We start from the raw sequence: 107036 nt of genomic DNA, 5'->3' as shown, positions 1-107036 counted from the left end.
TGCTGCCCTGAACACGAAACGCCATCGAACAACACCCCTAAACAAATCAGGTGTTGCAGCGACCGCTTGATTCTGCGGCGCGGATTCTGTCCCTCAGCGCAGTCTCGGCGATAGCGCCTCACCGGGCCGGTCCGTGGGCACACTTCGCGAACGGGGCGCGACTTTGTCGCTATTAAGCGGGCAAGCGAAATCGCGGTGTCGATGAGACTGATGTGAGTGCTGCGACCAGTGTGATTCGCAGGCTGGTTCAGGAGTGGTTTATGTTGCCGTAGAGGCGATTTCAGCGACAAAGTCGCTAATAGGCGGGCGGCACGAGTGCCTGTTCGAGGCTGGGCCGTATGAGGCAGATGGTGCACCGAGCAAGAGCGTAGGCATGCGACGGGTTCCCGCTCAGACCAGGCTCAGCCCGCGAACTCCGCAGGCAGGCCGTCGATGCCGGCCCGGATCGCGGTGAGCGCATCGGCGCGGGCCTTGAGCTTGCTGGCCACATGCGCGGTGGTGTGCACGGTCGCCGCCGCCTCGGCAGCCACCTGTTGGGCGCGGCTCAGCACGGCATCAGGCTCGACGATCTCATCGAGCCAACCGCCCGCGATCGCGGCGTCCCCGGCGAATGTCGCCGCCAGTGCGATGCCCCGCTGAAACGCCGCACGCGTCAACCGCATACGCATGATCTCGATCGCCGCGATCGGCAGCGTCATCCCGATCGTGACCTCGTTGGCCTGGCACCGCGATTTCGGTGAGCCCACCCGATGGTCGCCCGACAGCAGCAGAAACGATCCCATCGCGATCGCGGGCCCGGTTGCGGCCATGATCACCGGCACAGGGAAGGACAGGCAGCGCACCGACAGTTCGAAGCCGCCGGCCAGCATGCCGAGCGCCGCCGCCGAATCGCCCGAGGAAAATACACTGAGGTCGAACCCGCCGCTGAAGACTCGCGAATTACCGGCCAACACAACGGCTTTCACTTCGCCGCCGGCCGCCGCTTGGGCAGCCTGGTCCAGCGCCGCGTTGATCTCGGTCTGCATTGCCGGAGACAGCGCGTTGACCTTGCCGTCGTCGAGCGTGATCGTTGCGACGGACTCGTTGAGCTCGTAGCTCACCAGGCTGCTCATCGGTCCGATGCTACGGCGGGCTGCACTCAGGCAGTGAACTCAGGCAGTGAACTCAGGCCTTGTGCCGACGTCCGCTGCGCGGAGCGATCAGATCCGTCTCGGGATCATCGTCGTCGTCGAAGTCCTCGTCGTCGATCTCGTCGGTGGCGTCGTAGCGGCTCTTCCACCGCTCCCGTACCTCGGCGCCGAGCGCTTTGATCCGGTTGATCTCGGACCGCAGCATCTGCTCGTCGGTCTCCTTAGCGGCGTACTGGAAATAGGCCAGCACGCCGCGCAACAACTCGAGCTTCTGCTTCTCCTGCCTGGCCCGGTCATGGGTGGTCAACAGCTCCATGCGATCCACCGGCGGCAGCGTCGCCCAATCCAGCACCGTGGTGTTGCGGAACTTCTTACCGCTGGCCTTGCCGCCGGTGCCAGGCTCGTCGTAGTAGGTGATCGCGCCGTCGAAGCGGGACGCGATCGCCTCGCCGAGTTGCTTGCGGTCCAGCGCCGAATCCCACACGATCCGCCACTCCTGCGACGGCGCCAGGTATGGGATCTCCGCGGGCAGATTCAACGGGACGATGTCGACGTAGTTCTCGTCGTAGGAGCTCTCGTACTTGCCCACGGTCGGGGGATTGGCGAACTCGAAACGCAACCCGTATGCCGGTCGCTGGCCGTAGTTGCGCACGACGAGCTCGACGAGGTGCCAGTCGGCGCTGCTGGGTTCCATGAACATCGACACGTTCGGCTGCGTCAGCTCGGCCCGGCGCTCCTTGGCCTTCAGGTACTGCCGCCATGCGTAGACGAGTGCGACGATGACGACGACGATCGCGACCCATGCCGCAAGCGCTGTCCACGCGCCCGGGTCAAAACTAGCCAACTCACGCCCCCGATCCGTGATCGAATCAAATATCCCCACCAACCGCTTATATCACGGACGGAGGGCCCGCACCGGGTTCGTTGACAGCAAACATTGTCAGGATTGCAGGGGTGTCGGGCGGCCCGGCGCCAGGATATCGGCAGCCGGTCGGGTTACGACGCTGCAGCGGTGAGTATTTCGCGCTCGACGCGAGCCGTCGTCGGTGCCGTCACCAGCCGCTCGCCGCGGGCCAGCCAATCGGCGTCGGCCCATTCGATCCGGGCAGGCAGCCGCCGCCAATACTGCGGATGAGCCTGCAGATGCACCTCGACGCTGGCATGCACGCGGGCATCCAGCGGTGGCCGGTGCAGCCCGATGGTCGGGGCGGAACCGGCCAGGGCGTCCAATTCGGTGGGCGACGAGAGGCGGTCGGCCACCAGCAGCCCCGCCTCGACAGCGCCGGTGAGCACCCAGTCCAACGCGATGTCGGCCAGCGGCCAGCACGCGCCGTAGCCGCCGGCGATATCGCAGTGCGCGCCGCGGAACCACACCTCGTCGACTGCGTCGCAGTGGTGGATGGTGTGTCGGCCACCGTCGATCGCCACCGCGTGCCTGCCGCCGTCGATATTGGTCAGCGGGCCGATGAACTGAGGAGACCCCGGAATCCGCATCCCGTCCCACGTCCCCAAAAACCGCACCGGGATGGCCGTTTCGTCGTCACCGAGCAGCTGGGCGGTCAATCGGCTGACCCGATGCCAATCCTGTGGGGTACGCGCGGTGGTCGGCAGCACATAGGTGGCCAGTGCGTAGTCCCCCAGGTCATCGGAACGGGCAGGCAACAGCCCGACCGTGCCCAGGAGGGTGGCGAGCTCACGGGCGCGGTGGCCGCCGTGCCCGCCGCCGAACAGGAAGATGTGGTCCCCGGGTTCCCAGTAGCTGTCGACGAACCGGTAGGCGTCGATGACCGCCGCGCGGGAATCGCGGACGACCGCGCTGCGCCGTCCCGGCATGAGGGCGGCGCCGTGTGCCGGCGTCGCGCCGTTGTGGTACCAGCCGACCTGCTGTTCGTCGGTGTCCAGCAACCGGAAAAGCGCCTGGGTGTTGGTCGCGTCATGCGGCCCCGAGCGCTCATCTGCCTGATCGAAGCACAACACGATGTTCTTCACGACGACCCCCGGGCCGGACTGACGGAAACTCTCTCATCAGTTTGCCGGGAAACGGCCGAGATGTCCTGAGTATTGCGCTACTCTATTCGCCGTTTTGGGCCGTTCCTTGCCTTCGCAACGGAACGTCCTACGAAATCAGTGGTTGAGAGCCGCTTGGGCTGATGGATTCGTCTGTTTCGGGGCTGTTCGGCAGGCAGAGGGCTTATTTTCACGCCATTGCGCGGTGCTAACCACCCATCAACATGCGCCACTGCTCCAGATTCGATGCGCGGTACACGTAGTTGCTGCGCGTGACCTCGGCCAGTGGGGCGCTCGGCTCGGCGGAGTACCAGTGCCCCGGGAAAACCATCGGGTCGCCGGACAGTTTCGCCAGCGCCTGCAGGCTGCGGAACATGGCGTCGACATCGCCGCCAGGAAAGTCGGTACGGCCGCAACCTTCGAGGAATAGCGTGTCCCCGGCCACCAGCCTGCCGTCGAGCAGGAAGCACTGGCTGCCCGGCGTGTGGCCCGGGGTGTGCAGCAGTTCGATCTCGATCGCACCGACGTCGACCTTGTCGCCGTGCTCGTGTCTGGTCAGATCATTCACCGAAATCCCGGTGATCCGCGAAACCCACTCCGCTTCATTGGTGTTGACGTGCACCGGGACCGGTGTCCGCTCCAGCAGCTCGGCCAGGCCTTTGAAGTTGTAGCCCATCATCGATCCGCCGACGTGATCGGGATGGTGATGGGTGACCAACGCCCCGGACAGGTGCATGTCGTCGGCCTCCAGGACGTCCACCAGGTCATCGGCGGCGTACGCCGGGTCGACGATCACGGCGTCACCGGTCTCGCGGTCACCGATCAGGTAGGCGAAGTTGCGCATCTGCTGGGCGATCATGTCGTCGGCCGCGAAGTCGCGGCCGGCCAGTAATTGCTTGAAGTACAGGCGGTCCTGTGGTGTCGGGTTGGCCATGACCCCAATCATTGCAGGTTAAAAAACCGCACTTCACACGGTGTTTAAACGCACACCGGCAAAAGTCGCATTCTTGATGCGGAATTTATAGCGTTCGAATCATGCAGCTGACCCGGTTCACCGACCTCGGGCTGCGCACGCTGATGCTGCTGGCCGCGGGGGAGTCCCACGAGCGGCGCGTCACGACCCGCACCATCGCCGTCAGCGCCGACGCCTCCGAGCATCACGTCGCCAAGGCGGTGTCACGGTTGGTCGAGCTGGGCATGGTCCACGCGCGGCGCGGGCGGGTGGGAGGAATCGTGCTCACCGACGCGGGCCGCACCGCCTCGATCGGCTGGCTGGTCCGCGAACTCGAAGGCGACCGGGAGGTCGTCGAATGTGGCGGGGTCAACCCGTGCCCGTTGATCGCGGCCTGCCGTCTGCGCCGGGCGTTGGCCGAGGCGAAAGCGGCCTTCTACCGAGAACTCGACCGCTACACCGTCACCGATCTCGCCGACGGCCCCGGTCTCCCGATTGTTCTGCAACTCACCGGAAAAAGAACACCCTGGAAAGGAACCCACTGATGACCGTCACCACTCCCGAGACGTCGGCCGTACGCGACGAACTTGAGTCGCACCACGCCGAGATCGTCCGGGCGACGCTGCCGCTGATCGGCGCACACATCGACGAGATCACCAAGGAGTTCTACCGCCTGCTCTTCGAGAACCATCCGGCGCTGCTGCGCAATCTGTTCAATCGCGGCAACCAGGCCCAGGGCTCCCAGCAGCGGGCGCTGGCCGCCTCGATCGCGACGTTCGCCACCCACCTGATCGACCCGGCGTTGCCGCATCCGAGCGAGTTGCTGTCCCGGATCGGGCACAAGCACGCATCGCTGGGCATCACCGCAGACCTGTACCCGGTCGTTCAGGAGAACCTGTTCGCGGCCATCGTGGACGTGCTCGGTGCCGATACGGTGACAGCCGACGTCGCTGCCGCATGGGACCGCGTCTACTGGATCATGGCCGACACTCTGATCGAGCTGGAACGCAAACTGTACGACGCGGCGGGCGTCGAACCCGGTGACGTTTACCGGCGGCTGCGGGTCCTCTCCCGCGTCGACGACCCGTCCGGTGCCGTGCTGATCACCGTCCGCGCCACCGGACCGGTGAATTTCCTTCCCGGCCAATATGTTTCAGTGGGCGTGACCATGCCCGACGGCGCCCGCCAGCTGCGTCAGTACAGCCTGGTCAACGTCAGCGGCTCAGCCGAGCTGACCTTCGCGGTCAAACCCGTCGACGCCGTATCCGGTCAGCCCGCCGGCGAGGTCTCGACCTGGATCCGGACCAACGTGTGCGTCGGCGACCTCCTGGACGTCACGCTGCCGTTCGGCGACCTGCACACCGACGGCCCCGACGGCCGGTCGTTGGTGCTGATCTCCGCGGGCATCGGCATCACCCCGATGATCGGCATCCTGGAATCCATCGCCGCCGACCGCCCCGACACCACGGTGCGGGTGCTGCACGCCGATCGCAGCGACGGCACCCACGCACTGCGCGAACGCCAGCACGAACTGATCGACGCACTGCCCAACGGCAGCGTGGACATCTGGTACGAGGACGGCCTGACCGCAGGCACCCCGGGTGTGCACGCCGGGCGGATGAGCCTGGACGGCATCGACCTGCCCGCCGACGCCGACGTCTACCTGTGTGGCGGCGCCGGGTTCGTCGAGGCCGTGCGGAACCAGCTGGGCGGCCTCGGCGTCGCTCTCGAACGGGTGCATTGCGAGCTGTTCGCACCCAACGACTGGCTCCTGTCCTGACCGGAGCGGCTCCACGGCAGGGATGACCTGCGGTTTGGTGCGGTTGCGGGGGAAGTTGTACCCTCTTTAAGGCCCCGCTGCCGTAACGCCGCGGGCCAGGCCCCCTTAGCTCAGTCGGTAGAGCGTTTCCATGGTAAGGAAAAGGTCAACGGTTCGATTCCGTTAGGGGGCTCGGTGGACGCGCGGCGGTGCGCCGACCGCGTCGATCGGGGCGGTGTAGCTCAGCTGGTTAGAGCGCACGACTCATAATCGTGAGGTCGGGGGATCGAGCCCCCCCACCGCTACAGGGAACTACAAGATTTGCGAAAGAGGCAGCTGACGTGGCGTCCAGTACCGACGTTCGGCCGAAGATCACTTTGGCCTGCGAGGTGTGCAAGCACCGTAATTACATCACCAAGAAGAACCGGCGCAACGACCCTGACCGGCTGGAGATCAAGAAGTTCTGCCCTAACTGCGGAACTCACCAGCCGCACAAAGAGTCGCGGTAGTCCTAATCGCTGTGGGTCTTTCGTCGAACATCGTCGGGATGCACTACAGGTATCCCGAGCATTACGAGGTCGGTCGCGAGAAAATCCGCGAGCACGCCGTCGCCGTCAAGAACGACGACGCGTTCTTTCACGATGAGAAGGCTGCTGCCGAACTCGGTCACGAGTCGCTGCCCGCGCCGCTGACGTTCATCTCCATCTTCGGCTACACGGCGCAGTCGGCGTTCTTCGACCACGCCAACATCGGCATTCACGACGCCCAGATCGTGCAGGTCGATCAGGAATTGAAGTTTCTCAAGCCGATCCGGGCAGGCGACCGCCTCTACTGTGATGTGTACGTGCACTCTGTAAGGCGGGCGCACGGCACTGACATCATCGTGACCAAGAACATCATCACCGACGACGCCGGTGACGTGGTGCAGGAGACTTACACGACCCTGGCCGGGCGTGCGGGTGACGGAGAAGAGGGTTTTTCTGATGGCTCTGCGTGAGTTCAATTCAGTCAAGGTCGGTGACACCCTTCCGGAGAGGGTCATCCCGCTGACCCGTGGCGATCTGGTCAACTACGCCGGTGTGTCCGGCGACCTCAACCCGATCCACTGGGACGACGAGATCGCCAAGCAGGTCGGTCTCGACACCGCGATCGCCCACGGCATGCTGACAATGGGTCTCGGTGGCGGCTACGTCACCTCCTGGGTAGGCGACCCTGCTGCGGTGACCGAATACAACGTGCGATTCACCGCCGTCGTGCCGGTGCCCAACGACGGGGTGGGCGCCGAGATCATCTTCAACGGCCGGGTCAAGTCCGTCGAGCCGGACGACAAGTTGGTCACGATCGCCATTTCCGCCACCGCGGGTGGCAAGAAGATCTTCGGTCGCGCAGTTGCGACCGCGAAGTTGGCTTAGCCGATGGCATTGAAAGCAGATATCCTCGGCGTCGTTTACCACTACCCCGAAGTTTTCGAGGTCGGTCGCGAGCAGATTCGCCAGTTTGCGCGGTCGGTAAAGGCCGATGATCCGGCGAGTTTCGACGAGGACGCCGCGGCGGCGCTGGGTCACGACGCACTCGTCGCAGGTCCGACGTTCTCGTCCATCTTCGCCCTGCTCGTGCAGGCGGATTTCTTCCGCAATGTCGATCTCGGCATGGAAACCATGCAGATCATCCAGGTGGACCAGAGATTCGTCTACCACCGGCCGATCACGGTCGGCGATCGCCTGCATGCACGGATGGAGATCACTTCGGTCGACCAGCGGTTCGGCGCCGACATCGTCGTCACCCACAACGTGTGCACCGACGACGACGGCGAGGTCGTGCTGGAGGCCTACACCACGCTCATGGGTCACGAGGGCGACAATTCGGTCCAGATGAAATGGGACCCGGAGTCCGGTCAGGTGATCCGCAAGGCCGCGGGGGAGTAGCCGGATTAGTAGTTGACTCCCGCCGGGGGTACACTCGGCACTCGGGGTTTTCCCATTTTCAGCGCGCTGTCCGTCGGCTTGATCGAGCGAACGGAGAGCGCGCGAATTATGTGGGCCCCGGACGCAACTGAAGGGGCGTAGCTCAACTGGCAGAGCAGCGGTCTCCAAAACCGCAGGTTGCAGGTTCAAGTCCTGTCGCCCCTGCTCAAGTGAATACTCGACAACGTGTGCACACTGGAAGGTGAACACACACACCAGTCCAAGGAAGAACGGAGCATGCGGTGAGCGACGAGCGCGAAGGTCTCGGCTCCGCAGACGCTGACGCTGGGGCTGGCACCGAAGCGGACGACTCCGGTCATGCCGCCGTGGTGACAAAGCCGCTGAGGCCGACCGGTAAGAGGTCGCGTCGCGGGGTGGGCGTCGAGGCCGGCAGCGAAGACGAGACCGACACAACGGAATCGTCCGAAGCGACCGACGCCGCCAAAGACGGCTCGGGCAAGTCCAAAAAGGTCAAAAAGGCCAAGAAGGACACCGGACCGTCGCGCAATCCGATCATGTTCGTCGTCAACTACCTCAAGCAGGTTGTTGCCGAACTCCGGAAGGTGATCTGGCCCAACCGCAAGCAGATGGTCAGCTACACCACGGTGGTGCTGGTCTTCCTGGCGTTCATGGTTGCGCTGATTTCCGGCACCGATTTCGGCCTGGCGCGACTGGTGTCGCTGGTGTTCGGCACCTGACGTGAATTTAGAGAGGACTGACAACGTGACCACGTTCGACGGCGACGAGCAGACACTCGCCGACGAGACCGTTGACGTCGAGGCTGTCGAGTCGCAGGCAGACGACGAAGCGGTCGACGAGACAGTTGACCAGACCGAACCGGCACCTGCCGCTGACGAGGCCCCGGCTGAGGACGCGTCGGCCGACGAGGCCCCCGCTGAGGATGCGTCCGCCGAGGATGCTCCGGCCGAGGACGCTCCGGCCGAGGACGAGGAGGTCGACCCGGCCGTCGCGCTCAAGAAGGAGCTGCGGCTGAAGCCAGGTGACTGGTACGTCATCCACTCCTACGCCGGCTACGAGAACAAGGTGAAAGCCAACCTCGAGACCCGCGTGCAGAACCTCGATGTCGGCGACTACATCTTCCAGGTGGAAGTGCCGACCGAAGAGGTCACCGAGATCAAGAACGGCCAGCGCAAGCAGGTCAACCGCAAGGTGTTGCCGGGCTACATCCTGGTGCGCATGGAACTCAACGACGAGTCGTGGGGCGCGGTGCGCAACACCCCGGGCGTCACGGGCTTCGTCGGCGCCACCTCACGTCCGTCGCCGCTGTCGCTGGACGACGTGGTGAAGTTCCTGCTGCCCCAGGGCGCCGCCAAGAAGGCAGGCAAGGCGGCTTCCACCGCGGCTGCCGCCTCCACCGAGGCCAGCCTGGAACGTCCGGAGATCCTGGTCGACTTCGAGGTCGGCGAATCCGTCACCGTCATGGACGGACCGTTCGCGACGTTGCCCGCCTCGATCAGCGAGGTCAACGCCGAACAACAGAAGCTCAAGGTGCTGGTGTCCATCTTCGGCCGCGAAACACCTGTCGAACTGACCTTCAATCAGGTCTCCAAGATCTAACCGGCAACCCGGGATGGCCGGGTTAAGCCACTAGAAAGGAAACACCACTCGCATGGCCCCGAAGAAGAAAGTCGTCGGGCTGATCAAGCTCCAGATCCAGGCCGGGCAGGCCAACCCCGCCCCGCCGGTGGGTCCCGCGCTCGGCCAGCACGGCGTGAACATCATGGAGTTCTGCAAGGCGTACAACGCCGCGACGGAAAGCCAGCGCGGCAACGTCATCCCCGTGGAGATCAGTGTCTACGAGGACCGCAGCTTCACCTTCGCGCTGAAGACCCCGCCTGCCGCCAAGCTGCTGCTCAAGGCCGCTGGCGTGCCGAAGGGCTCCGGTGAGCCGCACACCAACAAGGTCGCCAAGGTGACCTGGGATCAGGTGCGTGAGATCGCCGAGACCAAGAAAGCCGACCTCAACGCCAACGACATCGACGCCGCGTCGAAGATCATCGCCGGCACTGCCCGGTCGATGGGCATCACCGTCGAATAGCGAAGCGAACAACCCGGAACGCGTGGCAGGGCTGGCATCGGCCTGAAGGACCACGGCTCCAACAACACGATTGGAATATCAATGAGCAAGAACAGCAAGGCATACCGCGAAGCCGCAGAGAAGATCGACCAGGACCGGCTCTACACGCCGCTGGAGGCCACCAAGCTGGCCAAGGAGACGTCGTCGAAGAAGCAGGACGCCACTGTCGAGGTAGCCATCCGCCTCGGCGTGGATCCGCGTAAGGCCGATCAGATGGTCCGCGGCACCGTCAACCTGCCGCACGGCACCGGCAAGACCGTCCGCGTCGCGGTGTTCGCGGTGGGCGACAAGGCCGAGGCCGCCGTCGCCGCGGGCGCCGATGTGGTCGGCAGCGACGATCTGATCGAAAAGATCCAGGGCGGCTTCCTGGACTTCGACGCCGCGATCGCCACCCCGGACCAGATGGCCAAGGTCGGCCGCATCGCCCGCGTGCTGGGCCCGCGTGGTCTGATGCCGAACCCGAAGACCGGCACCGTCACCCCCGACGTCGCCAAGGCCGTCTCCGACATCAAGGGCGGCAAGATCAACTTCCGCGTCGACAAGCAGGCCAACCTGCACTTCATCATCGGCAAGGCGTCGTTCGACGACTCCAAGCTGGCCGAGAACTACGGCGCCGCACTCGATGAGGTGCTGCGCGCCAAGCCGTCGTCGTCGAAGGGCCGTTACCTGAAGAAGGTGACCGTCTCGACGACCACCGGCCCGGGCATCCCGGTTGATCCCTCGGTCACGCGTAACTTCACCGAGGCGTAATTTTCTCTGCGCGAGCAGACACTTATGTCCCCGCACGCTCGGCGTGTCGGGGACATAAGTGTCTGCTCGCCGGGTTCAACCGCGATGTTCAACCGCCGCATTCGGCGATACGGCGACGCAGGAACGCCGCGGCCGGCTCGGAAAGTCCGGGGCCGTTGTGCTCCAGGGCATTCCGGTACCAGGGCAGGGCCGCCGCAGACTGACCGGACCGCCGCAGCAGATCCGCCCGGATCGTAGCCACGACGTTCGAGCGGGACAGCCTGCTGTCGTCGGCCACCGCGTCGAGGGCGGCCAGTCCGGCGCCGAAGCCATCGCGGAACCCGACGGCAAGCGCCCGATTGACGCGTACCACCGGCGAATCCGTGAGTTCGGCGAGCCGGTCGTAGGCCCGGCAGATCGTGGCCCAATCGGTTTGCTCCCAACCGGGGGCGGTGGCGTGCACTGCCGCGATCACCGCCTGCGGCAGGTACTGCCCGGGTGCCCCTTCGGCGCGGCGCAGGCAGTCCAGGCCGCGGGCGATACGGCCGCGGTCCCAGCGGCGGCGGTCCTGTTCGTCCAGCGGCACCAGTGCGCCATCGGCGTCGACGCGGGTACGCCGCCGCGAGTCGTGCAGAAGCACCAGCGCCGCCAGCGCATGTGCATCCCGCTCGTCGGGCATCAGCGAACACAACTCCCCGGCGAGCCGCACGCCTTCGTCGCACAGTTCGTCGCGGATGGCCGACGGGCCGGCGGTAGCCCAGTAGCCCTCGGTGAACACCGAATAGATGCAGCTCAGTACGTGCGGTGTGCGCTCGGGGAGCAGCTCGGCCGGAGGCACGCGCAACGGGATGTTTGCTTTACGAATCTTGTTCTTGGCCCTGGTTATTCGTTGACCGAGGGCACTCTCTGACTGCAGCAGCGCCCGGGCGATCTCGGTGACGGTGAGCCCCGAGATCAGCCGCAGGGTCAGGGCGAGCTGCGATGCGGGGTCCAGCGCCGGGTGGGCGCAGGTGAACATCATGCGCAGCTCGTCGTCACGCACCGGATGCAGTTCGCCGCCGCCCGATGTGCCCACCTGCTCGTACACGGCAGCGAGTTCCTTTCCGGGACGCGCAGATTCACGCCGCAGCCGGTCCAGTGCCCGGTTGCGGGCCACCGTGGTCAGCCACGCACCCGGGTTGGCGGGAACGCCTTCTGACGGCCACAGGTTCAGCGCCTGCGCACAGGCCTCCTGGACAGCGTCCTCGGCGACGGACAGGTCACCCGACCAACGGGCGAGCGCCGCCACCGCCGGACCCCATTCGCGCCGAAAGACGCTGTCCAACTGGGCCATTGAGCGACTAGAGGCCCGCGACGCCCGACAACTGGCGGACCTCGATGGCGGACGCCGGAATCATCGCCGCCAGCTTGACCGCCTCGTCGCGATCGGAGGCCCGCAACACGTAGAAGCCGTTGGCCACCTCGGCGCCTTCGACATACGGGCCATCGGTCAGCGTCACCTTCCCGTCGCGCACCTGCACGGTGGTCGCGGTCGACGGTGGATGCAGCGGGGCGCCCGCCAAAGTTTTGTCGCCAATGGTTTTGGCGAGTTCGACGTGCAGGCCCGCCTGCTGATTCCAGTCGTCGGTTCCCGGTGTGTGGACGTCCTCCGGTCGCTCGAGCAGCAGTGCCAGCCAATCGTTGCCGAGCGGCTGCTCGGGCGCCTGCCAGTGCACGATGGGCCAGACCTCCACCGCGCCGTACTTCGCCGCGGGGATATCACGGGCCAGCGCGATGGTCTCGTCGAGATTGTCAGCCTCGAACACGTAGTAGCCAGCGGCCACTTCGGCGCCTTCGGCGAACGGACCGTCGGTGATCGTCGGATTGTCCGGACCGCCGGAGATGCGGACCGCACCCGCCGCCGGGCTCAGCGCATCACCCGCGCGAATCGCCGACGCCGCCTTGGCGTGGAACGCCAGGTAGGCCGCCAACTCCTCAGCGCCCTGTTCAGCGGTGAGTGCGTTCTCTCGGTTGATCAGTAGCGCGAAGTAGTACATCGTCGTCTCCTGAGTGTCAGCGAGTGAGGACCCTCTGTCCCACTCTCTACCCATCCGACGAATGACGGTGCCGCGATCCGACAGGTCGCGCGAAATTACTTCTGCAACGTGAACTGGTGCACGCTGATGTAACCCTCGCGGAAGTACCGCTGGCAGCCGTTGAGGTACTTGTCGTAGCGGTCGTAGACCACCTGCCCCTGGAGCGCGATGGCCTCTTCCTTGTGCGCCTCAAGTGCGTCGGCCCAGGTCTTCAGGGTCTTGACGTAGTGCGGTCCGATCTCCTGCACCCTGGCCACCTCGAAGCCGGCCTCGGCCGCCTTCTCCTCGACCATCGGTTCCGAGGGCAGCCGGCCGCCGGGGAAGATCTCGGTCATGATGAATCTGGCGAACCGGGCGTTCTCGAATGTCATTGGCAGGCCGAGTTCTTTGGCCCGACGCAAATCAAAACCGGTAATGGTGTGCAGCAGCATTTTGCCGTCGTCGGGCAATGCGTTGTAGGCCGTTTCGAAAAATGCGGGATAGCGCTCGAAACCGAAATGTTCGAAGGCGCCGATCGACACGATGCGATCCACTTTGTCGTCGAACTCTTCCCAACCCTGCAGCCGCACCTCGACGGTGCGCTCGGTGGGAATCTTGGCCAGCTTGTCGATGGCGTACTCACGCTGCTCGCCGGAAAGTGTCAGGCCGATGACGTTGACGTCGTACTTTTCGATCGCGCGCGCCATGCCGCCGCCCCAGCCGCAACCGATGTCGAGCAGCGTCATGCCCGGCTGCAGATCGAGCTTGCCGAGGGCCAGGTCGAATTTCGCGATTTGTGCCTCGTCGCCGGTCATGTCTTCGCGTTCGAAGTAACCGCATGTGTAGCCCATTGTCGGGCCGAGGAACAGTTCGTAGAATTCGTTCGAAATGTCGTAGATCGACTGCAGTTCTTCATATTTCGGCGTCAGGTTAGACATGTTCGAATTGCTCCAAGCCTGTTAGAGTTCTCCCCGCGCTTGGCAGCCTACAGCAGGTCGGAGCTCCTTTGCCCCGAACCCGCTGGCGGGTGCGTACGGCAAACTCATGCCGGTCTACCGAACGCCCCGGGGGCCGTCGGGCCTGCGATGACGCCGGGGCGGGCGCGGCGGTAGCGAAACGTGGATCGACGGTTACCTGGTGAGGGTGAACTGGTTGACGTCGATATAGCCGACCCTGAAGGCCTTCGCGCAGCCGGTGAGATAGTGCTGGTAACGGTTATAGACCTCTTCGGACTGGATCGCGATGGCCTCGTCGCGATGTGCGGCCAGGGCGGCTGCCCACAGGTCCAGTGTCCGGGCGTAGTGCGGCTGCAGCGATTGCCGCCGGCTCAGGGTGAACCCCGCCGCGGCCGAATGCTCCTCGACCTTCTCGATCGACGGCAGCCGGCCGCCCGGGAAGATCTCGGTGACCATGAACTTGATGAACCGCGCGAACTCGAACGACAACGGCATCCCGCGCTCGATCATCTGCTGCGGTAACAGCCCGGTGATGCTGTGCAGCAGCATCACGCCGTCGGCCGGTAAGGCGTCATGGGCGAACCGGAAGAAGTCGTCGTAGCGTTCATGGCCGAAGTGCTCGAACGCGCCGATCGAGACGATGCGGTCCACGGGCTCGTCGAACTGCTCCCAGCCGGCCAGCACCACCCGCTTCTTCCTGGGGCTGTCCGAGCGGGCGAACAGCTGCTCCACGTGCGCATGTTGATTACGGCTGAGGGTCAAGCCGACGACGTTGACGTCGTAACGGTCCAGTGCCCGCATCATCGTGGCGCCCCAGCCGCATCCGACGTCGAGAAGCGTCATACCCGGCCGCAATCCCAACTTGCCGAGCGACAGATCGATCTTGGCGATCTGCGCCTCTTCGAGCGTCATGTCATCGCGTTCGAAGTAGGCGCAGCTGTAGGTCCTGGTCGGATCCAGGAACAAGGCGAAGAAGTCGTCTGACAGGTCGTAATGAGCCTGAACGTCTTCGAAGTGCGGTTGAAGGTTTTGCGGCGGTTTGACCATGCGTCTTCCTCTCCAGCCGACGGGAGAGCCGCACAGGCTGCCAAACGGTTCCTGCATGGCCCCCAGCATGCTGTTGCACAGCGTAGACCGCGATTCTGTAGCTACCGAGGCTGCGGCGAGCGGCGAATTTCGTACGCGTGCGTCAATGTTGCACAGTCACATACTTATCCGTTGCTGGCGAAGTTGGTCTTCAGCTCGCCCACGACCTCATCCCACACAGGTTCCGGTAGCTCATGGCCCATGCCGTCGATGAGTACCAGTCGCGCGCCGGCGATGGCCCGTGCCACCGCGCGTCCCCCACACGGCCGCATCAACCGGTCGGCCCGACCGTGGATGACCACCGTCGGCGCGGTGATCCGCCGGTCATGGGGCAACAGGCTGCCGCTGCCCAGGATGGCCCCGAAATGCCGTGCGATGCCCGCCGGATAGTAGGCGCGGTCGTAGAGTTCGGCTGCCTCGGCGCGGATGCGTTCCTCGGGCGCCGGGTAAGCGGGGCTTCCGTTGATCTTGTTGACGCGAACGGCGTTGTCGAGGATGACATCTCGCGATGAACCTGCCGGCGGACCGTTGATCACCGACAAGAGTTGTCTGATCCCGGGCGGTGGCAGGAACGGCTGATTGTTGCTGGAGAAGATCACCGCGAGGGTCTTGGTGCGCTGTGGGTACTGCGATGCGAACACCTGGGCGATCATCCCGCCCATCGACCCGCCGACAATGTGCGCGGTCTCGATGGACAGGTGATCCAGCAGCGCCGCTGCGTCGTCGGCGACGTCTTCCAGGGTGTACACCGAGGGGCTGCGCAGCCCGAAGAACGAGCGCACCAGCCGGATCGGCAGCGGAGTATCGACGCGGGCGCCGTGCATCTTGGTGGACAGGCCGACGTCGCGGTTGTCGTACCGGATCACCCGCAGGCCCTGGTCGACCAGCTTCTCGCAGAAACCCTTGCGCCACATCAACAATTGGGCGCCGAGGCCCATGATCAGCAGCACCGCCGGATCGTTGGGGTCGCCCATGTCCTCGTAGTAGATGTCGATGGGGTTGTCGGCATCGCCGGCCCGGGCGGTACCCGTCCGAATCTCCATCTACGCGTCGGCCCCGTTGGCGTCGACCTTGCGCTCGCGGCTGACTTCGACCATGAAGTTGGCGAAGTAGCCGGTGAGCTGCGGGTCGTTCATCATCTGCCACTTCGGGGCCAGCAGCTTCATGTACCGCTCGACGTAGAGGAATTGTTTGCCGATCAGGACGAGTTCGCGAGGCAGCTTGACGTCGTAGGCGTCGGCGAGGGCCGAGAGCTGCTTTCCGATTTCCGCGTATGACATATCGCCCAGCGACTTCATCGTCAGCGGGGTGGCAAATGCCTCCAGATCCTTGGCGGCCTCACCCTCGGGTTTCACGGTCCCCACGGCCCCCATCATCACCACGATCTTGCCCGCGGCGGCATGGTCCTTCTTGACCAGCAGGGCATAGACGAGTTCGCGCAACAACCAGCGGGTTCTGGGGTCTATCCGGCCCATGATGCCGAAGTCGAAGAACACGATCTTGCCGTCGGCGTCGACGTACAGATTGCCGGCGTGGAGGTCGCCGTGGAACAACCCGTGACGCAAACCGCCCTCGAAGACGCTGAACAGCAGGGCCTTCACCAGTTCGGTGCCGTCGAAGCCGGCTTTGCGGATGGCGGCCACGTCATCGATGCGGACCCCCGATACCCGCTCCATGGTCAGCACGCGCTGGCTGGTCAGATCCCAGTACACCTGCGGCACCCGGATGTTCTCGCCGAGCGGCGAGGAGTGCATGTGTGACACCCAGGCGTCCATCGACTGCGCTTCGAGGCGGAAGTCGAGTTCCTCGGCCAGGTTGTCGGCGAAGTCGGCAACCACATCCTGTGCGGACAGCCGCCGGCCCAGCTTGGCGAGCTCGACGAGCTGCGCGCCGCGCTTGAGAATTTGCAGGTCGGCGGCGACCCGGCGGCGGATGCCGGGACGCTGGATCTTGACCACCACCTCTTCGCCGCTGTGCAGGGTCGCGTAGTGCACCTGGGCGATCGAGGCCGACGCGAACGGTTTATCGTCAAATGAGGCGAACAGCGTGTGGGGATCGTCGCCGAGCTCCTCGCGGAGCAGCTTCTGCACCTCGGCGCCGTCGGCGGGAGGGACCCGGTCGAGCAGGCTGCGGAACTCGCGGCTCAGGGGCTCGCCGAAGGCACCCGGGCTGGACGCGATGATCTGACCGAATTTGACGTAGGTGGGGCCCAGATCGGAGAACGTCTTGGGCACCTGCTTGACGATCTTCTGCTGCAGAGAGCCGCCACCCATCAGATTGGTGACGACGCGGACGCCGGTCCGGGTTATCTGCCACCCCGTCGCGCCGATACGCGCAGCCTCGACGGGCAGGGGAACCCGGTCCAACCTGGCCACCTCACGGTGCTTGGTCTTCGGCGGCGTAGTACTCATAACTGCACAGTGTCTCAAAACCCGCGGTACCGCAAAAAAATACGTGGCGGGCGTCACACACCGGCGAAGTTGCGTTCGATCTCGTCACGGCTGAGCACCTCGTCACTGCCCAGCACGTAGGTCGGCTCGGTGTGCGCCACGGTGGTGCCGCCCGCGACCCGTTTCTGCGCCGCCCGGAACTCCGGCGCGGCTCCTGCGGCGGAGTGCAGACCGTTGATGATCGACCAGACGATGGCGCGGCGCCCCGCCCGCTCGATGGGGTTGGGGTTGGTGTGCCCGATCAGTTGCTTGGCCCATTTCGGCATGGTGTCGCGGATGGCCCAGTCCACCGCGCTCTGCGGCATCCCCAGGTTGGAGCCGGTGGCCATGGCCGCGCCGTGGGTGAGGGCAAGTTTCGGCAGGTAGGAGCGCAGACACTCCAGAGTGTCGGCTTTGGTGGCCGGCAGATCGGTGCCGCCGAGTGCGTGTCCGACGCGCACGAACTCGCCGTAGTAGCGGTCAAGTTTCTTACCGCGCAACGGGTTCGGATGATAGATCTCGTGGGCGGTGGCCAGCCCCCACACCACGGTGGCGTAATTCCAGCGCAGCCAGTCCGGGTCGTCGGCGTCGTAGACCGCACCGTCGGGGCGGGTGCCCTTGATGGTGTGGTGCATCGCGCGAACCATCTTCGCCATCCGTTCGGCGGTCTCGGTGTTGCCGTAGGCGGTCCCGATGAAGAAGGCGATGGAATGCCCGAGTCGCACGGCCGCGCCCTTGGGATCGATGACCGGTATGCCGTTGCCATCTGGGTCCCGCTTGACCAGCCGGGAGTGGTGCATGCCCATCCAGTAGATCGACGGGTCGAGGCGTTCCAGGTAGGCCGCGCACTGCAGGCCGAAGATCAGGGCCTCGGTGTGGGAGTGGACGTGCCAGACCGCACTGCCCGGCCCGAACCAGCCGGGGTCGCCGGCAGGCCCGGCGAACTCCATGCCGCGGAAGTAGTGCTGCCGGATGTCCTGATCGAACTTTCGTTGCAGCGTCTGCTCGAGGATTTGGTGCGGCAGGTCCACGCCGGGTTCCCCTTTCTGGTTACAGGTGTAGCCAGAATACATTTTGGTTACAGCCGTGACCAGACTTAGGCTGAGGTCGTGTCCACCCCGCCGTCCACTCCGACCCGATGGGCAGGCGTGTCGCTCGACGACCGGCGCGCAGAACGCCGCGGAATCCTCGTCGACGCCGCGTTCGCCCTGTTCGGTTCCGGTGGCGAGGCCGCGCTGTCGGTGCGATCGATATGCCGCGAATGTGGCCTGAACACGCGGTACTTCTACGAGAGCTTCGCCGACACCGATGACCTGCTCGGTGCGGTTTACGACGAGGTCAGTGGTCTGCTGGCGACCGATGTCGAGGCTGCGATGACGGCCGCGGGGGAGTCGGTGACCGCGCGTACCCGGGCGGGCATCGCCGCGGTGCTGGGCTTCAGCTCGGCCGACCCCCGCCGCGGCCGGGTGCTGTTCACCGATGCGCGGGCCAACCCGGTGCTGGCCGCGCGGCGCGCAGCCACCCAGGACCTGCTGCGGGAGGCGGTCCTCAACGAGGGGGGCCGGCTCAACCCCGGCTCGGATCCCGTCGCCGCCCAGGTCGGCGCCGCGATGTATACCGGCGCCATGGCCGAGCTGGCCCAGCAATGGCTGGCAGGCAACCTGGGCGACGACCTGGACGTGGTGGTTGATTACGCGCTGCGACTGGTGCTGGGTCGTTAAGCCGTCGCCTGCGCCCGCCACGGCTTGATCCAGTCGGTCTCCGGCCACCCTTCGATGCCGGCCATCAACTCGTACATCGTTGCGCCGTCGATGGATTCGCGGATGATGTCGGCGTGCCCGGCGTGCCGGGCAAGTTCCTCGACCAGATGCATCGCGCCCCACCGCACCGACCAGTTGTCGATGTCCTTGGGGAACCACGGGACGTCGTGCGGCACCGGGACCGGCGCGGCCAGATCCGCTTCGGCAAACGCCCGCAGCGTGTCGGCGTTCTGCGCCTTCAGTGCGGCGAGCAGTTGGTCGAGGGTCTCGTCGTCGCGCATCAGGTACTGGTCGGCGTACTCGGCCATGACCTCTTCCATCGGGCGGGGATCCGGCGGTGGGAAATCGGGTGCCGAGGTGACCCGGTTCACCCAGCCGCGCTGCACCCCGGTGGCGTGCTTGATCAGGCCGCCGATCGACAGCGCGCTCACCGACGGCGTCGCACGGGCCTGCTCGTCGGAGAGCCCGTAGCTGACCGCGAAGAACGCGTTCTGCTGAAAGGCGAGGAAGTTGAGCAGGGTCTGGCGTTCGTCGGCGGCGGGCGGGGGCATTCCGGGCATCGTTCAGTTCTCCTCGGTGTTGTGGGTGTGTGCGTAAAGATCTCGGATGCAGGCTATTTCGGCGCCGTGATGAATGACCTCCCGGTTGATGTGCAGGACCAGTTCGGCCATCGGATGCTCGGCCCACGGACCCTCGGCCGGGCCGACCGGGCGGTCCAGATCATCCTCGCTCAGCGCCCTGGCGCCGTCGATCCAATTTCGGTATGCGTCGTCGAGTTGGCCCAACGCGGTCGCGGCATCGGTGGCGTAGGGCCAGGACTGGTAGTCCGCCGGCGGTCCGCCGAAATGTGAATGGTTGCGCATCGCGAACACCCCGACGATGACGTGGGCCAGCCGCCAGGCAATGGTCGTGAAGGGTTCGGGATCCGGCGGCGGGTAGCTGAAGTCGATGCCGCCGTCGGGATGCACGGTCCAGCAGCCCGGCACCGGCGCCCAGAAGTACTCATCGTCGGTGAGGCCGTCGAGTCGCGGGCGTAACTGGTGCGTCCAGTGGAAATCCAACTGGTCGGTCAGTAGTTCGATTCGCATGCCCCCACCCTGACAGCCATATAGGACAGTTTTGGTCCTAAGACTGCGGCAGACTGGGTTCGTGTCGGAAACCACGAGCCGGGTGCTGCAGTTGCTCGGCCTGCTGCAGTCGCGTCGGGCCTGGTCCGGGGCCGAACTGGCGCAGCGACTCGGCGTGACCGGCCGCAGCGTCCGCCGCGACGTCGAGCGGCTGCGCGAGCTCGGCTATCCGGTGCACGCCAGCAAGGGCCATGGCGGCGGGTACCAACTCGGCGCCGGAGCCGCGTTGCCCCCTCTGCTGCTGGACCCGGACGAGGCCGTCGCGATGGCCGTGTGCCTGCGCCTGGCGGCAGGCGGCAGCGTGGCCGGCGTCGGTGAATCGGCGTTGCGGGCCCTGTCCAAACTCGATCAGGTCATGCCGGCCCGGCTGCGCTCGCAGGTTTCCGCGGTGCACGACGCGACCGTGACGCTGGCGCCCAACGCGTCGGACACCCCGGTGGAACCCGACGTGCTGATGACCCTGGCCCGGGCCTGCCGGGACCACGAACACGTCAGCGCCGGTTACACCGACATCCGCGGCAACAACACGCAACGGCGCCTCGAGCCCTACCAGCTGGTGACCACGGGCAGGCGCTGGTATCTGATGGCCTACGACCGGGACCGCAGCGACTGGCGCACCCTGCGACTGGACCGGATGGCCGACGTGCGGGCCCTCGGCAGCACCTTCGTGGCCCGCGAGGCGCCCGATGCGGCCACTTATGTCCGGCGTGCGATCAGTGCGTCGCCATACCGCTATGTGGCCCGCGTGCGTTACTTTGCGCCGCAAGAGGTTGTGGCGCAAGTGTTTCCACCTACTTCGGCCACCGTGGAGGCCGACGGGCCGGATGCCTGCATTGTCACCGCCGGCGCCGACGATCCCGAACGCATGGTGCTGCACTTCGCCACCGTCGGCCACGCCTTCGAGGTGCTCGACCCGCCGGAGGTCCGCGCGGCCGTTCACACCGTCGCCGAGCGCCTGCGCCTGGCCTCCCCCGGCCGAGCAGACACCTAGGTACCGCAAATCGTGCCGCGACGGGTACCGCAGCGTCTGCTCGCGGGGAAAGTTCGCGGGGGAAAGTTCGCGGGGGAAAGTCAGGTGATGCCGAGCCGGTCGGTGAGCATCAGGAAGGCCGCCGCGAAATCGTTGTCGGCGGTGGCGGCGCGGACCACATTCCAGTCGACCTGCTCGCGCACCGCGCGGGCGGCAGGGAGCAGGGCGGCGAAATCGCAGTGGTGTTCGTTGAGCGAATTCAGTTTCTCCACCACGACCGCGGTGGGCGGCAGCACCGGCATCCGGATGGCCAGCACATCGAGCACGTCGGCCTGCCGCAACGCCGCACCGTCCACCGGCACACCGTTGAGTTGATAGAGCACATCCACCACGACGTCGTCACCGGCGTAGGCCTTGAACAGCCAGTCCTCGGGGGTCCGGATGATCCGGAACCCGGCCTTCTGCAGCGTCACCGCCGCCGCATCGGCATCGGGCTCGGTGACGACGAAATCCACATCGTGCACGGGTTCCGGGCCGCCATAAGCCCAGAGCGCGTAACTGCCCGCCAACGCGAAGTCCGGTCCATGCGCCTTGAGCGCGGAAGCAGCGCGTTTGAGCGCCTCCCGCAGTTCCTCATTTCGAGCGAGCATGTGCCATCCCGGTGTCAAAGGGCAGTCCCTATGGGTACCAAGTACCCATGCGGGTAGCCACCTTCAACATTCTGCACGGGCGAAGCGTTCGGGAAGGCGATGTCGACCTGGGCAGGATCGCTGCCGCGGTCGCCGAACTCGACGCGGACATCCTTGCGCTGCAGGAAGTCGACCTCGACCAGCCGCGGTCGGGCAAGGCCGACCTGACCGCCGTGGCCGCCGACGCCATGCACGCGGTCGAGCACCGCTTCGTCGCCGCGATCTCGGGCACACCGGGGGCGACGTGGATGGCAGCCACCGGCCGCGAGCAACCGGGCACCGCCGCCTACGGCATCGCGCTGCTGTCGCGCTTCCCCGTCGAGAACTGGCAGGTGCTGCGGCTGCCGCGGATACCGGTGAGATTCCCGATGTACCTGCCCGCCGTGCACGGGGTCCGGATGGTGCACGAGGAACCGCGCGCCGCCGTAGTCGCCCGGATGGACACCCCGCTGGGAACGCTGACCGTGGCCAACACCCACCTGTCCTTCGTGCCCGGCTGGAACCGGGTGCAGCTGCGCCACCTGGTCCGCGATCTGCGCGGCTTCCCGGGGCCGCGGCTGCTCATGGGCGACCTCAACATGGGTCCGGGGCGACCGACGCGGTGGCGTGCGCTCGGGTCGGCGCCGACCTTCCCCGCCGACGACCCGGACCGCCAGCTCGACCACATCCTGACCGACGACAACGCCCTGCGAATGACGACGTGCGCCGCTCCGCTGCTGCCCATTTCCGATCATCGCGCGCTTGTCGCGGACATTTCAGGGCCCTGACGCCGTAGGGTTTCTGGGGTGCACGTCACGTCAGCGGAGACGACGGAGCTGTTCGCCGGACCGGCCGATGCGCCCCGGCAACTGGTCCGGGTGACCTACACCGGTGGTGTGCCGGGCAGTTCGGTGCGGGTGCACGGCGACGGCCTGTCCGGTGCGGCGCCCGTGCCGCCGGGCGACGGTGTGCTGGAGGTGCCCGTCGTCGTCGAACGTCCGGTACCCGGTGAGGTGCGGCGAGCGCAGGTCGGCGACATCGCATTCGAGTTCACCGTCGCCGAACCCGGCTGGACCATGTACCTGATCAGCCACTTCCACTACGACCCGGTGTGGTGGAACACCCAGGCCGCCTACACCAGTGTGTGGACCGAGGACCCGCCCGGACAGTGCAGACAGACGCACAGCTTCGACCTGGTGCACGCCCACCTCGAAATGGCCCGCCGGGAGCCGGAATACAAGTTTGTGCTGGCCGAGGTGGACTATCTCAAACCACACTGGGACGCACACCCCGAGGACCGTGCCGACCTGCGCCGGTTCATCGCCGACGGCCGGGTCGAGATCATGGGCGGCACCTACAACGAGCCCAACACCAACCTCACCAGTCCGGAGACGGCGATCCGGAATTTCGTCCACGGCATGGGCTTCCAGCGCGAGGTGCTCGGGGCCGAGCCGGCGACCGCATGGCAGCTCGACGTGTTCGGGCACGACCCGCAATTTCCTGGCATGGCTGCCGATGCCGGCCTGACCTCCAGCTCATGGGCGCGCGGTCCACATCACCAGTGGGGGCCGATGCAGAATGACGGCGACCCCGAACGTATGCAGTTTGCCAGTGAATTCGAGTGGATTGCGCCGTCGGGCCGCGGGCTGCTCACCCACTACATGCCCGCGCATTACTCGGCAGGGTGGTGGATGGACTCGTCGGCGTCGCTGGCCGAGGCCGAAGAGTCCACCTACGCGCTGTTCACCAAACTCAAGCGCGTGGCATTGACCCGCAATGTGCTGCTACCGGTCGGTACCGACTACACCCCGCCGAACAAGTGGGTCACCCAGATTCACCGGGACTGGAATTCGCGCTATGTCTGGCCCAGGTTCGTGTGCGCCCTGCCCAGCGAGTTCTTCTCCGCGGTGCGCACCGAACTCGATGAGCGTGGCATCACACCGTCACCGCAGACCCGGGACATGAATCCGATCTACACCGGCAAGGATGTCTCCTACATCGACACCAAACAGGCCAACCGCGCCGCCGAGGACGCTGTGCTCGACGCCGAGCGGTTCGCGGTGTTCGCCGGCCTGCTCGGCGGGGCCAGTTACCCGCAGGCGGCGTTGGCCAAGGCGTGGGTGCAATTGGCATACGGCGCCCACCACGACGCCATCACCGGCTCGGAATCCGACCAGGTCTACCTCGACCTGCTGACCGGATGGCGCGACGCGTGGGAACTCGGAACCACCGCCCGCGACAACGCGCTGGCGGTGTTGTCCGAAGCTGTCGACGGTTCCATCGTGGTGTGGAACACCGTGGCGCACAACCGTACCGACATCGTGACCGTGCACCTTGAGGAGCCGTTCACCGGTGCGGTACTGGCTGCCGACGGGGCCGAGGTGCCTGCACTGGTCGCCGATGACGGCAGGACGGTGAGCTGGCTGGCGCGTGACGTGCCGTCACTGGGCTGGCGTGCGTACCAGCTTGCCGCGGGCGCCGCGTCGGGATGGGAACCGATGGGCGGCACCGGTATTGCCAACGAGCGCTACCGGGTGGAGGTGGATCCCGACCGCGGTGGCGCGGTCAGTTCGCTGATGCGCGACGGTCGTGAACTCATCGCCGGGGGTGCCCTCGGCAATGAACTGGCCGTCTATGACGAGTATCCGGCGCACCCGGAATCCGGTGAGGGCCCGTGGCACCTGCTGCCCAAGGGGCCGGTGGTGTGCTCCTCAGCAGTACCGGCCGACGATATCGCGTGCTACCGAAGCGCATTGGGTCAGCGGGTGGTGGTGCGCGGCCGGATCGAAGGGCTGCTGCGCTACACCCAGCACATCACCCTGTGGGCAGGCCTGGACCGGGTCGACTGCCGCACCGTCATCGACGAATTCGTCGGGGAGGACCGGTTGTTGCGGCTGCGCTGGCCCTGCCCGGTGCCGGGGGCACTGCCCGTGAGTGAGGTCGGCGATGCGGTCATCGGCCGTGGCTTCGGGTTGCTGCACACCGACGGCGCCCGCGATGCCGTGGATGCCGCGCAACATCCGTGGACACTGGACAATCCGGCTTACGGCTGGTTCGGATTGTCCTCGGCCACCCGGATCCGCATCGGAGACGACGCGGTGCGGGCGGTATCGGTGGCCGAGGTGATCACCGCCGACACCGCCGCCTCCCGCGACCTGATGGTGGCACTGGTGCGAGCCGGTGTGACCGCCACCTGCAGCAGCGACGACCGGCCCCGCTACGGCGATCTCACCGTGGATTCCAACCTGCCCGATACCCGTTTCGCGGTCGGCGGTCCTGACGAGAACTATTTCACCGCAGCAGTTCTCGCAGCAGCAGACATCGCCTACACCGACGAACTCAAGCGTCAGCTCGACCGGACCGGCTCGGCGCGGGTGTGGGTACCCGCCACCGCACCGCTGGCTCAGCAGTGGATTCCCGGCGCCGATCTTCGCGGTGTCCGGGACCTCCCGGTGCTCATCCTGGTTGGCGGGCTGGGCGCCGTGGTCGACGAGTTGGGTGCCGCCGAGATCGTCGTCGACCAACAGGTGCCCGCCGCCACGGAACCGTTCGAACCGCGCACGGTGGCGGTGCTCAACCGTGGGGTGCCCAGCTTCGCCGTCGACCCCGACGGCACCCTGCACACCTCCCTCATGCGGTCCTGCACCGGTTGGCCGTCGGGCACCTGGATCGACCCGCCGCGGCGTACCGCACCGGACGGCTCCAACTTCCAGCTGCAGCACTGGACGCACACCTTCGATTACGCGCTGGTGGCCGGCGACGGTGACTGGCGGGACGTGGGTGTCGCGGCCCGAAGTGCCGAGTTCAGTCGACCGCTGCTCGGCATTGCGGCCAACGCCTCCCAAGGCGGAGGGCTGCCGTCGTGGGGTTCCCTGCTGGAAATCGAGCCGGCGGGCACCGTGCAACTCGGCGCGTTGAAGGCTGCGGGCAATCCGTTGGCCTCCGGGAGCGCGCGCGGTGTCGACCCGAACGACGGCATCACGGTGCGACTGGTGGAAATGGCGGGCAGGACAACAGAGGTGACGATCCGGTCGGGACTTCGGGCGGTCTCAGCCGCGGCGCACCTCAACGTGCTCGAGGAGGCGGGCCCGCGGCCGGTGGAATCCGATCGGCTCACCCTGCACGGGTATGAGATCGCCACGCTGGCGACGCGACTCAACCTGCCGCCGGTGCTGCGTGCCGATCATCGGGAGCTGGCCCCCGAGGCCGAGGCCGCCCAACCGCTCTACGCCCGGTACTGGCTGCACAATCGCGGCCCCGCACCGTTGGGCGGCCTCCCCGCTGTCGCGTATGTGCACCCGGAAAGCTTTGCCGCAGAACCGGTCTCACAGGTCGTGGTGCGGCTCACCGCTGCCAGTGACTGCACCGATGCCGCCCTGCGCGGCCGGGTCAGGCTGATTGTGCCACCCGGCTGGACGGCCGAGCCTGCCGAACTGCCGTTCGTGCTGCCACCGGATGAACATCTGGAAACCGAGGTGACGCTGAGGATCCCGGCCGGCGCCGACCCCGGTGTCTATCCTGTCCGCGCCGAGCTCACCGTCACCGGCGGTGATTGTGCGACGCTGCCGCCATCGTGGCGCCAACCCGTCGAAGACGTCTGTGTGGTCACCGTCGGCGAGCCGGCGGTGGAACTGTTGACGTTGCTTGCCGAACCCGAACCCGTCGATGTCCGAGCCGGTGAAACGGCGCGGTTGTCGATCACCGTGGGCACCGGTGCCCGCAGCGACCTGGCCGCCGAGGCCCACCTCATCAGTCCCTGGGGCACATGGGACTGGATCGGGCCCGCGGCGGTGGGCGTGCACCTGCCTGCAGGCGGGAGCACCCGGATCGAGTTCGACGTTGCCCCACCGGCGTGGGTCGAGCCCGGGCAGTGGTGGGCGCTGATCCGCATCGGCTGTGCCGGCAGGCTGCTCTACTCACCCGCGGTGAAGGTGACGGTGCGATGAGGGTGGCCGCACGGGTTTGCGGGAATCCGGTGCTGGTCAACGAGATTGACCGGCGGGAGACCGAGCTGCGGCAGTCGCGCCTCGCGTCGGCGCTGCCGCGACCCGACACCAGTGAGGGGCGTCAACTGCGCCGCTGGCTGACACAGTTGATCGTCGCTGAACGGGTGGTCGCCGCCGAGGCGGTCGCGCGGGGTCTGCGGGATTCCGATGTCCCCGAGAATGTCCTGCTGCCGGACACTGCGGCACGGTTGGAGATCGGCAGCGTTGCCGCCTCGACACTGGCCGCGCCGTTGGCCCGCGCGGTGTTCGTCGAGGTCACCGCCGGCGTCGACGTGACCGACGACGAGGTCGCCGCCTACCATGCCCGCAACCCGCTGCGTTTCGCGGCGAAATCAGCGGTGGCGCAGCAGGGTTGGCTGGGTGCGCCGGTGGCGCCGACACTGGCCGAGGTCCGCGATCGCATCGCCGCCACATTGCTGGCCGCCGCCCGCCGCCGCGCATTCCGACTGTGGCTGGACGCCCGCTGCGCTGCGCTGGTCGAACTGGCGCCCGGCTACGAGCATCCTGGTGATCCGCGTCAGCCCGACAACACCCACAGGCACTGATGAGCGCTTGCGCGAAGAAGAGATGGCACTGATGAGCGCTTACGCGAAGAAGAGATGGTACTGATGGCACTCACCGTTGCCCTCGACATCGGCGGCACCAAGATCGCCGCGGGCCTCGTGGACCCCGACGGCGCCCTCGTGCACCAGGCCAAGCTCCCGACCCCTGACGGTGACGCCGAATCGGTGTGGGCGGTGGTGGAGCGGTTGCTCACCGAGACGTTGCGGGTGGCCAGTGGCGCTACCGATGGAGTCGGCATCGCCTCGGCCGGGCCGATAGATCTGCCGAGCGGAACGGTCAGCCCCATCAATATCGTCCAGTGGCACCGGTTTCCGATCGTGGAACGCGTTCGGGCTGTCACCGGGCTTCCGGTCCGGCTCGGCGGTGATGGACTGTGCATGGCGCTGGGGGAGCGCTGGCGCGGTGCCGGCCGTGATGCGCAGTTCCTGCTCGGCATGGTGGTGTCCACCGGCGTGGGCGGGGGACTGGTGCTCGACGGTGCACCCTATGACGGGCGCACCGGCAACGCCGGCCATGTCGGCCACGTCGTCGTCGCACCCTTCGACGGCGGGTTGTGCACGTGTGGCGGCCACGGCTGCGTGGAGACGATCGCGTCCGGTCCGCACCTGGCGCAATGGGCGCGCGAGCAGGGCTGGGACGCTCCCGCCGACGCCGACGCCAAGGAACTGGCCGACTCCGCGATCGGCGGTGATCCGGTGGCGCTCAAAGCATTCCAACGGGGCGCGACCGCGGTCGCGGCGATGATCGCCTCGGTGGGCGCGGTGTGTGACCTGGACCTGGTGGTGATCGGCGGTGGGGTGGCGAAGTCCGGTGCGCTGCTGTTTGACCCGCTGCGCTCGGCGCTGCAGTCCTACGCGGGACTGGACTTTCTGCGCACGCTGCGGGTGGTTCCGGCCGAACTCGGCGGGGAAGCCGGCCTGGTCGGTGCGGCGGCCCTCGTGCGGGGCTGACGCTTGGGGGGCCTGCGCTCCATGTGGGTGCGGCCCCATTCGCACAGGGCCTGCAATACCGGCGCCAGCGTCATGCCGTAGTCGGAGATCGAGTAGTGCACGCGCGGCGGCACGGTGCCCGCGTCGTGGCGGTCGATGATGCCGGCGTCCACCAGATCGTGGAGATGGCGGATGAGCATGCGCTCGGTGATGTCGGGGATGCTGCGCCGCAGCTCGGCCGTGCGCATCGGTCCGTCGGCCAACCGCCACAGGATGGTGCCCTTCCAGCGTCCGTCGATGACCGACAGCGTCGCGTCGATCGGGCAGTCGCCGACCTCTTTCTTGGAAACCGCCATGCTCACCCCTCCACCGTGCTGACTAATTTGTCAGTACCTTGTTTTTCGTCAGCATACTGACCAGCCTGGATGGCATGGAAGAAATCGTGCAGATTCTTGCGGTGATCGTCACCGGCCCGCTTCTCGGCGTCGAGTTCGGCGTTGCCGCCTTCACCAACCCGATCCTGCGGCGACTGCCCGACGCTGCCTACTGGCAGGCCCGCGGCACCGGCGCAGGGATTCTCGGAACGGCGATGCCGTTCTGGTACATCGGCGCGGTGGCGCTGCTGATCGCCGCCGCCACGTGGAGCCCGGGGCCGTTGCTCATCACGGCGGTGGTGCTGATGGGCCTGGTCATGTTGTTGTCCGTGACCACGCTGGTACCGATCAACAACCGGGTCGCCGCGGGAATCGGCGGCGACGAGGACCCCGATCAGTTGCATGAGTTGGCCCGACGCTGGGACCGGCTGCACTGGGTGCGGGTGGCGTTGTTGGCTGCGGCGTTTGTGTTGCTGGTGGTTGCCGGCACACTCTGACGCGGTGTCACAGGTGCAGAACGGCAAAGCTGGTCGCGGGCGTTTTGGCTGATCGGTGGGGGATCGGCTACTCTGGTCGGGTTCCACCGAAGACCGTCGGTCACCGAGCAATCGGTTGAAGGTCCCGGACATGTCCGGGCGGCCCACGCAGGAGGACGAGGCTATCTGTTATGTGCGCCCCGACCTGTCTGCGTCGGGGCGTTCGTCATTTCCAGGCCATGCAATCACGCCCGGTGGCGGTCGAGGCGGAACGCCCATACCCACCACAAGGAGGCATGCATGGCCACGGATGACAAGGCCGCAGCGGTTGCCGACATTGTCGAGAGGTTCCAGGCGTCGACGGCGGCTGTCGTCACCGAGTACCGCGGCCTGACGGTGACCAACATCGCCGAGCTGCGCCGTGCGCTCGGTGACTCCGCCACCTACCGCGTCGCCAAGAACACTCTGGTCAAGCGGGCAGCGGCAGAAGCCGGTGTCGAGGGTCTCGATGAGTTGTTCACCGGCCCGACCGCGATCGCATTCGTCAACGGCGAGGCCGTCGACGCCGCCAAGGCGATCAAGAAGTTCGCCAAGGACAACAAATCGCTCGTCATCAAGGGCGGCTACATGGACGGCCGTCCACTGTCGGTCGCCGAGGTCGAGAAGATCGCCGACCTGGAGTCGCGCGAGGTGCTGCTGGCCAAGCTGGCAGGCGCCATGAAGGGCAAGACCAGCCAGGCCGCGGCGCTGTTCGCAGCTCCCGCATCTCAGGTCGCCCGGCTCGCCGCCGCGCTGCAGGAGAAGAAGTCTGCAGAAGAAGCTGCTTAATCCCACCCCACGAAGTTCGTAAGAAGAAGGAAGGACCATCACCATGGCCAAGCTGTCCACCGAAGAACTGCTCGACGCGTTCAAGGAAATGACCCTGCTGGAGCTCTCTGAGTTCGTGAAGCAGTTCGAAGAGACCTTCGATGTCACCGCCGCCGCTCCGGTCGCCGTCGCGGCCGCCGGTGCCGCCCCGGCTGCCGCCGAGGCCGCCGAGGAGCAGTCGGAGTTCGACGTCATCCTCGAAGGTGCCGGCGAGAAGAAGATCGGCGTCATCAAGGTCGTCCGCGAGATCGTCTCCGGCCTGGGCCTGAAGGAAGCCAAGGATCTGGTCGACTCGGCTCCCAAGCCGCTGCTCGAGAAGGTCAGCAAGGAAGCCGCCGAGGACGCCAAGGGCAAGCTCGAAGCTGCCGGCGCTTCGGTCACCGTCAAGTAGTTCGCACTGCCACAAGATCCCCCGGCTCTCAACGGAGCCGGGGGATCTTTGCTGTTCTGACATTCGCGCGCGAATTACCCGGGTCCAACGGTGATGTCGCGATTCCCGGTGCGCTAAGGTGACTCAAGCCACAGGCCGTAGCAGGTGGCGCGGCGAGCAGTAGGCGGAAGGATCTCTCATGGGCGTCCAAATCGATGTGACCGGACTGAGCAAGTCGTTTGGATCGTCGAAGATTTGGGAAGACGTCACATTGACGGTCCCCGCCGGCGAGGTGAGCGTGCTGCTCGGCCCGTCGGGTACCGGTAAGTCGGTGTTCCTGAAGTCGCTGATCGGCCTGCTTCGCCCGGAACGCGGCTCGATCCTCATCGACGGCACCGACATCCTCGAATGTTCGGCCAAAGAGCTGTATGAGATCCGCACCCTGTTCGGCGTGCTGTTCCAGGACGGCGCGCTGTTCGGCTCGATGAACATCTACGACAACACCGCCTTCCCGCTGCGTGAGCACACCAAGAAGAGTGAAAGCCAGATCCGCGAGATCGTCATGGAGAAGCTGGCCCTGGTCGGTATGCCCAACGACGGCCACAAGTTCCCCGGCGAGATCTCCGGCGGTATGCGCAAGCGCGCGGGCCTGGCCCGCGCCTTGGTGCTCGACCCGCAGATCATCCTCTGCGACGAGCCGGACTCCGGCCTGGATCCCGTCCGTACCGCTTACCTGTCCCAGTTGCTGATCGACATCAACGCGCAGATCGACGCGACCGTGCTCATCGTGACGCACAACATCAACATCGCCCGCACCGTGCCCGACAACATGGGCATGCTGTTCCGCAAGAAGCTGGTCACGTTCGGCCCCCGCGAGGTGCTGCTGACCAGCGACGAGCCGGTGGTCAAGCAGTTCCTCAACGGCCGCCGCATCGGCCCGATCGGCATGTCCGAGGAAAAGGACGAAGCGACCGCCGCCGCCGAGCAGGCACTCGTCGACGCCGGCCAGCACGATGGTGGCGTGGAGGAAATCGAGGGTGTGCCGCCGCAGCTGCAGGCGACCCCGGGTATGCCGGAGCGCAAAGCGGTCGCCCGCCGCCAGGCGCGCGTCCGCGAGATCCTGCACACCCTGCCGCCGTCGGCGCAGGCTGCGATCATGGATGAGCTCGACGCCAACGGTCATCCGGCTGGTCTGAACCCGACGGCCCAAGCGAACTACGACGAGCCGACCGCGCGCCACCAGCGCACGGCCGAGGACGACGCCCCGACCGGCGCGATCGAAGTTCCGCGACAGGCCTGAACGACTCAGTAACCCTCGGCACGGTTGATCGTGCCGACGAGTTGCTGCCCGGTCGCGAATCGGATCAGGTTCTCCTCGATCCGCTTGGCGAGCAGCGGCACGATCATCTCGATGGTGTCCGCGGTGTGCGGGGTGACAATCGCGTTATCAAGTGACCAGAGCGGATGGCCGTTCGGTAGCGGCTCCGGATCGGTGACATCGACCGCGGCGCCCGCGATACGTCCCGACTCCAGTGCGTCGACGAGATGGTCGGTCACAACGAGTCCGCCGCGCGCCACGTTGACCAGTACCGCACGCGGATTCATCAGCGCGAACTCGACTTCACTGAACATGCCGTAGGTCTCCGGGGTGAGAGCCGCCGCCAGCACGACCACCTCAGCATCGGGCAGTTCCCGATGCAGGTGCTCCATCGTCAGCACACGTTGCACGTGGGGAATCGGCAGTGGACGTCGACGAATCACTGTCGTCGCCGTCGAGTACACCGTCAGCAACCGGGCCAGTTCCTTACCGATGCCGCCGCCCCCGACGATCAGTACGCGCTTGCGATGCAGCGACGTTCCGGCCTGCTGACCCCACGTCTTCGCACGCAGTCGCTCGGGAAGTTGCCGAAGTAGCGCGAGTACCAGGGCGTGGGCGTGTTCGGCGACGGGTTCGGCGTAGGCACCCTTCGCCGAAGTCCACACCACATCCTCACGGGACTTGACGGCGCCCGACCGGAAGAAGTCTTCGACGCCGGCCGCAGGGAGCTGCACCCACCGGATCGACTGAAGTTCGGTGACGGTCGAGGCCAGCACATCGGGGGCACCGTGGCGGGACCAGATCAGTACCTCGGGCTCGTCCCCGGTGCCGACGAGCACGCCGCCACCGCCGGTCACCGCTTGTTCATACGCCGAGACGGCGTCGGGCATGATGCTGACCCTCAGCGGGACGGCTGTCATGCGTCGGCCCCGACGGTGAACCGCTCAGGTCGGTAGGCGTCGAGCAGCGGTGAACGGTAACCAGGCTCGAGCAGTTCCTCGCTGAGCAGGTCGCCGAATACAGGTCCCAGCGTTGCGCCGCTGTGGCTGAAGGCGACCCAACAGCCGGGCAGGTCCTGCAGTTGCCCGACAGCTGACCAGCCGTCACCGGGTATCGGTCGGAGTCCGGTCGCCACGCGGTCGAGCCGCAGCGGCGCGCCGCCCGCGAAGAGCCGGGTCAAATCGGTGAGCGAAGCGTTGACAGAGTCGTCGTCCACCAGGAATCCACCGCTCGGATCGGGCCGCAAGGCCTGTTCGATCACCGAGGTGTGGACCACGGCCCCGCCGCCGGGTCGGGGGCGAAGGCTGCCGACCGGGGTGCGCACCAGCATCCGCAGCTGCAACGAACTGGGGGCAGTGAACAACAACGCAGCCTTCGTGCTGCGCTGCGGCACGGCGATCCCGGCCGCCGCAAGCAGGGCGGTGGTCTCGGAACCGGCGGCGACGACGAGTTCGTCGCCGCCGACCGTCGTGCCGTCGGACAGGACCGCCCGCGCACGGCCACCCGATTCGGTGACTCGCGCACCGGCGTCCATGACGAGGGCACCGCCATGACCCATCACCTCGGCGAGCAGGAGTCCGGTGTAGGCGGGCAGATCCACCCAGCCTTCGTCCCGCGCGAAGAGAATTCCGTCGCGCGGAAGCGCATCCGTCGCCAGCGCCGGCTCGAGTCCCAGTGCGCGCGAGCGGTCGATGGATTCGACGCTGTGGCCCTTGGCGCGGAGCCGATGAAACGTCTCGGAGATCCCTTCGATCTCGTCAGCACCTTGAATGAGTTGCACCGTGCCGCCGTCGGTTTCCCACGCGAGCGAACCGGAGAACCGCACCACGCTGTCATATGGCGGGCTCGCGGCGAACTCTCGGTAACGGGCCAAACTGAGCAGCCGCAGCCGGTGATAACTGTCCGGCACCTCCTGCGCGGCACCCAGCCAGCCGAACGACCGCCACGTCGCGCCGTTATCGGGGCCCGATCCGATCACGGTCACCCGCGCGCCACGTAGTGCGGCGGCGTGGGCGACCGAGGCCCCGAGGATCCCGTCGCCGAGTACGACGATGTGTTTGCTCCGGGTGCTGCTCCGCATGGTTGGCGACTCTCACTTCTGCTCTGAAATCACGGACTCGACCCCACCATGAGACCCCGCGTGTGCGACGTAGGTGTAGCCGGTTCCGTCTCACGGAACGCCCTTGAGGCCGGTGGTGGGTGCGGTAACACTCGACCGCAGACTGCCGCTGATCTCACAGTTCGACTGCGCGATCCGGGCCACTCGAAAGGAAAGATGCATGCGTCGATCACGAATGAGTTTTGCCGCGGCTGCGGTGGTGGCCCTCGCGCTGGCCGGATGCTCCTCGGGTGGCGGCAGTGAGTCGGAGCCCTCCGCGGAGAAGGTCGACGACCTTGCGGCGCTCCTACCCCAGGACATCGCCTCGAAGGGCACCCTCAACCTGGGGGTCAACGTCGACATCGCTCCGCTGAAATACATGGACGACGCCGGCGAGGTGACCGGCTTCTCGATCGAGCAGTTCCGGCTCGCCAGTGACGTGCTTGGCCTGGATGTCAATATCGAACAGGGCTCATTCGATTCGCTGGTCCCCGGCCTGGAATCGGGGCGCTACGACGCGCTCGCTTCTCTTGCCGACATCAAGGACCGGCAGGCCAGTGTGCGGTTCGTCGATTTCCTGCGGGCAGGCGTTTCCTGGGTCGCGGCCGCGGATGCCACTGTCGACGTCACATCACGCGACGACCTCTGCGGCCGCCGCATCGCGGTGCTCAAGGGTTCCGGAGCCGAAACCGAGATGCGGCAGCAGGTGCAGAGTTGCGCGGCGGCCAACGCGCCGCAGTTGAATCTCGCTGCCTATCCCGATTCGAACGCTGCCCTGCTGTCTGTGGACAGCGGCGAAGACGAGCTCGCCATGATCGACTCACCGGCTGCCACCTACAACGCCGCGCAATTCCCGGACAAGTACAAGGTGGCCTACACCGAATACACGAACCCCAACGGCATCGGCTTTCCCACCGAACCGCCGGCGCTGGCAGACGCGTACTCCGCGGCGCTGAAGCACCTGCTGGAAAACGGCCGGTACAAGGAACTCGCCGACAAGTACCAGATCCCCGAGGGCGACCTGATCACCGACTTCCCGATCAACAAGGGCCCGGAGCTCGCGGGTTGACCGTCAACCGCGACAGAGAGCGCCACAGAGAGGTCGCCATGACGACGACGAAGGCGACGGTCCCGCTGACGATTCACGAGAGACGCCGACCGTTCCATTTCCTCTGGTATCTGCTGGCCGTCCTGGTGGCGATCGCCGCGGTCAGGTTCGTCGTCTTCAATCCGCGTTGGCAATGGGGCACGGTCGTCGAGTACCTCTTCAACCCGCGCGTGCTGGCGGGCCTGGCCAACACGATTCAGCTCACGATCGTGTCGAGTCTCCTTGGTCTGGTGTTCGGCGTCATCGTGGCGGCATGTCGGATCAGCAACAACCGTGTCCTGCGGGCCTTCGGCGGTATCTACATCTGGATCGTGCGTGCCGTCCCGACGCTGGTCATGTTGTTGTTCGTGTTTTTCATCGGTGCGCTGCTGCCTGAGGTCAACATCGGTCTGCCGTTCCTGGAGCCGTGGTTCAGCATCCCGATGAACGACGTGATGTCGCGCTGGAGTGCCGCGGTGATCGGCCTGGCGTTCTTCCTGGGCGGCTTTTCCGCCGAGATCTTCCGCGGTGGCCTGCTGGCGGTTTCGAAGGGGCAGTGGGAGGCGGCGAGCGCACTCGGGATGGGACAGCTGAGCACGCTGCGCCGGGTGATCATGCCGCAGGCGATCCGGGTCATCATCCCGCCACTCGCCAACGAGCTGATCACGATGTTCAAGAACACCTCACTGGTATCGGTCATCGGTTACGTCGAGCTGCTCACCACCGTGCAGCAGATCTACTCGGTGAACTTCCGCACCATCCCGCTGCTGACCGTTGCCGTGCTCTGGTATCTGGCGCTCACGAGCCTCGCGCTGCTCGGACAGCGTCAGCTCGAGCGACGATTCGGGAAGGGGTTCGACGATGCCCGCTGAGTCAACCGACGGGACCGGCACGACGATCCTGTCGGCACGCTCCCTCGTCAAGAAGTTCGGCGAATTCACCGCGCTTGACGGCGTCGACATCGATCTGACCCTCGGCGAGGTGGCCGTGCTGGTCGGGTCATCGGGCTCGGGGAAGAGCACCCTGATCCGCTGCCTCAACCTGCTGGAGCCCGTCGACGCAGGCGAGATCGAGTTCAACGGCGAACTGCTGGGCGCCGAACGCACCGACCGCGGACTCGTGCGGCGGACCACCGCCGAGATCCTGCGGCAGCGCCGGTACTTCGGCATGGTGTTCCAGTCGTTCAACCTCTTCCCGCACATGACCGCGCTGCAGAACGTCGAATCGGGGCCCAGGTTCGTCCTCGGCCGGCAGGGAAAGCAGCTCTCCGAACACGCCGCGGCGTTGTTGGCGCGCGTCGGGCTGGCCGGGAAGGAAGGAAGCTACCCGGGGCAGTTGTCAGGCGGTCAGCAGCAGCGTGTCGCGATCGCCCGGGCACTGGCCATGAATCCCGAGATCATGCTGTTCGACGAGCCGACGAGTGCGCTCGACCCCGAACTCGTCGACGAGGTCTTCGACGTCATCCGCGACCTTGCCGCGGGCGGCACCACGATGATGATCGTCACGCATGAGATGCGTTTCGCCCGCCGGATCGCCGACACCCTCGTCTACATGGACAACGGCCGAATCCTCGAGCGCGGCACCCCCGAACAGGTGATGACCGAACCCGAGACGGAACGCGCACAGGCCTTTTTCTCCCGCACTCACTGACCGGCAACAGTGCCGAGAAAGGTCATTCATGACCGACGTCTACATCGTTTCCGACGAGCTCAACTCCTACTTCGCCGGCCTGGTCCTGGCCACCCGGGGCTTCCGGGTCGCCATCGCAGGCCGGGACCCGGCCGCTGTCGAGGTCGACATCGACGGGCGGCAGCGAACCGCGCACCTCACGGAGGTTGCCGAATTCAGCGGCGATCGCCGCGTCGGCATGGTCGCGGCCGAGGGCGAGGACCTGCAGGCCGGTGTCGGCCGGGTGCTCGAAGCCGGGCCGGTGGACCTGCTGGTGGTCGTCGGCGGCGGAACCGCGGGCGTCGTCGAGGCCGTGGAGATGGCCGAACGCAGGGGAGTCGACCCCGCCACGGTGCTGGTGACCAGCGCCTTCATCTGGGGTGGAAAGCTGCAGGATCCCGTCCTCCTCAACTCCGAGAAACTCGGGCTGCTCAGCGGCTTTCTCGCACAACCGCATGCCGACACTGTCGCGTTGGCAGCCGAGGTGATCCCCACGGCCAAGATCGTCGACATCGTGTCGGTGGGCCTGGCCAGCCTCAACGCCATCGTGCATCCCGTGCCGATGGTGCTCGCCGCGACCGAAATCGAACGCGGCGCCGACTCGAGGTTCTTCATCGACACCTTCGGCAATTCGGTCAGCGAGGTCGTGGTGGCTCTCGATGCCGAACGGGTCGCACTCGGACGGCAGCTCGGCCGGGAATTACCCACTTTCGTCGACATGCTGGACACCTACTACGCGAACGAGGGAATCTCCGGCTCCGACGTCCGGGAGCGGGTCAATACCTTCCGCGCTTATCAGACGCAGGTGATCCCGCACAGTTTTCAGCATCGCTACCTCACCCATGAGATCGCGGGCAACCTCGCTCCGATGGCAGCGCTCGGCGACCTCATCGGCGTGGACACGCCCATCATGGACGCGCTGGTGACGATCGGAAGCGTGCTGTCGGGCCGGGATCTGAACGTGCGCGCGACCGCGGTGGCCGCCGAGTTCACGCGACTTGCCCGGTCATCCCCGTGCCCGCGGGCGCAAGTCGCGGCAGACTTGGGCCCGGACGCGTAAGGGAGGTCGTATTGAGTGACGACATCGCGGTTCTCGGTAAAGGGCTGGTGGTCCTCGAACAACTGGGTGAGCCCAGACGGATCAGCGAGATCGTCGCGCAGACCGGTCTGCCGAAGAGCACGGTGCACCGTCTGCTCACGGCCTTGCGACATGACGGTTGGGTGGCGCAGAACCCGGACGCGTCATACCGGCGGGGCTGGCGGTGGAAGTCGCTGCTGGGCCAGATCGCTCCTGCCGACGAACTCGCCCATGACCTGTTCGACCGGCTCCTGACTTTCAGGCGCACGACCGACTGCACGATGGGATTTTCCTTCTTCCGTGGCGCCACGATGCTGTGCGACATGCGGATCCAAGGCGACCATGAACACACGGTGCTGCCCGAACTGGGCGGCATCGTGCCGTTCGCGGAGTCGGCGACCGGGCGGGTGATTCTCGGCGCGCTGCCGGATACACAGATGTTCCGGCTCATCGAGCAGGAGCGGCAGTCCTCGCCCGAGTTGGATCTCGTCTCGGTGATGGCCCACATCCGCCGGACCCGCAAGGTCGGTGTTTCCACGATCATGAAGGACCGTCCCGGGTTCGCTCCCCGCCAGGCACCGAGGGTGACGTGCTGGGCGGCGGTCATCCTCGACGAGTACCGGTACCCGATCGGAGCGGTGAGCGCGGCCCGCGTCGGCGAGTTCCTGCCCAGCCACCACAACGAGAACGGCATAGCCGCCCTGATCGGTCTGTCGCACGAGATCACGTCCATGTTCGGTTCCCCGGCCATCGTGACCCCGCCGATGCGGACCGGCTGGCGGTCGATGTCGAGTCCGGCCACGTACGGCTTCGCGAACTGACGGCGGGTTCACACCCCCCGGGCGAGCCATCTGGGCAAAGCAGAAATTCCCACGCCAAACACCGTGTAAGCCCTTGACGGACGGGCCCAAACCGACCAATCTGTTGGGCAGCATGTGTGAACGGGTTGAGGACGCCAGCCAGCGCCGGACGACTCTTCTCATGCAGCGGGTGTGTGGTGGTTGAGGATTGCTTGAATAAGTGGCGGTCGTGCGCTATCGTTGGACGTTGCGCTGGCTGCATCCTGCCCACCTCACCTGTACCTGACACCGTGGTCCTAGCCTGAGTCGTTTGCTCAGTCACTAGTCCTGTGCCGTGCGTCCAGGGGTTTTGGGCAGGCAGTACGCCAGCCGAACCGACGCAGAATCGCGACAAATGGTCCGGTGCAGGCCGGCACCTGATAGTCGCATGAGGTGCTGGAAGGATGCATCTTGGCAGTCTCTAGCCAGAGCAAGTCAGCGAACGCTATCACTAATAACTCCGTCCCCGGAGCACCGAACCGAGTTTCATTTGCCAAGCTCCGCGAGCCGCTTGAGGTTCCGGGGCTTCTCGACGTTCAGACGGATTCGTTCGAATGGTTGGTCGGCTCCGACCGGTGGCGCCAGAACGCCGTCGACCGTGGCGATGACAACCCCAAGGGCGGTCTGGAAGAGGTTCTCGACGAGCTCTCTCCCATCGAGGACTTCTCGGGTTCGATGTCGCTGTCGTTCTCTGATCCGCGCTTCGACGAGGTCAAGGCCCCGGTCGATGAGTGCAAAGACAAGGACATGACGTACGCGGCCCCGCTGTTCGTCACGGCCGAGTTCATCAACAACAACACCGGCGAGATCAAGAGCCAGACGGTCTTCATGGGTGACTTCCCGATGATGACCGAGAAGGGCACCTTCATCATCAACGGCACCGAGCGTGTCGTGGTGAGCCAGCTGGTCCGTTCCCCGGGTGTGTACTTCGACGAGAACATCGACAAGTCCACCGAGAAGACGCTGCACAGCGTCAAGGTGATCCCCGGCCGCGGTGCGTGGCTGGAGTTCGACGTCGACAAGCGCGACACCGTCGGTGTGCGTATCGACCGCAAGCGCCGTCAGCCCGTCACCGTGCTGCTCAAGGCGCTGGGCTGGACCAGCGAGCAGATCACCGAGCGCTTCGGCTTCTCGGAGATCATGATGGGCACCCTCGAGAAGGACAGCACCGCCGGTCCCGACGAGGCACTGCTCGACATCTACCGCAAGCTGCGCCCGGGCGAGCCGCCGACCAAGGAGTCGGCGCAGACCCTGCTGGAGAACCTGTTCTTCAAGGAGAAGCGTTACGACCTGGCCCGCGTCGGCCGCTACAAGGTCAACAAGAAGCTCGGGCTGAATGCCGGCAAGCCGATCACCAGCTCGACGCTGACCGAAGAGGACGTCGTCGCCACCATCGAGTACCTGGTGCGTCTGCACGAGGGCCAGACCTCGATGACGGTTCCCGGCGGCGTCGAGGTTCCCGTCGAGGTCGACGACATCGACCACTTCGGCAACCGTCGTCTGCGTACCGTCGGCGAGCTGATCCAGAACCAGATCCGCGTCGGCCTGTCCCGCATGGAGCGCGTCGTCCGCGAGCGGATGACCACGCAGGATGTCGAGGCGATCACGCCGCAGACTCTGATCAACATCCGTCCCGTCGTGGCGGCGATCAAGGAGTTCTTCGGCACCAGCCAGCTGTCGCAGTTCATGGACCAGAACAACCCGCTCTCGGGCCTGACCCACAAGCGTCGCCTGTCGGCGCTGGGCCCCGGTGGTCTGTCCCGTGAGCGTGCCGGCCTTGAGGTCCGCGACGTGCACCCCAGCCACTACGGCCGCATGTGCCCGATCGAGACCCCTGAGGGTCCGAACATCGGTCTGATCGGCTCGCTGTCGGTGTACGCCCGGGTCAACCCGTTCGGCTTCATCGAGACGCCGTACCGCAAGGTCGTGGACGGGGTCGTCACGGACGAGATCCACTACCTGACCGCCGACGAGGAGGACCGCCACGTCGTGGCGCAGGCCAACTCGCCGACCGACGACGACGGCAACTTCACCGAGGAACGCGTCATGGTCCGCCGTAAGGGTGGCGAGGTCGAGAACGTCGCTCCGTCCGCGGTGGACTACATGGACGTCTCGCCGCGCCAGATGGTGTCGGTCGCGACGGCCATGATCCCGTTCCTCGAGCACGACGACGCCAACCGTGCCCTGATGGGTGCGAACATGCAGCGCCAGGCGGTTCCGCTGGTTCGCAGCGAGGCGCCGTTGGTCGGTACCGGCATGGAGTTGCGTGCCGCGATCGACGCCGGCGACGTGGTGGTGACCGAGAAGGCCGGTGTGGTCGAGGAAGTCTCCGCCGACTACGTCACCGTGATGGCCGACGACGGCACCCGGCGCACCTACCGGATGCGCAAGTTCGCCCGTTCCAACCACGGCACCTGCGCCAACCAGCGTCCGATCGTGGACGCCGGGCAGCGTGTGGAATCGGGTCAGGTCCTCGCTGATGGCCCCTGCACCGAAAACGGTGAGATGGCCCTGGGCAAGAACCTGCTCGTGGCGATCATGCCGTGGGAAGGGCACAACTACGAGGACGCGATCATCCTCTCCAACCGCTTGGTTGAAGAGGACGTGCTCACCTCGATTCACATCGAAGAGCACGAGATCGATGCCCGCGACACCAAGCTGGGCGCCGAGGAGATCACCCGGGACATCCCGAACGTCTCCGATGAGGTGCTGGCAGATCTCGACGAGCGCGGCATCATCCGCATCGGCGCCGAGGTCCGCGACGGCGACGTCCTGGTCGGCAAGGTCACCCCGAAGGGCGAGACCGAGCTGACGCCCGAGGAGCGGCTGCTGCGTGCGATCTTCGGTGAGAAGGCTCGCGAGGTCCGCGACACCTCTCTGAAGGTGCCGCACGGTGAGTCCGGCAAGGTCATCGGCATTCGCGTGTTCTCGCGTGAGGACGACGACGAGCTGCCTGCCGGCGTCAACGAGCTGGTCCGCGTGTACGTGGCGCAGAAGCGCAAGATCTCCGACGGCGACAAGCTGGCCGGGCGTCACGGCAACAAGGGCGTCATCGGCAAGATCCTGCCCGTCGAGGACATGCCGTTCCTGCCGGACGGCACCCCGGTGGACATCATCCTGAACACCCACGGTGTGCCGCGTCGTATGAACATCGGCCAGATCCTGGAAACCCACCTCGGGTGGGTGGCCAAGGCCGGCTGGAACATCGACGTTGCTACGGGCACTCCGGACTGGGCGGGCAACATGCCCGAGGATCTGCTCTCGGCCCCGGCCGACAGCATCGTGTCCACGCCCGTGTTCGACGGTGCGCAGGAAGGCGAGCTGCAGGGCCTGCTCGGTTCGACACTGCCGAACCGTGACGGCGAGGTCATGGTCAATGCCGACGGCAAGGCGACGCTGTTCGACGGTCGCTCCGGTGAGCCGTTCCCGTACCCGGTGACGGTCGGCTACATGTACATCCTCAAGCTGCATCACCTGGTGGACGACAAGATCCACGCCCGCTCCACCGGTCCGTACTCGATGATCACCCAGCAGCCGCTGGGTGGTAAGGCGCAGTTCGGTGGCCAGCGGTTCGGTGAGATGGAGTGCTGGGCCATGCAGGCCTATGGCGCGGCGTACACGCTGCAGGAGCTGTTGACCATCAAGTCCGACGACACGGTCGGCCGGGTCAAGGTGTACGAGGCGATCGTCAAGGGCGAGAACATCCCCGAACCCGGTATTCCGGAGTCGTTCAAGGTGTTGCTCAAGGAGCTGCAGTCGCTGTGCCTCAACGTTGAGGTGCTCTCCAGCGACGGCGCAGCAATCGAGATGCGTGACGGTGACGACGAGGACCTGGAGCGCGCAGCCGCGAACCTGGGAATCAACCTGTCCCGCAACGAATCCGCTTCTGTCGAAGATCTGGCATAGCGGAACTCGTCCTCAGTTAGTTTTTCTAGTCCCGAAAGGGGAAAGGGAGTTACGTGCTAGACGTCAACTTCTTCGATGAACTCCGCATCGGCCTCGCTACCGCGGACGACATCCGCAACTGGTCCTTCGGCGAGGTAAAGAAGCCGGAGACCATCAACTACCGCACGCTCAAGCCTGAGAAGGACGGCCTGTTCTGCGAGAAGATCTTCGGACCGACTCGCGACTGGGAGTGCTACTGCGGCAAGTACAAGCGCGTGCGCTTCAAGGGCATCATCTGTGAGCGCTGCGGCGTCGAGGTGACCCGCGCCAAGGTGCGTCGTGAGCGGATGGGCCACATCGAACTGGCCGCACCCGTCACGCACATCTGGTACTTCAAGGGTGTGCCGTCCCGGTTGGGCTACCTGCTCGACCTGGCCCCGAAGGATCTCGAGAAGATCATCTACTTCGCGGCCTACGTGATCACCGCCGTGGACGACGAGATGCGCCACAACGAGCTGTCCACGCTGGAGGCCGAAATGGTCGTCGAGCGTAAAGCCGTTGAGGATCAGCGGGACGCCGACCTGGAGGCCCGCGCCCAGAAGCTCGAGGCCGACATGGCCGAGCTGGAGGCCGAGGGCGCCAAGTCCGACGTGCGCCGCAAGGTGCGCGACGGCGGCGAGCGTGAGATGCGTCAGCTCCGTGACCGGGCCCAGCGTGAGCTGGACCGGCTCGAGGAGATCTGGACGACGTTCACCAAGCTGGCCCCCAAGCAGCTCATCGTCGACGAGGTGCTCTACCGCGAGCTGCAGGACCGCTACGGCGAGTACTTCCAGGGCGCCATGGGTGCGGAGTCGATCAAGAAGCTCATCGAGACCTTCGACATCGACGCCGAGGCCGAGTCGCTGCGCGACACCATCAAGAACGGCAAGGGCCAGAAGAAGCTTCGCGCCCTCAAGCGGCTGAAGGTCGTCGCGGCGTTCCAGATGAACCGCAACTCGCCCATGGGCATGGTGCTCGACGCCGTCCCGGTGATCCCGCCGGAACTGCGTCCGATGGTTCAGCTCGACGGTGGCCGTTTCGCCACCTCCGACCTGAACGACCTGTACCGCCGCGTGATCAACCGCAACAACCGTCTCAAGAGGCTGATCGACCTCGGTGCCCCCGAGATCATCGTCAATAACGAGAAGCGGATGCTGCAGGAGTCGGTGGACGCGCTGTTCGACAACGGCCGTCGTGGCCGGCCCGTCACCGGGCCGGGCAACCGTCCGCTGAAGTCGCTGAGCGACCTGCTCAAGGGCAAGCAGGGCCGGTTCCGTCAGAACCTGCTCGGCAAGCGCGTCGACTACTCGGGCCGTTCGGTCATCGTGGTGGGCCCGCAGCTCAAGCTGCACCAGTGCGGTCTGCCCAAGCTGATGGCGCTCGAACTGTTCAAGCCGTTCGTGATGAAGCGTCTGGTCGACCTGAACCACGCGCAGAACATCAAGAGCGCCAAGCGCATGGTGGAACGTCAGCGTCCCCAGGTGTGGGATGTCCTCGAAGAGGTCATCGGTGAGCACCCGGTGCTGCTGAACCGCGCACCGACGCTGCACCGCCTCGGTATCCAGGCCTTCGAACCGCAGCTGGTCGAGGGCAAGGCCATCCAGCTGCACCCGCTGGTGTGTGAGGCGTTCAACGCCGACTTCGACGGTGACCAGATGGCCGTGCACCTTCCGCTGTCCGCGGAGGCGCAGGCCGAGGCACGCATCCTGATGCTGTCGTCGAACAACATCCTGTCCCCGGCGTCGGGCAAGCCGTTGGCCATGCCGCGTCTGGACATGGTGACCGGCCTGTACTTCCTGACCACCGAGATTCCTGGCGACAAGGGCGAATACGTCGCTGCCGCCAAGGATGAGCCGGAGTCGGGTGTGTACAGCTCACCGGCCGAGGCCATCATGGCGCTCGATCGTGGCTCGCTTTCGGTGCGGTCCAAGATCAAGGTCCGGCTGACGCAGCAGCGGCCGGCGCTGGATCTCGAGGCCGAGCTGTTCGAGAACGGATGGAAGCCGGGCGACGCGTGGACCGCCGAGACCACCTTGGGTCGCGTGCTGTTCAACGAGCTGCTGCCGAAGAGCTATCCGTTCATCAACGAGCAGATGCACAAGAAGGTCCAGGCCCGGATCATCAACGATCTGGCCGAGCGCTACCCGATGATCGTGGTCGCGCAGACCGTGGACAAGCTCAAGGACGCCGGCTTCCACTGGGCCACCCGTTCGGGTGTCACCATCGCCATGTCCGACGTGCTGGTTCCGCCGCAGAAGCAGGAGATCCTGGAGCGGCACGAGGCCGAGGCCGACGCGATCGAGCGCAAGTACCAGCGTGGTGCCTTGAACCACAAGGAGCGCAACGACTCGCTGGTCAAGATCTGGCAGGACGCCACCGAAGAGGTCGGTAAGGCGATGGAGGAGTACTACCCGGCCGACAACCCGATCATCACGATCGTGAAGTCCGGCGCCACGGGTAACCTCACCCAGACCCGCACCCTGGCCGGCATGAAGGGCCTGGTGACGAACCCGAAGGGTGAGTTCATCCCGCGTCCGATCAAGTCCTCGTTCCGTGAGGGCCTGACCGTGCTGGAGTACTTCATCAACACCCACGGTGCTCGTAAGGGCCTGGCGGACACTGCGCTGCGTACCGCTGACTCGGGTTACCTGACCCGTCGTCTGGTGGACGTCTCACAGGACGTCATCGTCCGCGAGACCGACTGCGAGACCGAGCGTGGCATCAACGTCACGCTGGCCGAGCGGGCAGCGGACGGTTCGCTGATCCGGGACGCGCACGTCGAGACCAGTGCGTTCGCGCGCACCCTGGCCACCGACGCGGTCGACGACAAGGGCAACGTCGTCATCGAGCGTGGACACGACCTCGGTGACCCGGCGATCGACGCACTGTTGGCGGCGGGCATCTCCCAGGTCAAGGTGCGTTCGGTGCTGACCTGCGCCAGCGCGAGCGGTGTGTGCGCCAAGTGCTACGGCCGTTCGATGGCCACCGGCAAGCTGGTCGACATCGGGGAAGCCGTCGGCATCGTCGCCGCCCAGTCCATCGGTGAGCCCGGCACGCAGCTGACCATGCGTACGTTCCACCAGGGTGGTGTCACCGGTGGTGCCGACATCGTCGGTGGTCTGCCCCGCGTCCAGGAGCTGTTCGAGGCTCGTATTCCGCGGAACAAGGCGCCTATCGCCGACGTCGCGGGCCGGGTCCGGCTGGAGGAGAGCGACAAGTTCTTCAAGATCACCATCGTTCCCGACGATGGTGGCGAGGAAGTTGTCTACGACAAGCTCACCAAGCGTCAGCGCCTGCGGGTCATGACCCACGAGGACGGCTCGGAGGGCGTGCTCTCCGACGGCGACCACGTCGAGGTCGGCGACCAGTTGATGGAAGGCTCTGCCGATCCGCACGAGGTCCTGCGTGTGCAGGGTCCGCGTGAGGTGCAGATCCACCTCGTCAAGGAGGTCCAGGAGGTCTACCGGGCCCAGGGTGTGTCGATCCACGACAAGCACATCGAGGTCATCGTCCGGCAGATGCTGCGTCGCGTCACGATCATCGATTCGGGTGCCACGGAGTTCCTGCCCGGCTCGCTCACCGAGCGCGCCGAGTTCGAGACCGAGAACCGTCGGGTGGTTGCCGAGGGTGCTGAGCCCGCGGCAGGCCGTCCGGTGCTGATGGGTATCACCAAGGCATCGCTGGCCACCGATTCGTGGCTGTCGGCGGCGTCGTTCCAGGAGACCACGCGTGTGCTGACCGATGCGGCGATCAACTGCCGCAGCGACAAGCTGCAGGGTCTGAAGGAAAACGTGATCATCGGCAAGCTGATCCCGGCCGGTACCGGTATCAACCGCTACCGCAACATCCAGGTGCAGCCGACCGAAGAAGCCCGCGCTGCGGCGTACACGATCCCGTCCTACGAGGATCAGTACTACAGCCCGGACTTCGGCCAGGCGACCGGTGCCGCAGTGCCGCTGGACGATTACGGATACAGCGACTACCGCTAGTTCACACGGAAAAGCCCCCGCTTCGGCGGGGGCTTTTTCGTGTTGCGGGCATGGTGGCGGCCGTGTCGGCACGGCTCACTAGACTGGCCGCGTGCTCATTGGTTCGCATGTAGACAACGACGATCCGCTGGCCGCAGCAGCCGCTGACGGGGCCGACGTGGTGCAGTTCTTCCTCGGCAATCCGCAGAGCTGGAAGAAGCCCAGGCCGCGTGAGGACGCCGAGGTGCTGAAGGCAGCAGGCGTACCGCTGTATGTGCATGCCCCGTACCTGATCAACGTCGCCTCGGCGAACAACCGGGTCCGGATCCCGTCGCGCAAGATCCTTCAGGACACGTGCGGCGCGGCCGCCGAGATCGGTGCCACGGCCGTGATCGTGCACGGCGGCCATGCCGATGACAACGACATGGAGGCCGGTTTCGAGCGCTGGGTCAAGGCGCTGGACTATCTGAAAACCGACGTGCCGGTGTATTTGGAGAACACCGCGGGTGGCGACCACGCGATGGCCCGCCACTTCGACATCATCGCCCGGTTGTGGGATCAGATTGGCGACAAGGGTATCGGTTTCTGCCTGGACACCTGCCACGCGTGGGCGGCGGGGGAGGCACTGATCGACGCGGTGGACCGAATCAAGGCCATCACCGGCCGCATCGACCTGGTCCATTGCAACGACTCGCGCGATGCTGCCGGGTCCGGCGCAGACCGGCACGCGAATTTCGGCGCGGGCCAGATCGACCCGCAGCTGCTGGCCGCCGTCGTCAAGGCAGCGGACGCGCCGGTGATCTGCGAAACGGCAGCAGAAGGCCGCAAGGACGACATCGCGTTCCTGCGGGAGCACGCGTCCTAATGGTTGCCAAACACTGGGTGACGCGGCGGTGAACTAGGCTCTTCTGCGTGTCCACGATTGACGACGAGCCGTCAATCGCGCTGTCGGAGCAAGATGCTGACAGTGTCGTCGACCGTCGGGCTCGCAAACTCCGCGCATTGCGCTACGGGGCGATCGCCATTTGGGCTGCCGTGGTGGTCTACCGCACCGCCACCGATGGCTTCGCCTTCAACCGAGAGCTGTTGCTGCTCTACATCTGCACCGGGCTGCTTGCCGCCAGCATCGGGCAGGGACGGCGCATGCTCTATGTCATCCGCGACTGGCTGCCCTTCGCTCTGGTGCTCGTGGCCTACGACCTCAGCAGGGGAGCGGCGACCCTGATCGGGCGACCCACCCTGTGGCACTGGCAGGTTGACGCCGACCGGTGGCTGTTCTTCGGGACGGTGCCGACGGTGTGGCTGCAGGAGCAGCTGAAACTTCCTCATCCGCCGTGGTGGGAAGTGGTGATCAGCTCCGTTTACATGTCGTTTTTCATCCTGCCCTACGTGGTGGCAGGGGTGCTGTGGCTGCGCGACCGCGACGAGTGGAAGCGCTTCGTCAGGCTGTTCGTCGGGCTGTCCTTCATCGCGCTGGTGATCTACGCACTGTTGCCTGCGGCTCCGCCGTGGGCGGCTGCGCGGTGCACGGCGGGCGATGTCGACGGTGGGCCGTCAGACCCGCGGTGCATGTTCAGTTCGGCACGCGGGGTGCCCGACGGCGGCTTGTTGGGCGCGATGCAGTCGAGCCAGGACGGCGCGCACGACTGGATCGAACGAATCGTGGGCCGCGGCTGGGGCAAGCTCAACCTGCACTCGGCCACCGCCCTGCTTGATCAGGGGCAGGCCAGCGTGAACCTCGTGGCGGCGATCCCGTCGCTGCATGCGGGTCTTACTGCCGCGGTTGCCGCATTCCTGTGGCATCGGGTGCACCGCAGATGGCGGCCGTTGCTCGTCGCCTATCCGCTGATCATGGCGTTCACCCTGGTGTATACGGCCGAGCATTACGTCGTCGACATCCTGCTCGGCTGGGTGCTCGCCGCCGTGGTGGTGTTTGCGTTCAGTCGTTATGAGTCGCGCCGGGCGCGGCGGGTGGCGGAGGCTCCGGTTGAGTCGGCCCCTGAACCGGCTGAACCGGTCGAACCGGTCGACCGCTGCCGGGTCGACCGGGCGTCAGGTGAGGTAGACCTTGCGCAGCGTTTCGGTGACGGTCCAGACGGTGCTGCTGCCCGCAATCAAGCGGACGACGTCGCCTGGGCCGAGACGCAGCATCGGACTGCCGTCGGCGAACTCGACCGAAGCTGAGCCGGACAGCACCACGAAGACCTCATCGGCTTCGACATCGGTCATCACTCCCGGCGTCATCTCCCACACGCCGATCTCGAGACCGCCGAAGTCGTCCAGCGCCACGGCGCCCGTGCTCGGCGCGCCGCCGACCGACTGATCGGCAGGCACCGGCTCGTGCTTCAGATCGAGCGCGGCGGCGTGAACGACGGTGTTGGGGGTCATCGGACAAGTATGCGGAAGTGCCCCCGAACGCACTCCGCGAGCCACGCGAGCGCATTACAACTATTGTGCGGTTGTCGAAATACTGTAATAGTGGGGTATGGCTGCTGATACGCACGTCGTCACCAATCAGGTTCCTCCGCTTGAGGACTACAACCCCGCGACCTCGCCGGTGCTCACCGAAGCCCTCATCCGTGAAGGCGGGGAATGGGGCCTAGATGAGGTGACCGAACTGGGCGCGCTCGCCGGCACCGCGAAGGCGCAGCGGTGGGGTGAGTTGGCCGACCGCAACCAGCCGATCCTGCACACCCATGACCGGTACGGCCACCGCGTCGACGAGGTCGAATACGACCCCGCCTACCACGAGTTGATGAATGTGGCCGTAACCCACGGTCTGCACGCGGCTCCCTGGGCCGACGACCGCGACGGCGCGCACGTGGTCCGCGCCGCGAAAACCTCGGTGTGGACACCCGAACCCGGGCACATCTGCCCGATCTCGATGACGTATGCCGTCGTGCCCGCGCTGCGGTTCAATCCCGAACTCGCCCAGACGTATGAGCCGCTGCTGACCAGTCGGGTCTACGACCCAGAACTCAAGGTGCCTGCGACCAAGGCAGGCATCACCGCGGGCATGTCGATGACAGAGAAGCAGGGTGGCTCCGACGTCCGGGCCGGCACCACGCAAGCCGTTCCCAACGGCGACGGTACGTACTCGCTCACCGGGCACAAGTGGTTCACCTCGGCGCCGATGTGTGACGTCTTCCTCGTGCTGGCCCAGGCGCGCGGGGGCGAGCGGAGCGACGGGGGGGCATCAGGCGGTCTGAGCTGTTTCTTCCTGCCGCGCATCCTGCCCGACGGCACCCGTAACCGGATGCTGCTGCAGCGGCTCAAGGACAAGCTCGGCAACCACGCCAACGCCTCGAGTGAAGTCGAGTACGACGGTGCGACGGCCTGGCTGGTCGGTGAGGAGGGGCGCGGTGTACCCACCATCATCGAGATGGTCAACCTGACCCGGCTCGACTGCACGCTGGGCAGCGCGACCAGTATGCGCAGTGGGCTGAGCCGGGCCGTGCACCATGCGCAGCATCGAAAGGCGTTCGGCGCATACCTGATCGACCAGCCGCTGATGCGCAATGTGATTGCCGACCTTGCGGTTGAGGCCGAAGCCGCGACGATGCTCGCCATGCGCATGGCCGGTGCCACCGACAAGGCCATCCGCGGTGACGAGCGGGAGACGCTGCTGCGTCGCATCGGTCTGGCCGCAGGCAAGTACTGGGTGTGCAAACGTGCCACGCCGCACGCCGCGGAGGCGATGGAATGCCTGGGCGGGAACGGTTATGTCGAGGAGTCCGGGATGCCGCGGCTGTACCGGGAGGCCCCGCTGATGGGAATCTGGGAAGGCTCGGGCAACGTCAGTGCGCTGGACACCTTGCGTGCCATGGCCACTCGGCCCGAATGCATCGAAGTGCTGTTCGACGAGCTGGCCAAGACCACCGGCCACGATCCACGCCTCGACGCCCAGGTCAGCGCCCTTCGGACGGACCTCGCCGAGATGGAGACCATCCAATACCGCGCCCGCAAGGTCGCCGAGGACATCTCGTTGGCACTGCAAGGTTCGCTGCTGGTGCGCTACGGACACCCCGCGGTGGCCGAGGCATTCCTTGCCAGCCGGCTCGGCGGGCAGTGGGGTGGCGCGTTCGGAACCTTGCCCACGGGACTGGATCTCGCGCCGATCATCGAGCGCGCGTTGGTCAAGGGATGACGTCTCCGGCCGGGCAGACGCCGCGGGGAAAGGGGACGGTATGACTCACTCGATCAGGCCGGTGGACTTCGACGATCTCAAAACGATGACGTATGAGGTGACAGGCCGGATAGCCCGCATCACCTTCAACCGTCCGGAGAAGGGCAACGCGATCGTCGCCGATACCCCACTGGAACTCTCGGCGCTCGTCGAACGCGCCGACCTCGACCCGAACGTGCACGTCATTCTGATATCCGGTCGCGGCGAAGGGTTCTGCGCGGGTTTCGATCTCGGCGCGTACGCGGAAGGGTCGTCGTCCGCCGGTGGCGGTAGCCCGTACCAGGACACCGTGCTGTCGGGTAAGACCCAGGCCGTCAACCACCTGCCGGATCAGCCGTGGGATCCGATGATCGACTACCAGATGATGAGCAGGTTCGTGCGGGGCTTTTCCAGCCTCATGCACGCCGACAAGCCGACTGTGGTCAAGATCCACGGGTACTGCGTGGCCGGGGGCACCGACATTGCGCTGCACGCCGACCAGGTGATCGCCGCCTCCGACGCCAAGATCGGCTATCCGCCGATGCGCGTGTGGGGCGTGCCAGCGGCCGGTCTGTGGGCGCACCGGCTGGGGGACCAGCGTGCGAAACGCCTACTGTTCACTGGTGACTGCCTCACCGGCGCCCAGGCCGCCGAGTGGGGACTGGCCGTCGAGGCTCCCGAACCCGAGGATCTCGACGAGCGTACCGAGCGCCTGGTCGAACGCATCGCCGCGATGCCGGTCAACCAGCTGATCATGGCCAAGCTGGCCTGCAACGCCACGCTGCTGCAGCAGGGGGTGGCGACCAGCCAGATGGTCAGCACGGTGTTCGACGGGATAGCGCGTCACACCCCGGAGGGCCATGCGTTCGTCGCGCAGGCCCGGGAGCACGGTTTCCGTGAGGCGGTACGGCAGCGCGACGAGCCGATGGGTGATCACGGGCGCAGGACCTCAGGGGTCTGATATGCCCGCGCTGAACCGGATGACCGCACGGTCGGTGGTGCTCAGTGTGCTGCTCGGCGCCCATCCGGCGTGGGCCTCGGCCGCCGATCTGATCCGGCTGACAGCTGATTTCGACATCAGAGAGCCGACGTTGCGGGTGGCGCTGACGCGCATGGTCAGCGCCGGTGACCTGGTCCGCTCGGCAGACGGTTACCGGCTCTCCGACCGTCTGCTGGCCCGGCAACGCCGTCAGGACAACGCGATCAATCCGCGGGTGCGGGACTACGCCGGCGACTGGCTCACCGCGGTGATCACCAGCGTCGGGACTGACGCGCGTACCCGGGCGTCGCTGCGAAGTGCCTTGCAGCAGCACCGTTTCGGTGAGCTGCGCGAAGGGGTGTGGATGCGGCCGGACAATCTCGAGCAGGAGCTGACGCAGGAGATCACCGAACGCGTGCGGGTGCTGCGCACCACCGACGACGACCCGGCCGGGCTGGCGGAGGCGTTGTGGGATCTGCCCGGGTGGGTGCAGACCGCGCATCAGCTGCTCGACGAGATGAACTCCGCCGTCGACATTCCGGGCCGCTTCGTCACCGCCGCGGGCATCGTGCGGCACCTGCTCACCGATCCGGTGTTGCCCGACGACCTGCTTCCCGCCGATTGGCCGGGACCCGCATTGCGGAAGGCCTACACCGACTTCGCCGCCGAACTCGTCGCGCGGCGGGACGACACCGAACTCGTGGAGGCAACGTGACCGAACCCGTCCGGACCGAACGCAACGGCGCGGTCACCACCGTGATCATCGATCGGCCGCACGCCCGCAATGCCGTCAACGGCCCCACCGCCGCGGCGTTGTTCGCCGCGTTCGAGGAGTTCGATGCCGACGACTCCGCGTCGGTGGCGGTGCTGGCCGGTGACGGTGGAACCTTCTGTGCCGGAGCCGATCTCAAGGCGTTCGGCACCGACGAGGCCAACCAGGTGCACCGCACCGGACCGGGGCCGATGGGCCCGAGTCGGATGGTGCTGTCCAAACCGGTGATCGCGGCGATCAGCGGACACGCGGTAGCCGGCGGGATGGAACTGGCGCTGTGGTGTGACCTCCGGGTGATGGAAGAAGATGCGGTGATGGGCGTGTTCTGCCGGCGCTGGGGCGTTCCGCTCATCGACGGCGGCACCGTGCGGTTGCCCCGGTTGATCGGGCAGAGCCGTGCCATGGACCTGATCCTTACCGGCAGGCCCGTTGATGCGGCCGAGGCTCACTCGATCGGACTGGCGAACCGTGTCGTGCCCAAAGGTCAAGCGCGCCAACATGCACAGGAGTTGGCCGCCGAGCTGGCGAAACTACCGCAGCAGTGCCTGCGTGCCGACCGGCTGTCGGCGTTGGCTCAGTGGGGTCTGCCCGAAGAGGCTGCCATGGACCAGGAGTTCGCCAGCATCTCGCGGGTGGCGGCCGAGGCCGTCGAGGGCGCAGGCCGCTTCGCCGCGGGCGCAGGCAGGCACGGGGCGAGCGCCTAATCCTTGTTGATCTTGTTGCCGCTTCCGGTGTCGTTGAGCTTGGGGTCGCCCGCCTTGTAGGTGACGGTGTTGTTGAGTCCCACCACTGTCAGGTTCTTGTCGATCTTGTCGATCGTGATCGTGTTGTCGGACCCACCGATGTTCACGTTGGAGCAGGTGCCCTTGACGGTCAGCGTGTTGTTGGCGCCGCCCACGTTGAGCGATTTCCCGTCGGCACAATCGATATCGGTGGTGGTGCCGACCGATCCGTAGTTGATAGTGTTGCCGATTTCGAGCTGCGCTCCCGACGGGCCCGCGGTGGCGCTGGGCGTGTTGGCGTCCTCGCTGTCCGAACCGCAGCCGGACAGCCCGAACGCCACGAGAGCTGCCGCGGCGCAGCCGACGATCCTGGTGGTGTGGGTCAACATGCTTCCTCGTTTTCTTCTCTCAGGCAGGGACGCGGTCGAGCCGGTTGGTCATCCCGAGCTCGCGGCCGCGGTCGACGAGTATCGGGTCGCCGTTCTTGAAGAACACCGTCTGGTCCCAGCCGTACACCGTGACGTCATTGATGACGTTGTCGGCGATGATGGTGTTCGACGAACCCTGGACAGTCACCGCCCAGCACGTCCCCATCGCGTTGACGTGATTCCCGCTGCCGTTGACGATCAACGTCGCGCCGTTGCAGTCCAGGGTCTGAACGATGCCCTGTCCGACGATCGTGGTGTCGCCGTTCTTGGCCGAGGCCGCGGGCACTCCCACGGTCAGCACCGCAGGCAACGTGATCACACCGGCCGCCAGCATGCGGCCCACAGCTGTCCAACGCACGGGATCCCCTTCCGATTCGATGGAACGAAGCGTACGTTGCGCCGCAGCCGTCGGGCACTGCTTGGTCACTTCGAGCTGCGGCGGGGAGATGAGTCGCGTGAGTTGACGGTGCTCGGTAGCGTATTGACCGATGCGTCGGCGTGTTACGGAGGTTGCTGCCGTGGCGGTCACAGCGTTGGTGACTGCCACGGGTTGTTCGCACACCGTGGCCGGGACGGCGCAACGGGCGCAGCCGGGCGTCCCGGACCCCGATCGCAACTACGGCTATGTCGACGACCGGTGCGGTCTGCTGCTCGACAGTTCGATCCAGGAGATCCTCGGTGCCGACAACGTGGTCCGGCCCTACAGCGGCGCGGTCTGTCAATACGTGTTGTCGCGCACAGCTGCCGGCGCGCCCGCTGGCCCCGACGGGGGCGCCGGCGCGCCTCTGAACATGCTCGACGTGGTCTTCTCCTGGTTCGAATCCGGCAGCCTCGAGCGGGAACGGGCGGTCGCGCAGGAACGTGACGCACAGATCACCGACACGGTCGTCGAGCGGCATCAGGCGTTCCTGGCGCGGCGCGACGTCACCGGCGCGGCGTGCTCGGCCACCGCATCGGCCGGTACGGGCGTGCTGAGCTGGTGGGTGCAGTTCCGCGGTCAGCCCGGCGGGGATCCATGCAAGGACGCCGAGTTGCTGCTGTCGAGAACTCTGCAATCGGAACTCTGACGTGTCTCACCGGTCCTCGCGCCTCAAGCGCCTCGCCGTCGGCGCTGCCGTCGGCGGCGCCCTGCTCGCCGGATGCAGCACTTCGGAGCAGCCCGCGAACCCGGCGTCGCCGCAGCCGCCGGGCGGGGGTTTCCACAGCGCCGACTGCAACGGGGTGACCGACGACGATGTGGCCGCGGCGGTGGACTCCTCGATGTTCACCAAGGCGGTGGTCAACGACACCGGCTGCTTCTGGCAGGAGAACTCCGTGCTCGGCGGCACCTTCGGCGCGGGCATGGGCATCTCGACCTGGTGGTACCGGGGGAGCGACCTGGACACCGAACGGTCGTTGGAGCAGCGCGCGGGGCGCACCCTGACCGAACTGTCCATCGACGGCAACAAAGGGTTCAAGGCCGCCGACGCCAACGTCTGCAGTATCTATGTGGCAAAAGGCGGCGACGTCATCACCTGGTCGATCCAGTCGATGAACCCGGTCGAGCTGCCCGATCTCTGCACGATCACCGGTCAACTCGCCCAACTCAGCCAGGACCGGGTGAACTGACCTGCGTCGCAGGAAGGACTAGAGTTTCACGGCGGCCCTGTTCTGGGGTCGTACACCGTCGACCAAAGAGGTAGTGCCCACATGTCAGCTCGACCGGAGCCGCAATCGGCTGGTAGCCGCACGCGCCCGGCGCGGACCACGAGGCTCAGCCGCGACGCGATCGTCAACGCCGCACTGACCTTCCTGGATCGTGAGGGTTGGGATGCGCTGACCATCAACGCGCTGGCCGGCCAACTCGGTACCAAGGGCCCCTCTCTGTACAACCACGTGCACAGCCTGGAAGACCTGCGGCGCACGGTCCGGATGCGGGTGATCGACGACATCATCGGAATGCTCAACACCGTCGGCCAGGGACGCACCCGCGATGACGCCGTGGTGACGATGGCCAGCGCGTACCGCAGCTACGCCCATCACCATCCGGGCCGGTATTCGGCGTTCACCCGGATGCCGTTCGGCGGTGACGATCCCGAGTACTCGGCGGCCACCAAAGCCGCGGCCGGGCCGGTCATCTCAGTGCTGGCGTCCTACGGGATGGAAGGTGAGGATGCGTTCTACGCAGCACTGGAGTTCTGGTCGGCGCTACACGGGTTTGTCCTGCTGGAAATGACCGGTGTGATGGACGACCTCGACACCGATGCGGTGTTCACCGATATGGTCCTGCGGTTGGCGGCTGGTATGGAAAAGCGGTAGGCATAGCCGTACAGTGGCTCTTGACCTGGGATTAGTCGGCTGCTGACGAGTTTGGTTCGTCGCGGTCGGCCCTGGTATTGTGGTGGATCGTGCCTGGCCGGAAAGGCGCATGCGGCTGAGTTCGTTCGCAAGCGTGCCCGCACGCCGGGCCAATTCGCATGTCTATCACGGATCGGAATTCCCCCGGTGCGGACAGGCGCGACACGCCCGGATGCGGGGTACGCATCCGGGGGATGACTGCAGTACAGAGACTTAGAACGACCGAAGTACGACACGCAACATAGGAAGCCGGTACATGCCAACCATCAACCAGCTGGTCCGCAAGGGTCGCCGCGACAAGATCGCCAAGGTGAAGACCGCGGCCCTCAAGGGCAGCCCGCAGCGCCGCGGCGTGTGCACCCGCGTGTACACCACCACCCCGAAGAAGCCGAACTCGGCGCTTCGGAAGGTCGCGCGCGTGAAGCTGACCAGCCAGGTCGAGGTCACCGCCTACATCCCCGGCGAGGGCCACAACCTGCAGGAGCACTCGATGGTGCTGGTGCGCGGCGGTCGTGTGAAGGACCTTCCCGGTGTGCGCTACAAGATCATCCGCGGCTCGCTCGACACCCAGGGTGTCAAGAACCGCAAGCAGGCCCGTAGCCGTTACGGCGCCAAGAAGGAGAAGAGCTGATGCCGCGCAAGGGTCCCGCGCCGAAGCGTCCGTTGGTCAACGATCCGGTCTACGGGTCGCAGCTGGTCACCCAGCTGGTCAACAAGGTGCTGCTGGATGGGAAGAAGTCGCTGGCCGAGCGCATTGTCTATGGTGCGCTCGAACAGGCTCGTGACAAGACCGGCACCGATCCGGTGGTCACCCTCAAGCGCGCTCTGGACAACGTCAAGCCGGCTCTCGAGGTCCGCAGCCGCCGTGTCGGTGGCGCCACCTACCAGGTGCCGGTCGAGGTGCGTCCGGAGCGTTCGGTCACGCTGGCGCTGCGCTGGCTGGTGAGTTTCTCCAAGGCCCGTCGCGAGAAGACCATGGTCGAGCGGCTGGCCAACGAGATCCTGGATGCCAGCAATGGCCTGGGTGCTGCCGTGAAACGGCGTGAAGACACCCACAAGATGGCCGAGGCGAACCGGGCCTTCGCGCACTACCGCTGGTGACACGCAGACCGGCGGCTTCCGATGATGTTTGCCGCCGGCGCATTCGAAACACCTGACTCAGCAAGCGAAAGAGATGACTTCCGTGGCACAGGACGTGCTGACTGACCTGAACAAGGTCCGCAACATCGGCATCATGGCTCACATCGACGCCGGTAAGACGACGACGACCGAGCGCATCCTCTACTACACCGGCGTCAACTACAAGATCGGTGAGACGCACGACGGTGCCTCCACGACCGACTGGATGGAGCAGGAGCAGGAGCGGGGTATCACCATCACCTCCGCAGCCGTGACCTGCTTCTGGAACAACAACCAGATCAACATCATCGACACCCCCGGGCACGTCGACTTCACCGTCGAGGTGGAGCGCAGCCTGCGGGTTCTCGATGGTGCGGTCGCCGTCTTCGACGGCAAGGAAGGCGTCGAGCCGCAGTCCGAGCAGGTGTGGCGGCAGGCCGACAAGTACGACGTTCCGCGCATCTGTTTCGTCAACAAGATGGACAAGCTGGGCGCCGACTTCTACTTCACCGTGCAGACCATCAAGGACCGCCTCGGCGCCAAGCCTCTGGTCATCCAGCTGCCGATCGGCGCTGAGAACGACTTCGAGGGCATCGTCGACCTGGTCGAGATGAAGGCCAAGGTGTGGCGCGGCGAGACCAAGCTCGGCGAGAGCTACGAGACCGTCGAGATCCCCGCGGACCTCCTCGAGAAGGCTGAGCAGTACCGCAGCGAGCTGATGGACACGGTCGCCGAGACCGATGAGGCACTGCTCGAGAAGTACTTCGGTGGTGAGGAACTCACGATCGAGGAGATCAAGGGCGCCATCCGCAAGCTGACGGTGCGCAGCGAGCTCTACCCGGTGCTGTGCGGCAGTGCGTTCAAGAACAAGGGCGTGCAGCCGATGCTGGACGCGGTCATCGACTACCTCCCGTCCCCGCTGGACGTCGAGTCGGTGCGCGGCCACGTTCCCGGCAAGGAAGACGAAGAGATCTTCCGCAAGCCGTCGGTCGACGAGCCGTTCTCGGCACTGGCGTTCAAGATCGCGGTGCACCCGTTCTTCGGCAAGCTCACCTACGTCCGGGTGTACTCCGGCAAGGTGGAGTCCGGCGCGCAGGTCATCAACGCGACCAAGGGCAAGAAGGAGCGGCTGGGCAAGCTGTTCCAGATGCACGCCAACAAAGAGAACCCCGTGGATACGGCTTCGGCCGGTCACATCTACGCGGTGATCGGGCTGAAGGACACCACCACCGGTGACACCCTGAGCGATCCGAACCAGCAGGTTGTGCTGGAGTCGATGACGTTCCCGGATCCGGTCATCGAGGTCGCCATCGAGCCCAAGACCAAGAGCGACCAGGAAAAGCTGTCGATCGCGATCCAGAAGCTGGCCGAAGAGGATCCCACCTTCAAGGTGCACCAGGACTCCGAGACCGGCCAGACCGTGATCGGCGGTATGGGCGAGCTGCACCTGGACATCCTGGTCGACCGCATGCGTCGCGAGTTCAAGGTCGAGGCCAATGTCGGCAAGCCGCAGGTGGCCTACCGCGAGACCATTCGACGCAAGGTCGAAAAGGTCGAGTTCACCCACAAGAAGCAGACGGGTGGCTCGGGTCAGTTCGCGAAGGTGCTCGTCAGCATCGAGCCCTTCGTGGGCGAGGACGGCGCCACCTACGAGTTCGAGAACAAGGTCACCGGCGGCCGCATCCCCCGCGAGTACATCCCGTCGGTCGACGCGGGTGCGCAGGACGCGATGCAGTACGGCGTGCTGGCCGGGTACCCCCTGGTCAATCTGAAGCTCATCCTGCTGGACGGCGCCTACCATGAGGTCGACTCTTCGGAGATGGCCTTCAAGATCGCCGGTTCGCAGGTGCTGAAGAAGGCTGCGCAGGCTGCGCAGCCGGCCATCCTCGAACCGATCATGGCCGTCGAGGTCACCACACCCGAGGACTATATGGGTGAGGTGATCGGCGACCTGAACTCCCGCCGTGGTCAGATCCAGGCCATGGAGGAGCGCAGCGGGGCGCGCGTCGTCAAGGCGAATGTGCCGCTGTCGGAGATGTTCGGCTACGTCGGCGACCTTCGGTCGAAGACCCAGGGCCGGGCGAACTACTCCATGGTGTTCGACTCGTATGCCGAGGTTCCGGCGAACGTGTCGAAGGAGATCATCGCGAAGGCGACGGGTCAGTAACCTGTCCTGCTGTCACCGCGGCGAGTAACAACTGAAGAAATCATCACTGCTTACATAGCACCAACACAGTCCAGGAGGACACCACAGTGGCGAAGGCGAAGTTCGAGCGGACGAAGCCGCACGTCAACATCGGGACCATCGGTCACGTTGACCACGGCAAGACCACGCTGACCGCAGCAATCACCAAGGTTCTGCACGATAAGTACCCGGCGTTGAACGAGTCGCGCGCATTCGACCAGATCGACAATGCGCCTGAAGAGCGGCAGCGCGGCATCACGATCAACATCTCCCACGTGGAGTACCAGACCGAGAAGCGTCACTACGCACACGTCGACGCCCCCGGTCACGCCGACTACATCAAGAACATGATCACCGGCGCTGCCCAGATGGACGGCGCGATCCTGGTGGTCGCCGCTACCGACGGCCCGATGCCGCAGACCCGCGAGCACGTGCTGTTGGCCCGCCAGGTGGGTGTGCCCTACATCCTGGTCGCGCTGAACAAGGCCGACATGGTCGAGGACGAAGAGCTCATCGAGCTCGTCGAGATGGAGGTCCGCGAGCTGCTGGCCTCACAGGAATTCGACGAGGAAGCACCGGTCATCAAGGTGTCGGCGCTGAAGGCTCTCGAAGGCGACGAGAAGTGGGTGAAGTCCGTCGAGGACCTCATGGAAGCAGTCGACGAGTCGATCCCGGACCCGGTCCGTGAGACCGAGAAGCCGTTCCTGATGCCCGTTGAGGACGTCTTCACCATCACCGGTCGTGGCACCGTTGTCACCGGTCGTGTCGAGCGTGGCGTGATCAACGTCAACGAAGAGGTCGAGATCGTCGGTATCAAGCCGACGACCACCAAGACCACCGTCACCGGCGTCGAGATGTTCCGCAAGCTGCTCGACCAGGGTCAGGCCGGCGACAACGTCGGTCTGCTGGTCCGCGGCATCAAGCGCGAGGACGTCGAGCGTGGCCAGGTTGTCGTCAAGCCCGGCACCACGACCCCGCACACCGAGTTCGAGGGCAGCGTCTACATCCTGTCCAAGGACGAGGGCGGCCGCCACACGCCGTTCTTCAACAACTACCGTCCGCAGTTCTACTTCCGCACCACGGACGTGACCGGTGTGGTGACCCTGCCCGAGGGCACCGAGATGGTGATGCCCGGTGACAACACCGACATCTCCGTCAAGCTGATCCAGCCCGTCGCCATGGACGAGGGCCTGCGGTTCGCCATCCGTGAGGGTGGACGTACCGTCGGCGCCGGCCGGGTTACCAAGATCAACAAGTAGGCTCGCCTACGTGATCAATAAGTAATTGGTCTGACGCTCCAAGAAAAGCGGCGCTCACCTCCGGGTGGGCGCCGCTTTCGTATCTCTTGTGTAACGGGTGTAACACCTGTGGCATTTGAGGCGATGATGGTTGCAGAGTTGAGTTTCACCGAAGGGTCTGGGGTCATGTTCCGACGTATCAGTGCGCTGTTGGGCGCGGTAGCGGTTGGCAGCGTACTGGTGGGGTTGGTGGCCGCTCCGGCGGCTGCGGCTCCCGACTGCCCGGACCTGCATTGGATCGGCGTCGCCGGCTCGGGTGAGCGCGATGGTGATCCGACGGTCAACGGCGGGATGGGTCGGGTGGTCTACCAGTCCCTGAGCGACATTTCCCGGCTGGTGCAACAGGACGGCCGAACCCTGACCGCCGAAGCGGTGGATTACCCCGCGGCACCGGTGCCCGCCGACGGCGATCTGCTGGGCTGGGGCGGCTTCATGCACAGTGTCGACACCGGCGTGGCGGCACTCGGCAACCAGTACGCCGCGTTCGTACAACAGTGCCCGAACACCAAGGTCGTGCTGGCCGGATACTCCCAAGGCGCGATGGTGGTGCACCGCAATCTGCATGCGTTGGCGGCCAGCCCGAACCTCGCGGCCGCACTCCTGGTCGCCGACGGTGACCGACTGCCCAACGACGCCACACTCAACCTGGGCACGGCGACCGCGCTGCCCGACGCGGGAAAGGGCGTGGCCCAGGATTGGCCGACGCTGTCCCACGCACCGGCCCCACTACCGGTTTTCATCGGTAGTCGCACGATCAGCGTGTGCGACCGCGGCGACGCGGTCTGCGACTATGACGAGGATGCCGATGAGGTGACGGCGACCGCGATCGCCATCCACACCAGTTATGCCACCGGCCGCACCAGCGGGCTCAGGTGGACCTGGCCGCTGTACCAGTTGCTCAGGCCTGCACCGTCGCAGGGCCAATTGGTGCCTGCCGGTAGCTGAGCGGTCCGCTTCCGGACACTTCAGAGCGTTAGGCTGTCTTCTCCCGACCGACGACAGGAGTAGGCGATGGCAACGTTCTGGCGGTATGTGCGGATTCAGGCGTTCGTCCTGCTGTGCGGCATCGTCGGTCCGATATTCCTGACGGTCTATTTCATGACCGGGGCAGAGCCGATGATGAAGTGGATGTTTTGGACCGGTCTGCTGATCACTGTCGCCGACGTCCTGATTGCTCTGGCGATCACCGGCTACGGCGCACAGTCGACCGCCAAGTATCAGGCGCTCGAACAGAACGGCGTGCTGGCGTTGGCTCAGGTTACCGGCATCCAGGAGACCAACACCCGGATCAACGACCAGCCGCTGGTCAAGTTGGATCTGCAGATATCGGGGCCCGGCATCGCTCCGTTCGCCTCGCAGGACCGGGTGATCGCCTCGATCACCCGGTTCCCGATGATCACCAGCCGCAAGCTGGTCGCGCTCGTCGACCCGTCCACCAACGAGTACCAGATCGACTGGGAAAGAAGCGGTTTGGTCAGTGGCCTGATGCCGGCGACATTCACCGTGGCCGAGGACAACGCCACCTACGATCTGACCGGTCAGGCCGAGCCGCTCATGGAGATTCTGCAGATCCTCAAGGCGCACAACATCGGTATGAACAATATGGTCGACCTCCGCGCGAACCCGGCGGCGCGTCAACAGGTACAGGCGGTGGTGCGGCGGGCGGCGGCCAGGCAGGCGCCCGCCGCACCCGCATCGCCCGTATCGCCGCAAACTTCGGCGGCTACGCCCCCGCTGCTTGCCGCGCCGGAACCGTCAACCGCACAACGCCTGCAGGAACTGGAGACGTTGCGTGCCACCGGTGCCGTCACCGAGGCCGAATACACGGCGAAGCGACAGCAGATCATCGCCGATCTGTAACCCACCGCGGGGCCGTTGAATTCGGGCGGCATCACCTGTGCGGTGCGCTGGTTGCGATTGCTGCGCAGCTGTTCCCATTCGTCAATTTTCCCGAGCCGACCGACGAGTGTGGTTTACGGTGACAGCGGGTTCAAGATCGCCAAGCTCGGAGACGGGATATGACCTCTACTGAGGAAACCGAGAAGGCCGAGGCGAAGGTCAGCCTGCCGACGCTGACCGCGATGGTCGTCGGCTCGATGATCGGGTCGGGTGTCTTTCTGCTGCCGCGGCGGTTCGGCGCCGAAACCGGTGTGGCAGGGGCGCTGGTCGCCTGGACGATCGCCGGCACCGGTATGTTGATGCTGGCCTTCGTGTTTCAGCGCCTGGCCACCCGAAAACCCCACCTCGATGCCGGGGTGTACGCCTATGCCAAGGCCGGGTTCGGCGACTACGTCGGCTTCAACTCGGCCTTCGGGTTCTGGGCCTCTGCGTGTGCCGGGAACACCTCGTACTGGGTGTTGATCATGGCGACGGCGAGTGCGTTGTTCCCGTCACTCGGGTCCGGAGACACCCTGATTGCGGTGGTCATCGGCTCGGTGGGGGTGTGGCTGTTCTGTTACCTGATCCTGCGCGGCGTCAAGGAGGCCGCGATCATCAACCGGATCGCCACCTTCGCCAAAGTCGTTCCCATCCTGGTGTTTATCGTGATTGCGATCATCGCCTTCAAAGCCGATGTGTTCGCCGCGAACTTCTGGGGCGGTGACGGAAACTACTCTTGGAACTCACTGTTCGAGCAGGCCAAAGGCACGATGCTGATCACGGTATTCGTGTTCATGGGTATCGAAGGCGCCAGCGTCTACTCCCGATACGCGAAGAAACGGGAGGACGTCGGCCGAGCCACGGTGATCGGGTTCCTCTCGGTACTGGCCGTATTCATGTTGGTCACGTTGTGCTCGTACGGTGTGATGTCGCAGAACGAGCTGGGTCAGGTGGACGACCCGCCGATGGCCGCGGTGCTGGAATCGGTGGTCGGCCAGTGGGGCTCGGTGTTCATCCGTATCGGAGTCCTGCTCTCGGTGCTGGGCGCGTACCTGGCGTGGACACTGATGGCGGCCGAGATCCTTTATCTCCCCGCCAAGAACGACGACATGCCGAAGTTTCTGGCCAAGACCAATTCCCAGGGAGCACCCGTCTACGCGTTGATCATGGCGGGCGGCCTGGTGCAGCTGCTGCTGATCCTGGTGCTGTTCACCGCCGACGCCCTGGACTTCATGTTGGATCTGACTGCGGCGCTGGCGTTGATCCCGTATCTGCTGGCCGCGGCGTACGCGCTCAAACTCACGATCACCCGCGAGACCTACGGGGATCGCCGTTCCCTGGTGCCCGACACGATTGTGGCCGCATTGGCGACGGTCTACACGCTGTTCCTGGTCTACGCCGCCGGCTGGGATCACCTGCTGCTGTCCTGCCTGCTCTACGCGCCGGGAGCGGTGCTGTACGTCATTGCCCGGCGGGAACGTCGCCGACGCATATTCAAGCCCGCCGAGGCGGTGCTGTTCGGCGTGATCGTGCTGGGGGCGATTGCCGCCGTGGTGAGCCTGAGCACGGGAGCCATTGCGCTCGATCTGCCGAATCCGGTGGAGACGACGGGGCTCGTCCAACTGCCTGATCCGGCTGAGACGACCGGAGTCAAGTGATTGAAAGGACTGCGATGACCAATCGAACTGCCGCGTACGGCGTGCATTCCGAGGTGGGCAAGCTCCGCAAGGTGCTGGTGTGTTCCCCCGGGCTCGCCCATGAGCGGCTGACCCCGACCAACTGTGACGATCTGCTGTTCGATGACGTCCTCTGGGTGCAGAACGCACGCCGCGACCACTTCGACTTCATGGACAAGATGCGCGACCGCGACGTCGAGGTGGCCGAGCTGCACAACGTGCTGACCGCGACGATGGACATTCCCGAGGCCAAGGAGTGGCTGCTCGACAGGAAGATCGTCGTCAACGAAGTCGGGCTCGGACTGGTCGACGAGACACGCGGCTTCCTCGACTCGCTGGCCCCACGCCGGCTGGCCGAACTGTTGATCGGAGGCATGTCCATCCGCGATCTGCCCGCCGAGATGAGGTCGGGCTACCGCGGTTTGGCGCGCGAGGAAACCGGCGTCACCGAGTACCTGATGCCGCCGCTGCCCAACACGCTGTATACCCGCGACACCACGTGCTGGATCTACGGCGGCCTCACGCTCAACCCACTGTTCTGGCAGGCCCGTCACGACGAGACGCTGTTGATGAAGGCGATCTACCAGTTCCATCCCGATTACGTCGGCTCGACGGTGTGGTGGGGCGACCCGGAACAGTCCTGGGGCATGGCTTCGTTCGAGGGTGGTGACGTACTGGTGCCCGGCAACGGTGTCGTGCTGATCGGGATGAGCGAGCGCACGTCGCGCCAGGCCATCACCCAGGTGGCGGCGAAACTGTTCGCCGAGAACGCGGCCGAGAAGGTGATCGTCGCGGGGATGCCGAAGCTGCGCTCGGCAATGCATCTGGATACCGTCTTCACCTTCGCCGACCGCGACGTGGTGACGATCTATCCCGAAATCGTCGACTCCATACAGGCATTCGTGCTGCATCCCAGCGACACCGCTCCCGGTGTGGAGGTCGAGGAGGCGACCAAGCCGTTCGTCGAGGTGGTCGCGGGCGCGCTGGGGCTGGGTGCCCTGCGTGTCGTCGAGACCGGCGGTACCCGATACGACTCCGAGCGCCAGCAGTGGGACAGCGGCAACAACCTCGTCGCCGTGGAGCCGGGCGTGGTCTTCGCGTACGACCGCAATACCCACACGAATGCGCTGCTGCGCAAGGCGGGTGTCGAGGTGATCACGATCGTCGGGGCCGAGTTGGGGCGCGGCCGCGGCGGCGGGCACTGCATGACCTGCCCGATCATCCGTGACCCGCTCGAGTGGTAGGACTCTAGAACACGTTCTACTTTTGCTGTTAGCCTGGGCCCGGGCTCACGAAAGGACCGGTGATGACGACAGCTGGAGGACCGCTCGAAGGGCGGGTGGCATTCATAACCGGCGCGGCACGAGGCCAGGGCCGGGCGCATGCCGTCCGGCTGGCGAGCGAGGGTGCCGACATCATCGCGATCGACGTGTGCGCTGCCGTCGACGACACCATCACCTATGCGCCCGCCACGTCCGAGGACCTGGCCGAGACGGTCCGCGCGGTGGAGTCCACCGGACGCAAGGTACTCGCGCGTGAGGTCGACATCCGCGACCTGGCCGCACAGCAGCAGGTGGTTGCCGACGGCATCGAGCAGTTCGGCCGGCTCGACATCGTCGTCGCCAATGCCGGCGTGCTCAGCTGGGGGCGGATATTCGAGATGTCGCCCGAGCAGTGGGACACCGTCGTCGACGTCAACCTCAACGGCACCTGGCGCACGATCCGGGCGGCTGTCCCCGCGATGATCGAGGCGGGCAACGGTGGGTCGATCATCGTCGTCAGTTCCTCGGCGGGGCTCAAGGCCACCCCGGGCAACGGGCACTACGCGGCCTCCAAACACGGCCTGGTGGCATTGACCAACGGATTGGCACTTGAGGTGGGGGAGTACGGAATTCGGGTCAACTCGATCCATCCCTATTCCATCGACACCCCGATGATCGAGCCCGAGGCCATGGCGGAGATATTCGCCAAGTACCCGAGCTATCTGCACAGCTTCGCGCCGATGCCGCTGCGGCCGGTGGGCAACGGCAACGAGGGCTTGGCGGCGTTCATGACGGTCGAAGAAGTCGCCGACGTGGTGGCCTGGCTGGCCGGCGACGGCTCGGCCACGCTGTCCGGTAGCCAGATCGCCGTTGACCGTGGCGTCATGAAGTACTGAACTTTTCCCCGCGAGCAGACAGTTCGGTCCCCTTTGCGGGCGGTTTACGGGTACCGGCGTGTCTGCTCGCGCTCAGTACGCGACGATCATGCGCGCGCCTCAGCAAGGACGGCGGCGAACTGATCAACAGCCCAGTCGATCTCGTCGGCGGTGACGACCAGCGGCGGGGCGAACCGCAATGTCGAGCCGTGTGTGTCCTTCACCAGCACACCGTGCTCGGCCAGCCTGGTGCTCAGCTGTTTCCCGGTGCCCAGCGCGGGGTCGATGTCGACACCGGCCCACAGTCCCAGGCCGCGCACGGTCTGCACTCCGTGCCCGATCAGGGTCCGCAGCCGCGTATGCAGATGCTCGCCGAGTTCGGTTGAGCGCTCTTGAAATTCGCCACGCTCGAGCATGGCGACCACGGTGCTGCCGATCGCCGCGGCGAAGGGATTGCCGCCGAACGTCGAGCCGTGTTCGCCCGGGTGCAGGACTCCGAGCATGTCACGGTCGGCGACCACCGCCGATAGCGGAACCACCCCGCCGCCCAGGGCCTTGCCCAGCAGGTAGATGTCGGGGACCACACCCCAGTGGTCGCAGGCGAAGGTGCGTCCGGTCCGGGCCAGACCCGACTGGATCTCGTCGGCGATCATCAGCACGTTGCGTTCGGTGCAGAGTTGACGGACCCGGGGCAGGAAATCTTGCGGTGGCACGATGATGCCCGCTTCGCCCTGAATCGGCTCGAGCAGCACCGCGACCGTGTCGTCGTCGATCGCGGCGGCCACCGCATCGGCGTCCCCGAACGGAACCGACCGGAACCCCGGGGTATACGGACCGAATCCGCGGCGCGCGGTCTCATCGTCGGAGAAGCTGATGATCGTCGTGGTGCGGCCATGGAAGTTGTTGCGGGCCACCACAATATTACCGTTGCCCGCCGCGACGCCTTTGACGTCGGTGCCCCACTTGCGCGCCACCTTGATGCCACTCTCGACGGCCTCGGCGCCGCTGTTCATCGGCAGGACCATGTCCTTGCCGCACATGCGGGCCAGTGCCTCGCAGAACGGCGCCAGCCGGTCGGCGTGAAACGCCCGGCTGACCAGGGTGAGGCGGTCGAGCTGGGCATGGGCGGTGGCGATGATCTCGGGGTTGCGGTGGCCGAAGTTCACCGCGGAATAGGCAGCCAGGCAATCGAGGTAGCGTTTGCCGGTCACATCGGTGATCCAGACGCCCTCCGCGCTGGCGGCGACGACCGGCAGCGGCGAGTAATTGTGCGCGACGACGCGGCCATCGAGGGCGATGGCGTCGGTGATGGACGTGTTGTCCACGCTGTCCAGGATGGTCATGAATGTAGCTCCAATGTGCAGCATTTGATGGATCCGCCGCCTTTGAGCAGTTCGGAGAGGTCGACGCCGATCGGCTCGAACCCGGCGTCGCGCAACTGTTCGGCGAAGCCGGCGGCGGCCTCGGGGAGCACCACATGGCGACCGTCAGAGACGGCGTTGAGACCGAGGACATACGCGTCGACGCTGCTGACCTCGATGGCGTCGTCGAACAGTTCGACCAGCCTGGTGCGCGCGGCATCGGTGAAGGCCGGGGGATAGTAGGCGACGGTGGTGTCGTCGAGCACGGTCAGCGCGGTGTCCAGATGATAGAAGCGTGGATCCACCAGTTCGAGGCTCTCCACCGGCAGGCCGGTGGCTGCGGCGATCTCGCCGTGTGCGCGAACGTCGGTGCGAAAACCCCAACCCGCCAACAGTGTTGATCCGGCGAGCAGCAGGTCACCCTGGCCTTCATTGACGTACTCGGTGGACACGGGGTGGAAGCCGCGGCTACGCATCCACTCGGCGTACGCGTCGGCTTCCGCGGCGCGTTGCGGATAGGCGAACCGTGCGACGATGGCGGTGTCGCCGATCACGATTCCGCCGTTGGCGGCGTACACCATGTCGGGCAGGCCGGGGCGCGGTGCCACCAGTTCGACGCTGTGACCGAGGTCGAGGTAGGTCTCGCGCAGCGTCGCCCATTGGGTCAGCGCGCGTTCGGTGTCCACGGCGGTGGAGGTGTCCATCCACGGATTGATCGCGTATTCGACCGCGAAGTACTGCGGGGCAGTCATGGCGTAGTGGCGGGCGGTTGCATGGCGCTCGCGTGAGGTGGCGGCGACTTCGGCAGTCGGCAGGACATCGTCGGAAATCGTCATAAATCGAGCCTATGGAGTGGTCAGGGCGCAATCAATCACTGAGCATTGCGTCTATACCATCGATACATTGTGTAGAAGGTGGCCAGTCAGCGGTTTATTGCGTGGGAGTCGATATGGAGCGTCTGGACGATACTGACGAGCTGATCTTGAGTGAGCTCGCCGAGCATGCGAGGGCGACCTACGCCGAGATCGGGCAACGGGTGAACCTGTCCGCACCCGCGGTCAAGCGGCGGGTGGACCGCATGCTGGACGAGGGGGTGATCCGTGGCTTCACCACCGTCGTCGACCGCAATGTGCTGGGCTGGCGGACCGAGGCCTACGTGCTGGTGTTCTGTCACGGCGCCATCGCCCCGGACCAGCTGCGTGCGGCCTGGGTGGACATCCCCGAGGTGGTCAGCGCGGCCACGGTCACCGGCACCGCCGACGCCATCCTGCATGTGCTCGCCCGCGATATGCGACATCTGGAGGAGGCGCTGGAACGCATCCGTTCCGCCGCGGATATCGAACGCAGTGAGAGCATCGTCGTGCTCTCCAACATCATCGAACGGACGCGTCCCTGAAGGGTCGAAAAGTGGCGCAAACCTAGGGTGGCGCACACGGCGCCGGGGCCATCGTGTACAAACCCCCACGTGACTTCATCTTCGCAATCGGGGGGCGTAGTGATTGTCGGCGGGGGCCTGGCCGCGGCCCGGACCGCCGAGCAGCTACGCCGTTCGGAGTACTCCGGGCCGATCACGATCGTCAGCGACGAGGACCATCTGCCATACGACCGGCCGCCGTTGTCGAAGGAAGTGCTGCGCGCCGAGACCGATGACGTGACGCTGAAGCCGGCCGAATTCTATGCGGACAACGACATCACCCTGCGGCTGGGGGCTGCCGCGCACGCGGTCGACACTGCAGCCAAGACAGTGAAACTGGCCGACGGCGACGAGGTGGGTTACGACGAACTCGTGATCGCGACCGGACTGGTGCCCAACCGGATTCGTTCCTTCCCTGATCTGCCCGGCATCCGGGTGCTGCGATCCTTCGACGAGAGCCTTGCTCTGCGTGCCGATGCAGGCAAGGCGCGGCGTGCGGTCGTTGTCGGCGCAGGCTTCATCGGATGTGAGGTCGCGGCGAGCCTGCGCAAACTCGGGGTGGAGGTGGTGCTGGTGGAGCCGCAGCCGACGCCTCTCGCGTCGGTTCTCGGCGAGCAGATCGGCGCCCTGGTGACCCGTCTGCACCAGGCCGAAGGTGTCGACGTGCGGTGCGGTGTCGGCGTGAGCGAGGTGCGCGGCACTGACAAGGTGGAGCAGGTGGTGCTGGGCGACGGCACCGAGTTGGATGCCGATCTGGTCGTGGTGGGCATCGGTTCACACCCGGCCGTCGAATGGCTCGACGGCAGCGGAATCGCGCTGGACAACGGTGTGGTGTGCGATGAGGTGGGCCGCGCCAGCGCCGCCAACGTATGGGCCATCGGCGACGTGGCCTCGTGGCGTTCGGCGGTGGGCGACCAAGCGCGCGTTGAACATTGGAGTAATGTGGCCGATCAGGCACGGGCTCTGGTGCCTGCCCTGCTCGGGCAGGAGTCCTCACCGGTGGTGTCGGTGCCCTACTTCTGGAGTGACCAGTACGATGTCAAGATCCAGTGCCTGGGTGAGCCCGAGGCCGACGACGTCGTGCACGTGGTCGAGGATGACGGCCGGAAGTTCCTGGCCTTTTACGAACGCAATGGCGCCGTGGTCGGCGTGGTCGGCGGCGGCATGCCCGGCAAGGTCATGAAGTCGCGCGGCAAGATCGCGGCCGGCGCCCCCATCGCCGACGTCCTGCCCTGATAGTGATTTCGGCGTGATCGGTTCCGCTGAGCGCAACCGATCACGCCGAAATCGCGGGGGTTCGCCCGTCAGACTCCGCACAGAGTGAACGCGATCGCCGGTGCGATGCATACCGCACCCGCGACGAGGGACAGTGCCATCCCGCGCGGATGCCACCGGGCCGGTACGGGCGGCTCGGCAAGCCGCATCACGCGCTCGACCACGCCAGTGCCCGCGGCCGCCAGCGCACCCGCAGGCACCCGAGGATCGGTGTGCAGTGAGATCAGGCTGGTGAGTAGAGATTTACGACCGTGTCGGCGTGCCGCGGCGTCGTCCGCACAGATCTCGAGCAGGACCGGCACCGCCTGTGTCGCGGCACGTATCAGCGGAACTCGCGGCATCGCCACCGACAATGCGTTGAGTAACGCGATGATGTGGTGATGGCGGCCGGCCAGATGCGCTTTCTCGTGGGCCAGTACCGCTTTCATGCCGGCGCTGTCCAACCGCTCCACTGCCGCCGTCGTGACCACGATGACCTGCCGGCGGCCACCGGTGACGCAGTAAGCGGTGGGCCGTTCCGAGTCGACCACGACGACATCGCGGTGCCGGGTCGGCCGCCCGATGAGTTGGGCCGCGGCGGCATGGTCGCGGTTGGATCGTGAGGTGCTCAACAATGTGACCACCACCCGCCGGGCGGTGTGGAGGGCTACCGCGGCCGTGACGATGAGCAACACGACCACAACCGCGGTCCCGACGGACGAAGGCAATTCCAATTGGCGAGCGATACCGAGTGTTTCGACGCAGAACGTCAACGCGGTGTCGGTCACCAGGCTGTGTATCGCCCCCACCACCAGAATCACCAGGGCAGCGATCCACGCCATGGATGCGGTCCCGATGGTCGCGAGCCAGGCGGCGACGGCCAACCGGGGCTGCACGCCTGCGGTCAGGCGACTGCCCAACACCGCGGGCGCCAGCCAGGCAAGCGTGACGGCATAGACGAGAAGGAAGGTCACCGCGTTCACAGCGAGCCACTCTTCTTCAATCGCTGAATCGCCTGCCGCAGTTTGGCCGAGTCCTCATTCCCGATCTGCTCGAGGAAGAAGGTGAGCACGAGTTCGCTGTCTCCACCGGACTCGAACACCGTCCGCATCAGGTTGGCCGAGTGTTCCTCGCGGCTCATCTTCGAGCGGTAGTGATAGGCCAAACCGACCTTCTCCCGCTCCAGCCATCCTTTGCGGAACAAGTTGTCCATCGTCGACATCACTGTGGTGTAGGCGATCTGGCGTTGACGACTGAGCTCTTCGTGCACGCTGCGCACGGTCGACGGCTCGTCCCGCGACCACAGCATGTCCATCACCACGGTCTCGAGCTCACCGAACTCCCTCAACGCCATCCCCACATGCCCATCTGTCGGCTACCGATGTCAACACCTACGTAGCGCGATAGTAGCGCGGATCTCGGTCAACGGCATTGTCGGTGGTGGCGCCAGCGCCGATAGGTCAGCCAGGCGATTGCCGCCAGGACCACCGCCAGCAGCACATGCGCAGTGTCGATCGTCGACGAAACCCTGCTCAACCACAGTTGGAGGTCGTACTGCGCGTCGACGGTCAGAACGCCTCCGAGATTCGCGGTGCCCTCGGTCATCACGAACAGCAGACCGATCCCGATGAAGACCGAACCGGAGATCAGAGAGGTGGTGTGGGTCTGCAGCGGTCCGATCTGAACGGGGCGTCCGCGGAGCCAGGTGCGCCCGGCCAATCCGAAGCGGTCCCACGTGAGTGCGAGGACGAACAGCGGAACTGCCATACCCAGGGCGTAGAGCGCCATCAAGACCCCGCCGTAGACCGGGTCGGCACCCATGGCCGAGATCGTCAGAATTCCGCCCAGCAGCGGTCCCGCGCAGAATCCCGCCAGGGCATAGACCGCGCCGAGTGCGATGACCGACAACGTCGAGGAGATCCTGATCCGCGCGGTCACGCGCTGGGCGGCAGCCAATCCAAACCCCTTGCCGGCCAGCGTGAGTAGACCGAAGCCGATCAACACCAGACCGCCGACGAGGGTAACTTCGCCGCGGTAGCGGGTCGCGGCGCTGCCGACGATGCCCAGTCCGGCGCCCATGGGTACGAGGACCAGGCACAAACCGATCCAGAACACCACTGTCCGGTGGATCAGGACCGTGGTCCGATCGAAGGCGTAGGCGAAGAACGACGGGAGTAGCAGTGCCGAGCACGGACTGAGCAACGAGGCGAGGCCCCCGAGGAATGCACCCAGCAGTCCGACTCCGTTCACTGGCCCCCCGCGGCATTGTCGATGGCCTGGACGAACTCCGAAGTCGGTTGCGCGCCCAGCAGAGGCACATCGTTGATGAGGAATGCCGGTGTGCTCGGGACGCCGATACTGTTGCCGAGGGCCAGATCGGCATTGATGGCGGCATCGAATGCGTTGCTGCGCATCGCAGTCGAGAACCGGTCGAGGTCGGCGACGCCGGCCTCGCGCGCGAACCCGGTCAGCGCGTCCTCGGTCAAGTCGGCGTGGCCTCGTTCGGGCGAGGCCGCGAACACCGCGCGGTTGAACTCCCAGAATCTGCCTTGTTCGGCGGCTGCGCGCGCGGCGCGGGCCGCCAGCGTCGACTGGTCACCGAAGATGGGAAAGTCGCGCCATTCGATGCGGAGGGTGCCCCGGTCGACGAAGCGGTCGATGAGTTCGGGTTCGGTGTCGCGGCTGAACTTGGCGCAGAACGGGCAGCGGTAATCGGCGAACATCACCAGAACCACCGGTGCAGCGGGGTCGCCGACGGCAAACGGATCACCGGCCAGTCGGCGTTCTACTGTCATCGCACTGGTTTCACCCTGGCCGGTCGGCGGTGGCCCGGCCGACGTCGAGATCGGCGCGGCTGTCGGATCCTCCTGACCGCCAGCGCCGTCCGGGCGCATCACGAGATAGAGGATCAGCGCCGCGGCGACGACGACGAGCCCTGCGATGAACGCGACGTCTTTGCTGACGCTGTGCCGTCGGGAACCACTCATCCCGTGCCTCCGTGCTAACGTGGATTCTACGTACCTACGGCGTAGCTACGTAGAACTATTCCTATCACAGTGGGGGTCCGAAGTGCCGAACCGGGCAGGCGATGCCGGTCGGGTCGCGCTGACGTTGCCGCGCAGTCTGGTCTGTGTTGCGCTCGTGGCCATGATCGCCGTCGCCGCGGTGTGGCTCTCGACACGCTCGGCCACCGGCGGTCCGCAGGCGCGGGCCGACGTGCAACGACCGGAGGCGGCTCCCGCAGCAGTGAGCTTTGCGCCCACGGCCGACTCCACCGCGGTGAATCCTGCAGGCCCCGTGCGTGTCACCGCGAGCCAGGGCAGCCTGGTCGACGTCACGATGGTCGACGATGCGAATGTCACCGTGCCGGGGGCGATGACGCCGGACAAGCTGACCTGGACGCCCCGCGGCGCACTCGAATACGGCCGCACTTACAGCGTGAACGCCTCCAGTCGTGGCCTGACCGGGATTCCGGCCACCCAGACCTCGACGTTCACCACCCTCGCTCCCCGCAACCAGACCCGGGTGTCGTTCACCACCACCTCGAAGGCTCCGTTGGTCGAAGGTGCCACCTATGGTGTCGGCACGGTCATCGTGGCGCACTTCGATGAACCGGTCACCGATCGCGCCGCCGCCCAGAAGCGACTGTCCGTGAAGACCACCCCCGAGGTCGAAGGTTCTTGGTTCTGGATGGACAACCAGAACGCGCACTGGCGTCCTGCGCACTATTACCGTCCCGGCACACAGATCGTCGCCGAGGCCGACATCTACGGCGCGGATCTCGGTGCCGGGCTCTACGGTGAAAAGGACACCCACACCGCGTTCCGCATCGGAGATTCCCACGTATCGGTCGCCGACGACGCCACCAAGCAGATCAGCGTGTACCGCAACGGTGAGCTGATCCGGACGATACCCACCTCGATGGGGATGGGTGGATCAGAAACCGTTGGCGGTCAGGCCATTTCGTTCTGGACACAACCGGGGGTCTATACGGTGATGGACAAGGCCAACCCGGTCATCATGGATTCCTCGACCTATGGGCTGCCTGTCGATTCACGCCTGGGTTACAAGCTGAAGGTCAACTACGCCGTCCGCCTCACCAACAGCGGGATCTACGTTCACCAACTGGACAGCACCGTCTGGGCGCAGGGCAACACCAACACCTCACACGGGTGCCTGAACGTCAACGCCGACAACGCCCGCTGGTTCTATGAGTTCTCCCAACCCGGGGATGTCTTCGAAGTCCGTAACACCGGCGGGCAGCCGTTGCCGATCTGGCAGAACGGCGACTGGAGCGTGCCGTGGGACCAATGGCTCGCCGGTAGCGCGCTACCTTCCGCGAAATAGCATTCCCGGTCGTTACCGAGAGCGGTTGACGACCGGGAATGCCGTTCCGGTGGAGTGGTGACCTAGAACTCGCCGAGGTAGAACCGGCTGCCCTGGTCATCGGTGCACTCGGCGCTCAATCCGTACGGTTGGCGCGCCGGTTCCTGCAGTACCGTGCCACCGGCCTCGCGCACCCGCGCCACGGCGGCCTCGATGTCGGCGACCGTCCACATCGGCACCGTCGTCGCGGCCGCGCTGCCGCCGGCCATGCCCGACATCGGCTGGCTGCCCTGGACGGCCCACCCGTCGTCGACGCGACCGGGTTCGAAGGTCCAGTACAGCACCCGGCTGTAGAACGCCTTGAATGCCGTGGCATCGGGAACCTCGTAGGTGATGTACGAAAGTTCCCCCGGCCCAGCGCCATTGAGATCGGGCCGGGGCGTCCCGGCGGTGGGCGCGAAGACCGCGAACGAGGAGCCTGCAGTATCGGTCGCTCCCAGCACGGTCCCGAAATCGAATTCCTGCGCGTCGTCCACCTGCCCGCCGCCCTCGATGATCGCCTGCCGGGCACCGTCCAGGTCGGCTACCGCGTAGCAGCAGAACATCGTGGGTGGCCCGGCGATGCTGAAGATGCCGACGTGCTGTCTGGTGCTGGTGACCTGATGAGTGGCCGGGTCATAGGTCCAGCCCAGGACGTGACCATAGAACGCCGCGGCGCGGTCGGCATCGGGCACCCACAGCGAGACATAGCCGACGTCGCCGTGCTGAATCGGGGTTGCGGCGCCGGTGACCGGCCCGGACAGCATCCATCGATGCCCTGACGGGTCGACGATGGCGGCATTACGGGCGCCGTAGTTCTCATAGGGCTCCCGCTGTATCTGAGCGCCGTGTGCGCGGGCGCGCTCGAGTGTGGCGTCGGTATCCGGCACGGCCAGCATGAGGCTCACCGAACTGAACTGTGGTGCAGGAGCTTTGAGCCCGAGCTCCGGATACTCGTCGGCCAGGTAGAACACCCCGCCACCGATTGCCAACTCGGCGTGGCCGATGCGCCCGTCGTCCATCGCGATCGGCTCACCGACCACGGTGGCACCGAATGCGTCGACGTACCAGGCGATCGCTGCGCGGGCGTCGGGGACCGCGAGATACGGAATGGCGGCCGAGCGCGGGGGAGCCGCGGCTGCGGGCTCATTGATTCCTGCAATGGCAGTGTCGGTGCCAGTCATGACAACTCCTTCGGTTCGGTTCGGGAGTGTGAGCGCGGATTCCAGTCGGGCGCGCAGGCCTGCGGCGAATGCCGGATCCGGGGCAACCGGGAGCTCGCCGCCATTGAGGACGGTCAGCGGATCGTGGCTGTTGAATCCTTTGCTCCCGGTCATGGCGTCCCTCCTTCCGGCCGTGGGTACTGCGCTCGAAAAGCCCGGCGTGCCCGCACCAGCAGAGCTTCGGTGGCATGCACGGTGCGGCCGATCAGCTCGGCACATTCGGGCACGGAGCGGTCGTCCATGTAGCGCAGTGCCAGTACGGTGCGGTGCTGCTCGGTGAGTGTGGCGAGCACACTCTCGGCGACGATGCGGTCCAGTTCGGCATCCCAGTCGTCGGCAGGATCCACCGGTTCGGGCAGTTCGGCGACCGGGACGGTGAGCCGGTCGTAACGGCGCCGGTAGTGGTCGGCGAGTTTGTGCCGGGCCACACCGATCAGCCAGGGCACCGAGAGCTGCGGCGGAGACGGCTTGCGCGCGGCGTCCATCGCCGCCAGAAACGTCTCCGACGTCAGATCTTCTGCGGTTCCGCGGTCACCGCAGCGCCGGATGAAGTACCCGTACACGACAGGTAGCGCCTCGTCATACAGCCTCAGCAATGCCCGCGGAGCGTCAGTTTCGGCGCTCACACCCTTATCGTCGCCGAAACGGCCCGAACTCCGACGGTCTGCGCAGAAGTTTTTTTGATCCGGCCTTATCGGGCGCGCCGAAAAACCGCTCGCTCATTGCCCGAGATTGCGCCAGGGTGGGTGGGGTGGTTGACGTCGATGCATTCGTCCGAGACGGATTTGTGAAGGTCGAACAGCCGGACTGTCGTGAGATCGCCGACGCGGCAAGGGCTCTGTTGTGGCAGCAGATCGGTCTCTCGCCGGATGACGTCGCGTCGTGGATCCAGCCGGTGGTATGGGTGTCCGATCTGACCGGTGAGGGTCCGTTCGGGCAGCTCGCCAACAACACCCGGTTGGCGAGCGCACTTGACCAGCTGTGCGGGGTGGATGGCTGGCTGCCCCGTCACGCGTTGGGCAACATTCCGGTGCGGTTCCCGGTCCGGCCTGCGGCTGCCGACCGTGGCTGGCACATCGACCTCAACACTCCGCTGTCCGGCGACCGTTGGGCCATCAGCGGCAGGCCGCACACCATGCTGGTGTTGACCCTCCTATCTGAGGTCGGTTCGCACGACGCCGCCACCCGTATCCGGGTGGGTTCGCATCGTGATGTCGCGGACGTGCTCGGTGCGGATGCGGTGGAATTTGCCGATGCCGGGCCGTTGGTGGACCATGCCAGCGCCGGACGGCCGGTGGCCGCGGCGACCGGCCTGCCCGGGGATCTGTACCTGGTGCATCCGTTCACGGTGCACGCAGCCGACGAGCACCGCGGCGCCACGCCTCGGTTCATGTCGCAGGCGCCTATCGTGCTGGCAGAGCCGTTGCGTCCGCACAGCGGTTCGGTGCTCTCCGAATCCTGTTGGAGCTCATAGGACGTCCAGTCCATCGCGGACGATGTCGAACGCCTCGGAGATGGCGTCGGTGAGCGATACCGACTCGTCGGCGAGCCAGTGCTCGTAGGCCGAGAGCGCAACACCGAGCATCAGCCAGGCCACGGTCTGCGGTACCAGGGCAGTCGCCGTGGTGCCGGACCTCTTCGCCACGGCGGAGGCGATGACCTCCCGCCAGCCGGCGTACATTGTCATCGAATGTGCCTGCAGTCCTGCTGTTTCCAGGATCACGCGCATTCGTTGCCGATGATGGGCGGTCTCGGATTCGTCGAACGTGTTGAACGCCACCAGTGCATCGTGCAACGCCGTGCTCAACGGGATCTGCGGGTCGACCCGGTCGAGCAGGTCCCGCATCTGTTGCAGGTGGGTGTCGAAGTCGCCCCACGGAATCGCGTTCTTCGAGCTGTAGTACCGGAACAGCGTGCGTCGTGAGATTCCGGCGGCAGCGGCGACGTCGTCGACGCTGACGTCATCGAAGCCGCGCGCGGTGAACAGGTCCAGGGCCACGTCGGCGATGTGGTCCTGTGTGGTGGAACGCCGTCGGCCCACCCGTGAGGTGGAGAGTTGTCGCATACCACCTGCCTTTTTGAGGTCCACACTTCCATTCTGGCACTCGATGCCATATTCTTGCGATCTCGATCACAATTGTCGAGAGCCTACGCGACGAAAGGGAGTGCTCATGGAACCGAATCAGCACGTCGAAACCGAGACCGAACTCGTCACCGAGACCCTGGTCGAAGAGGTGTCGATCGACGGGATGTGCGGGGTCTACTGACCGTGTCGGCGCCTACTGCCCAGGCTCCGGCATTTGATCCCGACGCCGGCTGGCGGCTGCACCACCAGGTGGCGGTGCGGCCGGAGCCGTTCGGGGCTCTGCTGTATCACTTTGGTACCCGCAAACTCTCGTTCCTGAAGAACCGGACCATCGTGGCCATTGTCAATTCGCTCGACGAACACCCGGACATCCGGTCCGCCTGCCGCGCCGCCGGCATCGAGGACGGGCAGCAGGCGCCGTACCTGCACGCGCTCGGCGTGCTCGTCCAGTCGAAGATGCTGGTCCCTAAGGAGAAGTAATGACTGTCGTCGATACCGCCCCCGCTCCGGTGCCGCGGCTGGTCGAGCAGTTCGAGCATGGCCTCGACGCCCCGATCTGCCTGACCTGGGAGCTCACCTACGCGTGCAACCTCGCCTGCGTGCACTGTCTGTCCGCCTCCGGCAAGCGCGACCCGCGGGAGCTGTCGACGCAACAGTGCAAAGACATCATCGATGAGCTGGAACGCATGCAGGTGTTCTACGTCAACATCGGTGGGGGCGAACCCACTGTGCGACCGGACTTCTGGGAGCTCGTCGACTACGCGACCGAGCATCACGTCGGGGTCAAGTTCTCCACCAACGGCGTACGCATCAACCCCGAGGTGGCCGCGAAACTGGCCGCCAGTGACTACGTCGACGTCCAGATCTCGCTCGACGGCGCCAATGCCGAGGTCAACGATGCGGTGCGAGGCAAGGGCTCGTTCGACATGGCCGTGCGGGCGCTGGAGAATCTGAAGAGCGCCGGCTTCAAGGACGCCAAGATCTCGGTGGTGGTGACCCGGCACAACGTCGACCAGCTCGACGAATTCGCGGCGCTGGCAGCACGTTACGACGCCACCCTGCGGATCACCCGCCTGCGCCCTTCGGGCCGCGGCGCCGATGTCTGGGACGAACTGCATCCCACCGCCGCCCAGCAGCGGCAGCTCTACGACTGGCTGGTGGCCAAGGGGGACGGGGTGCTTACCGGTGATTCGTTCTTCCACCTCTCGGGCCTCGGTGCGCCGGGCGCGCTGGCCGGTCTGAACCTGTGCGGTGCCGGTCGCGTGGTGTGCCTGATCGACCCCATCGGGGACGTGTACGCCTGCCCCTTCGCCATCCACGACCGCTTCCTGGCCGGGAACATTCTCCGGGACAGTGGTTTTGAGAGCGTGTGGAAGAACGCGCCGCTGTTCCGTGAACTGCGTGAGCCCCAGTCCGCCGGTGCCTGTGGAGGTTGCGACCACTACGACAGCTGCCGCGGCGGCTGCATGGCGGCCAAGTTCTTCACCGGTTTGCCGATGGATGGGCCGGACCCTGAGTGCGTCGAAGGCTGGGGCGCCCCCGCGCTGGCGCAGGAGCGGGTCAAGCCCAGGCCCAGCGGGGACCACTCTCGCGGCACCAAGCAGGGACCGGTGGCCCTCAAGCTGCTGACCACCCCGCCGGCCCGGCTCTGTAACGAAAGCCCGGTGTAATCCATGGCCCGCGATACCTGGTTCGAAACTGTCGCCATCGCCCAACAGCGCGCGAAGAAGCGCCTGCCCAAGTCCGCCTATTCGTCGTTGATCTCCGCGAGTGAGAAGGGCGTGTCGGTCTCCGACAACGTCGAGGCGTTCGCGGAGCTGGGCTTCGCCCCGCACGTCATCGGTGCCACGGAGAAGCGTGAACTGGCGACAACGGTGATGGGGCAAGACATTTCGATGCCCGTCATCATCTCGCCGACGGGCGTCCAGGCGGTTGATCCCGACGGCGAGGTGGCGGTGGCCCGCGCGGCGGCGGCACGGGGTACCGCCATGGGGCTGTCGTCGTTCGCCAGCAAGCCCATGGAGGAAGTCACCGCCGTCAACGACAAGGTCTTCTTCCAGATCTACTGGCTCGGCAGCCGCGATGAGATTGCCGAGCGGGTTGAGCGGGCCAGGGCAGCGGGCGCCGTGGGTCTCATCGCGACCACCGACTGGAGCTTCAGCCACGGCCGGGACTGGGGGAGCCCCAAGATCCCGGAACACATGGACCTCAAGACGATGCTGAAGATGTCCCCGGAGGTGCTCACCAAGCCACGATGGTTGTGGAGCTTCGGCAAACATCTGCGTCCGCCGGACCTGCGTGTTCCCAATCAGGGCCGGCGCGGGGAACCGGGCCCGACGTTCTTCGAGGCCTATGGCCAGTGGATGGGTACCCCGCCGCCGACGTGGGAGGACATCGCCTGGCTGCGCGAGCTGTGGGGCGGTCCTTTCCTACTCAAGGGCATGGTGCGCGTCGATGACGCCAAACGCGCTGTGGATGCTGGCGTTTCGGCGATCACGGTTTCCAATCACGGCGGGAACAATCTGGACGGCACACCGGCGGCGATTCGCTGTCTGCCGGCGATCGCCGAAGCGGTCGGCGATCAGGTCGAGGTTTTGCTGGACGGCGGCATCCGCCGGGGCAGCGATGTGGTCAAGGCGGTCGCCCTTGGTGCCCGGGCGGTGATGATCGGGCGGGCCTACCTGTGGGGGCTGGCGGCCAACGGGCAGGCCGGCGTCGAGAATGTGCTCGACATCCTGAACGGCGGGATCGACTCGGCACTGCGCGGGCTGGGGCTGGCATCGGTACATGATCTGCGTCCCGAGCACGTGCTCGTGCCGCCGGGGTTCCTGCGCGAGCTGGGTGTGCCGCCAACTCAGGGCGCTTGACACGGGACCGCTGCCTCCGATTTCCGCTGCGTGACAGGGGTGGCGGAAGGGGCGCACGTGATGGTCTCGGGCGGTCCCCGGGTGGCAAATGCAAAGATCCGGAAAATCTAGTGCGGCTCATGCTTCAACAATTGGCGCACACCAGGTGAATTCGGCCTACCATCGGCAGGTGGCTTTTCCCAGCGGGCTCGGGAACTCGACGTCGAGGCAGCTACGAAGCATGTCCCCAATGTTGGTCATCCCGGTTGGTTCTACCGAACAGCACGGTCCGCACTTGCCGCTGGACACCGACACCCGTATCGCCACGGCGGTGGCACACGCCGTCGCCGCGCGCCTCGATGGCCCTGCCGACCTGCACGCGTTGGTCGCGCCCGCCATCGGTTACGGAGCCAGCGGCGAGCACGAGGGATTTCCCGGCACGGTTTCGATCGGAACAGCTGCGCTGCGGCTTTTGCTGGTCGAGTACGGTAGGTCCGCCGCGAGCTGGGCCTCCCGCCTGGTATTCGTCAACGGTCATGGGGGGAACGTGGAAGCACTGGCAGCAGCGGCCGCGCTGCTCCGTTACGAGGATCGCGACGTCGGATGGGTCCCGTGTAGTGTTGCCGACGCCGATGCACACGCCGGACATACCGAAACATCTGTATTGCTACATATTTCGCCTGAGGACGTGTGGGTTGACGAGCTCAGCGCCGGCAGCACCGCACCACTGACGGAGCTGTTGCCGCTGATGCGCAGCGGTGGGGTCGTTGCGGTCAGCGAACTCGGGGTACTCGGTGACCCGACGACCGCTACCGCCGCCGAGGGCGAGCGTATCTTTGCCGAGATGGTTGACGGTTGCGCGGGCCGGGTGAGGCGGTGGCAGCCTGACCGGAACGGGATGCTCCGATGAGCGGACCGAGGCTGCCCGACGGTTTTGCCGTGCAGGTCGATCGCCGGGTCAAGGTGCTCGGAGAAGGTTCGGCGTTGCTGGGCGGGTCGCCCACCAGGTTGCTGCGGCTCGCCCCGACTGCCCAGACCATGCTCAACGGTGGACGCCTCGAAGTGCATGATGCGCTCAGCGCACAGTTGGCCCGGACCTTGCTCGACGCCACCGTCGCACACCCCCGGCCGGCCAGTGGACCGTCCCACCGTGACGTCACCGTCGTTATACCGGTGCGTGATAACGTATCTGGGCTGCACCGCCTGATCGGCACCCTACGGGGTTTGCGGGTCATCGTGGTCGACGACGGTTCGGTGGTCCCGATCGAACACGCCGAGTTCACCGGCATGCACTGCGACGTGCAGGTCCTCCGGCATTCCCGCAACAACGGCCCGGCCGCCGCACGTAACACGGGCCTGGCCGCTTGCCAGACCGACTTCGTGGCGTTCCTCGATTCCGATGTGGTGCCGCGCCGCGGCTGGCTGGAAGCACTGCTCGGACATTTCTGCGATCCGGCGGTGGCGCTGGTGGCACCCCGTATCGTCGGCCTGCACACCGCGGACAACCTCGTCGCCCGGTACGAGGCCGTGCGGTCCTCTTTGGACCTCGGCGTGCGGGAAGCTCCGGTGGTGCCGTACGGAACGGTCTCCTATGTGCCGAGTGCGGCGATCATCTGTCGCCGGTCCGCGCTGAACGGGGTCGGCGGGTTCGACGAGGCGCTGAAGTCCGGTGAGGACGTCGATCTGTGCTGGCGTTTCGTCGAGGCAGGCGCCCGGTTACGCTACGAGCCGATCGCACTGGTCGCCCACGATCACCGGACCGACCTGCGAGAGTGGTTCACCCGCAAGGCATTCTACGGATCATCGGCGGCACCGCTGACTGTCCGGCATCCGAACAAGACAGCACCGTTGGTGATCTCCGGTTGGACCCTCGTGGTCTGGTTGGCGCTGTCGATGGGGTCATGTGTGGGATATCTGGCCTCGTTGGTGGCGGCGGTGTTCACCGGCAGGCGGATCGCCCGCTCGTTGAGTGCCGTCGAGACCGAGCCCAAGGAAGTCGCGGTGGTGGCCGCGCACGGACTGTGGTCATCGGCATTGCAGTTGTGTTCGGCGATCTGTCGGCACTACTGGCCGATCGCACTGATCGCTGCGCTGCTGTCCCGGCGAGCGAGACACGCCGTGCTGTTGGCCGCGGTGGTCGACGGGGTGGTGGACTGGGCGACCAGACATGGAAACGTCGACGACGACACCAAACCTGTCGGCCTGTTCAGCCATCTGCTGCTCAAACGTCTGGACGACATCGCTTATGGGGCCGGTTTGTGGACCGGCGTCGTGCGTGAACGTCACCTCGGTGCGCTCAAGCCGCAGTTGCGGAGCTGACGCTGAAGCAGATTGACGTACTGATCGTCGGCGCCGGCAGCGCCGGATCAGTGTTGGCCGAACGGCTTTCCGCAGATCCGAGCTGTCAGGTGACTGTCGTCGAAGCCGGCCCGGCATTGTCGGACCCCCGGGTGGCGGCGCAGATCACCGACGGTCTGCGGCTACCCATCGGGGCGGCCAGTGGGGTGGTGCGGCACTATCCGGTGACGTTGACCGAGCAACCGCGCCGTCATGCGGAGATCATGCGTGGCGCCGTGGTGGGGGGATCGGGGGCTGTCAACGGTGGCTATTTCTGCCGTGGGTTGCCTGCCGACTTCGACCGCTGGGCGGTGCCAGGGTGGGCCTGGGAAGACGTGCTGCCACACTTCCTGGCGATCGAGAACGATCTGGACTTCGACAATGCGATTCACGGGTCCGACGGGCCGATCACGGTACGCCGGGTACGTGAATTCGACGGTTGTACAGCAGCTTTCGTCAACGCGGCGACGGCTGCCGGATTCGGCTGGCTGGAGGACCTCAACGGTTCGGATCGTGCCGCCACGCTGCCCGCAGGCGTGGGCGCGGTGCCGATGAACATCGACGGCGGTACCCGGGTGGGCCCGGGCGGTGCCTACCTGCAGCCCGCGTTGCACCGCGCCAATCTCACCGTGAAGACCGACACCAGGGTGTGCCGCGTGCGCTTCACCGGCGGTCGGGTGGTGGGGGTCGAGTGCCAGAACGGTGAGACCATCGATGCCGACCGGGTCATATTGTGCGCTGGGGCAATTGGATCGGCACACCTGCTCATGTTGTCCGGAGTCGGTCCGCCCGGCGTTTTGGAGCCGCTGGGTATTGCGGTGCGCTCCGGGGTGCCGGTGGGGACGGCCACGGTGGATCACCCGGAATGGGTGCTCCCGATCGACTGGACACCGACGCATGACCTGCCGCCTTTGGAGGCGGTGCTGACCACGGCCGAGGGCCTGGAGATCAGGCCGTATACCGCGGGGTTCGCCGCGATGGTGCACGGCGTCCGCGACGACCCTGTCGACCGGCCCCACATCGGCGTGGCGCTGATGCGCCCTTCCTCGCGCGGAAACCTCCGATTGGCGAGCGCCGATCCAGCGGTGCGGCCGGTGATCGAGCACCGGTACGACAGTGCGCCCGCCGACGCCATCACCCTGGCCGACGGCGCTGCCCTTACTCACGAATTGGTCAGCGGGACAGGTGAAGTCGGCGAACCATCCTGGTCGACGTCGCAACATCTGGCCGGTACCGCGCCGATGGGCACCGGAACCGATGCGGTACTCGACCCGACCTGCCGGGTACTCGGCGTGACCGGTCTGTGGGTGGTGGACGGGTCGATCATGCCCGCGATCACCAGCCGCGGCCCGCATGCGACGATCGCGATGATCGGTCACCGGGCCGCCGAGTTCATCGTGACCTGATCCGACGGATCGATCGGAGCTGCTGCCCGTCACGCCCCGGCGCCCACGCCCAGACGAAGACCGCGGCCACGGAGATCACCGTTGCCATGACGAGCAGTGCGGAGTTCGTCGCCTCCAGAAATGCCTGCCGGGCGAGTTCGGACAGCCCGCCGGCCTGAGCGCCACCCAGGCGCTCGGACACCGCCAGCGCTTCGGCAAGAGAATGTAGCGCAGGCTCGCGGAGCTCGACCGGAATGTCGGAGATCTTCGGCGCGAGCAGGTCCTGGTACTGCGCGGCCAGGATGGAGCCCGACACCGCGATACCCAATGCGGCACCCACCTCCCGGGTGGTGTCGTTCACCGCCGACGCAACACCCTGCTTCTCGTCGGGAACTGCCCCCATGATTGCGGAAGTAGCTGGGGCCGTGCACAATCCGATTCCGGTGCTCATGATCAGCAGCGGCCAGGCGAAGGCGAGGTATGACGAGTCGAGTTCGAGTGATCGCATGCAGAGCAGGCCGGTGGCTATCAGTACCAGGCCGCAGAACACCGCAATCCGCAATCCGAGCCGTGGCAGGTAAAGGTGAGTGGTGGCACCGATGGCGAGAACCGGAATAGCCAACGGGCACAAAGCAAATGCGGTCTCGATCGGGCTGTATCCCATCACCAGCTGGATGTACTGCATGCTGACGAAGAAGAATCCGAAGTTGGCGAAGAACAGGAATGTCATGCCGATGGCACCGGTTGCGAAATCTGGCCTGCCGAACAGGCGCACATCGAGCAACGAGTGCTCGCGTCGCAACTGGACGCGGGTGAACACGGCGGCGAGTGCGATCCCGCCGGCCATCGCGCCCCAGACCATGGGGTGGCTCCACCCGCGCTCGGGGGCGCCGACCACGCCGAAAACGAACACCGCCACGCCCGCGCCGACGAGCACCGCGCCACGCCAGTCCAGCGGGGCGGCATTCTCGTCGCGGGATGAGGGCACGGTGCAGGTGAGCGCCAACAGCGCGAGCCCTGCCGCGGCGAATGCGACGAAGATCGACTGCCACGTCCAGAAATGCAACAGGCCACCGGTGGCCAGGAAGCCGACGATGGCCCCGGATCCCACCACGCCGGCCCAAATCCCCACGGCCTTATTGCGTTCGGCCTTCGGATAGGCCGCGGTCAGGAGCGACAGCGTGGCAGGCATGATGAATGCCGCACCGGCCCCGGCGGCCGCACGTGCGACGATCAACTCGACCGGGCTGTCCAAGATGAGTGGTGCCGCCGAAGCCAGCGTGAAGATCGCCAACCCGACCAGTAGGGCACCGCGCCGGCCGTACCGGTCGCCGATCGCCCCTGCCGGGAGCAGCAGACACGCCAGCATGAGGGTGTAACCATCGATCACCCAGGTGAGTTGCGTCTGGGTGGCCGAGGTCTCGATGGCGATGTCGGGCAGCGCGGCATTGAGCGCCACCATCGACGCGACCACGATCGAAACATCCGCACAGGCCACCGCGAGCAACCAGTAGCGCTGCCGCTTCGACAACATCGCCATGCCCGGGTCTATATCCTGTGCGGAATCGACGAGGGATTCGGTCATGTAGCGGTCTCCTTCGTCGGACGATAGTTTTGAGACTAACAGTCTCGTAGGGAGACGGTAAGTCTTGTTTTGTGCGGAGGTGCAGTGCGAAGGGGTAGCAGGTGACCGCCGGGAGTGGTGACCCACGGCCGGCCCGTTCGCGGGCGCGACTACTCGAGGCGGCGACCTCGCTCCTGCGTTCAGGCGGTCCGAGCGCGGTCACGGTGGATGCCGTCACCCGGGCTGCCAACGTTGCCAGGGCCACTCTGTACCGCCACTTTCCAAGTGGAAATGACTTGTTGGCAGCCGCTTTTCATGCTCTGATGCCCGCAGCCCCGATCCCGCCCGACGAGGGCACGCTTCGGGACCGGTTGATCGCGCTGGTGCAGGCGCAGGCCGACATGATCGCCGAGGCGCCGATCAGCATCACCGCGATGTCATGGCTGTCGCTGGGCGGGGATATGGAGAAGCTGCCCTGGCGGGCTGCCGACAGCCCCCAGGTGCGCACCTTGCGCGAGCGCGTCGCCGAACAGTACGCGTTGCCGTTCGAGGCGATTTTCGACAGTCCGGACGCGGTGGCCGAACTGGGGCAGGTCGACCGCACTCAAGCCGCCGCGCTGTTACTGGGCCCCATCGTGCTCGGCAAGCTCAGCACATTGCCGGAGTTCGACTACTCCGCATGCGCGCGGGCGGCGGTGGATGGCTTCCTGGCCACCCACCGCGCCGGCGGCCGAGCGCCTCAGCGCACCGAGTAACGAATCGGCAGATGCTTGAGGCCGCCGACGAAGGTGGTCGCGGAAAGCTCGGGCGTACCGGACAATTCGATGGATTGCAGTCGGGGCAGCAACTCGGAGAACAGGCTGTTCATCTCCATCCGGGCCAGCGCGGCACCCAGGCAGAAATGCACCCCGTAGCCGAACGAGAGATGTTTGTTGGGGTCGCGTCCGACGTCGAACCGGAACGGTTCGGTGAAGATCTCCTCGTCCCGGTTGCCGGAAACATAAGCCAGGTATACCGATTCGCCCTTGGCGATGGGTACCCCGTGCACGGTGGTATCGGCGGTGGCGGTACGCATGAATTCTTTGACCGGCGTGGACCAGCGGATCATCTCCTCGACGGCCGTGCCCATCAACTCCGGGTGCGCACGTAGCCGTTCCATCTCGCCCGGGTTCTCCATGAGCGCCAGCAATCCGCCCGAGATCGCGTCCTTGGTGGTGTCGTGGCCGGCGCTCGCGACGATGACGTAGTACGACGCGGTGTCGACATCGGTCAGTGGCTCACCGTCGATTCGGCCGTTGGCGATCGCCGATGCCAGATCATCGGTCGGGTTGGCCCGCCGCGACGCGGTCAACCGGGAGAAGTAGTTGAAGAAATCCATCAACACCGCCAACCCGTCCTCCAGGGACTCGCCGCGCTGGTACTCCTCGTCGTCGCCGCCGAACATCTCCTGGGTCAGCATGTGCATGCGGCCGAAGTCCTCCTCGGGCAGGCCGAGCAGCGACATGATCACGTAGAGCGGAAAGTCGACGGCGATCGCGGTGACGAAATCGCACTCGGGGCCGATGTCACGCATCTTGTCGACGTAGCGTTTGGCGAGTTCGTCGACACGGACCTTGAGTGCGCGCATTGCCTTGGGGCGGAACCAGTCTGCGCCGATGGTCCGAACCTTGCGGTGGTGCGGATCATCCATGTGGATGAGCGTGCGAAGGCCCATTCCCGATTCCAGTTGAGCTCTGGCCATGTCGTCGGCGGCAGCCGTGGCCAGCAGGGGCCGTGGCTCGCTGATGAACAATTCGTTGTCACGTTCGACGGCCATGATGTCGGCGTGCCTGGTGATGGCCCAGAACGGGCGGTATGGCGGATTGTCCACCCAGGCCACGGGGTTGTTGGCGCGCAGATGGGTCAACGCGGTGTGCAGTCTGGAGTCGTCGGCATACGCCGTCGGGTCGGCCAGGACTTTCGCGGCGTCATCCATGGTCGGCGCACTCATTCGGATTTCCTCCCGATCGGACTTTCTTGACGAGTGTCAAGTTCCACCCTATGTGACCGACGCCACCCAAGGAAGGGAAAAGCGGGAACAGATGCCAGTAGGCTCAGCGCGTGCTGCCCGCTAAGGTGTGCCACCGCCGAGGTCGTCTGAGCGCGTTGGTCGCCGTGCTCATACTTGTTGTGTCGGTCATGTCGGGATGCGGTCGCAGTGACAGTCGGAGCATGCCGCCCCCCGGTGATCCCGCCGTGGTCCAGACGACCACCGGGGCGCTGCGCGGGACGGTGGCAGCCGATTATCGGTTGTTCGCCGGAATTCCTTATGCTGCACCACCCGTCGGTCCGCTGCGGTTCGCGAAGCCGGTCGCCGCGACGGGCTGGCAGGGGGAGCGTGATGCCACCCGCCCTGGACCGCGATGTGTCCAGGATCCGGCCGCCGACCCGGAGAACGGCCGCAACACCTCCGAGGACTGCCTCACCCTCAATGTGTGGACGCCGCCTGCCTCGGGTGAACCCAGACCGGTGATGGTGTGGATCCACGGCGGAGCCTTCGTCAACGGCAGCGGCGATGTCTACGACTCCCGGTGGTTGGCGTCGCGTGGCGACATCATCGTCGTCACGATCAACTACCGGCTCGGCACTCTCGGATTCCTGGCCCACCCCGCGCTGGGCGCCGCCGGCGACGTCGGCAACTACGGGCTGGCGGACCAGCAGGCCGCGCTGCGCTGGGTCCGCGACAATATCGCCGCCTTCGGTGGAGACCCGGAAAAAGTCACGGTCGCAGGTGAATCCGCGGGCGGGATGTCAGTGTGTGACCATCTGGTGGCGCCGGGGTCGGCGGGATTGTTCCGGGCTGCGATCCTGATGAGCCCGCCATGCCAGGCGCAAGCAGATCTGGCCACCGCGGAGCGGGACAGCGTGGAGTACGCCGCCGGTGTCGGGTGCCCCGATCCGGCCACCGCCGCGGCCTGCCTGCGTGCGCTGCCGACAGATGACCTTCGGAAACCGGTCTGGTACTTCAATATCGGCAGTGACGAGCTGACCGGGCCGGTGGTCGGAACCACGGAGCTGCCCCAGGATCCGGTGGCCGAGATCGCCGGTGGGCGGGCCGCGCGCGTGCCCGTGCTGATCGGCACCAACCGCGACGAGTTCACGCTCTTCACCGCGTTGCGGTATCTGCGGGAAGGGCAGCGCTTCACGGTAGAGCAGTACCCCGCACTGTTGGCCGAGACCTTCGGCCGCCACGCCGCGGCCGTGGCGGCCCACTACCCGATCGACCGTTACGGCGGTGTGGCGCAGGCATACTCGGCGGCAGTGACCGACGGGGAGTTCTCCTGCGTGGCCAACCGGCTGGCCGGCGGGCTGGCAGGCACCGACACCGTCTACTCCTACGAGTTCAACGACCGGACCGCGCCGGCCCCAGATGTCATGCAAACTCTGCCGTTTCCGGTCGGCGCCAGCCATTCGCTCGAACTCCGCTACCTGTTCGACGTGGGCGGCGCACCACCGTTGAATCCGGCGCAGCAGGAGTTGTCGGCGTCGATGATCGCGTACTGGAGTCAGTTCGTCAGGACCGGCGATCCGGCCGGCGACGGCCAACCCGCCTGGCCGCCGTCGGACGAGGCGGCGAAAATCATGTCGCTGAAGCTGGGCGGCCCACAGATGATGGACGGGTTCGCCAATGAGCACCGGTGCCCGTTCTGGGCGGGGCTGAACTGAAGACGACTGAAAGGCACACCGACCAATGCCGACGCCGGACCCGCAGACGTTCGCCGATTCCTGGGTGCAGGCCTTCAATGCCCATGACGTCGAGGCGGTGCTGACGCATTTCCACGATGACGTCGTCTTCACCTCACCGGTGGCCGCGCGGGTGATCCCGGGCAGCGACGGCCGGGTGCGGGGCAAGGCGGCGCTTCGCGACTACTGGATGACCGCGCTGGCGGGGATGCCGGATCTGCACTTCGAGGTCCTCGACGTGTACCGCGGCGAATCGGTCCTGGTGATCAATTACCGCAATCAGCGCGGCGGGCTGGTCAACGAAGTGCTCCTGTTCGACGGCGACCTGGTGCGCGAGGGCCACGGCACCTATCTCTGATGAGCGATTTCGGCGTGATCGGTTGCGCTCAGCGGAACGGATCACGCCGAAATCCCTAGATCGCGGTCACCCACGTGGTGATGTCGGCGTGCACCACCTCGACGCCGTTGCGGTCGGTCACGCTGACCGGAACAACGATGTCGGCGCCATCGCCGATCGCGGTGAAGTCGGGCGGGTCGAGGGTGGCCGTGGCCCTCAGTGACGTGGTCGCCTTGGCGAGGTAGGAGACACTCATCGCCTTGGGGATCCAACGATGGCTGGTCGGCACGGTCGCCTCCATCAGCATCCCCATCGCCATCTCGGCGGCGTTGCACGACGCGATCGCGTGCACGGTGTGCAGGTGGTTGTAGATGAAGGGTGTCGAGCAACTGCACCCCCGACCACGGAGGCACCGCAATGACCACCATCCAATCAACCATCACTGATCTTCCCGAGCCCGCCGGGGCGCTGGACTTCGGCCCCTGGGAGAACACCGCCGCCGAGTGGAACTCCACCGGCATCGCCTTCCGCACGTTCACCGGCTCATCGTGGGTGGTGCCACTGCACGACGACAACACTCTCGATTGGTGGATCGGCAGCGATGGTGTCACCGTGAGTATCCGACGCATTCAGCTCAGCACGGGTCAAGTAAAGCGGTGGGTGGACATCGTCGGGAACACGGAGCTGCTGTCCACGGTTGCGGTGCGGATGCTGACCGCATCGCTAGCCGAGGCGAATGCCGAGATAGTCCGGATGAGCGCCACGGACACGTACGCCCCATGCTCGATGGTCCCGACGTTCTCACGCGCGGTTTAAAGCCAGCTAGACCAACGAAGAGACCCCCGCAGGAATGGTGCGGGGGTCTCTTGCTGTGTCAGCGCCCGGTCGGGAACCGCGCCTCGAACCTGTCCCGTAGGCGGTCAAGCCGCGCCTGCAACTCCTCGGACTCAGCCTCGGTACGGCGGACAGGGTTGCCCCAACGATCAACCGGAACATGAATGTCGAACATGATTTTCTCCTGTGCATGGAATCCACGGCCGACTTTTGCCAGTCGCTCTGTCCATGCCACGAGAGATTGCGAACCTTTACAGAGGGAAGGTCGCTGTGATGAGCAGATTACCCGACGCTGGCGGTTCGTGAAAGAGCCCAGGCCCCTCACACCCACTCCACAAGGCTGTAGCCGTGGCCACCGTTACCGGCAGACGGCCCGGAGGTTGACCCGCCAATGCCGCCACGGGCTCCACCACCGCCGCCGCCGTAGTTGCCTCCCGCGCCGCCATTGCCGCCACCGCCAGGGCCGGAGTCACCTGCCGCCTGATCCAGGGCATCATTGCCGGCAGTCCCACCGGTTCCCGTTGTTGTGTCCCCACCTCGGCGGGCGGCCAGGGAGACGCCGGTGGAGTTGATCCCGCCACCCGCACCACCACCAGCAGCACCGCCAGCAGCGTTGTCTGGGGCGGCGCTGTTGTACTGCCCGCCGGATGTTCCGTTGGCGGTCGTCGCGGTGATGCCCGATGCGCTCGCCGTACCACCGGCGCCCACGACCCCGTTCCCTCCAGAGGTGGCATTCGTAGCGCCACCGCCCGCCCCTGCTATCAACGACACCGAGCCGGATGCGAAAACCGACGCACCGCCCGGTGACCCGTCCTGCCCGCTGCGGATGGCACCAGCCCCGCCTGTGCCCCTTGTTATCGAGATTGTCGGCCCCAGGGACTCGACGGGTATCCAGGTGCGGAAAACTTTGGCACCACCACCACCGCCAGGGCCGCCGCGTCGAGACACGTTGGTCGTGGTGGTGAAGTAGCCTCCGCCACCGCTGGTGTGCGCTGATCCGACAATCGCGTGTCGTTACCGACACACACCGTTGTCGAAGATGTCCCCGTAGGAATGCGGGCGATGCCGAGAGTCCCCGAAGTTATCTCCGTAGCGGAGTGGGTGTGTGATAGGGCAGCCTGGCCGTCCAGTTGCCCCTGGATGGCCGAGGTCACGCCACTCACGAAGTCCAGCTCTTCCGCCGTGGCCGTGACATCAGTGATGTCTGCTAGCTCGTGGGTATGGGTAGTGTCGGCCTTCCCGATTAACCCGGTAGTGTTGGCGTTAACCTCGTTGGCGACATCGTTGACGTCATCCGCCGTGAGGACGTCACCCGTCTGCCAGTCGTTGCGGAGAGTCATAGGCTCCCCTCCAAATCGGGGTCAACCGTGACGAAGATGTATGTTCCATCTTCTCGCAGCACCTTCTTGTCCACCAGGCGGCTCGGGATGCGCGCCGGCTCGTATGCGTCCAGGTCCTTGGCGTGAATGGTCGCGCCAGCCGCCAGCAGCGCCGCCCACGCATTGTTGTCGGAATCCCATGCATTCCACGGCGCCCGGTAGTCCTCACATCCTGACGCGTCGACCGTCAACCCGAACGCCAGAGATTTCGACTTCGGACTCCGTGACCCGGCCACGGAATCGTTGGCCGCGGGATGCGCGACGCCAGCGTTCATGGCTGCGCCGACCAGCGGCACCAGGAGCGAGTCCAACTCTGCCGAATGGGTTGCCGCTGCCTGCCAAGCCTTTTGGACTTTCAAGTCGTTCAGGGCGAGGATGTCATGCGCCGAGGTCGTCGGATCGACCAGACCTGCCGCGACCGTCAGCGCGGCGGCTGCGGTATTGAACTTCGCCTGCACGGCCTTGTACGTCTCGGCGGCGTCCTCCCTCACAATCCGCCCCAAGCGGTTGGTGATCGCTGTTTCGACGTGTGCATTGAGCAGATGAACCTGCCCGCCGAACTCTGCGAGGGATTGGGCGCGCAATGCTTCAACGTCATCGCCGTTGATGAGCGCGTCGATCAGCCACGCGGTCACGGGCTTGTCCAGGTTCTTGAACGCAGCCAGCCGGCTAGCCAGCTCTGCATGTTCATCGGGTGCCGCGAACCCAGCTTTGGCGAGTAGTGCGGTGCGGATCGGCTGACGCTGAAAGCCTGGCGAGTCAACGGATTTGAGCTGAATAGTCATGTTATCTCCTAGTTGGATAGATGGGTTAGTGCTGAGGTCCGTACCACTGATATGCGGTGTTCTGATTGGCGAGCATGTCGGCCAACATCTCTGTGTTGGTCTTGCGCTTGGTTAGGTTCTTCTGTTGGTCGGCGGTGAGCTCGCCGGGAGTGTGGCCCGCACTTGGGATGACCGACGACTTGCCGACAGGTTCGAGTTCGGCACTCTCGGCCTCAGGTTCCTCGACTGCGTCAGCGAGCGGGGGATTGAAAACCCGGTTCCACTCGGCGGCGATGCGATCCACGGCAAGCTCGGGGGGTTGATAGTCAGACATTTGATTCTCCTTGCGTTGGAAGTGATTTACAGCCCGAATAGGGGCTTGCCATCTTCTGGGCTGTAGGCCAGGGCCAGAATCAGTGCACGCTTCTGGTCGTCGGTGAACTTCCAGGATTCGCCGGTCACCGGATTAACCAGACCGTGTACAGATTCTTCATCGGAAAGATTGCCCTCAGCCCACCTGATCAACAGCGGTCCGAGCGAGTTCTCGATCAGGTGGTGCTTCTCGTTAGGATCGGCTGGCCACGGCAGCGACGACCACGCGCCGGTCCGGGGGTCTATCCAATGATCTTTGGACAGTTCAGTCATGTTGGTTCCTAACAGTTGTTGAATGATGGGCAGAGTTCACCGGGACCGCTGACGGGTCGGCGGCAGCGGTGGCAATGAGCGGGACTGACCCAGCACTGACACTCGGGGTCGTCAGTGCACGGGGTGAACGTTCCGGTGCTCCAGTGCCTGGCCTGGAATTCGCTCTCGTTGTCGAGCATCCCCTGGGACTCCAGCCACAGCAGGCCGTCGAATTCCGGCGCACCAGGCACGTAACGCGGGTCCCGCTTCGGCCGGTTGGCGGGACCCGATTTCTCGAAAGTCATTTCGCACTCCTCATGCGGTACTGGCCGGCCTTCACGTGGCGCTCGCTCTTCGGGATCGTGGCCCACACAGTCAGGGCGCCGATATGGTCGGCGATGGACTTCAGCTGGATACGGCGCTCAGCCGCCAACTTGATCAACAGCGACGTACTGACATCGGGGTCGACTAGACGTTCGGTCAGCCGCTCAGCCAGATCGGCAGCAGCCTCCGCGGCGGCAAGATGCTGTAGCTCCCGCTCGTCCCAATCGAGGCGGTCCGGGTCGCCGTGACGTTCCTCGGACACCCGCGCCAACGCGGCATCGAGTTGTTCGCGCAGCTTCTGTGCTGCGGTACGTTTACGTGGCATAGTTACACTCCAAGCAATAGTTGTAAGGTACGAATAGGTACCTGATCGGTAAGGTTCAAGACGAACCTCACCCCTTCCGACCAGCGGCGGAGCACTGTCTGGGGGTTCAGGTTGAGATTCCTGTGCTAGCAGGCTGTGGCTGTCCGACTATGACGGCCGCGCCGGGCTGGCCTTGGTGGGGGGTCTGGTGGCCGGGTCCTCGTCGAGGCTGCCCCGTGCGCCGCTCTCAGCGGCCCTGTGGTTGATGTTTGCTGCGCCCGTGGGTGGAATGCCTAGGCATGGTCTCACGGTTGCTCTGAGAGCTGCTCAGGGCGAATGGATGTCGTCTTGTTCGAGCAGATCCGATACGGCCTCGCACACCAGCCAAGCCGTTTGCTCATCCAGGGTCAGCCGAGTACATCTGCCATCACCGGCAATCGCTCGGGTGATGTCGACATCGCCGTTGAGGTCGAGTTGGAGCACGACAGGCGGGCCGTCGACCATGCCCACTTCTACCCGCTTCACTCGGCCCCGAAGATCTCGTCGAGGTCCAACAGGTCATGTATCCGATCACTGATCGCACGGCTTTGTTGGTTGGACAGTCGCTGACCCAAGATGATCAGGCCGCCATTCGGATGCTGCTCGACAGCCAGATCGAGATCGGTACAGAGGATGCACACGCCACTACGTCGATGAGTGCTGCGGCCACACCCGCAACGGATGGCATTCCGCCTGCGCTTCCCGGTCACTGCTCGACGACATCCACGAGGGCATCCGCGACGGCGATCGCCAGCGCCTCGGGGAAGATCAGGCGATGTTCCTTGCCGTGGGCGAGCGTTCGGCTGATCTCGATCAAGCGTTGCTTGCCGGGCTGCCTGAACACCACCACATCGCCGCGATCATTGGGGATGCGGATCATCGGCCATCCGCCTCGGCCCACTCGACCAAGGCGAGGGCGAGGTCAACAGCTTCGGCCTGTGTGAAAACGATGTACCGTTCGCCGCCATCGTCGTGGTAGGCGATCAGCTTCACGCGGCCATCGGGCAGGACCTGCGCCGTCAAGTCGTCAACGGTCATGGAGCTGGTGGTGCCGTGCTCGGCCCAGCACTCGATGCCGGCCAGCAGGGTCTCAGCCAGGTCGCGGGCGTGGCGAACGTGGACACCTTGGTGCACCACTCCGCGGCCCGCTGCTTTGCTGACCTGAATCCAGGGCAACGTTGCGGTTACCTCGATAGACAATGTGTTTCCTTCCATGAGAGATGAGACCGCCCCGGCCGGAGCATCGCGAAGGGGAATAAGCGCGCTCAACGACCGGGGCGGTGTTTCCGGCGACAGTGGTGATCAAGTACAGGACTTGAGCGGCCCATCGTCGGAAGATGTGGGTGACAACTTGGCTCAACCCCCTACCAAGTTGCCTTGCTGCACAGGAGTGGACAGCGGATGTCCGCCGCGGGGAATGGGATGGCCATCCTGGGTTGCGCGGCGAAGTCTCTAGGTCTCGATCCAGCGGCAGTGACTCGGTGTCGCCGAGACCGGACCGCTTCGGGTCACCGTGAGATGGACCGTGAAGCCGTCACGGTTGGCTGTCCAGCCTCCCGTGTGATCGATATGCAGGGGCACAGATTGGGGACCGTCAACGGTCGCGACGGTTAATGCTAGTGGAGTCAATGTTGTTCCGATGCTTGAAGATTCCGCGCTTAGATGCGCCTATAAGAAGTAACTTCTAAACAATGCTGGCCAGACAGGAGGCCAGCCACAGCCCATCAGGGAGATAGCCACCCAACGGCAGCGATGCCCTTCTCTTTCATGGATGGCCCCGCCGAAGGCGGAAGGGACTCAACCCGCTACCCAACGCAACGTCAACGTCACCCGAAGGGAAAAGGAGCGGCTCTCGGCCTGCGGCCTTCGCCGCAGCAACAGGTAGTTATCGCAAGCATGTTGAACATCGTTCTGAGCGATGTGTTCATGCCCTCACTGGGTGGCAACCTGTGAAACAACAAGCGGGGTAATGAGGATGTGAGGGACGAATATCCTTATATAGGGGGTACCCAGTACCCAGTACCCGAGCCTTCTACCAGCAGGAACAGTTACTTGCTGGGTACGCGGTGTACCCAGGTTTGTTTGTCCGTTTCGCCCTTTCGGATGCCTGCCCGGTTGATCTTCTGCTTGGCGCTGCTCTCCGTGATGCCCAGGTGGGCGGCAACCTTGGCGGCCGCGTCACGAACCGTCGCCCCCTTGCAATTGGTGTTCAGCCACGCCAGGAGATCGGCACCGTCGTCCAACCGGTCCTTGGACCGCTGCTGCTTCGGCTTGTCGTCAGAGTCACCCCACGGTCCACGCTGAACTAGCCGATAGAACGGCCCTGCTTGCGGCACGGCCACCAACTGTTGGGGTTGAGTCATCCCGTTGCCGTCGATGATGCATGCCGTGTTCCCGCCACGCAGACCCTTGCGGTTGGTCTTCCGAACCTGAATCCACGCCCGCGCCTTCTGGGTGCTGATCGACAGCCCCATCGGCTTAGCCCCCGCCACCGAGTAGCCGTGCTCGGACTCGTGGTGCAGCACCACTACGGGTATCCCCCGATTGGTGAGCTTGGTCAACCCGTCGAACACGGTCGTCAATGCTGCCGCGTCGTTCGTGTCTCCCGTCGCCCCCATCAAGTTGTCGAGCACAACGAAGTTGAAACCCTCGGCCAGTAGCCCGTCTGTGAGGCTATCCCACTCGACGGTTCGCGCGGTGCGACCCAGGTGGAACATCGAGACCTCAGCTTCGGGTGGCAGTCCGCCTTCTTTGTGGAGACGGGTGCCGTATTCGCGGCCGGAGTCCGGGTCGGTCCAGAGGACGGCAGGCTTCCACAGCTTCGCCGGATCAACGGGTGTCATCCCCAGGAACTCGTGGTTATCGGTCAACAGGGCCAGCAGCATCGAGGACACGAGATAGGACTTGCCGACGTTCGACCGGCCGTAGACCATCGTGACCGACGAGCAGATCGTCTCGTGGAAAACCCAGGGGTCAACATCTTTGCCACGTTCGTACTCGCCCCATGCTGTGGTCCGTGGGAATCGGGCTGCGAAGTCAATCACGGTTGCCCCCTCTCAGTAGCATTCGCCGCCGTGCCGGGTCCAGCGCCACATGCACGCGGGCTCATCGCACAGTGGCCCGTAGGCTTTACCGTCGTCGAGAACGAGGCCGATGTCGTCATGCTCCTCGTGACGAGCTTCTTCCAGGACATCGTCCACACTGGGCTCATCCCATTGGTCAGGCTCGGCCATGTTCCTCCTGCGCCGCAGCGATCTGCGCGGCTCCGCCGCCATCGTCAGCCAGACCGTCGAGCAGTGCCCGGGCGTCACGGTTGCGCTGGCGCCATTTCGCTTGCCGTTCTCTACGGCACTCGGGGCAGTACTTCGCACTCGGGATGTGCGGGTGCAAGTCAGGCTTGGAGCATCGCACGGTTCCTCCTTTGGATAGCGTGTCGCCGACGTGTCGAGGACATGGCCGAACCCGGCCAGAATGGACATGGCCACCGACCACGGCCGGATGGCAAAACTCATACCGCCCTTTGGGTTTGGCACGAGTGGTACGAGGACCCGCGGTTCACCACACCGCACGTTGCGGCGGCGAGTTCGACGGATCGTGGTGTCGCGGATATACGGGCCGGCCTCGGGGTCCCGGTCGATGCGGGTCGAGTGCGGAATCTTCCCGCTATCGCCCTGCATCGAGGACACGCAGCGTCCCCAGTGCAGCGCGGCAGCAGCAGCGTGGTTGACGTCAACGGTCTGGCCGCAGCACGCCAGCCGGAAGTACAGCGACGTGGGCTGCGGGACCAGCGCGGCGATGATCGCCCTGTCCTTGACCGGGTGTCGGTTGCTGGCCTTACGCACGCGGCCGTCAGGATGAACCTGATATTTACCAGCACCAACCCATTCCGAGCGGCGTCCTGGTATGATTATACCATCCGTGAGTTTGCTGGGTGGAGCATCGACAACAACTGCGTCCACGATGGACTCGAAGCTAATCGTCATGACGCCACCTCGGTCGACTTCACAACGGGCTGCTGCGTCAGTAGCCGCACAATTTGCTGCCGCTTCTCTGCGGTCAACGGCGGCGCGTTTTTGAGCTGCTCCGCAATCCACTCGGCGTCGGTCATAGCGCAGACGGTAAACGAACACCTGTTCGTTTGTGCCGGCGTGTTTCGTGTACTCACAAAATTGAGGATCGAGACCGCGTCCGACAAGTTAGACGAACACCCAAACCAGTATCTACCTGCGGTAACGCCGGATCACCGGCAATCGACCTGCACAAACAGGATTAACTAAGAATTCTGTATGAAAATCAAAGAGGTGACGGGACCAAGCCCCAAACGCCAAGGCTGAACTACTTCCAGACGATTGAAATCGAAGCAGGATCAAGCCGACGTTGCCCCTGCTTCGCCGGATGCACAGTGATCGACATCAGTGTGTCGATGATCTTGGCGCGCACATCCACACTGACGCTGTCCCAGCGGTCCCGCAGCTCCCCATCACCATCTAGCAGTTGTATGGCCGGATGCGTGGTGACCGCGTCGGCCAGCGTCCGGTCGATGTCGTCGAGCTCGGCTTGAATGATCGCCGATTCCCGCTCCACGGCACCCACCGACAACGATCCCTTGCGCAGCAAGGTGGCCAGTTCATCCTGCGTAGCCGCCAGCGCGGTACGCCGCGTCTCCAGACTGCTGGTGTCGGGTTTTTCCCGCACCGTCACACCCTGATCGGCTAGGTGCTCCAACACGAGGTCGGTGATTTTCTTGTCCAGTGCTGGGGCGCTGCGGCCCACGTGGCTTTGACGGCACACGTAGCTAGGGTTGCGGTTCTTCCCATGCGGATAGGCGGCGTACAGCGGGCCGTCGCAGACGGCGCACCGGCAGATCCCAGACAGCAAGTGCCGACGCTCGAACGCCAGACCTTGGCGGCGGGACGGGTCACCCAGCATTGCCTGCAAGCCTCTCCAGAGCGTCTCGTCAACAATCGGCAGCCACCCCCCTTTGCCGACGATCTGGCCCTCGTGCGCGACCAGGGCAGCCAACCGCGGGTTGGTGAGCACTCGACGGACGTGCAAATTGGTCCACGGGACGCCTCGGACAGTCAGCGTCCCTGATGCATTCCAGCGGCGGGCAACCTCATGAATCGATGTTCCCGACAGGATATCGGTAACGGCCTGCCGGATCATCGAGGCTTCGGGTTCCCTGGGTGTTCCGTCGCCGTGATACCCGAATGGTCTGGAGCCTTCTTTACGCCATGCTCCGGCCGCGCGACGCCGGTGGTTCGCGGCGCGACGGCGTTCGGCGTGGTGCTCCGACTCTTGACGGGACACGCTGCCCAGGATGCGGGCTGTCATCTTCCCCGCCGACGTGGCCAGGTTGAGATCGCCGGAGTTGACCGTCTGGACGGTCGCTTCGCCAATGGCGTCGATGATGCGTTCCAGGTCCGCGAGAGACCGGTACAGCCGATCCACGTGCCAGCACACCAGTACGTCGTGGCGTCCCGCCGACAGGTCGGTGAGGAGGCGCTCAAACTCTGGCCGTACCGCACCGGAATAGGCGCTGATCGAGTTGTCGACATATTCGACCACCGAGTCGGCGCCCATCTTGCCGACCAGGTCTCGGCAGGCTTCGAGTTGCTGCCCGACCTCTATCGGATCCTTGCCCTTGGCCAGGCTGATTCTCGCGTAGATCGCGGCGCGCATATGAGCACTATACAAGACAGGTGTATTAACGCTATGTTCTTCATGAAGAACCACTTCGGCACCGTCACCTCGGCGAGCCCGGGCTCCATGCGGACGACGTGCGGCACGATCGTGGCGAAATACGGCACGCGGGCCATGGCGGCGGCCGAGAACAGGCGGCTGCCGCCGGGGCGCCGCGCCAATCGTTGCCACATGCGGTAAGTGCTGGTAGCGCCGGTCATGGGGCGATCTTAGAAGCACCGGGTGCGCCGAACGTGGGGAGTACGTACTCTGGGCAGCGGTTTTGCGTGCACAGCGCCCACGCTCGGCGGGGTCGTCGGCGGCGCTGGCCAGGGATTTGGAGCACGCCCGGATCTAAGGCATACTATTCGGGTTGCCTTGCGCCGGGTTTTGTACCTGGCTGGGCATACGACCAGCGCCCATACGGGCGCATCCGGTTCCAATTCGATCGTGACGGATTTCCGACGCGGGCGAGTATGCGTGAGGGCGACACACCCGACCGCGGGGGCCGGTGGACCACAGACAGGTAAACAGCGGCGGCAATACTCGGCGCGACCGCGCCGGGGTACCAGGCCCGACTGGGATCATCCCAGGGAGGGCCGGCCGATGTACGAAGCAGGAGCGAGGTAGGAGAAGCGTGGCGGGACAGAAGATCCGCATCAGGCTCAAGGCCTACGACCACGAGGCCATTGATGCCTCGGCGCGCAAGATCGTCGAAACGGTCACCCGTACCGGCGCCAGCGTGGTCGGCCCAGTGCCGCTGCCGACCGAGAAGAACGTGTATTGCGTCATCCGGTCCCCGCATAAGTACAAAGACTCGCGGGAGCACTTCGAGATGCGTACCCACAAGCGGTTGATCGACATCCTCGACCCGACGCCGAAGACCGTTGACGCACTCATGCGCATCGATCTGCCGGCAAGTGTCGACGTCAACATCCAGTAGGAGAACCCAAAAACATGGCTAGAAAAGGCATTTTGGGCACCAAACTGGGCATGACGCAGGTGTTCGACGAGAACAACAAAGTCGTCCCGGTGACGGTCGTTAAGGCCGGCCCCAACGTGGTGACCCGCATCCGGACCACTGAGCGTGACGGCTACAGCGCCGTGCAGCTCGCCTACGGCGAGATCAGCCCCCGCAAGGTCAACAAGCCGGTCACCGGCCAGTACGCCGCCGCGGGCGTCAACCCGCGCCGCCATCTGGCCGAGCTGCGGCTCGACGACGAGGGTGCCACCGCCGACTACGAGGTCGGCCAGGAGCTGACGGCGGAGATCTTCGCCGACGGCGCCTACGTCGATGTCACCGGCACCAGCAAGGGCAAGGGCTTCGCCGGCACCATGAAGCGGCACGGCTTCAGCGGCCAGGGCGCCTCCCACGGTGCGCAGGCTGTGCACCGTCGCCCCGGTTCGATCGGTGGCTGCGCCACCCCGGGCCGCGTCTTCAAGGGCACCCGGATGTCGGGTCGGATGGGTAGTGACCGCATCACCACCCAGAACCTGAAGGTGCACAAGGTCGATGCCGAGAACGGCGTGCTGTTGATCAAGGGCGCCATCCCCGGACGTAACGGTGGATTGGTCGTTGTCCGCAGCGCAATCAAGCGAGGCGAGAAGTAATGACACTCAAACTCACAGTTCAGACTCCGGCAGGTAAGACGGACGGTTCCGTCGAGCTGCCCGCCGAGCTGTTCGACGTCGAGGCGAACATCGCGCTGATGCACCAGGTGGTGACCGCCCAGCTGGCGGCCGCCCGCCAGGGCACGCATTCGACCAAGACCCGGGCCGAGGTCCGCGGTGGCGGTAAGAAGCCGTACCGGCAGAAGGGCACCGGCCGTGCCCGCCAGGGTTCGACGCGTGCACCGCAGTTCACCGGCGGTGGCATCGTGCACGGCCCGAAGCCGCGCGACTACAGCGAGCGCACCCCGAAGAAGATGATCCGTGCGGCACTGCGCGGTGCATTGAGCGACCGGGCCCGCAACGAGCGGATCCACGCCATCACCGAGCTGATCGAGGGTCAGGCTCCGTCGACCAAGAGCGCCAAGGCGTTCCTGGCGACACTGACCGAGAACAAGAAGGTGCTCGTGGTCATCGGCCGCACCGACGAGGCGGGGCGCAAGAGCGTGCGCAACCTGCCCGGCGTGCACGTGATCTCGCCTGACCAGCTGAACACCTACGACGTGCTCAACGCCGACGACGTGGTGTTCTCGGTCGAGGCGCTGAATGCCTACATCAGTGCGAATACCAAAGAGGAGGTGTCGGCCTGATGGCAACCGTCACTGATCCCCGCGACATCATCCTGGCGCCGGTGATCTCCGAGAAGTCCTACGGACTGATCGAAGACAACACCTACACGTTCGTCGTGCACCCGGACTCGAACAAGACGCAGATCAAGATCGCGATCGAGAAGATCTTCAGCGTCAAGGTCGACTCGGTGAACACACTGAACCGCCAGGGCAAGCGCAAGCGCACCCGCACTGGTTTCGGGCAGCGTAAGGGCACCAAGCGCGCCATCGTCACGCTGGCCGCAGGCAGCAAGCCCATCGATTTGTTCGGGGCACCGGCGTAACCGCCGGGAACTAAGAGGATTTAACTGATATGGGAATTCGCAAGTACAAGCCGACGACTCCGGGTCGTCGCGGTGCCAGCGTCTCCGATTTCGCCGAGATCACTCGTTCGACTCCGGAGAAGTCGCTGGTTCGCCCACTGCACGGCAGGGGCGGCCGCAACGCGCATGGTCGGATCACCACCCGGCACAAGGGCGGTGGCCACAAGCGTGCCTACCGCGTCATCGACTTCCGTCGCCATGACAAGGACGGCGTCAACGCCAAGGTCGCGCACATCGAATACGACCCGAACCGCACCGCGAACATCGCGCTGCTGCACTACCTGGACGGCGAGAAGCGCTACATCATTGCGCCGCAGGGTATCTCGCAGGGTGACGTGATCGAGTCGGGCGCCAACGCCGACATCAAGCCCGGAAACAACCTGCCGCTGCGCAACATCCCGGCCGGTACCGTGATCCACGCTGTGGAGCTGCGACCCGGTGGTGGCGCCAAGATGGCCCGCTCGGCCGGCGCCAGCATCCAGCTGCTGGGCAAGGAAGGCGCATACGCCTCACTGCGTATGCCGTCGGGTGAGATCCGCCGCGTCGACGTGCGCTGCCGCGCCACCGTCGGCGAGGTCGGCAATGCCGAGCAGGCCAACATCAACTGGGGTAAAGCCGGCCGCATGCGGTGGAAGGGCAAGCGCCCGACCGTCCGTGGTGTCGTGATGAACCCGGTCGACCACCCGCACGGCGGTGGTGAGGGTAAGACCTCTGGTGGTCGCCACCCGGTGAGCCCGTGGGGCAAGCCCGAGGGTCGTACCCGTAAGCCGAAGAAGCCGAGCGACAAGCTCATCGTCCGTCGCCGGCGCACCGGCAAGAAGCGCTAGGAGTAGATAGCGATGCCACGCAGCCTGAAGAAGGGTCCGTTCGTCGACGGCCATCTGCTCAAGAAGGTCGACGTTCAGAACGAGAAGAACACCAAGCAGGTCATCAAGACCTGGTCGCGTCGGTCGACCATCATCCCGGACTTCATCGGGCACACGTTTGCGGTGCATGACGGCCGCAAGCATGTCCCGGTGTTCGTCACCGAGTCGATGGTCGGGCACAAGCTCGGCGAGTTCGCTCCGACGCGCACGTTCAAGGGTCACATCAAGGACGACCGGAAGAGCAAGCGGCGATGAGTACTGCAACCACGACTGAATATCCATCCGCGATGGCGAAGGCCCGCTTTGTGCGTGTCTCGGCCAGCAAGGCGCGCCGCGTCATCGACCTGGTCCGCGGCAAGAGCGTCGAGCAGGCTCTCGACATCCTCCGGTGGGCTCCGCAGGCAGCCAGTGAGCCGGTCGCCAAGGTGATCGCCAGTGCGGCGGCCAACGCCCAGAACAACGACGGTCTGGATCCCGCCACCCTCGTGGTGGCCACGATCCACGCCGACGAGGGCCCGACCGCCAAGCGCATCCGTCCGCGCGCCCAGGGGCGTGCGTTCCGGATTCGCAAGCGCACGAGCCACATCACCGTGATCGTCGAGAGCCGGCCGCCCCGCAAGGGCAGCGACAAGGCTTCCGCCGGTTCGACGCGGTCCCGTCGTGCTCAGGGCAGCAAGGCCGCCGCGAAGAAGACCACCGAGACAGCTGCTTCTGAAGAAGCGAAGGGAGGCTCGCAGTAGTGGGCCAGAAGATCAACCCCCACGGTTTCCGGCTCGGTATCACCACTGACTGGAAATCCCGGTGGTACGCCGACAAGCAGTACAAGGACTACGTCAAGGAAGACGTCGCGATTCGTCGCCTCCTGGCCACCGGCCTGGAGCGGGCCGGCATCGCCGACGTGGAGATCGAGCGGACCCGTGACCGGGTTCGCGTTGACATCCACACCGCGCGTCCCGGCATCGTCATCGGTCGTCGCGGCACCGAGGCCGACCGCATCCGCGCCGATCTGGAGAAGCTGACCAAGAAGCAGGTCCAGCTCAACATCCTCGAGGTGAAGAACCCTGAGTCGACCGCGCAGCTCGTGGCCCAAGGTGTGGCCGAGCAGCTGAGCAACCGTGTCGCTTTCCGTCGCGCGATGCGCAAGGCGATCCAGTCGGCCATGCGTCAGCCCAATGTGAAGGGCATCCGGGTGCAGTGCTCGGGTCGCCTCGGCGGTGCTGAGATGAGCCGCTCGGAGTTCTACCGCGAGGGTCGGGTCCCGCTGCACACGCTGCGTGCGGACATCGACTACGGCCTGTACGAGGCCAAGACCACCTTCGGCCGCATCGGCGTGAAGGTGTGGATCTACAAGGGCGACATCGTCGGTGGCAAGCGTGAGCTGACCGCCGCGGCGCCGGCCGCCGACCGTCCGCGTCGTGAGCGTCCGTCGGGCACCCGTCCGCGTCGCAGCGGTTCGTCGGGCACCACCGCGACGAGCACCGAAGCAGGTCGTGCCGCCACCGGTACCGCCACCACCGATGCGCCCGCCGCTACTGAGGCCGCACCCGTCGAGGTCGCAGCCCCTGAGAGCACGGAGAGCTAACCATGTTGATTCCCCGCAAGGTCAAGCACCGCAAGCAGCACCACCCGCGTCAGCGCGGAATCGCCAGTGGTGGCACTGCGGTGAGCTTCGGTGACTACGGCATCCAGGCACTGGAGCACGCCTACGTCACCAACCGGCAGATCGAGTCCGCTCGTATCGCCATCAACCGGCACATCAAGCGTGGCGGCAAGGTCTGGATCAACATCTTCCCGGACCGCCCGCTGACCAAGAAGCCCGCCGAGACCCGCATGGGTTCCGGTAAGGGTTCGCCGGAGTGGTGGATTGCCAACGTCAAGCCGGGACGCGTGCTCTTCGAGCTGAGCTACCCCGACGAGAAGACCGCGCGCGAGGCGCTGACCCGCGCGATCCACAAGCTGCCGATCAAGGCACGCATTGTTACCCGAGAGGAGCAGTTCTGATGGCAGTAGGAACTACGCCTGGCGAACTGCGCGAACTGTCCGACGACGAGTTGACGGAACGCTTGCGCGAGTCCAAGGAAGAGCTGTTCAACCTGCGCTTCCAGATGGCCACCGGCCAGCTCGCCAACAACCGTCGGCTGCGCGTCGTGCGGCAGGAGATTGCACGGGTTTACACCGTGCTGCGTGAACGTGAGTTGGGTCTGGCATCCGGCCCCGTTGGTGAGGAATCGTAATGGCAGAGACGCAGGCTAATTCGAAAGAAAAAGGCCCCAAGCACACCCCGCGCGCCGAAGAGACCCGTGGCCGTCGCAAGACAGCCATCGGCTATGTGGTGAGCGACAAGATGCAGAAGACCATCGTGGTCGAGCTGGAATCTCGCAAGAGCCACCCGCTCTACGGCAAGATCATCCGGACCACCACGAAGGTCAAGGCGCACGACGAGAACGGTGACGCCGGGATCGGCGACCGCGTCTCGCTCATGGAGACCCGACCGCTGTCGGCCACCAAGCGCTGGCGTCTGGTGGAGGTCCTGGAGAAGGCCAAGTAGCCTTTTCCGCTCCCGCGCGTTTCCCGCGCGAGCAGACAGTAAAGTGCCCCAAATCTTCGGATTTGGGGCACTTTACTGTCTGCTCGCGTTTTGCGGCCTCACCGATTTTGACGTGAGGGCTGCGATTTCGGCCGAGCAGCAACCCTCATGTCAAAATCGACACCGTGACACCGTGACACCGTGGCATGAGCTGAACCAGCTGAACCCCTACCCGAGGGAATTTGGTTCGTTCACCCGGTACAGACGCCACACTGGCTGACTGTCACCGTCATTGGGGATCTCGAGCTCCAAGGTGGCGACGTCGCCTCCGCTTTCGTAGAGCGTCGGATAGCGCAGGTTGAGGGCATCCGATACACCACGTCCGCTGTTGGGCACGGCCAGAAGATACTTGACCCCGTTGTTCTCGGGGTCGTTGAGAAGTCGCACAAAGTCGGGGTCGGACGGAACGACGAATGTCTTGGGCTTGGCTGAGGCACCCACGATGGCGAACCCGTAGACGGTATCGGTGATCACCGAACTCTCCGGCAGGTTCATGTCGTCGAGGTAGGCGGCCAGCTTGCGCTCGGTGGAGAACGTCGCCGCGATCCGGCGCTCGTCGGCTTTGCGTTGGCTCGGGTTGTAGGGATCAGGATGGAATACGGCGCCGAGGGCGTACTCCTGCGGCGCGTAATCCGGTGAGCGCATCGCCCATATCGTCGTCGGCAGGCACAGCGCGAATACCACTGCGACAGCTGCGTACTGCCCGCGGAATCCCCGCACGACCGGAACGGTCGCCGGCGCGGGGGCCCACTTGCCCGGCCGTTTGGCCGGCGCGAAGGTGCCCTCGGGCACGGCCAACATCGCCAGGCTCGCGGCGAGTGGGATCGCAATGATGTAGAACCGCAGGAAGCCGAAGGTCGAACCGCTGGCGTACGAATACGCCTGGAATGCCAGCACGCCGCCGTACATCGTCAACGGCACGATGAGAACCGTCCAATGGGGACGTCGCCAACGTGCGAACCCGGCCCAGACGCCGATGGGAATCAGAGTGGGAGCCAACAGTGTGATGCAGACGGCCGCGAAAGTGAACCCGGCGGCCAGGCCCCCGGTGGCCCCGCCTCCCGATTGCTCCAGGATCGCGGTGTTGCCGTACTGGGAACTGAACTGCGCGAAGGCCTCTCCGGTGATCAACCAACTGGTGACACCCCAGCCCACGAACGAGGCGAACCCCGGTCCGCTGACTATGAA

At 65.5% G+C, this 107036-nt stretch carries 116 protein-coding genes, 3 tRNA genes and 4 pseudogenes (1 of these 123 running past the window's edge); 74 read left to right on the top strand and 49 right to left on the bottom strand.

Going from position 1 to position 107036, the window contains the following annotated elements:
- Window positions 1–401: 401 nt before the first annotated feature.
- From M1247_RS22455 to M1247_RS22440, 4 genes are all read right to left on the bottom strand, one after another.
- Complete coding sequence (locus M1247_RS22455; protein ID WP_317158574.1) at window positions 402–1112, bottom strand: crotonase/enoyl-CoA hydratase family protein; 711 nt, start codon at window positions 1110–1112, stop codon at window positions 402–404.
- A gap of 52 nt (window positions 1113–1164) precedes the next feature.
- Window positions 1165–2013, bottom strand: a complete 849-nt coding sequence (locus tag M1247_RS22450; RefSeq protein WP_317158573.1) for a DUF8453 domain-containing protein — start codon at window positions 2011–2013, stop codon at window positions 1165–1167.
- Between the two features lie 113 nt (window positions 2014–2126).
- A complete protein-coding gene (locus tag M1247_RS22445) occupies window positions 2127–3119 on the bottom strand; it encodes a phospholipase effector Tle1 domain-containing protein (RefSeq protein ID WP_317158572.1) in 993 nt (330 codons plus the stop codon).
- A 226-nt stretch (window positions 3120–3345) separates the two neighbouring features.
- Window positions 3346–4071 carry an MBL fold metallo-hydrolase gene (locus M1247_RS22440; RefSeq protein WP_317158571.1) on the bottom strand — a complete coding sequence of 242 codons (726 nt, stop codon included), beginning with the start codon at window positions 4069–4071 and terminating at the stop codon, window positions 3346–3348.
- A gap of 101 nt (window positions 4072–4172) precedes the next feature.
- On the opposite strand from M1247_RS22440, the gene M1247_RS22435 reads away from it, so the two are divergent.
- The 13 genes from M1247_RS22435 (at window position 4173) to rplA (ending at window position 10660) form a co-directional block, all read left to right on the top strand.
- A complete protein-coding gene (locus M1247_RS22435; protein ID WP_317158570.1) occupies window positions 4173–4634 on the top strand; it encodes an RrF2 family transcriptional regulator in 462 nt (153 codons plus the stop codon).
- Window positions 4634–5869, top strand: a complete 1236-nt coding sequence (locus M1247_RS22430; protein ID WP_317158569.1) for a globin domain-containing protein — start codon at window positions 4634–4636, stop codon at window positions 5867–5869. The genes M1247_RS22435 and M1247_RS22430 overlap by 1 nt, the downstream gene beginning before the upstream one ends.
- A 99-nt stretch (window positions 5870–5968) precedes the next feature.
- Window positions 5969–6041 (top strand) — tRNA-Thr (locus M1247_RS22425).
- 38 nt (window positions 6042–6079) lie between these two features.
- Window positions 6080–6153: transfer RNA gene (locus M1247_RS22420), tRNA-Met, on the top strand.
- A gap of 36 nt (window positions 6154–6189) precedes the next feature.
- Window positions 6190–6357, top strand: a complete 168-nt coding sequence (rpmG, locus tag M1247_RS22415; RefSeq protein WP_003881823.1) for a 50S ribosomal protein L33 — start codon at window positions 6190–6192, stop codon at window positions 6355–6357.
- Window positions 6358–6368: 11 nt separating this feature from the next.
- Window positions 6369–6845: a (3R)-hydroxyacyl-ACP dehydratase subunit HadA gene (gene hadA, locus M1247_RS22410; RefSeq protein ID WP_317158568.1), complete on the top strand. Its 477-nt coding sequence runs from the start codon at window positions 6369–6371 to the stop codon at window positions 6843–6845.
- Window positions 6832–7260 carry a (3R)-hydroxyacyl-ACP dehydratase subunit HadB gene (hadB, locus tag M1247_RS22405; RefSeq protein ID WP_317158567.1) on the top strand — a complete coding sequence of 143 codons (429 nt, stop codon included), beginning with the start codon at window positions 6832–6834 and terminating at the stop codon, window positions 7258–7260. Before hadA ends, hadB begins: the two co-directional genes overlap by 14 nt.
- A 3-nt stretch (window positions 7261–7263) precedes the next feature.
- On the top strand, window positions 7264–7773 hold the full coding sequence (gene hadC, locus M1247_RS22400; protein WP_317158566.1) for a (3R)-hydroxyacyl-ACP dehydratase subunit HadC: 510 nt from the start codon (window positions 7264–7266) through the stop codon (window positions 7771–7773).
- A 131-nt stretch (window positions 7774–7904) separates the two neighbouring features.
- Window positions 7905–7977: transfer RNA gene (locus M1247_RS22395), tRNA-Trp, on the top strand.
- 77 nt (window positions 7978–8054) lie between these two features.
- Window positions 8055–8510: a preprotein translocase subunit SecE gene (gene secE / locus M1247_RS22390; protein WP_317158565.1), complete on the top strand. Its 456-nt coding sequence runs from the start codon at window positions 8055–8057 to the stop codon at window positions 8508–8510.
- Between the two features lie 25 nt (window positions 8511–8535).
- Window positions 8536–9390 carry a transcription termination/antitermination protein NusG gene (nusG, locus tag M1247_RS22385; RefSeq protein ID WP_317158564.1) on the top strand — a complete coding sequence of 285 codons (855 nt, stop codon included), beginning with the start codon at window positions 8536–8538 and terminating at the stop codon, window positions 9388–9390.
- A gap of 52 nt (window positions 9391–9442) precedes the next feature.
- Window positions 9443–9871 (top strand): 50S ribosomal protein L11, encoded by a 429-nt coding sequence (rplK, locus tag M1247_RS22380; RefSeq protein WP_317158563.1) that lies wholly within the window; start codon window positions 9443–9445, stop codon window positions 9869–9871.
- Between the two features lie 81 nt (window positions 9872–9952).
- Window positions 9953–10660 carry a 50S ribosomal protein L1 gene (gene rplA / locus M1247_RS22375; RefSeq protein WP_317158562.1) on the top strand — a complete coding sequence of 236 codons (708 nt, stop codon included), beginning with the start codon at window positions 9953–9955 and terminating at the stop codon, window positions 10658–10660.
- Between the two features lie 88 nt (window positions 10661–10748).
- Here rplA and M1247_RS22370 read toward each other — a convergent pair whose 3' ends face one another.
- The 7 genes from M1247_RS22370 to M1247_RS22340 all read right to left on the bottom strand — a co-directional run bounded on the left by M1247_RS22370 (window position 10749) and on the right by M1247_RS22340 (window position 18195).
- The gene (locus tag M1247_RS22370; RefSeq protein WP_317158561.1) at window positions 10749–11972 is read right to left on the bottom strand and encodes an RNA polymerase sigma factor; all 1224 of its coding nucleotides are present in this window, start codon (window positions 11970–11972) and stop codon (window positions 10749–10751) included.
- A gap of 7 nt (window positions 11973–11979) precedes the next feature.
- Window positions 11980–12675 carry a YciI family protein gene (locus M1247_RS22365; RefSeq protein WP_317158560.1) on the bottom strand — a complete coding sequence of 232 codons (696 nt, stop codon included), beginning with the start codon at window positions 12673–12675 and terminating at the stop codon, window positions 11980–11982.
- Window positions 12676–12770: 95 nt separating this feature from the next.
- The gene (locus tag M1247_RS22360; protein WP_317158559.1) at window positions 12771–13631 is read right to left on the bottom strand and encodes a cyclopropane mycolic acid synthase family methyltransferase; all 861 of its coding nucleotides are present in this window, start codon (window positions 13629–13631) and stop codon (window positions 12771–12773) included.
- 192 nt (window positions 13632–13823) lie between these two features.
- On the bottom strand, window positions 13824–14696 hold the full coding sequence (locus M1247_RS22355; protein WP_317158558.1) for a cyclopropane mycolic acid synthase family methyltransferase: 873 nt from the start codon (window positions 14694–14696) through the stop codon (window positions 13824–13826).
- A 164-nt stretch (window positions 14697–14860) separates the two neighbouring features.
- Complete coding sequence (locus M1247_RS22350) at window positions 14861–15778, bottom strand: alpha/beta fold hydrolase (protein WP_317158557.1); 918 nt, start codon at window positions 15776–15778, stop codon at window positions 14861–14863.
- Complete coding sequence (locus tag M1247_RS22345) at window positions 15779–17146, bottom strand: ABC1 kinase family protein (RefSeq protein ID WP_317158556.1); 1368 nt, start codon at window positions 17144–17146, stop codon at window positions 15779–15781.
- Window positions 17147–17199: 53 nt separating this feature from the next.
- Window positions 17200–18195: an oxygenase MpaB family protein gene (locus M1247_RS22340; protein ID WP_317158555.1), complete on the bottom strand. Its 996-nt coding sequence runs from the start codon at window positions 18193–18195 to the stop codon at window positions 17200–17202.
- Window positions 18196–18273: 78 nt separating this feature from the next.
- Between M1247_RS22340 and M1247_RS22335 the strand changes: the two genes are divergently transcribed.
- Complete coding sequence (locus tag M1247_RS22335) at window positions 18274–18885, top strand: TetR/AcrR family transcriptional regulator (RefSeq protein WP_317158554.1); 612 nt, start codon at window positions 18274–18276, stop codon at window positions 18883–18885.
- On the opposite strand, the gene M1247_RS22330 is transcribed toward M1247_RS22335, so the two are convergent.
- Both M1247_RS22330 and M1247_RS22325 read right to left on the bottom strand, forming a co-directional pair.
- Window positions 18882–19484, bottom strand: a complete 603-nt coding sequence (locus M1247_RS22330) for a DinB family protein (RefSeq protein ID WP_317158553.1) — start codon at window positions 19482–19484, stop codon at window positions 18882–18884. The genes M1247_RS22335 and M1247_RS22330 overlap by 4 nt on opposite strands.
- 3 nt (window positions 19485–19487) lie before the next feature.
- Complete coding sequence (locus tag M1247_RS22325) at window positions 19488–20012, bottom strand: DinB family protein (RefSeq protein WP_317158552.1); 525 nt, start codon at window positions 20010–20012, stop codon at window positions 19488–19490.
- Between the two features lie 61 nt (window positions 20013–20073).
- On the opposite strand from M1247_RS22325, the gene M1247_RS22320 reads away from it, so the two are divergent.
- Window positions 20074–21042 carry a helix-turn-helix transcriptional regulator gene (locus M1247_RS22320; protein ID WP_317158551.1) on the top strand — a complete coding sequence of 323 codons (969 nt, stop codon included), beginning with the start codon at window positions 20074–20076 and terminating at the stop codon, window positions 21040–21042.
- Between the two features lie 80 nt (window positions 21043–21122).
- Here M1247_RS22320 and M1247_RS22315 read toward each other — a convergent pair whose 3' ends face one another.
- Window positions 21123–21671 carry a nucleotidyltransferase gene (locus M1247_RS22315; protein ID WP_317158550.1) on the bottom strand — a complete coding sequence of 183 codons (549 nt, stop codon included), beginning with the start codon at window positions 21669–21671 and terminating at the stop codon, window positions 21123–21125.
- Between the two features lie 47 nt (window positions 21672–21718).
- On the opposite strand from M1247_RS22315, the gene M1247_RS22310 reads away from it, so the two are divergent.
- From M1247_RS22310 to M1247_RS22295, 4 genes are all read left to right on the top strand, one after another.
- The gene (locus tag M1247_RS22310) at window positions 21719–22477 is read left to right on the top strand and encodes an endonuclease/exonuclease/phosphatase family protein (protein ID WP_317158549.1); all 759 of its coding nucleotides are present in this window, start codon (window positions 21719–21721) and stop codon (window positions 22475–22477) included.
- Window positions 22478–22495: 18 nt separating this feature from the next.
- Window positions 22496–26635 carry a glycoside hydrolase family 38 N-terminal domain-containing protein gene (locus M1247_RS22305; RefSeq protein ID WP_317158548.1) on the top strand — a complete coding sequence of 1380 codons (4140 nt, stop codon included), beginning with the start codon at window positions 22496–22498 and terminating at the stop codon, window positions 26633–26635.
- Window positions 26632–27240, top strand: a complete 609-nt coding sequence (locus tag M1247_RS22300) for a DUF7158 domain-containing protein (protein WP_317158547.1) — start codon at window positions 26632–26634, stop codon at window positions 27238–27240. The genes M1247_RS22305 and M1247_RS22300 overlap by 4 nt, the downstream gene beginning before the upstream one ends.
- A 63-nt stretch (window positions 27241–27303) precedes the next feature.
- Complete coding sequence (locus M1247_RS22295; protein WP_317158546.1) at window positions 27304–28209, top strand: ROK family protein; 906 nt, start codon at window positions 27304–27306, stop codon at window positions 28207–28209.
- On the opposite strand, the gene M1247_RS22290 is transcribed toward M1247_RS22295, so the two are convergent.
- Complete coding sequence (locus M1247_RS22290; RefSeq protein ID WP_317158545.1) at window positions 28110–28544, bottom strand: winged helix-turn-helix transcriptional regulator; 435 nt, start codon at window positions 28542–28544, stop codon at window positions 28110–28112. The two genes, M1247_RS22295 and M1247_RS22290, sit on opposite strands and share 100 nt — an antisense overlap.
- A 74-nt stretch (window positions 28545–28618) precedes the next feature.
- On the opposite strand from M1247_RS22290, the gene M1247_RS22285 reads away from it, so the two are divergent.
- The 4 genes from M1247_RS22285 to M1247_RS22270 all read left to right on the top strand — a co-directional run bounded on the left by M1247_RS22285 (window position 28619) and on the right by M1247_RS22270 (window position 31575).
- Window positions 28619–29059 (top strand): anthrone oxygenase family protein, encoded by a 441-nt coding sequence (locus M1247_RS22285; RefSeq protein WP_317158544.1) that lies wholly within the window; start codon window positions 28619–28621, stop codon window positions 29057–29059.
- Between the two features lie 279 nt (window positions 29060–29338).
- Window positions 29339–29866 carry a 50S ribosomal protein L10 gene (gene rplJ / locus M1247_RS22280; RefSeq protein WP_317158543.1) on the top strand — a complete coding sequence of 176 codons (528 nt, stop codon included), beginning with the start codon at window positions 29339–29341 and terminating at the stop codon, window positions 29864–29866.
- A gap of 43 nt (window positions 29867–29909) precedes the next feature.
- On the top strand, window positions 29910–30296 hold the full coding sequence (gene rplL / locus M1247_RS22275; RefSeq protein ID WP_073859745.1) for a 50S ribosomal protein L7/L12: 387 nt from the start codon (window positions 29910–29912) through the stop codon (window positions 30294–30296).
- Between the two features lie 178 nt (window positions 30297–30474).
- Entirely contained in the window at window positions 30475–31575 is a 1101-nt protein-coding gene (locus M1247_RS22270) for an ABC transporter ATP-binding protein (protein WP_317158542.1), read from the top strand.
- A gap of 5 nt (window positions 31576–31580) precedes the next feature.
- Here the strand turns inward: M1247_RS22270 and M1247_RS22265 are convergent, their stop codons facing one another.
- Window positions 31581–32513, bottom strand: a complete 933-nt coding sequence (locus tag M1247_RS22265) for an NAD(P)-dependent oxidoreductase (RefSeq protein WP_317158541.1) — start codon at window positions 32511–32513, stop codon at window positions 31581–31583.
- Window positions 32510–33673 (bottom strand): NAD(P)/FAD-dependent oxidoreductase, encoded by a 1164-nt coding sequence (locus tag M1247_RS22260; protein ID WP_317158540.1) that lies wholly within the window; start codon window positions 33671–33673, stop codon window positions 32510–32512. The genes M1247_RS22265 and M1247_RS22260 overlap by 4 nt, the downstream gene beginning before the upstream one ends.
- Before the next feature lie 199 nt (window positions 33674–33872).
- Here M1247_RS22260 and M1247_RS22255 point away from each other — a divergent pair, with 199 nt between their 5' ends.
- The 9 genes from M1247_RS22255 to M1247_RS22215 all read left to right on the top strand — a co-directional run bounded on the left by M1247_RS22255 (window position 33873) and on the right by M1247_RS22215 (window position 48439).
- Window positions 33873–34760 (top strand): ABC transporter substrate-binding protein, encoded by an 888-nt coding sequence (locus tag M1247_RS22255; protein WP_317158539.1) that lies wholly within the window; start codon window positions 33873–33875, stop codon window positions 34758–34760.
- A 38-nt stretch (window positions 34761–34798) separates the two neighbouring features.
- Window positions 34799–35650 carry an amino acid ABC transporter permease gene (locus M1247_RS22250; protein ID WP_317158538.1) on the top strand — a complete coding sequence of 284 codons (852 nt, stop codon included), beginning with the start codon at window positions 34799–34801 and terminating at the stop codon, window positions 35648–35650.
- Window positions 35640–36428 (top strand): amino acid ABC transporter ATP-binding protein, encoded by a 789-nt coding sequence (locus M1247_RS22245; protein WP_317158537.1) that lies wholly within the window; start codon window positions 35640–35642, stop codon window positions 36426–36428. Before M1247_RS22250 ends, M1247_RS22245 begins: the two co-directional genes overlap by 11 nt.
- A gap of 28 nt (window positions 36429–36456) precedes the next feature.
- Window positions 36457–37506, top strand: coding sequence for an NAD/NADP octopine/nopaline dehydrogenase family protein (locus M1247_RS22240; protein WP_317158536.1), 1050 nt, complete (start codon window positions 36457–36459; stop codon window positions 37504–37506).
- 11 nt (window positions 37507–37517) lie between these two features.
- Complete coding sequence (locus M1247_RS22235; RefSeq protein WP_317158535.1) at window positions 37518–38345, top strand: helix-turn-helix domain-containing protein; 828 nt, start codon at window positions 37518–37520, stop codon at window positions 38343–38345.
- Window positions 38346–38756: 411 nt separating this feature from the next.
- Window positions 38757–42269 (top strand): DNA-directed RNA polymerase subunit beta, encoded by a 3513-nt coding sequence (gene rpoB, locus M1247_RS22230; protein ID WP_317158534.1) that lies wholly within the window; start codon window positions 38757–38759, stop codon window positions 42267–42269.
- A gap of 53 nt (window positions 42270–42322) precedes the next feature.
- Window positions 42323–46276, top strand: a complete 3954-nt coding sequence (locus M1247_RS22225; RefSeq protein ID WP_317158533.1) for a DNA-directed RNA polymerase subunit beta' — start codon at window positions 42323–42325, stop codon at window positions 46274–46276.
- Window positions 46277–46367: 91 nt separating this feature from the next.
- Window positions 46368–47120 (top strand): deoxyribonuclease IV, encoded by a 753-nt coding sequence (locus M1247_RS22220; RefSeq protein ID WP_317158532.1) that lies wholly within the window; start codon window positions 46368–46370, stop codon window positions 47118–47120.
- A gap of 56 nt (window positions 47121–47176) precedes the next feature.
- A complete protein-coding gene (locus M1247_RS22215) occupies window positions 47177–48439 on the top strand; it encodes a phosphatase PAP2 family protein (RefSeq protein WP_410506921.1) in 1263 nt (420 codons plus the stop codon).
- Here M1247_RS22215 and M1247_RS22210 read toward each other — a convergent pair.
- Window positions 48377–48643, bottom strand: a pseudogene (locus M1247_RS22210) (cupin domain-containing protein); the annotation flags it as partial. The gene M1247_RS22215 and the pseudogene M1247_RS22210 sit on opposite strands and share 63 nt — an antisense overlap.
- 97 nt (window positions 48644–48740) lie before the next feature.
- Here M1247_RS22210 and M1247_RS22205 point away from each other — a divergent pair.
- From M1247_RS22205 to M1247_RS22190, 4 genes are read left to right on the top strand one after another with little or no spacing between them, the layout of a single operon-like run.
- Window positions 48741–50402: an acyl-CoA dehydrogenase family protein gene (locus M1247_RS22205; protein ID WP_317158531.1), complete on the top strand. Its 1662-nt coding sequence runs from the start codon at window positions 48741–48743 to the stop codon at window positions 50400–50402.
- Window positions 50403–50442: 40 nt separating this feature from the next.
- Complete coding sequence (locus tag M1247_RS22200; protein ID WP_317158530.1) at window positions 50443–51381, top strand: crotonase/enoyl-CoA hydratase family protein; 939 nt, start codon at window positions 50443–50445, stop codon at window positions 51379–51381.
- Between the two features lies 1 nt (window position 51382).
- On the top strand, window positions 51383–52114 hold the full coding sequence (locus tag M1247_RS22195) for a PaaX family transcriptional regulator C-terminal domain-containing protein (protein ID WP_317158529.1): 732 nt from the start codon (window positions 51383–51385) through the stop codon (window positions 52112–52114).
- Window positions 52111–52875, top strand: a complete 765-nt coding sequence (locus M1247_RS22190) for a crotonase/enoyl-CoA hydratase family protein (RefSeq protein WP_317158528.1) — start codon at window positions 52111–52113, stop codon at window positions 52873–52875. The genes M1247_RS22195 and M1247_RS22190 overlap by 4 nt, the downstream gene beginning before the upstream one ends.
- On the opposite strand, the gene M1247_RS22185 is transcribed toward M1247_RS22190, so the two are convergent.
- Both M1247_RS22185 and M1247_RS22180 read right to left on the bottom strand, forming a co-directional pair.
- Window positions 52872–53282 (bottom strand): DUF3060 domain-containing protein, encoded by a 411-nt coding sequence (locus tag M1247_RS22185; protein ID WP_317158527.1) that lies wholly within the window; start codon window positions 53280–53282, stop codon window positions 52872–52874. The genes M1247_RS22190 and M1247_RS22185 overlap by 4 nt on opposite strands.
- Before the next feature lie 19 nt (window positions 53283–53301).
- Window positions 53302–53655, bottom strand: coding sequence for a DUF3060 domain-containing protein (locus M1247_RS22180; RefSeq protein WP_317158606.1), 354 nt, complete (start codon window positions 53653–53655; stop codon window positions 53302–53304).
- Between the two features lie 154 nt (window positions 53656–53809).
- On the opposite strand from M1247_RS22180, the gene M1247_RS22175 reads away from it, so the two are divergent.
- From M1247_RS22175 to M1247_RS22120, 12 genes are all read left to right on the top strand, one after another.
- On the top strand, window positions 53810–54388 hold the full coding sequence (locus M1247_RS22175; protein ID WP_317158526.1) for a DUF3558 domain-containing protein: 579 nt from the start codon (window positions 53810–53812) through the stop codon (window positions 54386–54388).
- 1 nt (window position 54389) lies between these two features.
- Window positions 54390–54929 (top strand): DUF3558 domain-containing protein, encoded by a 540-nt coding sequence (locus M1247_RS22170; protein ID WP_317158525.1) that lies wholly within the window; start codon window positions 54390–54392, stop codon window positions 54927–54929.
- 81 nt (window positions 54930–55010) lie between these two features.
- Window positions 55011–55619 carry a TetR/AcrR family transcriptional regulator gene (locus M1247_RS22165; RefSeq protein WP_317158524.1) on the top strand — a complete coding sequence of 203 codons (609 nt, stop codon included), beginning with the start codon at window positions 55011–55013 and terminating at the stop codon, window positions 55617–55619.
- A 295-nt stretch (window positions 55620–55914) separates the two neighbouring features.
- Window positions 55915–56289 (top strand): 30S ribosomal protein S12, encoded by a 375-nt coding sequence (gene rpsL, locus M1247_RS22160; RefSeq protein ID WP_011558401.1) that lies wholly within the window; start codon window positions 55915–55917, stop codon window positions 56287–56289.
- Window positions 56289–56759: a 30S ribosomal protein S7 gene (gene rpsG / locus M1247_RS22155; protein WP_317158523.1), complete on the top strand. Its 471-nt coding sequence runs from the start codon at window positions 56289–56291 to the stop codon at window positions 56757–56759. The genes rpsL and rpsG overlap by 1 nt, the downstream gene beginning before the upstream one ends.
- Window positions 56760–56841: 82 nt before the next feature.
- On the top strand, window positions 56842–58944 hold the full coding sequence (fusA, locus tag M1247_RS22150; RefSeq protein WP_317158605.1) for an elongation factor G: 2103 nt from the start codon (window positions 56842–56844) through the stop codon (window positions 58942–58944).
- Between the two features lie 86 nt (window positions 58945–59030).
- Window positions 59031–60221 carry an elongation factor Tu gene (gene tuf, locus M1247_RS22145; RefSeq protein WP_317158522.1) on the top strand — a complete coding sequence of 397 codons (1191 nt, stop codon included), beginning with the start codon at window positions 59031–59033 and terminating at the stop codon, window positions 60219–60221.
- Window positions 60222–60386: 165 nt separating this feature from the next.
- Window positions 60387–61205 (top strand): cutinase family protein, encoded by an 819-nt coding sequence (locus M1247_RS22140; RefSeq protein ID WP_317158521.1) that lies wholly within the window; start codon window positions 60387–60389, stop codon window positions 61203–61205.
- A 66-nt stretch (window positions 61206–61271) separates the two neighbouring features.
- Window positions 61272–62120 (top strand): SHOCT domain-containing protein, encoded by an 849-nt coding sequence (locus M1247_RS22135; protein WP_317158520.1) that lies wholly within the window; start codon window positions 61272–61274, stop codon window positions 62118–62120.
- Between the two features lie 158 nt (window positions 62121–62278).
- Window positions 62279–63796, top strand: coding sequence for a basic amino acid/polyamine antiporter (locus M1247_RS22130; RefSeq protein WP_317158519.1), 1518 nt, complete (start codon window positions 62279–62281; stop codon window positions 63794–63796).
- 14 nt (window positions 63797–63810) lie between these two features.
- Window positions 63811–65058, top strand: a complete 1248-nt coding sequence (locus tag M1247_RS22125; RefSeq protein WP_317158518.1) for an arginine deiminase — start codon at window positions 63811–63813, stop codon at window positions 65056–65058.
- 62 nt (window positions 65059–65120) lie between these two features.
- Window positions 65121–65972 (top strand): mycofactocin-coupled SDR family oxidoreductase, encoded by an 852-nt coding sequence (locus M1247_RS22120; protein ID WP_317158517.1) that lies wholly within the window; start codon window positions 65121–65123, stop codon window positions 65970–65972.
- Between the two features lie 86 nt (window positions 65973–66058).
- Here the strand turns inward: M1247_RS22120 and rocD are convergent, their stop codons facing one another.
- Together rocD and ddaH are read right to left on the bottom strand one after the other, a co-directional pair.
- Window positions 66059–67294, bottom strand: coding sequence for an ornithine--oxo-acid transaminase (gene rocD, locus M1247_RS22115; RefSeq protein WP_317158516.1), 1236 nt, complete (start codon window positions 67292–67294; stop codon window positions 66059–66061).
- Window positions 67291–68148, bottom strand: coding sequence for a dimethylargininase (gene ddaH, locus M1247_RS22110; RefSeq protein ID WP_317158515.1), 858 nt, complete (start codon window positions 68146–68148; stop codon window positions 67291–67293). The genes rocD and ddaH overlap by 4 nt, the downstream gene beginning before the upstream one ends.
- Before the next feature lie 113 nt (window positions 68149–68261).
- Here ddaH and M1247_RS22105 point away from each other — a divergent pair, with 113 nt between their 5' ends.
- Complete coding sequence (locus tag M1247_RS22105) at window positions 68262–68708, top strand: Rv2324 family transcriptional regulator (protein WP_317158514.1); 447 nt, start codon at window positions 68262–68264, stop codon at window positions 68706–68708.
- 69 nt (window positions 68709–68777) lie between these two features.
- A complete protein-coding gene (locus tag M1247_RS22100; RefSeq protein WP_317158513.1) occupies window positions 68778–69962 on the top strand; it encodes an NAD(P)/FAD-dependent oxidoreductase in 1185 nt (394 codons plus the stop codon).
- A 68-nt stretch (window positions 69963–70030) separates the two neighbouring features.
- Here the strand turns inward: M1247_RS22100 and M1247_RS22095 are convergent, their stop codons facing one another.
- The 4 genes from M1247_RS22095 to M1247_RS22080 all read right to left on the bottom strand — a co-directional run bounded on the left by M1247_RS22095 (window position 70031) and on the right by M1247_RS22080 (window position 72967).
- A complete protein-coding gene (locus tag M1247_RS22095) occupies window positions 70031–70963 on the bottom strand; it encodes a M56 family metallopeptidase (RefSeq protein WP_317158512.1) in 933 nt (310 codons plus the stop codon).
- On the bottom strand, window positions 70960–71334 hold the full coding sequence (locus M1247_RS22090) for a BlaI/MecI/CopY family transcriptional regulator (protein WP_317158604.1): 375 nt from the start codon (window positions 71332–71334) through the stop codon (window positions 70960–70962). Before M1247_RS22090 ends, M1247_RS22095 begins: the two co-directional genes overlap by 4 nt.
- Before the next feature lie 68 nt (window positions 71335–71402).
- Window positions 71403–72230 carry a cytochrome c biogenesis CcdA family protein gene (locus tag M1247_RS22085; protein WP_317158511.1) on the bottom strand — a complete coding sequence of 276 codons (828 nt, stop codon included), beginning with the start codon at window positions 72228–72230 and terminating at the stop codon, window positions 71403–71405.
- Window positions 72227–72967, bottom strand: coding sequence for a DsbA family protein (locus tag M1247_RS22080; protein ID WP_317158510.1), 741 nt, complete (start codon window positions 72965–72967; stop codon window positions 72227–72229). Before M1247_RS22080 ends, M1247_RS22085 begins: the two co-directional genes overlap by 4 nt.
- A 160-nt stretch (window positions 72968–73127) precedes the next feature.
- Between M1247_RS22080 and M1247_RS22075 the strand changes: the two genes are divergently transcribed.
- Complete coding sequence (locus tag M1247_RS22075; RefSeq protein WP_317158603.1) at window positions 73128–74327, top strand: L,D-transpeptidase; 1200 nt, start codon at window positions 73128–73130, stop codon at window positions 74325–74327.
- A 62-nt stretch (window positions 74328–74389) separates the two neighbouring features.
- On the opposite strand, the gene M1247_RS22070 is transcribed toward M1247_RS22075, so the two are convergent.
- Together M1247_RS22070 and M1247_RS22065 are read right to left on the bottom strand one after the other, a co-directional pair.
- Entirely contained in the window at window positions 74390–75682 is a 1293-nt protein-coding gene (locus tag M1247_RS22070; protein WP_317158509.1) for a VOC family protein, read from the bottom strand.
- Window positions 75679–76194 carry an RNA polymerase sigma factor gene (locus M1247_RS22065; RefSeq protein WP_317158508.1) on the bottom strand — a complete coding sequence of 172 codons (516 nt, stop codon included), beginning with the start codon at window positions 76192–76194 and terminating at the stop codon, window positions 75679–75681. The genes M1247_RS22070 and M1247_RS22065 overlap by 4 nt, the downstream gene beginning before the upstream one ends.
- 125 nt (window positions 76195–76319) lie before the next feature.
- Here M1247_RS22065 and M1247_RS22060 point away from each other — a divergent pair, with 125 nt between their 5' ends.
- On the top strand, window positions 76320–77042 hold the full coding sequence (locus M1247_RS22060; protein ID WP_317158507.1) for a phytanoyl-CoA dioxygenase family protein: 723 nt from the start codon (window positions 76320–76322) through the stop codon (window positions 77040–77042).
- On the opposite strand, the gene mftR is transcribed toward M1247_RS22060, so the two are convergent.
- Window positions 77037–77633: a mycofactocin system transcriptional regulator MftR gene (gene mftR, locus M1247_RS22055; protein ID WP_317158506.1), complete on the bottom strand. Its 597-nt coding sequence runs from the start codon at window positions 77631–77633 to the stop codon at window positions 77037–77039. The genes M1247_RS22060 and mftR overlap by 6 nt on opposite strands.
- Window positions 77634–77739: 106 nt before the next feature.
- Here mftR and mftA point away from each other — a divergent pair, with 106 nt between their 5' ends.
- From mftA to mftG, 7 genes are all read left to right on the top strand, one after another.
- Window positions 77740–77835 carry a mycofactocin precursor MftA gene (gene mftA, locus M1247_RS22050; protein ID WP_317158505.1) on the top strand — a complete coding sequence of 32 codons (96 nt, stop codon included), beginning with the start codon at window positions 77740–77742 and terminating at the stop codon, window positions 77833–77835.
- A complete protein-coding gene (mftB, locus tag M1247_RS22045; protein WP_317158504.1) occupies window positions 77820–78134 on the top strand; it encodes a mycofactocin biosynthesis chaperone MftB in 315 nt (104 codons plus the stop codon). Before mftA ends, mftB begins: the two co-directional genes overlap by 16 nt.
- Window positions 78134–79324 (top strand): mycofactocin radical SAM maturase, encoded by a 1191-nt coding sequence (mftC, locus tag M1247_RS22040; protein WP_317158503.1) that lies wholly within the window; start codon window positions 78134–78136, stop codon window positions 79322–79324. Before mftB ends, mftC begins: the two co-directional genes overlap by 1 nt.
- Before the next feature lie 3 nt (window positions 79325–79327).
- Complete coding sequence (gene mftD / locus M1247_RS22035) at window positions 79328–80521, top strand: pre-mycofactocin synthase MftD (protein WP_317158502.1); 1194 nt, start codon at window positions 79328–79330, stop codon at window positions 80519–80521.
- Window positions 80522–80666: 145 nt separating this feature from the next.
- On the top strand, window positions 80667–81410 hold the full coding sequence (gene mftE / locus M1247_RS22030) for a mycofactocin biosynthesis peptidyl-dipeptidase MftE (protein WP_317158501.1): 744 nt from the start codon (window positions 80667–80669) through the stop codon (window positions 81408–81410).
- Window positions 81407–82819 carry a mycofactocin biosynthesis glycosyltransferase MftF gene (gene mftF, locus M1247_RS22025; RefSeq protein WP_317158500.1) on the top strand — a complete coding sequence of 471 codons (1413 nt, stop codon included), beginning with the start codon at window positions 81407–81409 and terminating at the stop codon, window positions 82817–82819. The genes mftE and mftF overlap by 4 nt, the downstream gene beginning before the upstream one ends.
- Window positions 82820–82830: 11 nt before the next feature.
- Complete coding sequence (gene mftG / locus M1247_RS22020) at window positions 82831–84243, top strand: mycofactocin dehydrogenase MftG (RefSeq protein ID WP_317158602.1); 1413 nt, start codon at window positions 82831–82833, stop codon at window positions 84241–84243.
- On the opposite strand, the gene M1247_RS22015 is transcribed toward mftG, so the two are convergent.
- Window positions 84230–85807 (bottom strand): MFS transporter, encoded by a 1578-nt coding sequence (locus M1247_RS22015; RefSeq protein ID WP_317158499.1) that lies wholly within the window; start codon window positions 85805–85807, stop codon window positions 84230–84232. The two genes, mftG and M1247_RS22015, sit on opposite strands and share 14 nt — an antisense overlap.
- Window positions 85808–85908: 101 nt before the next feature.
- On the opposite strand from M1247_RS22015, the gene M1247_RS22010 reads away from it, so the two are divergent.
- A complete protein-coding gene (locus M1247_RS22010; RefSeq protein ID WP_317158498.1) occupies window positions 85909–86541 on the top strand; it encodes a TetR/AcrR family transcriptional regulator in 633 nt (210 codons plus the stop codon).
- Here M1247_RS22010 and M1247_RS22005 read toward each other — a convergent pair.
- Window positions 86526–87776 carry a cytochrome P450 gene (locus tag M1247_RS22005; protein WP_317158497.1) on the bottom strand — a complete coding sequence of 417 codons (1251 nt, stop codon included), beginning with the start codon at window positions 87774–87776 and terminating at the stop codon, window positions 86526–86528. The two genes, M1247_RS22010 and M1247_RS22005, sit on opposite strands and share 16 nt — an antisense overlap.
- A gap of 221 nt (window positions 87777–87997) precedes the next feature.
- On the opposite strand from M1247_RS22005, the gene M1247_RS22000 reads away from it, so the two are divergent.
- Both M1247_RS22000 and M1247_RS21995 read left to right on the top strand, forming a co-directional pair.
- Window positions 87998–89491 carry a carboxylesterase/lipase family protein gene (locus M1247_RS22000; protein WP_410506917.1) on the top strand — a complete coding sequence of 498 codons (1494 nt, stop codon included), beginning with the start codon at window positions 87998–88000 and terminating at the stop codon, window positions 89489–89491.
- 25 nt (window positions 89492–89516) lie between these two features.
- Window positions 89517–89867: a nuclear transport factor 2 family protein gene (locus tag M1247_RS21995; RefSeq protein ID WP_317158495.1), complete on the top strand. Its 351-nt coding sequence runs from the start codon at window positions 89517–89519 to the stop codon at window positions 89865–89867.
- Window positions 89868–89922: 55 nt separating this feature from the next.
- On the opposite strand, the pseudogene M1247_RS21990 reads toward M1247_RS21995, so the two are convergent.
- Window positions 89923–90222 (bottom strand): annotated as a pseudogene (locus M1247_RS21990) (hotdog fold domain-containing protein); the annotation flags it as partial.
- Between the two features lie 41 nt (window positions 90223–90263).
- Between M1247_RS21990 and M1247_RS21985 the strand changes: the two are divergent.
- Window positions 90264–90662, top strand: a complete 399-nt coding sequence (locus M1247_RS21985; RefSeq protein WP_317158494.1) for a hypothetical protein — start codon at window positions 90264–90266, stop codon at window positions 90660–90662.
- Between the two features lie 339 nt (window positions 90663–91001).
- On the opposite strand, the gene M1247_RS36450 is transcribed toward M1247_RS21985, so the two are convergent.
- The 16 genes and pseudogenes from M1247_RS36450 to M1247_RS21910 all read right to left on the bottom strand — a co-directional run.
- A complete protein-coding gene (locus M1247_RS36450) occupies window positions 91002–91685 on the bottom strand; it encodes a glycine-rich domain-containing protein (protein WP_410506920.1) in 684 nt (227 codons plus the stop codon).
- Window positions 91686–91864: 179 nt separating this feature from the next.
- Window positions 91865–92020 (bottom strand): annotated as a pseudogene (locus M1247_RS36445) (hypothetical protein); the annotation flags it as partial.
- Entirely contained in the window at window positions 92017–92694 is a 678-nt protein-coding gene (locus M1247_RS21975) for a hypothetical protein (protein ID WP_317158492.1), read from the bottom strand. The pseudogene M1247_RS36445 and the gene M1247_RS21975, both read right to left, overlap by 4 nt.
- 175 nt (window positions 92695–92869) lie before the next feature.
- Window positions 92870–93157 (bottom strand): hypothetical protein, encoded by a 288-nt coding sequence (locus tag M1247_RS21970; RefSeq protein ID WP_317158491.1) that lies wholly within the window; start codon window positions 93155–93157, stop codon window positions 92870–92872.
- 26 nt (window positions 93158–93183) lie between these two features.
- Complete coding sequence (locus M1247_RS21965; protein ID WP_317158490.1) at window positions 93184–93468, bottom strand: hypothetical protein; 285 nt, start codon at window positions 93466–93468, stop codon at window positions 93184–93186.
- Between the two features lie 8 nt (window positions 93469–93476).
- Window positions 93477–93752, bottom strand: a complete 276-nt coding sequence (locus M1247_RS21960) for a hypothetical protein (RefSeq protein WP_317158489.1) — start codon at window positions 93750–93752, stop codon at window positions 93477–93479.
- Window positions 93749–94096 (bottom strand): hypothetical protein, encoded by a 348-nt coding sequence (locus M1247_RS21955; protein ID WP_317158488.1) that lies wholly within the window; start codon window positions 94094–94096, stop codon window positions 93749–93751. The genes M1247_RS21960 and M1247_RS21955 overlap by 4 nt, the downstream gene beginning before the upstream one ends.
- Window positions 94097–94402: 306 nt before the next feature.
- The gene (locus M1247_RS21950) at window positions 94403–94585 is read right to left on the bottom strand and encodes a hypothetical protein (protein WP_317158487.1); all 183 of its coding nucleotides are present in this window, start codon (window positions 94583–94585) and stop codon (window positions 94403–94405) included.
- 11 nt (window positions 94586–94596) lie between these two features.
- A complete protein-coding gene (locus M1247_RS21945) occupies window positions 94597–94755 on the bottom strand; it encodes a hypothetical protein (RefSeq protein WP_317158486.1) in 159 nt (52 codons plus the stop codon).
- 65 nt (window positions 94756–94820) lie between these two features.
- Window positions 94821–94994 (bottom strand): hypothetical protein, encoded by a 174-nt coding sequence (locus tag M1247_RS21940; protein WP_317158485.1) that lies wholly within the window; start codon window positions 94992–94994, stop codon window positions 94821–94823.
- A complete protein-coding gene (locus tag M1247_RS21935) occupies window positions 94991–95314 on the bottom strand; it encodes a hypothetical protein (protein WP_317158484.1) in 324 nt (107 codons plus the stop codon). Before M1247_RS21935 ends, M1247_RS21940 begins: the two co-directional genes overlap by 4 nt.
- A gap of 848 nt (window positions 95315–96162) precedes the next feature.
- Window positions 96163–97158, bottom strand: a complete 996-nt coding sequence (locus M1247_RS21930) for an AAA family ATPase (RefSeq protein ID WP_317158483.1) — start codon at window positions 97156–97158, stop codon at window positions 96163–96165.
- A 12-nt stretch (window positions 97159–97170) separates the two neighbouring features.
- Window positions 97171–98097 (bottom strand): hypothetical protein, encoded by a 927-nt coding sequence (locus M1247_RS21925; protein WP_317158482.1) that lies wholly within the window; start codon window positions 98095–98097, stop codon window positions 97171–97173.
- On the bottom strand, window positions 98094–98222 hold the full coding sequence (locus M1247_RS21920) for a hypothetical protein (RefSeq protein ID WP_317158481.1): 129 nt from the start codon (window positions 98220–98222) through the stop codon (window positions 98094–98096). Before M1247_RS21920 ends, M1247_RS21925 begins: the two co-directional genes overlap by 4 nt.
- 227 nt (window positions 98223–98449) lie before the next feature.
- Window positions 98450–99796 (bottom strand): recombinase family protein, encoded by a 1347-nt coding sequence (locus M1247_RS21915; RefSeq protein ID WP_317158480.1) that lies wholly within the window; start codon window positions 99794–99796, stop codon window positions 98450–98452.
- Window positions 99797–99831: 35 nt separating this feature from the next.
- Window positions 99832–100017: pseudogene (locus M1247_RS21910) on the bottom strand (DUF4442 domain-containing protein); the annotation flags it as partial.
- A 416-nt stretch (window positions 100018–100433) separates the two neighbouring features.
- On the opposite strand from M1247_RS21910, the gene rpsJ reads away from it, so the two are divergent.
- Genes rpsJ through rpsQ form a run of 11 tightly spaced genes read left to right on the top strand, consistent with a single transcriptional unit; the run spans window position 100434 to window position 105809 of the window.
- Window positions 100434–100739, top strand: a complete 306-nt coding sequence (gene rpsJ, locus M1247_RS21905) for a 30S ribosomal protein S10 (protein WP_003883485.1) — start codon at window positions 100434–100436, stop codon at window positions 100737–100739.
- 14 nt (window positions 100740–100753) lie between these two features.
- Entirely contained in the window at window positions 100754–101407 is a 654-nt protein-coding gene (gene rplC, locus M1247_RS21900; protein WP_317158479.1) for a 50S ribosomal protein L3, read from the top strand.
- Window positions 101407–102054: a 50S ribosomal protein L4 gene (gene rplD, locus M1247_RS21895; RefSeq protein ID WP_317158478.1), complete on the top strand. Its 648-nt coding sequence runs from the start codon at window positions 101407–101409 to the stop codon at window positions 102052–102054. The genes rplC and rplD overlap by 1 nt, the downstream gene beginning before the upstream one ends.
- Window positions 102054–102356 carry a 50S ribosomal protein L23 gene (gene rplW / locus M1247_RS21890; protein WP_317158477.1) on the top strand — a complete coding sequence of 101 codons (303 nt, stop codon included), beginning with the start codon at window positions 102054–102056 and terminating at the stop codon, window positions 102354–102356. Before rplD ends, rplW begins: the two co-directional genes overlap by 1 nt.
- A gap of 29 nt (window positions 102357–102385) precedes the next feature.
- Entirely contained in the window at window positions 102386–103222 is an 837-nt protein-coding gene (gene rplB / locus M1247_RS21885) for a 50S ribosomal protein L2 (RefSeq protein ID WP_317158476.1), read from the top strand.
- A gap of 12 nt (window positions 103223–103234) precedes the next feature.
- Window positions 103235–103516, top strand: a complete 282-nt coding sequence (gene rpsS / locus M1247_RS21880; RefSeq protein ID WP_031732414.1) for a 30S ribosomal protein S19 — start codon at window positions 103235–103237, stop codon at window positions 103514–103516.
- On the top strand, window positions 103513–104001 hold the full coding sequence (rplV, locus tag M1247_RS21875) for a 50S ribosomal protein L22 (protein WP_317158475.1): 489 nt from the start codon (window positions 103513–103515) through the stop codon (window positions 103999–104001). Before rpsS ends, rplV begins: the two co-directional genes overlap by 4 nt.
- Complete coding sequence (gene rpsC, locus M1247_RS21870; RefSeq protein ID WP_317158474.1) at window positions 104001–104843, top strand: 30S ribosomal protein S3; 843 nt, start codon at window positions 104001–104003, stop codon at window positions 104841–104843. The genes rplV and rpsC overlap by 1 nt, the downstream gene beginning before the upstream one ends.
- A 2-nt stretch (window positions 104844–104845) precedes the next feature.
- Window positions 104846–105262, top strand: a complete 417-nt coding sequence (gene rplP / locus M1247_RS21865) for a 50S ribosomal protein L16 (RefSeq protein WP_317158473.1) — start codon at window positions 104846–104848, stop codon at window positions 105260–105262.
- Window positions 105262–105495, top strand: coding sequence for a 50S ribosomal protein L29 (gene rpmC / locus M1247_RS21860; RefSeq protein WP_317158472.1), 234 nt, complete (start codon window positions 105262–105264; stop codon window positions 105493–105495). Before rplP ends, rpmC begins: the two co-directional genes overlap by 1 nt.
- Window positions 105495–105809, top strand: coding sequence for a 30S ribosomal protein S17 (gene rpsQ, locus M1247_RS21855; protein ID WP_317158471.1), 315 nt, complete (start codon window positions 105495–105497; stop codon window positions 105807–105809). The genes rpmC and rpsQ overlap by 1 nt, the downstream gene beginning before the upstream one ends.
- Window positions 105810–106016: 207 nt before the next feature.
- On the opposite strand, the gene M1247_RS21850 is transcribed toward rpsQ, so the two are convergent.
- A protein-coding gene (locus M1247_RS21850) for a glycosyltransferase family protein (protein WP_317158470.1) crosses the window boundary here: on the bottom strand, window positions 106017–107036 show its 3' portion. 666 nt of this gene lie beyond the right edge of the window; only the last 1020 of its 1686 coding nucleotides appear in the window; its start codon lies beyond the right edge, outside the window; the stop codon is at window positions 106017–106019.

Origin of the sequence: Mycobacterium appelbergii (genome assembly GCF_032883035.1) — a bacterium.
GTDB classification, from domain to species: Bacteria; Actinomycetota; Actinomycetes; order Mycobacteriales; family Mycobacteriaceae; genus Mycobacterium; species Mycobacterium appelbergii.
The sequence above is the reverse complement of the archived record's forward strand: the minus strand, read 5'-3'. Positions and strand labels throughout refer to the sequence as shown.

Bases quoted from the DNA above. Each gene is read 5' to 3' on its own strand.
- M1247_RS22265 (WP_317158541.1), bottom strand. From the start codon at position 32,513: ATGACAGCCGTCCCGCTGAGGGTCAGCATCATGCCCGACGCCGTCTCG.
- M1247_RS22430 (WP_317158569.1), top strand. From the start codon at position 4,634: ATGACCGTCACCACTCCCGAGACGTCGGCCGTACGCGACGAACTTGAG.
- M1247_RS22120 (WP_317158517.1), top strand. From the start codon at position 65,121: ATGACGACAGCTGGAGGACCGCTCGAAGGGCGGGTGGCATTCATAACC.
- M1247_RS22310 (WP_317158549.1), top strand. From the start codon at position 21,719: ATGCGGGTAGCCACCTTCAACATTCTGCACGGGCGAAGCGTTCGGGAA.
- rplD (WP_317158478.1), top strand. From the start codon at position 101,407: ATGACACTCAAACTCACAGTTCAGACTCCGGCAGGTAAGACGGACGGT.
- rpsL (WP_011558401.1), top strand. From the start codon at position 55,915: ATGCCAACCATCAACCAGCTGGTCCGCAAGGGTCGCCGCGACAAGATC.
- M1247_RS22140 (WP_317158521.1), top strand. From the start codon at position 60,387: ATGTTCCGACGTATCAGTGCGCTGTTGGGCGCGGTAGCGGTTGGCAGC.
- M1247_RS22015 (WP_317158499.1), bottom strand. From the start codon at position 85,807: ATGACCGAATCCCTCGTCGATTCCGCACAGGATATAGACCCGGGCATG.
- M1247_RS22455 (WP_317158574.1), bottom strand. From the start codon at position 1,112: ATGAGCAGCCTGGTGAGCTACGAGCTCAACGAGTCCGTCGCAACGATC.
- rplL (WP_073859745.1), top strand. From the start codon at position 29,910: ATGGCCAAGCTGTCCACCGAAGAACTGCTCGACGCGTTCAAGGAAATG.
- M1247_RS21955 (WP_317158488.1), bottom strand. From the start codon at position 94,096: ATGCCACGTAAACGTACCGCAGCACAGAAGCTGCGCGAACAACTCGAT.
- M1247_RS22135 (WP_317158520.1), top strand. From the start codon at position 61,272: ATGGCAACGTTCTGGCGGTATGTGCGGATTCAGGCGTTCGTCCTGCTG.
- M1247_RS22290 (WP_317158545.1), bottom strand. From the start codon at position 28,544: ATGGCGGTTTCCAAGAAAGAGGTCGGCGACTGCCCGATCGACGCGACG.
- M1247_RS21985 (WP_317158494.1), top strand. From the start codon at position 90,264: ATGACCACCATCCAATCAACCATCACTGATCTTCCCGAGCCCGCCGGG.
- mftR (WP_317158506.1), bottom strand. From the start codon at position 77,633: ATGCGACAACTCTCCACCTCACGGGTGGGCCGACGGCGTTCCACCACA.
- rplB (WP_317158476.1), top strand. From the start codon at position 102,386: ATGGGAATTCGCAAGTACAAGCCGACGACTCCGGGTCGTCGCGGTGCC.
- rplW (WP_317158477.1), top strand. From the start codon at position 102,054: ATGGCAACCGTCACTGATCCCCGCGACATCATCCTGGCGCCGGTGATC.
- M1247_RS22005 (WP_317158497.1), bottom strand. From the start codon at position 87,776: ATGAGTGCGCCGACCATGGATGACGCCGCGAAAGTCCTGGCCGACCCG.
- M1247_RS22315 (WP_317158550.1), bottom strand. From the start codon at position 21,671: ATGCTCGCTCGAAATGAGGAACTGCGGGAGGCGCTCAAACGCGCTGCT.
- rpsS (WP_031732414.1), top strand. From the start codon at position 103,235: ATGCCACGCAGCCTGAAGAAGGGTCCGTTCGTCGACGGCCATCTGCTC.
- M1247_RS22130 (WP_317158519.1), top strand. From the start codon at position 62,279: ATGACCTCTACTGAGGAAACCGAGAAGGCCGAGGCGAAGGTCAGCCTG.
- M1247_RS22295 (WP_317158546.1), top strand. From the start codon at position 27,304: ATGGCACTCACCGTTGCCCTCGACATCGGCGGCACCAAGATCGCCGCG.
- M1247_RS22440 (WP_317158571.1), bottom strand. From the start codon at position 4,071: ATGGCCAACCCGACACCACAGGACCGCCTGTACTTCAAGCAATTACTG.
- M1247_RS22355 (WP_317158558.1), bottom strand. From the start codon at position 14,696: ATGGTCAAACCGCCGCAAAACCTTCAACCGCACTTCGAAGACGTTCAG.
- rplK (WP_317158563.1), top strand. From the start codon at position 9,443: ATGGCCCCGAAGAAGAAAGTCGTCGGGCTGATCAAGCTCCAGATCCAG.
- M1247_RS21995 (WP_317158495.1), top strand. From the start codon at position 89,517: ATGCCGACGCCGGACCCGCAGACGTTCGCCGATTCCTGGGTGCAGGCC.
- rplV (WP_317158475.1), top strand. From the start codon at position 103,513: ATGAGTACTGCAACCACGACTGAATATCCATCCGCGATGGCGAAGGCC.
- M1247_RS22165 (WP_317158524.1), top strand. From the start codon at position 55,011: ATGTCAGCTCGACCGGAGCCGCAATCGGCTGGTAGCCGCACGCGCCCG.
- mftA (WP_317158505.1), top strand. From the start codon at position 77,740: ATGGAACCGAATCAGCACGTCGAAACCGAGACCGAACTCGTCACCGAG.
- M1247_RS21915 (WP_317158480.1), bottom strand. From the start codon at position 99,796: ATGCGCGCCGCGATCTACGCGAGAATCAGCCTGGCCAAGGGCAAGGAT.
- M1247_RS22125 (WP_317158518.1), top strand. From the start codon at position 63,811: ATGACCAATCGAACTGCCGCGTACGGCGTGCATTCCGAGGTGGGCAAG.
- M1247_RS22330 (WP_317158553.1), bottom strand. From the start codon at position 19,484: ATGCCCGGAATGCCCCCGCCCGCCGCCGACGAACGCCAGACCCTGCTC.
- M1247_RS22260 (WP_317158540.1), bottom strand. From the start codon at position 33,673: ATGCGGAGCAGCACCCGGAGCAAACACATCGTCGTACTCGGCGACGGG.
- M1247_RS22205 (WP_317158531.1), top strand. From the start codon at position 48,741: ATGGCTGCTGATACGCACGTCGTCACCAATCAGGTTCCTCCGCTTGAG.
- hadC (WP_317158566.1), top strand. From the start codon at position 7,264: ATGGCATTGAAAGCAGATATCCTCGGCGTCGTTTACCACTACCCCGAA.
- M1247_RS22075 (WP_317158603.1), top strand. From the start codon at position 73,128: ATGATCGCCGTCGCCGCGGTGTGGCTCTCGACACGCTCGGCCACCGGC.
- rpmC (WP_317158472.1), top strand. From the start codon at position 105,262: ATGGCAGTAGGAACTACGCCTGGCGAACTGCGCGAACTGTCCGACGAC.
- M1247_RS22270 (WP_317158542.1), top strand. From the start codon at position 30,475: ATGGGCGTCCAAATCGATGTGACCGGACTGAGCAAGTCGTTTGGATCG.
- M1247_RS22345 (WP_317158556.1), bottom strand. From the start codon at position 17,146: ATGAGTACTACGCCGCCGAAGACCAAGCACCGTGAGGTGGCCAGGTTG.
- mftC (WP_317158503.1), top strand. From the start codon at position 78,134: ATGACTGTCGTCGATACCGCCCCCGCTCCGGTGCCGCGGCTGGTCGAG.
- ddaH (WP_317158515.1), bottom strand. From the start codon at position 68,148: ATGACGATTTCCGACGATGTCCTGCCGACTGCCGAAGTCGCCGCCACC.
- M1247_RS22245 (WP_317158537.1), top strand. From the start codon at position 35,640: ATGCCCGCTGAGTCAACCGACGGGACCGGCACGACGATCCTGTCGGCA.
- M1247_RS22000 (WP_410506917.1), top strand. From the start codon at position 87,998: ATGCCGCCCCCCGGTGATCCCGCCGTGGTCCAGACGACCACCGGGGCG.
- rplJ (WP_317158543.1), top strand. From the start codon at position 29,339: ATGGCCACGGATGACAAGGCCGCAGCGGTTGCCGACATTGTCGAGAGG.
- rpsG (WP_317158523.1), top strand. From the start codon at position 56,289: ATGCCGCGCAAGGGTCCCGCGCCGAAGCGTCCGTTGGTCAACGATCCG.
- M1247_RS22195 (WP_317158529.1), top strand. From the start codon at position 51,383: ATGCCCGCGCTGAACCGGATGACCGCACGGTCGGTGGTGCTCAGTGTG.
- M1247_RS22240 (WP_317158536.1), top strand. From the start codon at position 36,457: ATGACCGACGTCTACATCGTTTCCGACGAGCTCAACTCCTACTTCGCC.
- M1247_RS21970 (WP_317158491.1), bottom strand. From the start codon at position 93,157: ATGTCTGACTATCAACCCCCCGAGCTTGCCGTGGATCGCATCGCCGCC.
- rocD (WP_317158516.1), bottom strand. From the start codon at position 67,294: ATGACCATCCTGGACAGCGTGGACAACACGTCCATCACCGACGCCATC.
- M1247_RS22325 (WP_317158552.1), bottom strand. From the start codon at position 20,012: ATGCGAATCGAACTACTGACCGACCAGTTGGATTTCCACTGGACGCAC.
- M1247_RS21920 (WP_317158481.1), bottom strand. From the start codon at position 98,222: ATGACCGACGCCGAGTGGATTGCGGAGCAGCTCAAAAACGCGCCGCCG.
- M1247_RS22255 (WP_317158539.1), top strand. From the start codon at position 33,873: ATGCGTCGATCACGAATGAGTTTTGCCGCGGCTGCGGTGGTGGCCCTC.
- M1247_RS22070 (WP_317158509.1), bottom strand. From the start codon at position 75,682: ATGACCGGGAGCAAAGGATTCAACAGCCACGATCCGCTGACCGTCCTC.
- mftD (WP_317158502.1), top strand. From the start codon at position 79,328: ATGGCCCGCGATACCTGGTTCGAAACTGTCGCCATCGCCCAACAGCGC.
- M1247_RS21965 (WP_317158490.1), bottom strand. From the start codon at position 93,468: ATGACTGAACTGTCCAAAGATCATTGGATAGACCCCCGGACCGGCGCG.
- M1247_RS22435 (WP_317158570.1), top strand. From the start codon at position 4,173: ATGCAGCTGACCCGGTTCACCGACCTCGGGCTGCGCACGCTGATGCTG.
- M1247_RS22360 (WP_317158559.1), bottom strand. From the start codon at position 13,631: ATGTCTAACCTGACGCCGAAATATGAAGAACTGCAGTCGATCTACGAC.
- M1247_RS22080 (WP_317158510.1), bottom strand. From the start codon at position 72,967: ATGAGTGGTTCCCGACGGCACAGCGTCAGCAAAGACGTCGCGTTCATC.
- M1247_RS22175 (WP_317158526.1), top strand. From the start codon at position 53,810: ATGCGTCGGCGTGTTACGGAGGTTGCTGCCGTGGCGGTCACAGCGTTG.
- M1247_RS22350 (WP_317158557.1), bottom strand. From the start codon at position 15,778: ATGGAGATTCGGACGGGTACCGCCCGGGCCGGCGATGCCGACAACCCC.
- hadB (WP_317158567.1), top strand. From the start codon at position 6,832: ATGGCTCTGCGTGAGTTCAATTCAGTCAAGGTCGGTGACACCCTTCCG.
- M1247_RS22300 (WP_317158547.1), top strand. From the start codon at position 26,632: ATGAGGGTGGCCGCACGGGTTTGCGGGAATCCGGTGCTGGTCAACGAG.
- rpsQ (WP_317158471.1), top strand. From the start codon at position 105,495: ATGGCAGAGACGCAGGCTAATTCGAAAGAAAAAGGCCCCAAGCACACC.
- mftF (WP_317158500.1), top strand. From the start codon at position 81,407: ATGAGCGGACCGAGGCTGCCCGACGGTTTTGCCGTGCAGGTCGATCGC.
- rplC (WP_317158479.1), top strand. From the start codon at position 100,754: ATGGCTAGAAAAGGCATTTTGGGCACCAAACTGGGCATGACGCAGGTG.
- M1247_RS22250 (WP_317158538.1), top strand. From the start codon at position 34,799: ATGACGACGACGAAGGCGACGGTCCCGCTGACGATTCACGAGAGACGC.
- M1247_RS22285 (WP_317158544.1), top strand. From the start codon at position 28,619: ATGGAAGAAATCGTGCAGATTCTTGCGGTGATCGTCACCGGCCCGCTT.
- M1247_RS22105 (WP_317158514.1), top strand. From the start codon at position 68,262: ATGGAGCGTCTGGACGATACTGACGAGCTGATCTTGAGTGAGCTCGCC.
- M1247_RS22185 (WP_317158527.1), bottom strand. From the start codon at position 53,282: ATGTTGACCCACACCACCAGGATCGTCGGCTGCGCCGCGGCAGCTCTC.
- rplA (WP_317158562.1), top strand. From the start codon at position 9,953: ATGAGCAAGAACAGCAAGGCATACCGCGAAGCCGCAGAGAAGATCGAC.
- M1247_RS22090 (WP_317158604.1), bottom strand. From the start codon at position 71,334: ATGGCGTTGAGGGAGTTCGGTGAGCTCGAGACCGTGGTGATGGACATG.
- M1247_RS22365 (WP_317158560.1), bottom strand. From the start codon at position 12,675: ATGTACTACTTCGCGCTACTGATCAACCGAGAGAACGCACTCACCGCT.
- M1247_RS21925 (WP_317158482.1), bottom strand. From the start codon at position 98,097: ATGACGATTAGCTTCGAGTCCATCGTGGACGCAGTTGTTGTCGATGCT.
- M1247_RS21940 (WP_317158485.1), bottom strand. From the start codon at position 94,994: ATGATCCGCATCCCCAATGATCGCGGCGATGTGGTGGTGTTCAGGCAG.
- M1247_RS22200 (WP_317158530.1), top strand. From the start codon at position 50,443: ATGACTCACTCGATCAGGCCGGTGGACTTCGACGATCTCAAAACGATG.
- rplP (WP_317158473.1), top strand. From the start codon at position 104,846: ATGTTGATTCCCCGCAAGGTCAAGCACCGCAAGCAGCACCACCCGCGT.
- M1247_RS22180 (WP_317158606.1), bottom strand. From the start codon at position 53,655: ATGCTGGCGGCCGGTGTGATCACGTTGCCTGCGGTGCTGACCGTGGGA.
- M1247_RS22370 (WP_317158561.1), bottom strand. From the start codon at position 11,972: ATGGCCCAGTTGGACAGCGTCTTTCGGCGCGAATGGGGTCCGGCGGTG.
- M1247_RS21960 (WP_317158489.1), bottom strand. From the start codon at position 93,752: ATGACTTTCGAGAAATCGGGTCCCGCCAACCGGCCGAAGCGGGACCCG.